This window comes from Aeromonas sp. TECH754, assembly GCF_056279295.1.
This window is the reverse complement of the sequence record NZ_JBWBRA010000001.1, coordinates 1,953,371-2,066,537: the sequence shown is the minus strand read 5'-3', so window position 1 is coordinate 2,066,537 and position 113,167 is coordinate 1,953,371. Positions and strand designations below refer to the sequence as shown.

101 protein-coding genes, 1 tRNA gene and 1 pseudogene (2 of these 103 cut by a window edge) are annotated in these 113,167 nt (G+C 61.8%); 56 read left to right on the top strand and 47 right to left on the bottom strand.

Translation table 11 applies throughout. From position 1 onward, the window contains the following. Positions 1 to 816, bottom strand: the 5' portion of a protein-coding gene (hypB, locus tag ACZ9IL_RS09060; RefSeq protein WP_476005329.1) for a hydrogenase nickel incorporation protein HypB. It extends 75 nt beyond the left edge of the window; the window shows 816 of its 891 coding nt (coding positions 1–816); it begins with the start codon at positions 814 to 816; the stop codon falls past the left edge of the window. Between hypB and ACZ9IL_RS09055 the strand changes: the two genes are divergently transcribed. Then, positions 703 to 1,089, top strand: a complete 387-nt coding sequence (locus ACZ9IL_RS09055) for a hypothetical protein (RefSeq protein WP_476003210.1) — start codon at positions 703 to 705, stop codon at positions 1,087 to 1,089. The genes hypB and ACZ9IL_RS09055 overlap by 114 nt on opposite strands. Here ACZ9IL_RS09055 and hypA read toward each other — a convergent pair. From hypA to ACZ9IL_RS08965, 18 genes and pseudogenes are all read right to left on the bottom strand, one after another. Then, a complete protein-coding gene (hypA, locus tag ACZ9IL_RS09050) occupies positions 1,067 to 1,408 on the bottom strand; it encodes a hydrogenase maturation nickel metallochaperone HypA (RefSeq protein WP_476003209.1) in 342 nt (113 codons plus the stop codon). The two genes, ACZ9IL_RS09055 and hypA, sit on opposite strands and share 23 nt — an antisense overlap. 97 nt (positions 1,409 to 1,505) lie before the next feature. Beyond that, positions 1,506 to 2,510, bottom strand: coding sequence for a hydrogenase expression/formation protein HypE (gene hypE / locus ACZ9IL_RS09045; protein ID WP_476003208.1), 1,005 nt, complete (start codon positions 2,508 to 2,510; stop codon positions 1,506 to 1,508). An 85-nt stretch (positions 2,511 to 2,595) separates the two neighbouring features. Beyond that, entirely contained in the window at positions 2,596 to 3,714 is a 1,119-nt protein-coding gene (hypD, locus tag ACZ9IL_RS09040) for a hydrogenase formation protein HypD (protein ID WP_476003207.1), read from the bottom strand. After that, positions 3,708 to 3,959 (bottom strand): HypC/HybG/HupF family hydrogenase formation chaperone, encoded by a 252-nt coding sequence (locus tag ACZ9IL_RS09035; protein ID WP_476003206.1) that lies wholly within the window; start codon positions 3,957 to 3,959, stop codon positions 3,708 to 3,710. Before ACZ9IL_RS09035 ends, hypD begins: the two co-directional genes overlap by 7 nt. 9 nt (positions 3,960 to 3,968) lie before the next feature. Further along, a complete protein-coding gene (gene hypF / locus ACZ9IL_RS09030; RefSeq protein ID WP_476003205.1) occupies positions 3,969 to 6,374 on the bottom strand; it encodes a carbamoyltransferase HypF in 2,406 nt (801 codons plus the stop codon). After that, the gene (locus ACZ9IL_RS09025; RefSeq protein WP_476003204.1) at positions 6,371 to 8,263 is read right to left on the bottom strand and encodes a SelB domain-containing protein; all 1,893 of its coding nucleotides are present in this window, start codon (positions 8,261 to 8,263) and stop codon (positions 6,371 to 6,373) included. The genes hypF and ACZ9IL_RS09025 overlap by 4 nt, the downstream gene beginning before the upstream one ends. Before the next feature lie 4 nt (positions 8,264 to 8,267). Further along, a pseudogene (gene selA, locus ACZ9IL_RS09020) lies at positions 8,268 to 9,732 on the bottom strand (L-seryl-tRNA(Sec) selenium transferase). Positions 9,733 to 9,929: 197 nt separating this feature from the next. Then, positions 9,930 to 10,021: transfer RNA gene (locus ACZ9IL_RS09015), tRNA-Sec, on the bottom strand. 191 nt (positions 10,022 to 10,212) lie between these two features. Then, positions 10,213 to 10,704 carry a hydrogenase maturation peptidase HycI gene (gene hycI, locus ACZ9IL_RS09010; RefSeq protein WP_476003203.1) on the bottom strand — a complete coding sequence of 164 codons (492 nt, stop codon included), beginning with the start codon at positions 10,702 to 10,704 and terminating at the stop codon, positions 10,213 to 10,215. Next, complete coding sequence (locus ACZ9IL_RS09005; RefSeq protein WP_476003202.1) at positions 10,704 to 11,117, bottom strand: formate hydrogenlyase maturation HycH family protein; 414 nt, start codon at positions 11,115 to 11,117, stop codon at positions 10,704 to 10,706. Before ACZ9IL_RS09005 ends, hycI begins: the two co-directional genes overlap by 1 nt. Continuing rightward, the gene (locus ACZ9IL_RS09000; RefSeq protein WP_476003201.1) at positions 11,110 to 11,925 is read right to left on the bottom strand and encodes an NADH-quinone oxidoreductase subunit B family protein; all 816 of its coding nucleotides are present in this window, start codon (positions 11,923 to 11,925) and stop codon (positions 11,110 to 11,112) included. Before ACZ9IL_RS09000 ends, ACZ9IL_RS09005 begins: the two co-directional genes overlap by 8 nt. Beyond that, positions 11,925 to 12,455, bottom strand: coding sequence for a formate hydrogenlyase complex iron-sulfur subunit (locus ACZ9IL_RS08995; protein ID WP_476003200.1), 531 nt, complete (start codon positions 12,453 to 12,455; stop codon positions 11,925 to 11,927). The genes ACZ9IL_RS09000 and ACZ9IL_RS08995 overlap by 1 nt, the downstream gene beginning before the upstream one ends. Positions 12,456 to 12,464: 9 nt before the next feature. Next, positions 12,465 to 14,183 (bottom strand): hydrogenase large subunit, encoded by a 1,719-nt coding sequence (locus ACZ9IL_RS08990; protein WP_476003199.1) that lies wholly within the window; start codon positions 14,181 to 14,183, stop codon positions 12,465 to 12,467. A 65-nt stretch (positions 14,184 to 14,248) separates the two neighbouring features. Then, positions 14,249 to 15,202 carry a respiratory chain complex I subunit 1 family protein gene (locus ACZ9IL_RS08985; RefSeq protein ID WP_476005328.1) on the bottom strand — a complete coding sequence of 318 codons (954 nt, stop codon included), beginning with the start codon at positions 15,200 to 15,202 and terminating at the stop codon, positions 14,249 to 14,251. After that, on the bottom strand, positions 15,202 to 17,091 hold the full coding sequence (gene hyfB, locus ACZ9IL_RS08980) for a hydrogenase 4 subunit B (RefSeq protein ID WP_476003198.1): 1,890 nt from the start codon (positions 17,089 to 17,091) through the stop codon (positions 15,202 to 15,204). The genes ACZ9IL_RS08985 and hyfB overlap by 1 nt, the downstream gene beginning before the upstream one ends. Beyond that, the gene (locus ACZ9IL_RS08975) at positions 17,091 to 17,744 is read right to left on the bottom strand and encodes a 4Fe-4S dicluster domain-containing protein (RefSeq protein WP_476003197.1); all 654 of its coding nucleotides are present in this window, start codon (positions 17,742 to 17,744) and stop codon (positions 17,091 to 17,093) included. The genes hyfB and ACZ9IL_RS08975 overlap by 1 nt, the downstream gene beginning before the upstream one ends. A gap of 357 nt (positions 17,745 to 18,101) precedes the next feature. Next, on the bottom strand, positions 18,102 to 19,970 hold the full coding sequence (gene kup / locus ACZ9IL_RS08970; RefSeq protein ID WP_476003196.1) for a low affinity potassium transporter Kup: 1,869 nt from the start codon (positions 19,968 to 19,970) through the stop codon (positions 18,102 to 18,104). 1,349 nt (positions 19,971 to 21,319) lie between these two features. Next, positions 21,320 to 21,949 (bottom strand): DJ-1/PfpI family protein, encoded by a 630-nt coding sequence (locus ACZ9IL_RS08965; protein ID WP_476003195.1) that lies wholly within the window; start codon positions 21,947 to 21,949, stop codon positions 21,320 to 21,322. A 673-nt stretch (positions 21,950 to 22,622) separates the two neighbouring features. Between ACZ9IL_RS08965 and ACZ9IL_RS08960 the strand changes: the two genes are divergently transcribed. The 15 genes from ACZ9IL_RS08960 (at position 22,623) to ACZ9IL_RS08890 (ending at position 39,830) form a co-directional block, all read left to right on the top strand. After that, positions 22,623 to 23,210 carry a 4Fe-4S dicluster domain-containing protein gene (locus ACZ9IL_RS08960; RefSeq protein WP_476003194.1) on the top strand — a complete coding sequence of 196 codons (588 nt, stop codon included), beginning with the start codon at positions 22,623 to 22,625 and terminating at the stop codon, positions 23,208 to 23,210. Between the two features lie 218 nt (positions 23,211 to 23,428). Beyond that, positions 23,429 to 25,573, top strand: a complete 2,145-nt coding sequence (gene fdhF, locus ACZ9IL_RS08955) for a formate dehydrogenase subunit alpha (protein ID WP_476003193.1) — start codon at positions 23,429 to 23,431, stop codon at positions 25,571 to 25,573. An 82-nt stretch (positions 25,574 to 25,655) separates the two neighbouring features. Next, positions 25,656 to 26,090, top strand: coding sequence for a hypothetical protein (locus ACZ9IL_RS08950; RefSeq protein WP_476003192.1), 435 nt, complete (start codon positions 25,656 to 25,658; stop codon positions 26,088 to 26,090). Continuing rightward, entirely contained in the window at positions 26,087 to 26,509 is a 423-nt protein-coding gene (locus tag ACZ9IL_RS08945) for a hypothetical protein (protein WP_476003191.1), read from the top strand. Before ACZ9IL_RS08950 ends, ACZ9IL_RS08945 begins: the two co-directional genes overlap by 4 nt. 575 nt (positions 26,510 to 27,084) lie before the next feature. Further along, positions 27,085 to 29,250 (top strand): sigma 54-interacting transcriptional regulator, encoded by a 2,166-nt coding sequence (locus tag ACZ9IL_RS08940; protein ID WP_476003190.1) that lies wholly within the window; start codon positions 27,085 to 27,087, stop codon positions 29,248 to 29,250. After that, complete coding sequence (fdhD, locus tag ACZ9IL_RS08935; protein WP_476003189.1) at positions 29,250 to 30,077, top strand: formate dehydrogenase accessory sulfurtransferase FdhD; 828 nt, start codon at positions 29,250 to 29,252, stop codon at positions 30,075 to 30,077. Before ACZ9IL_RS08940 ends, fdhD begins: the two co-directional genes overlap by 1 nt. 170 nt (positions 30,078 to 30,247) lie before the next feature. Next, positions 30,248 to 30,847 carry a recombination mediator RecR gene (gene recR, locus ACZ9IL_RS08930; protein ID WP_042638869.1) on the top strand — a complete coding sequence of 200 codons (600 nt, stop codon included), beginning with the start codon at positions 30,248 to 30,250 and terminating at the stop codon, positions 30,845 to 30,847. Positions 30,848 to 30,988: 141 nt separating this feature from the next. Further along, a complete protein-coding gene (htpG, locus tag ACZ9IL_RS08925) occupies positions 30,989 to 32,902 on the top strand; it encodes a molecular chaperone HtpG (RefSeq protein ID WP_476003188.1) in 1,914 nt (637 codons plus the stop codon). Between the two features lie 264 nt (positions 32,903 to 33,166). Beyond that, positions 33,167 to 33,811, top strand: a complete 645-nt coding sequence (adk, locus tag ACZ9IL_RS08920; RefSeq protein ID WP_476003187.1) for an adenylate kinase — start codon at positions 33,167 to 33,169, stop codon at positions 33,809 to 33,811. Positions 33,812 to 33,923: 112 nt separating this feature from the next. Beyond that, entirely contained in the window at positions 33,924 to 34,898 is a 975-nt protein-coding gene (gene hemH, locus ACZ9IL_RS08915; protein WP_476003186.1) for a ferrochelatase, read from the top strand. A gap of 105 nt (positions 34,899 to 35,003) precedes the next feature. After that, positions 35,004 to 35,396, top strand: a complete 393-nt coding sequence (locus ACZ9IL_RS08910) for an MAPEG family protein (protein ID WP_476003185.1) — start codon at positions 35,004 to 35,006, stop codon at positions 35,394 to 35,396. A 186-nt stretch (positions 35,397 to 35,582) separates the two neighbouring features. Next, on the top strand, positions 35,583 to 36,887 hold the full coding sequence (locus ACZ9IL_RS08905) for an inosine/guanosine kinase (RefSeq protein ID WP_476003184.1): 1,305 nt from the start codon (positions 35,583 to 35,585) through the stop codon (positions 36,885 to 36,887). 160 nt (positions 36,888 to 37,047) lie between these two features. Then, positions 37,048 to 38,676: a methyl-accepting chemotaxis protein gene (locus ACZ9IL_RS08900; protein WP_476003183.1), complete on the top strand. Its 1,629-nt coding sequence runs from the start codon at positions 37,048 to 37,050 to the stop codon at positions 38,674 to 38,676. Between the two features lie 124 nt (positions 38,677 to 38,800). Then, positions 38,801 to 39,163, top strand: a complete 363-nt coding sequence (locus tag ACZ9IL_RS08895; protein ID WP_049047239.1) for a DUF2750 domain-containing protein — start codon at positions 38,801 to 38,803, stop codon at positions 39,161 to 39,163. Positions 39,164 to 39,335: 172 nt separating this feature from the next. Further along, positions 39,336 to 39,830, top strand: coding sequence for a hypothetical protein (locus ACZ9IL_RS08890; protein ID WP_476003182.1), 495 nt, complete (start codon positions 39,336 to 39,338; stop codon positions 39,828 to 39,830). Here the strand turns inward: ACZ9IL_RS08890 and ACZ9IL_RS08885 are convergent. Further along, positions 39,793 to 41,430, bottom strand: coding sequence for an EAL domain-containing protein (locus tag ACZ9IL_RS08885; protein WP_476003181.1), 1,638 nt, complete (start codon positions 41,428 to 41,430; stop codon positions 39,793 to 39,795). The two genes, ACZ9IL_RS08890 and ACZ9IL_RS08885, sit on opposite strands and share 38 nt — an antisense overlap. Before the next feature lie 187 nt (positions 41,431 to 41,617). Here ACZ9IL_RS08885 and glgC point away from each other — a divergent pair, with 187 nt between their 5' ends. Further along, positions 41,618 to 42,895, top strand: coding sequence for a glucose-1-phosphate adenylyltransferase (gene glgC / locus ACZ9IL_RS08880; RefSeq protein WP_476003180.1), 1,278 nt, complete (start codon positions 41,618 to 41,620; stop codon positions 42,893 to 42,895). A 74-nt stretch (positions 42,896 to 42,969) separates the two neighbouring features. Here glgC and ACZ9IL_RS08875 read toward each other — a convergent pair whose 3' ends face one another. Further along, a complete protein-coding gene (locus ACZ9IL_RS08875; protein WP_476003179.1) occupies positions 42,970 to 44,970 on the bottom strand; it encodes a hypothetical protein in 2,001 nt (666 codons plus the stop codon). A 145-nt stretch (positions 44,971 to 45,115) separates the two neighbouring features. Then, positions 45,116 to 45,670 carry a lipoprotein gene (locus ACZ9IL_RS08870; RefSeq protein WP_476003178.1) on the bottom strand — a complete coding sequence of 185 codons (555 nt, stop codon included), beginning with the start codon at positions 45,668 to 45,670 and terminating at the stop codon, positions 45,116 to 45,118. 321 nt (positions 45,671 to 45,991) lie between these two features. Between ACZ9IL_RS08870 and ACZ9IL_RS08865 the strand changes: the two genes are divergently transcribed. The 7 genes from ACZ9IL_RS08865 to ACZ9IL_RS08835 all read left to right on the top strand — a co-directional run bounded on the left by ACZ9IL_RS08865 (position 45,992) and on the right by ACZ9IL_RS08835 (position 61,700). Next, positions 45,992 to 47,155: an isochorismate synthase gene (locus ACZ9IL_RS08865; protein WP_476003177.1), complete on the top strand. Its 1,164-nt coding sequence runs from the start codon at positions 45,992 to 45,994 to the stop codon at positions 47,153 to 47,155. Between the two features lie 156 nt (positions 47,156 to 47,311). Then, positions 47,312 to 48,985 carry a (2,3-dihydroxybenzoyl)adenylate synthase gene (locus ACZ9IL_RS08860; protein WP_476003176.1) on the top strand — a complete coding sequence of 558 codons (1,674 nt, stop codon included), beginning with the start codon at positions 47,312 to 47,314 and terminating at the stop codon, positions 48,983 to 48,985. Positions 48,986 to 49,007: 22 nt separating this feature from the next. Further along, positions 49,008 to 49,922, top strand: coding sequence for an isochorismatase family protein (locus ACZ9IL_RS08855; RefSeq protein WP_476003175.1), 915 nt, complete (start codon positions 49,008 to 49,010; stop codon positions 49,920 to 49,922). Continuing rightward, entirely contained in the window at positions 49,919 to 53,008 is a 3,090-nt protein-coding gene (locus ACZ9IL_RS08850; protein ID WP_476003174.1) for an amino acid adenylation domain-containing protein, read from the top strand. The genes ACZ9IL_RS08855 and ACZ9IL_RS08850 overlap by 4 nt, the downstream gene beginning before the upstream one ends. A 20-nt stretch (positions 53,009 to 53,028) precedes the next feature. Beyond that, positions 53,029 to 53,778 carry a 2,3-dihydro-2,3-dihydroxybenzoate dehydrogenase gene (dhbA, locus tag ACZ9IL_RS08845; RefSeq protein ID WP_476005327.1) on the top strand — a complete coding sequence of 250 codons (750 nt, stop codon included), beginning with the start codon at positions 53,029 to 53,031 and terminating at the stop codon, positions 53,776 to 53,778. Positions 53,779 to 53,811: 33 nt separating this feature from the next. After that, positions 53,812 to 60,156, top strand: a complete 6,345-nt coding sequence (locus tag ACZ9IL_RS08840) for an amino acid adenylation domain-containing protein (protein WP_476003173.1) — start codon at positions 53,812 to 53,814, stop codon at positions 60,154 to 60,156. Beyond that, a complete protein-coding gene (locus ACZ9IL_RS08835; protein ID WP_476003172.1) occupies positions 60,153 to 61,700 on the top strand; it encodes an amino acid adenylation domain-containing protein in 1,548 nt (515 codons plus the stop codon). Before ACZ9IL_RS08840 ends, ACZ9IL_RS08835 begins: the two co-directional genes overlap by 4 nt. 209 nt (positions 61,701 to 61,909) lie before the next feature. Here the strand turns inward: ACZ9IL_RS08835 and ACZ9IL_RS08830 are convergent, their stop codons facing one another. After that, positions 61,910 to 62,848, bottom strand: a complete 939-nt coding sequence (locus ACZ9IL_RS08830) for an ABC transporter substrate-binding protein (RefSeq protein WP_476003171.1) — start codon at positions 62,846 to 62,848, stop codon at positions 61,910 to 61,912. A 193-nt stretch (positions 62,849 to 63,041) separates the two neighbouring features. Here ACZ9IL_RS08830 and ACZ9IL_RS08825 point away from each other — a divergent pair, with 193 nt between their 5' ends. Beyond that, a complete protein-coding gene (locus ACZ9IL_RS08825) occupies positions 63,042 to 63,773 on the top strand; it encodes a 4'-phosphopantetheinyl transferase family protein (RefSeq protein ID WP_476003170.1) in 732 nt (243 codons plus the stop codon). Positions 63,774 to 63,834: 61 nt separating this feature from the next. Here the strand turns inward: ACZ9IL_RS08825 and ACZ9IL_RS08820 are convergent, their stop codons facing one another. From ACZ9IL_RS08820 to ACZ9IL_RS08800, 5 genes are all read right to left on the bottom strand, one after another. Continuing rightward, positions 63,835 to 64,644 carry an amonabactin ABC transporter ATP-binding protein gene (locus tag ACZ9IL_RS08820; protein ID WP_476003169.1) on the bottom strand — a complete coding sequence of 270 codons (810 nt, stop codon included), beginning with the start codon at positions 64,642 to 64,644 and terminating at the stop codon, positions 63,835 to 63,837. A gap of 43 nt (positions 64,645 to 64,687) precedes the next feature. Next, entirely contained in the window at positions 64,688 to 65,758 is a 1,071-nt protein-coding gene (locus ACZ9IL_RS08815; protein WP_476003168.1) for an amonabactin ABC transporter permease subunit 1, read from the bottom strand. A 10-nt stretch (positions 65,759 to 65,768) separates the two neighbouring features. Beyond that, positions 65,769 to 66,785, bottom strand: a complete 1,017-nt coding sequence (locus tag ACZ9IL_RS08810) for an amonabactin ABC transporter permease subunit 2 (RefSeq protein ID WP_476003167.1) — start codon at positions 66,783 to 66,785, stop codon at positions 65,769 to 65,771. A 76-nt stretch (positions 66,786 to 66,861) separates the two neighbouring features. Beyond that, complete coding sequence (locus tag ACZ9IL_RS08805; RefSeq protein ID WP_476003166.1) at positions 66,862 to 68,835, bottom strand: siderophore amonabactin TonB-dependent receptor; 1,974 nt, start codon at positions 68,833 to 68,835, stop codon at positions 66,862 to 66,864. 58 nt (positions 68,836 to 68,893) lie between these two features. Then, positions 68,894 to 70,132 carry an MFS transporter gene (locus ACZ9IL_RS08800; protein WP_476003165.1) on the bottom strand — a complete coding sequence of 413 codons (1,239 nt, stop codon included), beginning with the start codon at positions 70,130 to 70,132 and terminating at the stop codon, positions 68,894 to 68,896. A 268-nt stretch (positions 70,133 to 70,400) separates the two neighbouring features. On the opposite strand from ACZ9IL_RS08800, the gene ACZ9IL_RS08795 reads away from it, so the two are divergent. Further along, complete coding sequence (locus ACZ9IL_RS08795) at positions 70,401 to 71,150, top strand: hypothetical protein (RefSeq protein ID WP_476003164.1); 750 nt, start codon at positions 70,401 to 70,403, stop codon at positions 71,148 to 71,150. An 88-nt stretch (positions 71,151 to 71,238) separates the two neighbouring features. Here ACZ9IL_RS08795 and ACZ9IL_RS08790 read toward each other — a convergent pair whose 3' ends face one another. The 3 genes from ACZ9IL_RS08790 to ACZ9IL_RS08780 all read right to left on the bottom strand — a co-directional run bounded on the left by ACZ9IL_RS08790 (position 71,239) and on the right by ACZ9IL_RS08780 (position 74,819). After that, positions 71,239 to 71,703: a DUF2919 domain-containing protein gene (locus tag ACZ9IL_RS08790; protein ID WP_476003163.1), complete on the bottom strand. Its 465-nt coding sequence runs from the start codon at positions 71,701 to 71,703 to the stop codon at positions 71,239 to 71,241. A gap of 138 nt (positions 71,704 to 71,841) precedes the next feature. Next, positions 71,842 to 72,789 carry a magnesium/cobalt transporter CorA gene (gene corA / locus ACZ9IL_RS08785; protein ID WP_005332981.1) on the bottom strand — a complete coding sequence of 316 codons (948 nt, stop codon included), beginning with the start codon at positions 72,787 to 72,789 and terminating at the stop codon, positions 71,842 to 71,844. A gap of 383 nt (positions 72,790 to 73,172) precedes the next feature. Further along, positions 73,173 to 74,819: an electron transfer flavoprotein-ubiquinone oxidoreductase gene (locus ACZ9IL_RS08780; protein ID WP_476003162.1), complete on the bottom strand. Its 1,647-nt coding sequence runs from the start codon at positions 74,817 to 74,819 to the stop codon at positions 73,173 to 73,175. Between the two features lie 127 nt (positions 74,820 to 74,946). Between ACZ9IL_RS08780 and ACZ9IL_RS08775 the strand changes: the two genes are divergently transcribed. From ACZ9IL_RS08775 to aroG, 5 genes are all read left to right on the top strand, one after another. Beyond that, complete coding sequence (locus ACZ9IL_RS08775; protein WP_476003161.1) at positions 74,947 to 75,699, top strand: electron transfer flavoprotein subunit beta/FixA family protein; 753 nt, start codon at positions 74,947 to 74,949, stop codon at positions 75,697 to 75,699. A 94-nt stretch (positions 75,700 to 75,793) separates the two neighbouring features. Beyond that, positions 75,794 to 76,723, top strand: a complete 930-nt coding sequence (locus ACZ9IL_RS08770; protein WP_476003160.1) for an electron transfer flavoprotein subunit alpha/FixB family protein — start codon at positions 75,794 to 75,796, stop codon at positions 76,721 to 76,723. 223 nt (positions 76,724 to 76,946) lie between these two features. Then, positions 76,947 to 78,035: a 3-phosphoserine/phosphohydroxythreonine transaminase gene (gene serC / locus ACZ9IL_RS08765; RefSeq protein WP_476003159.1), complete on the top strand. Its 1,089-nt coding sequence runs from the start codon at positions 76,947 to 76,949 to the stop codon at positions 78,033 to 78,035. A gap of 226 nt (positions 78,036 to 78,261) precedes the next feature. Further along, on the top strand, positions 78,262 to 79,545 hold the full coding sequence (gene aroA / locus ACZ9IL_RS08760; RefSeq protein ID WP_042638807.1) for a 3-phosphoshikimate 1-carboxyvinyltransferase: 1,284 nt from the start codon (positions 78,262 to 78,264) through the stop codon (positions 79,543 to 79,545). A gap of 202 nt (positions 79,546 to 79,747) precedes the next feature. Further along, complete coding sequence (gene aroG, locus ACZ9IL_RS08755) at positions 79,748 to 80,803, top strand: 3-deoxy-7-phosphoheptulonate synthase AroG (protein ID WP_476003158.1); 1,056 nt, start codon at positions 79,748 to 79,750, stop codon at positions 80,801 to 80,803. A gap of 90 nt (positions 80,804 to 80,893) precedes the next feature. On the opposite strand, the gene ACZ9IL_RS08750 is transcribed toward aroG, so the two are convergent. Further along, positions 80,894 to 81,616, bottom strand: a complete 723-nt coding sequence (locus tag ACZ9IL_RS08750) for a TerC family protein (RefSeq protein WP_476003157.1) — start codon at positions 81,614 to 81,616, stop codon at positions 80,894 to 80,896. Positions 81,617 to 81,721: 105 nt separating this feature from the next. On the opposite strand from ACZ9IL_RS08750, the gene ACZ9IL_RS08745 reads away from it, so the two are divergent. From ACZ9IL_RS08745 to ACZ9IL_RS08735, 3 genes are all read left to right on the top strand, one after another. Continuing rightward, positions 81,722 to 82,837, top strand: coding sequence for an ATP-NAD kinase family protein (locus tag ACZ9IL_RS08745; protein ID WP_476003156.1), 1,116 nt, complete (start codon positions 81,722 to 81,724; stop codon positions 82,835 to 82,837). Positions 82,838 to 82,944: 107 nt separating this feature from the next. After that, the gene (locus ACZ9IL_RS08740; RefSeq protein WP_476003155.1) at positions 82,945 to 83,223 is read left to right on the top strand and encodes a YfcL family protein; all 279 of its coding nucleotides are present in this window, start codon (positions 82,945 to 82,947) and stop codon (positions 83,221 to 83,223) included. A 99-nt stretch (positions 83,224 to 83,322) separates the two neighbouring features. Further along, on the top strand, positions 83,323 to 84,984 hold the full coding sequence (locus ACZ9IL_RS08735) for an AMP-binding protein (RefSeq protein WP_476003154.1): 1,662 nt from the start codon (positions 83,323 to 83,325) through the stop codon (positions 84,982 to 84,984). 72 nt (positions 84,985 to 85,056) lie between these two features. On the opposite strand, the gene cdd is transcribed toward ACZ9IL_RS08735, so the two are convergent. The 3 genes from cdd to ACZ9IL_RS08720 all read right to left on the bottom strand — a co-directional run bounded on the left by cdd (position 85,057) and on the right by ACZ9IL_RS08720 (position 87,325). Continuing rightward, on the bottom strand, positions 85,057 to 85,938 hold the full coding sequence (cdd, locus tag ACZ9IL_RS08730) for a cytidine deaminase (RefSeq protein ID WP_476003153.1): 882 nt from the start codon (positions 85,936 to 85,938) through the stop codon (positions 85,057 to 85,059). A 344-nt stretch (positions 85,939 to 86,282) separates the two neighbouring features. Beyond that, on the bottom strand, positions 86,283 to 86,969 hold the full coding sequence (locus tag ACZ9IL_RS08725) for an LrgB family protein (protein WP_476003152.1): 687 nt from the start codon (positions 86,967 to 86,969) through the stop codon (positions 86,283 to 86,285). Then, positions 86,966 to 87,325: a CidA/LrgA family protein gene (locus tag ACZ9IL_RS08720; RefSeq protein WP_476003151.1), complete on the bottom strand. Its 360-nt coding sequence runs from the start codon at positions 87,323 to 87,325 to the stop codon at positions 86,966 to 86,968. Before ACZ9IL_RS08720 ends, ACZ9IL_RS08725 begins: the two co-directional genes overlap by 4 nt. Positions 87,326 to 87,454: 129 nt before the next feature. On the opposite strand from ACZ9IL_RS08720, the gene ACZ9IL_RS08715 reads away from it, so the two are divergent. After that, positions 87,455 to 89,170 (top strand): glycoside hydrolase family 36 protein, encoded by a 1,716-nt coding sequence (locus ACZ9IL_RS08715; protein WP_476003150.1) that lies wholly within the window; start codon positions 87,455 to 87,457, stop codon positions 89,168 to 89,170. Positions 89,171 to 89,254: 84 nt separating this feature from the next. Here the strand turns inward: ACZ9IL_RS08715 and ACZ9IL_RS08710 are convergent, their stop codons facing one another. Then, entirely contained in the window at positions 89,255 to 89,761 is a 507-nt protein-coding gene (locus ACZ9IL_RS08710; protein WP_476003149.1) for a hypothetical protein, read from the bottom strand. Between the two features lie 147 nt (positions 89,762 to 89,908). Then, positions 89,909 to 91,336, bottom strand: a complete 1,428-nt coding sequence (gene sbcB / locus ACZ9IL_RS08705) for an exodeoxyribonuclease I (RefSeq protein ID WP_476003148.1) — start codon at positions 91,334 to 91,336, stop codon at positions 89,909 to 89,911. 180 nt (positions 91,337 to 91,516) lie between these two features. Here sbcB and ACZ9IL_RS08700 point away from each other — a divergent pair, with 180 nt between their 5' ends. Next, a complete protein-coding gene (locus tag ACZ9IL_RS08700) occupies positions 91,517 to 92,710 on the top strand; it encodes a tyrosine-type recombinase/integrase (protein WP_476003147.1) in 1,194 nt (397 codons plus the stop codon). Here ACZ9IL_RS08700 and ACZ9IL_RS08695 read toward each other — a convergent pair. The 6 genes from ACZ9IL_RS08695 to ACZ9IL_RS08670 form a co-directional block, all read right to left on the bottom strand. After that, the gene (locus tag ACZ9IL_RS08695) at positions 92,657 to 92,851 is read right to left on the bottom strand and encodes a helix-turn-helix transcriptional regulator (protein ID WP_163137010.1); all 195 of its coding nucleotides are present in this window, start codon (positions 92,849 to 92,851) and stop codon (positions 92,657 to 92,659) included. The two genes, ACZ9IL_RS08700 and ACZ9IL_RS08695, sit on opposite strands and share 54 nt — an antisense overlap. 8 nt (positions 92,852 to 92,859) lie before the next feature. After that, positions 92,860 to 93,276, bottom strand: coding sequence for a hypothetical protein (locus tag ACZ9IL_RS08690; RefSeq protein ID WP_476003146.1), 417 nt, complete (start codon positions 93,274 to 93,276; stop codon positions 92,860 to 92,862). Beyond that, complete coding sequence (locus tag ACZ9IL_RS08685; RefSeq protein ID WP_476003145.1) at positions 93,273 to 94,967, bottom strand: phage N-6-adenine-methyltransferase; 1,695 nt, start codon at positions 94,965 to 94,967, stop codon at positions 93,273 to 93,275. Before ACZ9IL_RS08685 ends, ACZ9IL_RS08690 begins: the two co-directional genes overlap by 4 nt. Then, a complete protein-coding gene (locus tag ACZ9IL_RS08680) occupies positions 94,964 to 95,308 on the bottom strand; it encodes a DUF4406 domain-containing protein (protein ID WP_476003144.1) in 345 nt (114 codons plus the stop codon). Before ACZ9IL_RS08680 ends, ACZ9IL_RS08685 begins: the two co-directional genes overlap by 4 nt. A gap of 190 nt (positions 95,309 to 95,498) precedes the next feature. After that, positions 95,499 to 96,260 (bottom strand): RES family NAD+ phosphorylase, encoded by a 762-nt coding sequence (locus ACZ9IL_RS08675; protein WP_476003143.1) that lies wholly within the window; start codon positions 96,258 to 96,260, stop codon positions 95,499 to 95,501. 46 nt (positions 96,261 to 96,306) lie between these two features. Continuing rightward, positions 96,307 to 96,957: a LexA family protein gene (locus ACZ9IL_RS08670; RefSeq protein ID WP_476003142.1), complete on the bottom strand. Its 651-nt coding sequence runs from the start codon at positions 96,955 to 96,957 to the stop codon at positions 96,307 to 96,309. Positions 96,958 to 97,044: 87 nt separating this feature from the next. On the opposite strand from ACZ9IL_RS08670, the gene ACZ9IL_RS08665 reads away from it, so the two are divergent. The 14 genes from ACZ9IL_RS08665 to ACZ9IL_RS08600 all read left to right on the top strand — a co-directional run bounded on the left by ACZ9IL_RS08665 (position 97,045) and on the right by ACZ9IL_RS08600 (position 104,093). Then, on the top strand, positions 97,045 to 97,230 hold the full coding sequence (locus ACZ9IL_RS08665) for a Cro/CI family transcriptional regulator (protein WP_476003141.1): 186 nt from the start codon (positions 97,045 to 97,047) through the stop codon (positions 97,228 to 97,230). Then, positions 97,227 to 97,751 (top strand): phage regulatory CII family protein, encoded by a 525-nt coding sequence (locus tag ACZ9IL_RS08660; RefSeq protein ID WP_476003140.1) that lies wholly within the window; start codon positions 97,227 to 97,229, stop codon positions 97,749 to 97,751. The genes ACZ9IL_RS08665 and ACZ9IL_RS08660 overlap by 4 nt, the downstream gene beginning before the upstream one ends. After that, on the top strand, positions 97,748 to 98,029 hold the full coding sequence (locus ACZ9IL_RS08655; protein ID WP_476003139.1) for a hypothetical protein: 282 nt from the start codon (positions 97,748 to 97,750) through the stop codon (positions 98,027 to 98,029). Before ACZ9IL_RS08660 ends, ACZ9IL_RS08655 begins: the two co-directional genes overlap by 4 nt. Then, entirely contained in the window at positions 98,019 to 98,285 is a 267-nt protein-coding gene (locus tag ACZ9IL_RS08650) for a hypothetical protein (RefSeq protein ID WP_268424107.1), read from the top strand. Before ACZ9IL_RS08655 ends, ACZ9IL_RS08650 begins: the two co-directional genes overlap by 11 nt. A gap of 52 nt (positions 98,286 to 98,337) precedes the next feature. Next, positions 98,338 to 99,348, top strand: coding sequence for a conserved phage C-terminal domain-containing protein (locus ACZ9IL_RS08645; RefSeq protein WP_476003138.1), 1,011 nt, complete (start codon positions 98,338 to 98,340; stop codon positions 99,346 to 99,348). After that, positions 99,326 to 99,811 carry a hypothetical protein gene (locus tag ACZ9IL_RS08640; protein ID WP_201886303.1) on the top strand — a complete coding sequence of 162 codons (486 nt, stop codon included), beginning with the start codon at positions 99,326 to 99,328 and terminating at the stop codon, positions 99,809 to 99,811. Before ACZ9IL_RS08645 ends, ACZ9IL_RS08640 begins: the two co-directional genes overlap by 23 nt. Then, entirely contained in the window at positions 99,811 to 100,092 is a 282-nt protein-coding gene (locus ACZ9IL_RS08635; protein WP_476003137.1) for a hypothetical protein, read from the top strand. The genes ACZ9IL_RS08640 and ACZ9IL_RS08635 overlap by 1 nt, the downstream gene beginning before the upstream one ends. An 88-nt stretch (positions 100,093 to 100,180) precedes the next feature. After that, positions 100,181 to 100,879, top strand: a complete 699-nt coding sequence (locus tag ACZ9IL_RS08630; protein ID WP_234922228.1) for a phage antirepressor KilAC domain-containing protein — start codon at positions 100,181 to 100,183, stop codon at positions 100,877 to 100,879. Further along, complete coding sequence (locus tag ACZ9IL_RS08625; protein ID WP_005324004.1) at positions 100,876 to 101,073, top strand: DUF3283 family protein; 198 nt, start codon at positions 100,876 to 100,878, stop codon at positions 101,071 to 101,073. The genes ACZ9IL_RS08630 and ACZ9IL_RS08625 overlap by 4 nt, the downstream gene beginning before the upstream one ends. Beyond that, a complete protein-coding gene (locus ACZ9IL_RS08620; protein ID WP_476003136.1) occupies positions 101,070 to 102,062 on the top strand; it encodes a DUF968 domain-containing protein in 993 nt (330 codons plus the stop codon). Before ACZ9IL_RS08625 ends, ACZ9IL_RS08620 begins: the two co-directional genes overlap by 4 nt. Then, positions 102,049 to 102,435 carry a RusA family crossover junction endodeoxyribonuclease gene (locus ACZ9IL_RS08615; RefSeq protein WP_476003135.1) on the top strand — a complete coding sequence of 129 codons (387 nt, stop codon included), beginning with the start codon at positions 102,049 to 102,051 and terminating at the stop codon, positions 102,433 to 102,435. The genes ACZ9IL_RS08620 and ACZ9IL_RS08615 overlap by 14 nt, the downstream gene beginning before the upstream one ends. Positions 102,436 to 102,544: 109 nt before the next feature. Further along, positions 102,545 to 103,054 carry an antitermination protein Q gene (locus tag ACZ9IL_RS08610; protein ID WP_476005326.1) on the top strand — a complete coding sequence of 170 codons (510 nt, stop codon included), beginning with the start codon at positions 102,545 to 102,547 and terminating at the stop codon, positions 103,052 to 103,054. A 16-nt stretch (positions 103,055 to 103,070) separates the two neighbouring features. Further along, positions 103,071 to 103,679 (top strand): hypothetical protein, encoded by a 609-nt coding sequence (locus tag ACZ9IL_RS08605; protein WP_476003134.1) that lies wholly within the window; start codon positions 103,071 to 103,073, stop codon positions 103,677 to 103,679. A gap of 60 nt (positions 103,680 to 103,739) precedes the next feature. Continuing rightward, a complete protein-coding gene (locus ACZ9IL_RS08600) occupies positions 103,740 to 104,093 on the top strand; it encodes a hypothetical protein (protein ID WP_476003133.1) in 354 nt (117 codons plus the stop codon). Here the strand turns inward: ACZ9IL_RS08600 and umuC are convergent. Both umuC and umuD read right to left on the bottom strand, forming a co-directional pair. Continuing rightward, positions 104,065 to 105,339, bottom strand: a complete 1,275-nt coding sequence (gene umuC, locus ACZ9IL_RS08595) for a translesion error-prone DNA polymerase V subunit UmuC (protein WP_476003132.1) — start codon at positions 105,337 to 105,339, stop codon at positions 104,065 to 104,067. The genes ACZ9IL_RS08600 and umuC overlap by 29 nt on opposite strands. 2 nt (positions 105,340 to 105,341) lie before the next feature. Further along, positions 105,342 to 105,758 carry a translesion error-prone DNA polymerase V autoproteolytic subunit gene (gene umuD / locus ACZ9IL_RS08590; protein ID WP_476003131.1) on the bottom strand — a complete coding sequence of 139 codons (417 nt, stop codon included), beginning with the start codon at positions 105,756 to 105,758 and terminating at the stop codon, positions 105,342 to 105,344. Positions 105,759 to 105,885: 127 nt separating this feature from the next. Here umuD and ACZ9IL_RS08585 point away from each other — a divergent pair, with 127 nt between their 5' ends. Further along, a complete protein-coding gene (locus tag ACZ9IL_RS08585) occupies positions 105,886 to 106,560 on the top strand; it encodes an SOS response-associated peptidase (protein ID WP_476003130.1) in 675 nt (224 codons plus the stop codon). Between the two features lie 574 nt (positions 106,561 to 107,134). Here the strand turns inward: ACZ9IL_RS08585 and ACZ9IL_RS08580 are convergent. Then, entirely contained in the window at positions 107,135 to 108,349 is a 1,215-nt protein-coding gene (locus tag ACZ9IL_RS08580) for a YcaO-like family protein (protein ID WP_476003129.1), read from the bottom strand. Further along, positions 108,350 to 109,087: a hypothetical protein gene (locus ACZ9IL_RS08575; protein WP_476003128.1), complete on the bottom strand. Its 738-nt coding sequence runs from the start codon at positions 109,085 to 109,087 to the stop codon at positions 108,350 to 108,352. Between the two features lie 668 nt (positions 109,088 to 109,755). On the opposite strand from ACZ9IL_RS08575, the gene ACZ9IL_RS08570 reads away from it, so the two are divergent. The 5 genes from ACZ9IL_RS08570 to ACZ9IL_RS08550 form a co-directional block, all read left to right on the top strand. Then, positions 109,756 to 109,962: a hypothetical protein gene (locus ACZ9IL_RS08570; protein WP_073349951.1), complete on the top strand. Its 207-nt coding sequence runs from the start codon at positions 109,756 to 109,758 to the stop codon at positions 109,960 to 109,962. A 2-nt stretch (positions 109,963 to 109,964) separates the two neighbouring features. Further along, positions 109,965 to 110,456 (top strand): lysozyme, encoded by a 492-nt coding sequence (locus ACZ9IL_RS08565; protein ID WP_476003127.1) that lies wholly within the window; start codon positions 109,965 to 109,967, stop codon positions 110,454 to 110,456. Beyond that, positions 110,456 to 110,995, top strand: coding sequence for a DUF2514 family protein (locus tag ACZ9IL_RS08560; RefSeq protein ID WP_476003126.1), 540 nt, complete (start codon positions 110,456 to 110,458; stop codon positions 110,993 to 110,995). Before ACZ9IL_RS08565 ends, ACZ9IL_RS08560 begins: the two co-directional genes overlap by 1 nt. A 125-nt stretch (positions 110,996 to 111,120) precedes the next feature. Further along, positions 111,121 to 111,657, top strand: coding sequence for a terminase small subunit (locus ACZ9IL_RS08555; protein ID WP_476003125.1), 537 nt, complete (start codon positions 111,121 to 111,123; stop codon positions 111,655 to 111,657). 70 nt (positions 111,658 to 111,727) lie between these two features. Beyond that, a protein-coding gene (locus tag ACZ9IL_RS08550; protein ID WP_323929300.1) for a phage terminase large subunit family protein crosses the window boundary here: on the top strand, positions 111,728 to 113,167 show its 5' portion. It continues 411 nt past the right edge of the window; only the first 1,440 of its 1,851 coding nucleotides appear in the window; it begins with the start codon at positions 111,728 to 111,730; its stop codon lies off the right edge, out of view.

Sequence of the window (113,167 nt, the reverse complement as noted above, 5' to 3'; positions counted from 1 at the left end):
GTAGGGGTTGACCCGCTTGGCGTTCTCGATGCAGCGCTCGACGTCAAAGCTGACGTGGGGCAGCAGATCGGTCTTGTTGATGATCATCAGCTGGGCGGCGGCGAACATGTCCGGGTATTTCAGCGGCTTCTCCTCCCCCTCGGTGACCGAGAGGATGGCGACCTTGTACTTCTCGCCGAGATCGAAGCTGGCGGGGCAGACCAGGTTGCCCACGTTCTCGATAAAGAGGATGCCCCCTTCATTGACGGGCAACTGGTGGCAGGCGTCGTGCACCATCTTCGCATCCAGGTGGCAACCCTTGCCGGTGTTGATCTGGATGGCGGGCACCCCGGTGGCCCGGATGCGATCCGCGTCGGCGCTGGTCTGCTGATCCCCCTCGATCACGGCGCAAGGGCGCTGGCCCTCGAGCCGGCGCAGGGTCTCGCACAGCAGGGTGGTCTTGCCCGAGCCGGGGCTCGACACCAGGTTCAGCACCAGTTGGCGGGCGGCCTCGAAGTGGTCGCGGTTGTGGGCCGCCAGCTTGTTGTTCTTGTCCAGCACGTCCATCTCGATGGCGATCAGCTGACGCTGGCCCATGCCCGGCACCGACAGGCCCGCTTCCCCCTTGCCGTAGTGCAGATCACCCTGCGGATGTTGATGCTCATGATCGTGGTCGTGCTCATGATGGTGATCATGTCCATGGTTGTGCTCGTGGTCGTGCCCATGATGGTGATCATGTCCATGGCTGTGTTCACGGTCGTGCTCATGATGGTGATCATGTCCATGGCTGTGCTGGTGGGAATTATCATGCGCATGTTCATGCGGCTGAGCAGCCAGGGTGGGGGCCACGCCGTGGTAGTGGTGATGAACATCCCCCTGGTGGTGATAGTGGTGGTGGATGATCACCGTCCGGGCGCTGTGTTGCTCCCGATGGGACTGATGCTGATGATCCTGATGGTGGTCGTGAGCATGCTCATGTGCATGGCCGTGATGATGTTCGTGCTCATGGGCCTGTTCATGGTCGTGCCGGTGTTCATGATCCTGGCCGGCGATCCGCGCCTGGCCGCATCCGCATACGCTACACATATCAACTTACCTCGATGTCGGTGATGCGCAGGTTATCACCCTGCGCGACTCGCAATTTGTATCCGCCACACTCCGGGCAGGCCTGGCCGCGTTCGCTGAGGGCGACCGTCTTGCTGCAGTCGTAACACCAGCCCTCGGCCGTCTGGTGCTGAAAATGCAAGCTGGCCCCCTCGGCGGCCGTGCCTTTGGCGGCGGCTTCGAAGCAGAAGGCGATGGTCTCGGGGTCGACGCAGGAGAAGCTGCCGACCTCCAGCCAGAGCGCGGTGACCTTGGTGAAACCGCGCTGGGCGGCCTGCTCGGCAGCCAAGTCGATGGCGGCCGTGGCAAGGGACATTTCGTGCATGCTGTGAACTCCTTGCTAAGGGGTGGGGAGAGGAACGTTCGCTCCCCGCCGCGAGTATACATTCGCTCGGCGACTCGCCTGATCGCCGGGCTGCCGCTCAACAGATGCGGGGCAGCAGCTCCCCCTGCGGCAGCTCCAGATAACGGCGACTGCCCCAGGGGTTGCTCAGGATCACCTTGTGCCGGGCGCTCTCCTTCACCACGCCGATCTGGCTGGCATTGGGATTGAACGCGCGCAATATCGCCAAAGCGTCTTGCGCCTGTTCGGCAGGCAGGGCCAGCACCATGGTGCCCTCGTTGGCGAGATCATGGGGCTCGAAGCCGTAGAGTTCGCACAGACCGCGCACCGGATCGCACACCGGAATGGCAGACTCCTCCAGCTCGATGGCCACACCGGAAGCCGTGCTCCATTCATTGAGCACGGCGGCCAGCCCGCCCCGGGTGGCATCGCGCAGGGCATGAGGGCGAATGTCCGCCTTGAGCAGGGCTTCCACCAGAGGCCAGAGGGTGGTGCAGTCACTTTCGAGTGTCGAGCCGAGCTGCAGGGCATCCCGGGCCATCAGGATGCAGGCGCCGTGGCTGCCGATATCCCGCGACACCAAAATGGCATCCCCGGCCTGGAGGTTTCGCACCGAGATGCCCTTGCTCTGTTCGGGCAGGGGGAAGCTGCCGACCCCGCTGGTGTTGATGAAGATCTTGTCCGCCGCGCCCCTCGGCACCACCTTGGTGTCGCCGCAGACGATGCGGGCGCCGCTCTTGGCAAGCTCCAACGCCATGGACTCGACGATGCGGGCGAGGTCTGCGTAGGGGAAACCCTCCTCGATGATAAAGCCGCAGCTCAGATACTCGGGTTTGGCCCCCATCATGGCGAGATCGTTGACCGTGCCCGCGATGGCCAGCTTGCCGATGTCTCCGCCGGCGAAGAAGAGCGGGGAGACGGTAAAGCTGTCGGTGGTGAAGGCGATGGGGCCTCGTACCGGCAGCAGGGCGGCATCTTCACCGCGCAGCAGGATCTCGTTGCCAAAATGGTGGAAGAACAGCTGGTTGATCAGCTGGTTCATCTCCACGCCACCGCCGCCGTGGCTCAGTTGAATGTCTCTCATCGGGACTGGCTCTCCACAAGGTTACCGAAACAGGTTGGTTCATCTCCACACCCCATACCGGCCCCCTGGCTTGACTGGATTTCTCTCATTGCTCCTGGATCCCCATATAGCGGTAGTAGGCGTTGCAGGCTCCCTCGGAGCTGACCATGCAGCTGCCCATGGGCTGGGTCGGGGTGCAGCCCCGGCCAAAGACCTTGCACTGGTTTGGCTTGGCCAGCCCGCGCAGAATATCGGCGCATTGGCACGCCTTGTGATCGTCGATGGGGCTCTGGCTGAGCTGGAAGTGGCGCTCCGCATCGCGCGCGGCGAAGGCATCGCGCAGGCGCAGGGCGGAGGCGTTGATGTCCCCGAGGCCCCGCCAGCGAAAGTGCTCGCGGGTCTCAAAATACTTGTCGACCAGACGCTGGGCGGCCCGGTTGCCGCTGGCGGTGACGGCGCGGCTGTACTGCACCTCCAGCGCGCAGCGTCCCTCCACCTTCTGGCGCACCATCATCAACAGCGCCTCCATCACATCCACCGGCTCGAAGCCGCTCACCACCACGGGTACCCGGTAGCGCTCGACGATCGGCAGGTAGATGTCGGCGCCGGTGATGACGCTGACGTGGGAGGGACCGATGAAGGCGTTGACCTTGGCCACCCCGTCGGCCATCACCGCGTGGATGGCGGGGGGTACCAGCACATGGTTGATGTGAAACAGCAGGTTGTTCACCCCCTGCGCCTCGGCCGCAGCCAGCAGCGCGGCGGTCATGGGGGTGGAGGTCTCGAAGCCGATGGCGAAGAACACCACGGTGTTAGCGGGATTCTCCTTCGCGATGCGCAGGGCATCGAGGGGGTCATAGACCGGGCGAATGTCGCTGCCTCTGGCGCGCTGCTGGGCCAAGGAGCCTTTGGAGCCCGGCACCCGGATCATGTCCCCCAGGGTCACCAGAATGACATTGGGCTGGCTGGCCAGCTCGATGGCCTGATCGATGCGCTCTTTCGGCATCACGCAGACCGGGCAGCCGGGGCCGTGGACGAACTCGATGCACTCCGGCAGCAGTTGGGGCAGGCCGTACTTCATGATGGTGTGGGTATGGCCGCCGCACACCTCCATCACCCGCAGGGGCTCTGGCAACGCCTTCGCCAGCTCGGTGATTTGGGCGGCGAGGGCGCGGATCACCTGGGGCTCACGAAAACCCTGAAACAGATCGCTCAAGGTCAGCATGGCAAGATGTCCTGTGCAGGCATCAGGGCCACCATCTGCCGGAAGCTCTCCAGGCTGGCTTGGGCCTCCTCCTCGTCAATCTTGCTCATCACGAAGCCGATGTGGAGCAGCACATAGTCCCCCAGTGCCAGCGGCTCCTCGAGCAGCATGCAGCTGACCCGGCGCTGCACCCCCAGGGTGTCGACGGTGACGCAGTTATCTTCGGGGTGCAGTTGCACCACCTGGGAGGGAATGGAAAGGCACATGAGAGACTCCTAAAGGACGGGGGAGGGGGCGGCCCTCTCCCTCGCAAGATGATGAATGGCAAACCAGAGCTGGCCTGCGGCGATGCCGCCGTCGTTGAGTGGCAGGGTGTGGCTGGTCAGCACCTCCCGCCCTGCCTGTTCCAGACGGGGAATGAGCTGGTCCATCAGCACGCGATTCTGGAAGACGCCGCCCCCGAGCGCCACAGGGTGGCTGGGGAAACGTTCGGCAAGCTGAGCGATGAGCTCAGAGATGGCATGGATAAAGCCGGCGGCGAGGCTCGCCACCGCTACCTTGTGGCGTCGTTCGAGCAGCTCGGCAATGAGCGGCGCCCAGTCGACGAGCAGGGGGCCGTTGGTCTGCTCGGTGAGCGCGAACGAGAGCGGCCAGGGCTCGCTGCCCGGGGCGAGTCGCAGGGCGGCGGCCTCCAGCAAGAGCCCGGCTTCCCCTTCGTAATCCGGTTCGTCGACTAGGCCCAAGAGGGTTGCCACCGCGTCGAACAGCCGACCCATGGAGCTGGTCTGGGGGGCGTTGCGACCGAGGCGCCACAGCTGGTGCAGGTTATTGAGGCGCTCGGCCGGTATTTGGCTTATTGCGGGAAGGTCGAGGGCGGCTATCTGATCGGGCGCATGGTATTCAAACAGCAGGCCCAGCAGCTGGCGCACCGGCTCGCGAATGGCGGCCTCGCCGCCGATCAGTCGAAATGGCTTGAGGTGCGCCACCCGTTCAAACCCCTTCACATCGGCTACCAGCAGCTCGCCGCCCCAGAGCGTGCCGTCATCCCCGAGGCCGGTGCCATCGAAGGCGAAGCCGAGCACAGGCCCGGTATGGTTGTGCTCGGCCATCACCCCTAGCAGGTGGGCGTGGTGGTGCTGCACCTCGAGGTGGGTTGCCCCCTCTGCCGCGCAATAGGTCTTGGCCCACTGATGGCTGAGATAACTGGGGTGGCGGTCCGATACCAGGGTGCTCGGCTTGAGATCGTAGAGGGTGCGGAAGGTCTCCAGGGTCTGCTCGAAGTGCTGCTGCATCGGCAGGCTGTGCAGATCGCCGATATGGGGGCTGTAGATCCGCTGGCGACCGAAGGCGAGCGCGAGCTGGTTCTTCTGCTGGGCACCGACCGCCAGCAGGGGCTGGGTCACAGGCTCTGGCAGACTGGGAGTGCAGGGGGCGTAACCACGGGCGAGGCGCAGGATCTGGCGCCGACCGCCTGCCCACTGCACCAGGCTGTCGTCGCAGGGGCGCACTATGGGGCGATCGTGATCCAGGATGCCGTCTATCTGGGCGCCAAGCTCGGCAATCACAGCCTCGCACTTAATCAAAATGGGGCTGCCACGGCCGTTGGCGCTGGTGGCCACCAGCGGCATGGCGCAGGCCTCCAGCAGCAACTGGTGCAAGGGGGTATAGGGCAGCATGACCCCGAGATAGGGAATGCCGGGGGCAATGCCCTCGGCCAGCGGCTTCGCCGCTGACGGCAGTTCATCTTTCGGGCGCTTTTTCAGCAGGATGATGGGGCGCGGCTGGGATTGCAGCAGGGCCCACTCGGCCTCACCACCGGCGACATGCTGTCTGGCCTCTTCCAGCGAGCCCATCATCACCGCCAGGGGCTTGCGGGTGCGGCGTTTAAGCTGGCGCAGCCGCGCCACGGCCTGCTCGTTGCGGGCGTCGCACATCAGGTGATAGCCCCCCATCCCCTTGACCGCAATCAGCGACCCCGCTTGCAGGGCGTGGGCCGCCTGTTGCAGCGCCGCCTCTCGGCTTGCCAGTACCTGGCCGGCACCGTGGCGCCAGCAAAGCTGCGGGCCGCACTGGGGGCAGCTCACCGGCTGGGCGTGGTAGCGCCTGTCCAGCGGATCCTCATAGGCGCGAGCGCAGCGCGGGCACATGGCGAAGCCCGCCATGGCGGTGTGGGGTCTGTCGTAGGGGAGGCGGCGGATGATGCTGTAGCGCGGGCCGCAGTGGGTGCAGTTGGTGAAGGGGTAGCGGTGGTGGCGATCGAGGGGATTGGCGATGTCCCGGGCGCAGGCCTCGCACATCCCCTGATCCGGCGAGATGGCGACCGTGGCCGCGCTCTGCTGCTGGCTGGCCCTGATATGAAAGGGGCCATCAAAATCGGGGTCCGCATCAAGGGGCAACTCCCGCTGCTGGAAGCTGTCGATGCGGCTCAGGGGCGGTGCCAGCTCGCGCAGTTCGCGGGCAAAGGCGGTCAGCCGGGCCGGGCTGCCTTGCGCCCCTATGGTGACGCCGCTCGCATCGTTGAGCACATAGCCGGTGAGCCGGTGGTCGAGCGCCAGGCCGTAGACGAAGGGGCGAAAGCCGACCCCCTGCACTATGCCGTTGATCTGAAATTCGAGGCGCAGCGGGGCGGGCTCTGGGGCCGCCGGCGAAGGCTGAGTGTCTGGGGCAACTTGTGCTGTCATAGGACCTCTTCGCCAGTTTGGGGCAATCGCAGCACCCGCCTGTCGTTCTCTTCCCGCCGCACCCAGCCATCCATCTCCATGCGCAGGCAGAAGGGGATGGCGTATTTGCGTGACAGACCGGTGATCGTCTTGAGTGCGCCCATGTCGATCAGATCCCCGACCCGCTGGCCTGCCAGCACGGCCTGTACCATGTGGTGATAGAGTTCGGCATCGTAGTAGATGGGTCCTTCCAGCTGTACCAGGTATTTGAGCCTTGCCAGATTGCGCAGCTGCTTTTGCAGTGCGCCCTTTTGCTGCAACCCCTGAGGCAAGGTGAGCGCGAGCACCGGGTCTATCTCCACGCCGCCGGGGCCCAGTTTACCGGGCTCATACCCCTCCTTGCCTTGATCTCGCACCAGTTTGAGTACCAGCCGCGCCTCTTCTCCGAGCTCGTCTTCCGACTCGCCGCCACCCGGCTGCCACTTCTCGTGATGCAGGCGGATCTGCTGCTCGGCCTTGAGTCGTTGCAGCAAGCGCTGGATGAGTGGCGGCGGGAGGCGCAGCTTGCCCGCCAGCTCGGCGGCGCTCAATGGCTGCTGTGTCAGCGCGGCCAGCAGCGCGGCGCGGCTATCCGCCAGCCAGTCGTGGTGCATGAGCCAGTCCCCATCTTGCACTGTGCCTGCGGGCGGCTCGGCAAACTGGCTGGCAGGGGCATAACCATCGAGCCCCAGTTGCAGGGTGGCAGGGTTAACCCCTGCGAGATCCCACGGCAGCGCCCCCAGCAGGGCGTGCAGCGCCTTGCGTCTAGGGGGATGGATGTCGCCGCACCAGAGGATGCGGGCGCCGTGCAGCAACTCGCTGCTGCCGTGGCGAATGATGGCAAGGGGCTGGCCGAAGAAACAGGGGATGGGGCTGGCAAACAGCAAGCGGGCGAGTCGGGTGTGCTTGATGGGCACGCACCGGGCCCGGCCATGCCAACTGCCCAGCGCCACCTCGACTTCTCGATGACGCGGCTCTTTCTCCGCCCGACCGCCCTCTTCCAGCCGGACGATCAGATGGGTTGCCGCCTCGCAGTGAGCGTCTTCACTGCTGAGGCAGTGGCCACGGGTCACCTCTTTATGGGGCACTTTTTTAAGGCCCACCGCCACCCGGCAGACGGCGCCAATCTCATCGACGCTGTGGTGGTAGGCCTGCAGGGAGCGTATCTGCACCTCACGGTTGGCGGGATAGAGCCGCAGCTTGTCCCCCACCCTGAGCCGCCCCTGTTGCAGGGTGCCGGTGAGCACGGTACCGGTGCCGCTGGCGGTGAAAACCCGGTCCACATAGAGGCGCGGTGGAGCCTCTTCACGATAGCGGCGAGGGGCTTGCTGCTCGCGCACCGGCGGCGCATGCGCCACATCGGCCAGCTGGCGGACGATGGCGGCATGGAGCCCGTCGATGTTCTCGCCACTCTTGGCGCTGACGCAGACGATGTCCGGCACCATGCCGCTCTCGTCCATCACCCGCTCCAGCAAGGCTTCTTCCAGCAGCGCCAGTTCTTCTTTGTTTATCAGATCGCACTTGTTGATGCACACCAGCAGGCGCGGCACCCCCATGGCCTTGAGCAGGCGCAGGTGATCGCCGGTCATCGGCATCCAGCCCTCGTCGGCGGCGATCACCAAGAGCACCAGATCCAGGCTCCAGAGCCCCGCCACCATGTTGCGGATGTAGCGCTCGTGGCCGGGCACGTCGATCACCCCTATGGTATTGCCCTGACCGTCGTCGAAGTGGGCGAAACCGAGATCCTGGGTCATGCCGATGGCCTGCTCGTGGGCGCGGGCGGTGATGATGCCGGTGAGGGCCTGGATAAGCAGCGTCTTGCCATGATCCACGTGGCCGGCGAGGCCGATGACGGCGCGATAGGGGCTCATGGGATCAGGGTGCCTCGTGCGAGATGCTCAGGGGATGGCTTGTCTGGGGTATTTCTGTGGTGTTTTCTATGTCTTTTGCTGGCTTTAATAGCGTCTTTAACTGCGAAACTAGCACATTCATATCCTCTTCCAGCAAGGAAGCCATGTTGAGCAGCACCTGCTGCTGGCGCACGGTGGCGATGACCGGCACCGGCAACTCCCGCAGGGCATCGAGCAGCTGCTGGGCCGGGCGCGGATCGAGACACACCAACGCCGGCGCCGGGTAGAACTCGTCCGGCAGGGTGCCGCCGCCCACCACCAGCTGGGCGGGCACCTGGGCAAAGCAGCCGGGCAGGGCGGCCATCAGCCGATCGGCCCGCGCGTCCATGGCGGCGGGGTTGCTCAGGGTGCGCTGGGCGATGCCCTCGCCAACCGGGGACTTGTTGAGCTTGTGGATCAGCAGGCGCTCCAGCAGGGAGTAGACGATACGGCTGGGGCGGAAGGTGCGCATCATGGGGTGTTTTTCGAGCAGTGCGATGAGATCGGCGCGGCCGCCGATGATGCCGCACTGGGGCCCCCCCAGCAGCTTGTCGCCGGAGTAGCAGACCAGATCCGCCCCCGCCTTGAGGTATTGGCGCACCGAAGTCTCGTCCGGTGCGAAGGTCTCGATGGTGAGACCGGAGCCCTGATCCACCGCCAGCACGACGTGATCGGGCAGGGCGCTGGCGACCTCGCCGATGTCGGGGGATTCGGTGAAGCCGCGAATGGCGAAGTTCGATCTGTGCACCATCAGCACCAGCGCCGTCTGATCCGTGATGGCATCGAGGTAATCCTGCGCCGTGGTGATGTTGGTGGTGCCCACCTCCACCAGGGTGGCGCCGGACAGCGCCAGGATATCGGGGATGCGAAAGCCGCCGCCAATCTGGATCTGCTCGCCGCGGGAGACGATCACCTCGCGCCCGCGGGCGATCTCCTGCAGCAGCAAAAAGAGGGAGGCCGCATTGTTGTTCACCACCAGCGAGTCTTCGGCCTGGGTCAGGCTGGCGAGCAGGGGGGCGATCAGCCCCTTGCGTCCGCCGCGTTTGCCGGTGGCGAGATCGAGTTCGAGATTGTTGTAACCGGTGTTGAGCTCGCGCACCTCGTCCCACAGTTCGACGCAGAGCGGCGAGCGCCCCAAATTGGTATGAACGAGCGTGCCGGTGGCGTTGATCAGCCGGGTCTGGCGCTGGCGTACCAGGCGCTGGCAGCGGGCGACTATCTGCGCCTCCAGGCTGGCCGGGTCTATGCCCGTTTGTGCGAAAGCCCTCGCTCTGGCGCAGCTCGCTCAAGGTGCCCCGCACCGCCTCGGTCACCAGGGGGCGGCTCAAGTCGGCGATATAGGGCGCGAGAAAGGCTTGCTGCAGCAGCTGTTCCACTTGCGGCAGGCGATGGCATGGCGGCTTGGTGTCGGAGGGGGCGTCGCTGGTGTGGGGCTGTGACTGGTTCGGCATGGGGCTACCCGGACTGTGCTGGTTGATGCACACCGGTTGGCCGATAAGGTGACCGAATGAGTGGGGTATTTCGGGCAGGCAATCCAAATCGAGAATTAAATATCAATTCAGGCTGGCAGATTAATTGCAGACCGAGAAACCATTCATTCAATTATATTGGCAAGCGGTATGGCGTCGATGTATCCAATATAGGGAAGTGGCGGAAGAGGCAGGAATCGAACCTGCCCGAGCCTTCTCGGCTCACATCGGTTTTGAAGACCGAGGAGGCCACCAGACCCCATCAACTTCCACTCAGGCCGCCATTCTGGGCAAAAACGCTCAGGCTGACAACGCTTTTTTAGCCATAAAAAGGCGTTATTCATACTAATTTGAAGAGAGTTGTTTTATATCAAAAACAGCACGATTAGCCCGATGTTTTTATTTTAACATCGGGCCTTTTTTATATTCTTGCAAGGCTGCTTTTAACAAGCCGGTAAATATTTAGTCCTGTGCGTTGGTCATATTCCACTGCTCGAGCCGGGTTATTAACAGCTCGGTATCCTGCGCCACGTCCAACTGCTGGTGAAGATGATCCATGGCGCCGCTCACCATCTCTGTCATGGGGAAGGAAAAGGCCACTATGGCGGGCTGTACCCCGACGAAGATCACCTCGGGCACGAAGGTCTTCAGCTCATCGATGAGAAAATTGAGCGGCATGTTGTGGGTCGAGAAGATGAACATCTCGGCGATGGTCTCGGGCGGGATCACCCTGAGGGTCCCCGCCTTCTCGCCAAGCTCGGCGGCGTCCACCAGCAGCACCCGCTGGGGTTGCAGCTCCCGCACCCGGTGCACCACATTCTCCGGCGCTATGCCACCGTCGATGTGCAGCCAGCCGGGCTGGGGGGCAGCCTGCAGCTTCTCCGCCAGATAGGGGCCGGCGCCGTCGTCCCCCATCATGGCATTGCCCACGGTCAACACGAGATTGCGGCTCATCAGCGGCTCCTTATCATCAGGTACATATGGGGATCGTTATACAGCGCGGTGAGCTGGTCCATGAAGGTGTCGGTCCAGCCCCGCTCCTGTTCACCGAGCAGCCCCTCGTTTTTGCGCAGCTTGTCGAAGGCGCAAGCCAGCATGTGGCAGTGCTCGCGGTAGACGGTGATCTCGCCAAAGGTGAGAAAACCCTCCATCTTGCGGCGCGCCTCGCTGCCTGCGGGGAGTTTGCCGATCCAGTCCCGATAGCCCGCCAGCGGGCAGACCAGATCGGCGCTCAGGCAATCGACGATGCCGAGGTGATGGCCGATGGCGAGGCTGTAATACATCACCTCTTTCGCCTCTTCGGGCACGTCGAACTGCTCGTCCACGAACTTGCGGGAGAGACGATAGAAGAAGACCTCATCAGCCATGGGCCGCCACTCCTTTGCCGGCCGCCCGGTTGAGGCAGGCGTTGGCCAGGTTGTTGACGATTTCACCGAGGCGCGGGTCGTCGTGCTGGGCCAGATAGCCCTGGATGCGCAAGTCCACGTCCTGCTGGGTGGCCCCTTCCAGCAGCGCCATGAACTCGTCGGCGATGATGCGGCCCTGGCGATAGCCCGCCATGCGGCGCGCCTCGCGCTCTATCATCACCCGAATTTCAGCGGGGATGCCGGTGTGGCGCAGCTCGACCCGCTCGCCCGCCTGCACCTCGTGGCTGGTGGCTTTCAGCTTCTGCTCGAGCAGGCCGAGGGCCACCGCGAAGCCGTAGATGGTGGCCGCCGGGGTGGGGGGGCAGCCGGGAATATAGACATCCACCGGCACTATCTTGTCGGTGCCGCCCCAGACGCAGTAGAGATCGTGGAAGATGCCGCCGTCACAGCCGCAGGCGCCGTAGGCGATGCAGATCTTGGGGTCCGGCGCCGCCTCGTAGGCGCGCAGGGCCGGCACCCGCATGGCCCGGGTCACGGCGCCGGTAAACAGCAGGATGTCGGCGTGGCGCGGGGAGGCGACCACCTTGATGCCGAAGCGCTCGGCATCGAACAGCGGGGTGATGGTGGCGAAGATCTCGATCTCGCAGGCGTTGCAGCCGCCGCAATCCACCCGATAGACGTAGGCCGAGCGGCGAATGTCCTTGAGCAGTGTCTTCTTGAGGCGCGTTATCTCGGGATCCTGCACCAGCGGCACGGCGCGGCTGTGGGCATCGCCGACAATGGGTTCTATGCCTTTGATTTGGCTCATCAGATCCACTCCTGTTGGGCAGTTGACCGAGCGGGCTGGTGCAACATGCTCTGTTTGCGTTTGCAGTCGGGGCAGTGGTGCAACCGCTCCGGGTGGGCCAGCGGCTTGGCTGCCTGCGCGAGGGTGTCTTCCACCAGCGCCACCAGCCTGGCCGGGGCGAAGTAGCTGCCGCACAGCGCGCAGGGGGCCAGCGGGAAGCGGGCCTCCTCGTAGAGGTCCGCCTTGTTGGTCACCGCCAGCTCGAAGTTCGGGGAGAGGGCGATGGCGTGGGTCGGGCACACCTCCTCGCAGCGGCCGCAGAAGATGCAGCGGGCCAGGGAGAGCTCCCAGCGCCGCTCGCCGGTCTCCATGTCCACTTCCATGATGAGGGCGTTGGCCGGGCAGGCCTTGGTGCAGGCGGCGCAGGCGATGCACTGATCTGCCTGGTATTCCGGCTTGCCACGAAAGTCCCGGTTCACCTCGAAGGGGGCGAAGGGGTACCTGGCGGTCGGCGTGCCGGCCCGAAGTATGGTCTTGAACAGCTTGATCATGATGACCCCTTATTTGAGCGGAGAGTGCTTGCGGTCGATGCCGTAGCGCTCGATCTCCTTGTAGGAGACCACGGTGGACTTGCCCTTCTTGGGGTCGACCAGGGTGACCCTGTCGGTGCAGGAGTAGCAGGGATCCAGGCTGCCGATGATAAGCGGCGCATCCGCCACCGTGTTGCCCCGCAGCATGTAGCGCAGGGCGGGCCAGTTGGCGTAGGTGGCGGCGCGGCAGCGCCAGCGAAACAGCTTCTGGTTGTCCCCGGTCATGCTCCAGTGCACGTTCTCGCCGCGGGGCGCCTCGGTGAAGCCCAGCGCAAACTTGCCCGGCTGGTAGCTGAAGCCTTCGGTGAGCAAGGGGCCTTCCGGCAGGTGGTTGAGACCGAACTCAATCATGTCGAGGGAGTCGTAGAGCTCGTGGATGCGCACCAGCACCCGGGATTGCACGTCGCAGCCCGCCAGCGTCTGGATCTCCATGGGCAATTCCCGGTAGGCGGCGAAGTCGTGGACCCGGCGCACGTCGCGCTTGAAGCCGCTCGCCCGCACCATGGGGCCGACGCAGCTGAAGTCTCGCGCCACTTGTGGATCCAGCCGGCCAATCCCCACCAGACGGGAGGAGATGTTGGCGGTGTCGAGCAACATGGCCACCAGGGGTTTGAGCTCATCGCGGAGCTCACGCACCAGCTGGGCGCCCTTGATGCGATCTTCCTTGAAGATGTCCCGGCGTACCCCGCCAATCAGATTGAGGCCGTAGGTCTTGCGGGCGCCGGTGAGCAGCTCGGCCAGGGTCATGGATTTTTCCCGCACCCGGAAGAACTGCATGAAGCCGGTGTCGAAGCCGGTGAAGTGGCTCGACAGGCCGATGTTGAGAATGTGGCTGTGCAGGCGTTCGACCTCCAACAGCACGGCGCGGATCATCTTGGCCCGCTCCGGCACCTGGATGCCCATGGCGTTCTCCACCGAGGTGGTGTAGGCGACGCTGTGGGTGAAGCCGCAGATGCCGCACACTCGATCGGTCAGAAACGCCACCTCGTTGTAACCCATGCGGGTCTCAGCCAGCTTCTCCATGCCGCGGTGGACATAAAACAGCCGGTAGTCGGCATCGATGATGTCCTCGCCATCGACGAACAGCCGGAAGTGGCCCGGCTCGTCCGAGGTGATGTGCAGCGGGCCCACCGGCACGATGCGATTGGCATCGCTCCCCAGCTCGTTGACGAAGGGGTAGGTCTCGGTCTCGGAGGTGGGCATGGGGCGCTGGCGATAATCCATGGCGTCCTTGCGAAGGGGATGAAGATCCTCGGGCCAGTCGTCCGGCAGCACCAGTCGCCGCTCGTCCGGCAGGCCGACGGCCCGCAGGCCATACATGTCGCGGATCTCCCGCTCGCCCCACACCGCCGCCGGTATGGTGGGGGTGATGGAGGGGTATTCCTGCTCCACTGCGTTGACCAGTACCTTGACGGTGATCCAGCTCTTGGTGTCCCCCTCCATGGAGAAGACGTGGTAGACGGCGAAGTGACCGTTGAGGCTGCGCTCGTCGTTGGCAAAGGAGACCGACAGCCAGCCGCCGAGTTTGTGGAACAAGATGCTGGTGAGGGCAATCAGGTCGGTGGGTTTGACGGTCAGGGTGGCCTGATCGGCGGTCTGCCACTGCTCGTCGGTGATGGCGTGGGGCAGTTGCTGTCGCAATTGCTGGATATGGTCGCAGCCGATGCGATCCGGGATGGCGATGGTCATGCAGTTCTCACTTTAAAATCGGAAAAGGTGAAATCGGAAAAAGCGGCGATGAAGGCGGGCATGGCTTATACCCCGACCAGATAGGCGAGCAGGGCCAGGAGGGCCAGTGCCAGGCCATGGCGGGTCAGCCTGTGGGTGCGCACGAACTGGGTGCGGGCCATGGCGTTTTCGATGATGCCGGCGAGGGCAAAGGCCACTACCAGCTTGCACAGCAGGATGAGCGCGGCCATGGCGAGCGCCGGCAGACTCCAGTTCGCGGCCTTGCCGAAGGGCAGGAAAATCACCAGGAACAGTTGCACCACCACCAGCTGCTTGAGGCCGAGGCCGAGTTTGAGCAGGGCGAGCCCGGCGCCGGAATACTCGGTGAGCGGCCCCTCCTGCAGCTCCTGCTCGGCTTCCGCGCAGTCAAAGGGCAGCTTGCCCATCTCCACGAAGACCGCGAAGGCGCAGGCGGCGCCCGCCAGCAGGGTGGCGATCGGGGCGGCCAGCGGCTGGGTGGCGACATAGGTGCTGATGTTGCCGAGATCCGAGCTGCCCACCATCATCGCCATGATGAAGCAGGCCAGCACCAGGATGGGCTCGACCAGGATGCCGAGGGTCAGCTCGCGGCGGGCACCTATGCCGGCAAACATGCTGCCGCTGTCGAGCCCCGCCAGGGAGAAGAAGAAGCGGAAGATAGCGAACAGGTAGATGTCGGTGATGAGATCCCCGGCGATGGGGAAGGGGGACTCGTGGGTCAGGGTTGGCAGCGCCATCCCGACCAGCAGCAAGGCGGCGATCAGCACCGCCGGCATCAGGTTGAAGAGGATGCCGGCGGGCTCGGGGGTCACCTCCTGGCGGCGCAGCAGTTTGCCGATATCCCGGTAATCCTGCAGCAATCCCGGCCCCTGGCGCGAGTGCATCTTGGCCCGCAGCACCCGGTTGAAACCGGTGGCGAGCGGCGCCAGCGCCAGCATGGCGATGGCCTGGGTGAGAGCGAGGGCAACCATGCCCCAGCTGGGTATGTCGAGAGCAGGCATCATTGAACTCCAACAGCCATCAGGATAAAGAGCGCCAGCACCAGGCCATGCAATAGCCAGCCAGCGGCGGACGGCGATTCACTCACCCCCTGCAACGGGGTGGCCAGGTCGAGGCGCGATTGTTTGCGATAAAGTGGCGCACAGATCTGGCGCAGGGTGTGGGTGACGCCGCCACTGGTCAGGCTCATGCGCTCCTCGTAGGCGTAGCCACAGGCCCAGGGGGTACCGGCGTGGCGACGACCGAGCTTGGGCCCTTTGAACAGGGCCAGGATCAGCAGCGGTATGAAGAAGAGACCCACCAGAGTGATGGCAATCACCGGCGGAGAGAGGATCGCCTGACTGCTGTCGAGTGGCAGCAGGGTCGCGCCGCTCGCTACCTGGCTGGCCAGCTGATCGGCGACAAGGGCCTGGCCGTAGCCGTTGACCAGGGGGGCAATCCAGGGGGCACCGAGGCCCAGCACCAGACAGACGGCGGCCAGCAGCATTGTGCCTGCCACCATGGTGCCGGGCACTTCGCGAGCCTGGCTCGCTTTTTCGCTGCGCGGGGCGCCGCAGAAGCAGATGCCGTACACCTTGACGAAACACATCACCGCCATGGCGCCGGTCACCGCCAGCATCACCACCGCCAGCGGCGCAACGATGGAGGTGCCGAGCTTGGTCATGCTGAGCAGGGCCTGATAGATGAACCACTCACTGACGAAGCCGTTGAGCGGCGGCAGCGCCGAGATGGCCATGGAGCCGATGAGAAACGCCAGCGCGGTCCAGGGCATCAGCTTGGCGAGGCCCCCCATCTTGTCCATGTCGCGGCTGTGCAGGCGGAACATGACCGAGCCCGTGCCCATAAACAGCAGGCTCTTGAAGATGGCGTGGTTGAGCAGGTGATAGAGGGCGCCGAGCAGCCCCAGCACCACCAGGGTCGGTTGCTGGTTGGCGAGGCCAATCATGCCGATCCCCATCCCCATCAGGATGATGCCGATGTTCTCCACCGTGTGGTAGGCGAGCAGCCGCTTGAGATCGTGCTCGGCCAGCGCAAACAGCACCCCGAGCACCGCCGAGCAGGCGCCGAAGATCAGCACCATGTAGCCCCACCAGAGCTGGCTGGCGCCGAGAAAGTCGATGGCGACCCGCAGAATACCGAATAGACCGAGCTTCACCATGACGCCGGACATCAGCGCCGAGATATGGGAAGGGGCGACGGGCTCGGCCACCGGCAGCCAGCCGTGCAGGGGCACGAAACCGGCGCGCAGGCCAAAGCCGCAGAAGCTGAGCAGGAACACCAGCGACGCGAGCGTCCCGGCCAGGTGCTGTTCACGCAGGGCGCTGAACTCCAGGCTGCCGCTCTCACGGCAGAGCAGCCAGAAGGCGATGAGCACCAGCGCCATGCCGATATGGTTCATCAGAAGGTAAAGGCGGCTCTGTTTGGCGGCCTCCGGGTTGCGCTTGACCAGCCAGTAGCTGGTGAGCGTCACCAGCTCGTAGCAGAGCAAAAAGCCCAGCGCGTTGTCGGCCAGCACCATGGCCACCATGGCGAACAGAAAGAGGTTCATCAGCACGCCAATGCTGACATCCCCCTTGCCCTGGTACTCCTTGATGTAGGCAAAGGAGTAGAGCGACACGGCGACCCCAACGAGGGTGATCACCAGCAGCATCAGCGCGGCCAGCATGTCGAGGTGTACCGAGCCCAGCAGCCAGAGCGCGCCGTCGAGGGTGGCGCCATGAGTGAGGGTCTGGATGGAGACGACGACACCGGCGAGGGATCCCAGCAGGGCGAAGCCGCCGTTGAGGCGATTGGCGAGGGGGGCATTGCGTAGCAAGCCGCCCGCGGCGGCGCCCAGCAGCGCGCCCAGCAAGAAGAGCAGCAGGCTGCCCAGTAGAAGAGGGGGCAGCATCAGCATTCTCCCTGTGAGGTTGAAGCGTGAGAAGCCGCCGATGCAGAGAATGCGGGGGCCCCTTCTGGATGGGATTGGGCAGCCTGCAGGCGACGCTCACGGGCCGCGCTGGCACAGATGTTGTCGTTGACGAGAGTCAGTGCCTGGGAGGGGCAGGCCTCGAGGCAGGCCGGGCCCGCTTCACGAAAGGCGCAGAGATCGCATTTGACCGCGATGCTGCGCACGCCGGGCTCCCAGCTCAGCAGGTCTTTCCCAAAGCAGCCGAGGCCCGCCGAGGTGGAGGGGTTGCTGGAGCGAATGGAGCAGGGGATATAGCTGTCATAGCTGGTGGCCATGGCCACCGGACGGCTGCCACCGCTCTGGATGGCGCCGAACGGGCAGGCCACGGCGCAGAGGTTGCAACCGATGCAGAGCGACTCGTTGAGCTGCACGGCATCGCCGGTCTGGCGGATGGCCTCGACCGGGCACACCTTGATGCAGGGGGCATCGTCACAGTGACGGCACTGCACCGGCATGGTGGCCTGCTCGTGTCGCATGACGGTTAATCGGGGGGCTTGCTGCAAACCCTGGGCCTTGTGCACCGTGCTGCAGGCGGCCATACAGGTGCCACAGCCGATACAAAGCGCAGGATCAGCGATAACGAAGCGGTTCATAGCCTACCTTGTCGTGTCGCGAACGGAGAAAGTAGGGGCAGGTTGGCAAGATGCGGGCCAAATCGGGTTTGGCGATAAAAATGAACGCAAATAATTGTTTTATAATGAATTTAATTGTTGTGTCGGTGTGTGGCGATTGAAGGGGCGGGTGTCGAGCCGTGACGCTCGTCACTTGTGACGAAGGACGGGACAGGCGTCGTCACCCCGGCAAAGCGGTGTCGACAGGGAGCGATTGGAGGCAAATAAGTAGGGGGAATAGTCATTCGTCCGTGGTTGACAGCCAAAGAAGAGGGAGGCTGATGCCTCCCTCTTCTTTGGCTGGTGCGTCCGATTAGGCTTCGCTAATCGAACCCGCCATCAAATATCCACCTGAGAGCCGAGCTCGATCACCCGGTTGGGCGGGATCTCGAATTGATCCGGCGCCCGCAGGGCGTTGCGTTGCAGCAACATAAACAGCTGGCCGCGCAGATAGAGGTACCAGGGGCGCTCTTTCATGATGAGGGATTCGTGGGCCATGAAGAACGAGGTCTCCATCATCCGGCAGCTCAGTCCCTCCGCATTGCAGCGATGGAAGATCTCCTCCACGTTCGGTGTCTCGCGCCAGCCATGGCTCGCCACTACTCGCCAGAAGGTGGGGGAGAGCTGCTCGACGCAGACCCGGCGCACGTTGTGGACATAGGGCACATCTTCCACCCGCATGGTCAGCAGAATAACCCGCTCGTGCAGCACCTTGTTGTGCTTGAGGTTGTGCAAGAGCGCATGAGGGATCACATTGACCACCCGCGACATATAGACGGCGGTGCCCGCCACCCGGATCGGCGGGGATTTCTCCAGCGAGGCGATCATGGGGTCCAGCGAGTTGCCGTGCTCGTTGAGGCGGCGAATGAGCTGGAAGCGCTCGCTCTTCCAGCTGGTCATCAGGGTGAACATGACGGCACCCAGGGTGAGCGGCAGCCAGCCGCCGGAGACTATCTTGGCCAGATTCGCGGCAAACAGCGGTACGTCGATGGCCAGCAGCAGGGTGAACAGGGCCGCCACCAGATAGGTGTGCCAGTGCCAGCTATTTTTGGCCACCGAGCAGAAGAGGATGCTGGTCAGCACCATGGTGCCGGTCACGGCGATGCCGTAGGCCGCCGCCAGATTGCTGGAGTGCTCGAAGCTCACAATCACGATCACCACGGACACATAGAGCATCCAGTTGATCACCGGAATATAGATCTGGCCGGACTCCTGCTCCGAGGTGTGCACGATGCGGATGGGGTTGAGATAGCCGAGCCGCACCGCCTGCCGGGTCAGCGAGAAGACCCCGGAGATCACCGCCTGGGAGGCAATCACCGTGGCCAGGGTCGCCAGCAGCAAGAGCGGCAGCAGCGCCCATTGAGGGGCGAGCAGGAAGAAGGGGTTGGCGATGGCCTCGGGGTTGCGCAGCAGCAGGGCCCCCTGGCCGAAGTAGTTGAGCACAAGCGACGGCAACACCACCATAAACCAGGCACGCCGGATCGGGCTCTTGCCAAAGTGGCCCATGTCCGCATAGAGCGCCTCCACCCCGGTGATGGCCAGCACCACGGCGCCGAGGGCAAAGAAGGAAGTGGTCTGGTACTCGGCGAAGAAGCGCAGCGCCCAAACGGGGTTGAGTGCCCCCAGCACCTCCGGATTCTGGAGGATGCTGCGAAGACCAAGCGCCGCCAGGGTCAGGAACCAGACCAGCATGATGGGGGCAAACAGCTTGCCGACGGTGGCGGTGCCGTGCTTTTGAATGGCAAACAGCAGGGTCAGCACCAGCACCGAGAGCGGCACTATGTAGGCGTCGAGGGAGGGGGCCACAATTTTCAGCCCCTCGATGGCCGACATCACCGACATGGCGGGGGTGATCACCACCTCGCCGTAGAAGAAGCTGCCGCCAATCAGCCCCAGGATGATGAGGGCGGGGGCCCATTTTTCGGGGCTGTTGCGGGTCGCCAGCGACATCAGGGTCAGTATGCCCCCTTCCCCTGCGTTGTCGGCCCGCATCACGAAGGAGAGGTACTTGACCGAGACCACCAGGATCAGCAGCCAGAAGATAAGGGAGAGAAAGCCCAGGATGGAGGCGGGCTCGACCCCAAAGCCAAATTGACCGGACAGGCACTCGCGCAGGGTATAGAGCGGGCTGGTGCCGATATCGCCATAGACCACGCCGATCGCCGCCAGGGTGACGCCGGAGAGGGCGGGTTTGTTAGTACAGTTCATGAAATTATCTTGTCAGATTGCTGGTGGCTGGCTGCCAACACAGAGGCCCCGCACTATCGGGAAAATACCGACAGTCGTTCGGGAGGGTTCAATGAAATGCGATGGGAAAGGGCGTTAGCTGGATAGGAATAGGCTCATCATGGACACAGTCTGTTCATCTGCGATTCAGCTCATGATGACACAGAGTCTGTGGGAATCGATGCTGGTTTAAATAATCAAAAGATCATTCTGAATGAAATTATTAATTATCCAGCGATTGAGGTTGTGCGTTGGATGGTGAACAAGTGCTTGTTTTAGCTGGAGTTTCATTTTACCCAGCGTTTCCTGTCAATCTGGCTGAAAAATAAACGATAAAATGCTGACCAATAAATTACCTGTCTGTATTGCAAAGAGGGTGTAATTGGGAGGCGATGGAGTCTTTATTTTGTGAGTCGGTGGGTAAATAGCAGGGAAGGGAAGTGACCGCCCCAAAGGGGCTCACTATATATCGAAGAAATAAGTAAAGAATATAAATGTAGGGCGCAATGCACAAAGTTAATTACACCACTCGCCAAGGCTCTTAAAATGGAGCAACACACAGTGCTTATTGCTCCCTACGGCACCTGATTGATGGAATGAGTATTTGCGTATTCCCAATTGGATGTTCATTCTAAAAGTACTATTTCACGCTATACGGAAATCGGCTTGGTTATAATTTTTTGGAAAATTTGGCATCCTAAATTTTTTAGTTAGATCCCCTCATGAGCACTCTGTGATGCCATTGCTAAGACATGCTCTATAAAATCTGATTTCTTTCGGCGATATTCTTCCTGAGAGCAGCCTTCACATGATAGTTTTAATTCATTGTATTGCTGGACTAGCGAAACATTTGCACGTAATTCATCACGAAACACCCAAAAACACTCAAATTCTGAACCATTAACTACGCATTTGAAATACGACATCGTCACCTGACGTTGACCCTAACATGCATAGCATCGAAGTTCTTAATGTATCGATTTTCTCTTGGAAGCTTAGCGCAGTCAGTAATTTGACTGCATCATCAAGCCTATCAGCTTTAACACCAACAAATATATCCAAATCGCCTTTAGATACTGCGGTGGGAATTGAGAATGATTCTATATTTTTGTATCAGGAAGTAGTTTTTGTATTTCACCCTTGCACCTAAGAAATAACTCTTCGCAAGAAGCTTGGTGTTTTTCTGCACGATAAACCTCATGCTTTCTCCGAAACTAAGCTGTTTTTAATGTACATGCTTATATATCACCGCTGATGAGTGAAATATTGATTCCATTAACAAAGGTTGGCTGAGTTTTATGCTAATCAATAAATTGTTACCTGTTGACGGTTCATCTCAGGACTTGGCTATGTTGATTTTCAATTTCCGCTGATTTAATTGTAGAGGAAATTAACTCTTCGAAAATTTCAAGTTGGCCTGCTGGAATTAACTGATTTTGAATGCTTTTGCGTTTTCCTGAATCAAACAGTCGCTCTGCTAACCACCCAACCAAGTACATTAAAGAAAGGCAGCCACCAGCGGTGGCAATATTTCCATTAACAACTAAAGGTAAGTCCTGAACATCGCCACCTAGTGCTTCTAAAACTGCTTTTGCATCTGGATTGGTGGTTAGTTTCTTATCTTTTAACAATCCGATCTCATGAAGAATAAATGAGCCAGCACAGATTGAACCAATGAGTTGTGTATCTGGATTCAACTTTAAGGCTGACATGAAACTATCGTTTTTCATCGCAGCGGGAACACCGTGCTTACCACTGGTAATTAGTACAACATCCTGTTCATTCACCTCAGAGACAGCCCCATCCGTCTTTACCAAGATACCAAGATGAGAACGATGTTCTGGTTTTGTTCCCAATATCTTCACAACCCAGCTATCAGTTGTTCTGCCAAGCAAATCGTACATCAAAAAGAAGTCTACATCAGTAAAATCATCAAATAATACAATGCCAATTTTATACATTTTTCACCTATATGTGGATAAATGGCCAAGGATTTATTTCTAGCAGGTAATCTGCCGCCCCTGAGTTTCAGCCTCAGCCTCAGCCTGCTGCCTTTTACCCAGGCTGGTTGTTCTCGCTGCTCCATGGGATGGTGACCCTAACGGAGCCCTTTTTTCCAAGTGAGCCATAGTAACTGGCCGGATAAAAAACAGAATAGGGAGAGATTAAAAATCAGATCAAACTCAATAAATTTGTCAGTAGAGTGTTTTCTTGTTCGATTTTTCTTTACGTTCCCTTTCATCTAGATAGCAAAACTAAACAACTTTACCCCCAATTTGCCCCTCCAGGGCCTGTCGGCGCTGTCTTGTGCCCTGTTGCCGCCATGCCATCAATGAGTCGTCGTCATGTCGTCGAGATGTCGCCTTGTCCTAAGGGGCAGGGGAGTTGTCACCGGGTGTCGAGCTCGTCATTTTTGTCGTGTCGAGCCCGGCGTCCCGCCTCGTTCGTCATCATCACCCGCCTGAAAGCATCCGACCACATCCCTGATTACCCCTTTATTTTCAGTCGCTTGTGATTTTTATCGCACATGGAGGCCGGCTTGGTCTGATTAATGCCTAGTGGGATGACCGGCCGCGTCGTTGCTGGTATCAGCCCGGCGGCCGGTGCAACGAACCATTTAGGATCCCTCTTTTTATGAACAGCTTCGTGATTGCCGATCCCAGTCTCTGCATTGGGTGTCGTACCTGTGAGGTGGCCTGCGCCGTGTCACACCAGTCAGCGTCCTGCGGCGGGACCCTGGCGCGGGAGAGCGGCCTGCATCTCGCCATCGAGGATGGGCATCTGGTCTCCAAGGAGAGCTATTTTCAGCCGCGCCTCAAGGTCATCGTCGGCAGCAAGGTGACCACTCCGGTGCTGTGCCGCCAGTGTGAAGACAAGCCCTGCGCCATGGCCTGCCCCAATAACGCCATCGTCACCGAGGATGGTTGCGTCAAGGTCTATCAGGCGCGCTGCATCGGCTGCAAATCCTGCGTGGTGGCTTGTCCCTATGGCGCCATGGCGGTGGTGGTACAAGAGGTGGCGCCGGCCGCCGATGCGCTGTTCAAGCGCCCGCAGACCAAGGCCCAGGCCCTGAAGTGCGATCTCTGCCGTCACCGGGAGGCGGGCCCGGCCTGCGTCGAGGTGTGCCCCACCCAGGCGCTGCGGCTGGTGACCCCACAGAGTCTGGCGACCCTGAACCGGCAAAAGCAATTGGCCAGTGCCGAGGCAATGCCGGCGGGTTAGATCGTGCCTTTGATGGCGATGCGGGTGTCGGCGTGTCAGCGCGGGTCTATGGGGTTGAGCGTGAGCCGCAGTCCCGGCGCCGCCGACCAGCCGGATGGGCTCTGGATGGTGCAGTGCATCTCTCTGCCTTGAGTGTTTCTTACCTGTTGAATGCACTGCCAGTTGGCCATCACCCCATCAAACCAACCATTTATCGTTAACCAACAAGAGATTGAGTCATGAAAAAAGTCATTACCGTCTGCCCCTATTGCGGCACCGGTTGCAAGATCAACCTGCTGGTTGATAACGACAAGGTGGTGGGGGCAGAAGGTGCCCACGGCCGGACCAACGAGGGGCAGCTCTGCCTCAAGGGCTACTACGGTTGGGATTTCTTGAACGACACCAACCTGCTGACCCCGCGCCTCAAAAGCCCGATGATCCGCCGCGAGCGCGGTGGCAAGCTCGAAGCCGTCTCCTGGGACGAGGCCATCGGTTTTGCCAGCAGCCGCTTGTCTGCCATCAAGGCGAAATACGGCGCCGACGCCATCATGACCACGGGCTCGGCCCGCGGCCCCGGCAACGAAGCCAACTATGTGATGCAAAAATTTGCCCGCGCCGTGCTTGGGACGAACAACGTCGATCACTGCGCGAGGGTGTGACACGCACCCTCAGTCTCCGGTCTGGAGACAACTGTCGGCAACGGCGCCATGAGCAACGCCATTCCCGAAATTCAAGAAACCAAGTGCCTTCTGGTGTTTGGTTACAATGCGGCCGACTCGCACCCCATAGTGGCGCGTCACATCCTCAAGGCGAAGGCGAACGGAGCCAAGGTGATCGTCTGCGATCCGCGCATGGTGGAAACCGCCCGCATCGCCGATCAGTGGCTGCCGCTCAAAAACGGCTCCAACATGGCGCTGGTCAATGCCTTCGGCAACGTACTGATCGCCGAGAACCTCTATGACAAGGCGTTCGTCGCCAACTACACCGAAGGCTTTGACACCTACAAGGCGCTGGTGGCCAAGTACACCCCGGAATACGTAGAGGGGATCACCGGCCTCAAGGCGGCGGATATCCGCGCGGCCATCCGCACCTATGCGGCGGCACCGGCCTCCATGATCCTGTGGGGCATGGGGGTGACCCAGTACGGCCAGGCGGTGGACGTGGTCAAGGGCCTGGCGGGGCTTGCGCTGCTCACCGGCAACTTCGGCCGACGCGGCACCGGCTGCGGCCCGGTGCGCGGGCAGAACAACGTGCAGGGCACCTGCGACATGGGGATGCTGCCCCACCAGTTCCCGGGTTATCAGTCCGTGGCCGATCCCGCCATCAGCGCCAAGTTTGCCAAGGCCTGGGGCGTGGAGACGCTCTCCCAGAAACCGGGCTATCGCCTGACCGAGCTCAGCCACAAGGTGGAGGAGGGCAAGTGCAAGGCCTTTTACATCTTCGGGGAAGATCCGGCCCAGACGGAAGCGGATCTCGCCCAGTTCAGGCGCACCCTGGGGGGCATGGAGCTGGTGATAGTGCAGGACATCTTCATGACCCAGACCGCCGAGATGGCGGACGTGATCCTGCCCGCCACCAGTTGGGGCGAGCACGAGGGGGTCTACAGCTCGGCGGATCGCGGCTTCCAGCGTTTTTACAAGGCGGTGACCCCGCCGGACAACGTGAAGCCGGACTGGGCCATCTTCTCCCTGATGGCGACCGCCATGGGCTATCCCATGGAATACAGAGACACCAACCAGATCTGGGACGAGATGCGCGTGCTCTGCCCACTCTACGCCGGGGTCAGCTACGACAAGATGGCGGATCTCAAGAGCGTGCAGTGGCCCTGTCCGACCGAGGATCACCCGGGCACCAGCACCTTGTTCGAGGGCAATGTCTTCACCACCCCGAGCGGCAAGGGGCAGCTCATCGCCTCCGAGTGGCGGCCACCCCTGGAGCAGCCCTGTGCGGACTATCCGCTGGTGCTCTCTACCGTGCGGGAGGTGGGTCACTACTCCTGCCGCTCCATGACCGGCAACTGCTCGGCGCTGCAGACCCTGGCCGATGAGCCCGGCTATGTGCAGATCCACCCGAGCGATGCGCAAAAGCTCGGGGTCAAGGATCAGGCGCTGGTCTGGATCTCGTCTCGCCGCGGCAAGGTGATCACCCGCGCCAACTACAACGAGCGGGTGAATGCTGGTGTGGTCTACATGACCTACCAGTGGTGGATAGGGGCCTGCAACGAGCTCACCATAGAGCACGTGGACCCCGTCTCCTACACTCCTGAGTACAAATACTGCGCGGTGAAGATAGAGCGCATCGATGATCAGCCTGAGGCGGAGAATTACGTTCAGGTTGAATACAGCGCGCTCAAGGCGAAATTGCGCAGCGCCGCCAAGGGGTAATTGCCGTTAAATAAAGTGGATCCAGGCTCTGTTCGCAGGGCCCGGATCCTCTCATCCTTTTTTCAGCTGGCAGGTGTCCATCATGAGCCGTGAATTAACTATCTCGTTCGGGATTTTTTATGTTTCAGCCTATTTGCTGGCAATGTTATTGGGGATGGGGTGTTACCTCTGGTACGACGAATTGATATTCCTGCTGGGCTTTGGTTTCTTCGGCTGTTTTATCGCTGCGCGCATCGCCATGGGCGCCGTGCTGGCGGCCTTGAGCGTGCAGCTGGCCTGGCTCGTCGCCTTCCTCTCCACCACCCTGGTGAATACCCTGCTGCTGGGCCTCTCCGCCCTGGTGGTTTATCTGACTCATCAGGCGGTGTCTGTAGACATATCACAAAATATCAGTTGGTTATTGGTGGCCTTTCAGCTGCTGTCGGCCGGCTTTATTTTCGGTGGACTCAAGTTCCATCCGGGCAATATTGGAAAATCAATTTTCGATCAAATGGGTAGAAAGGAGTCAAATATATGAAACGTATTGAAGAGCAAGCGCAGCTGCTGGATCGGGAGTATCAGGGCATCGGCCTGCTGTTTGACCAGTTTTGCCAGCGGGCGGGAGCACTCTCCAAACAATACAAGTTCTTCAACTGGCCCGATTACGAGGATACCCCGCCACTGTGTCGGGCCTTCACCCTGCTGGGGGAGATGCGCGAGCTCAGACTCTCTTGCCAGCCAGGTGAGCGGGGAGAGCTCAACGGTATCATCCAGATCGTCGATGCCACCGGGCAGGTTCAGGCCAGCCAGGCTTATCGGGCCGATGGCCGTCTGCTGCAGGAAACGGGCCGGTTTCTCGATAATCCGCCCGAGCTGCTACTCAAATTGATGCTTGACGCCGTCTGGCAGCACCGCCTTGTCGAAGGGCAACACCTCATCTCCAATGAGAGCCGCTGACAAAATCAACTCGATGATGCCGATGTGCCCCCTGTGGCAGGGGTGACACTCGATCTCGTCAGCCAGAGGAACCGTCATCGGGTTCGGGAGACTCAAGACCCGCATTTGGACGAAGGATGGCGCATCCATGTCGGAATATCTGATGGTTGGCTCTGTGAGGGCTCGCGACAAAGGGTTGCTGAAAAACGACAGCCTACTGGCGATAACGGATCAGCTCTGAGTGGATCGGCGGATAAGCGCGTGGAAGGAATCGACCCGGAGCCTGGCTCGTCCCCTGAAATGGGGAGCGGTGATTAAGCCGATTGTGTGATGAAAAATGGGTATTTTCATATTTGTTGAGACCGAAATTCGTCATGAGAGCACACCGGAGCCATGAGCCCACTTGTTTGCCCCCCTGGTATGGTTGTATTGAAAATAGGGCTATTTTATGATTCAACGCTCAGTGCAATGCCATTTCAATGCATGCTGGCTTTTATGATTAAACGTTAATGGATTAAGGATTGATTGTAACATCTGACGGAGAGTCCCCCGTCCTTGCCGATGTTTTGCCTGCATAGCCGTAACGTGAGGCCAGAATGCCAAATATAAATACCATTCCATTAACCGATATTTCCCCCATCTGGGATGACGGTTTTCTCTCCCTCTCCAAGAGTCTGCTCGCCGCCGTTACCCTGGACGATTTCATCGAAAAGCTGAACCGGATCGAGGCCTGTTTCGATGGTGTGACCCGGGTCAACCTCATCCTCAACCTGGGCACGGAGGAGGCGGCCTTCCACTTCATGGGGGAGCAGGGCCCAGAGCACCTCGTCTGCCGAAAGGGGGATCTGCACTTCTCCACCCACTCGGAGCAGGCCATCGTCCTGCCGGCGACCCGCTTCCTGAACCGCTGCGCCCAGCTGGCCAGCACCCCGGTCTACGACGGCCTGCAATCTTATTGCCAGTTGCCCATCACCACGGCGCGCAGCCACCTGGGGGGTATCGAGTTTATCAGCACCCAGCCCAATGCCTTCCCGATGGAGACCCTGGCCAAGCTGACCCAGCTCGCCACCATCGTCGCCATCACGCTGGAGAACGTGTTGGACAAGGAGCGCACCCTGGCGCAAGCCAACACCCTGCGCCTGGAGCGCGACAGCTGCAAGATCCTGGTGGATGTGACCAATGCGGTGATCAAGCTGGTGCGCATCGCCGAGCTGCCAAAGAGCCTGTTCGCCATACTGCAGCACCATTTCTCCATCAGCAGCCTCTGTCTGGCCGAATACAACGCCACCTCCGACAGCTTCAAGAGCTATCTGGTGAACCCGCGCGAGAGCGATCAACCCGGCATCATCAACCACTCCTGCTTCGAGAAACACTGCCTGCAGGGGGCACTCATCCAGAGCGAGCCCTTCTTCGTCTACCGCGAGCAGGGTCACGGCTGCAACTCCGGCTGTCGCTTCAGCGCCCAGATCCTGCCCCCCGATGCGAACAGCTCCTGCATCCTGCCCCTGCGCTATCGCGGCAACCTGCTGGGGGTGCTGATCCTCTCCCACCCGAGGGCCGATTTTTTCGCCGACATCGACCTCTCCCTGCTGGAGCAGGTCGCGGCCCGCACGGCCATCGCCATGAACAACGTGCAGGCGCAGCAGGAGATCTCCAACACCACGGGTGCCCGCGAGAAGACCATCAGAGTGGCCGACAGCCAGCCCGATGCCGACTTTGCCAACATCATCCATCAGAGCGCCGCGATGCAGAGCGTGCTGGAGAAGGTGAGGCTGGTGGCCCAGAGCGACTGCTCGGTGCTCATCCTGGGGGAGACGGGCACCGGCAAGGAGCTGATCGCCCAGGCCATCCATGGCTTGAGCCAGCGCAATGAGCAGGAGATGGTGAAGGTGAACTGCGCCGCTATCCCCACCGGCCTCATCGAGAGCGATCTGTTCGGCCATGAGAAGGGCGCCTTCACCGGCGCCCTGAGCCAGCGCATCGGCCGCTTCGAGCGCGCCCACAAGGGCACCTTGTTCCTGGACGAGGTGGGGGACATGCCCCTGGACCTGCAACCCAAGCTCTTGCGGGTATTGCAGGAGCACGAGCTGGAGCGGGTCGGCAACAGCACTCCCATCCCCATCGACGTGCGGCTGGTGGCGGCCACCAACTGCGATCTGCTCTCCATGGTCAAGAGCAAGCGCTTTCGCAGCGATCTCTACTACCGGCTCAACGTCTTCCCCATCGAGCTGCCGCCCCTGCGCGAGCGGCGCGAAGACATACCGCTCCTGGTCAACTTCTTCATCAAGAAGATCGCCAAGCGGATGCGACGCAACATCACCGCCATCCCGGCTGACGCCATGAAGATGCTGGTGTCGCTCCCCTGGTACGGCAACATCCGCGAGCTGGAAAACATCATAGAGCGGGCCGTGGTGATGACCCGCGGCCAGGTGCTCAACCTCTCCCCGGACGAGCTCCTGCCCCTCAAGGGCTTCCACAAGATTGAGACCCTGGTCTACGACGAACCCTCCCAGGGGCTGTTCGGGGGCACCGGGGACAGCCATGGAGAGCGGGCCCAAGTCGCGCGGGAGCGCGACGGCGTGCAGGGGGAGGACGAGCGCGAGGCCATCATCGCCGCCCTGCGGGCCTGCAACGGCATCGTCGCCGGGGAGCGGGGCGCCGCCAACCGGCTCGGCATGAAACGCACCACCCTGCTCTCCAGGATGAAGCGGCTCGGCATCTCGGCGAAAGCCCCCGAGACCCTCGACCAAGGACGGAGCTGATGTTGTCAGAAAACGAAGGCGAGTTCCCTCTGCACGGCCTGTGCGCCCCCCGCGAAGTGGTGCACTACCACAGAGAGGGGAGTCGCACCGACAGCGCCATGCTGCTGCCCGCCGAGACCCCGGTGGCGCTAGTCTACAACGGCATCGCCCACAGCGTCATGATGTGCTCGGCCGCGGATCTGGAGGACTTTGCCATCGGCTTTTCGCTGTCCGAGGGGATCATCGACGGCCTGCACGACATCCACGACATAGAGCAACGCGATGGCTGCCAGGGCATAGAGCTGCAGATCACTCTGGCCAATCGCTGCGTCCATCGCCTGAAAGAGAAGAAACGCACCCTGGCGGGGCGCACCGGTTGCGGCATCTGCGGCAGCGAGAGCCTGGAGCAGGTGGTGCGCACCTTGCCCTCCCTGCCCGACAGTCAGCGCCTCGAGGTGACCCTGATAGACAAGGTGCTGGACGCGCTGCGCCCGCTGCAACTGCTGGGACAGAGCACCGGTGCCACCCATGCCGCCGTGCATGTGGATGGGGCGGGCAACATCCTCGCCATTCGCGAGGACGTGGGTCGCCACATCGCGCTCGACAAGCTGGTGGGGCACCTGTGCCGAAGCGGCCGTCGCGACGGCGCCATCCTGGTGACCAGCCGCGCCAGCTTCGAGATGGTGCAAAAGTGCGCCAGCGCCGGGGTCGAGATCCTGCTCGCCATCTCGGCGGCCACCGGGCTTGCGGTGGAGCGGGCCGAGCAGACCGGCCTCACCCTGGTGGGCTTCTGCCGCCCGGGTCGGGCCGAGATCTACAGCGGCCGTCAGCGCATCCTGCTGGAATAAGCGCCCCCGGGCGCCACCGTCTCGCCTCACCCGGCGAGGCGCCGATCATTGGCGCTCGGGGCTGGCTCGGGTATAGTCCTGCGCCAACAAGATAGGTTTGGATGGAGGCGCCGTACCCACTCAGGTGGTGGCAGGCTTCTCCCTCTGGCGCGGCTTCAAAGGATATCCCCATGAAATTCAGTCCCCTGCTCGATGAGATGATGAAAGCGCTGCAGGTGCTGCCGGGCGTCGGCCCCAAGTCGGCCCAGCGCATGGCGTTCACCCTGCTCGAGCGTGAGCGCAGCGGCGGCCTGCGTCTGGCCTCCCTGCTCAACCGGGCGCTGACCGAGATAGGTCATTGCAGCCACTGCCGCACCTTCACCGAGAACGATCGCTGCGAGATCTGCGCTAACCCCAAGCGCGAAGAGAGCGGCTTGCTGTGCGTGGTGGAGAGCCCGGCGGACGTGGCCGCCATCGAGCACACCGGCCAGTTCTCCGGCCGCTACTTCGTGCTGATGGGGCACCTGTCACCGCTCGACGGCATAGGCCCGGAAGAGCTGGGGCTGGAGATCCTGGAGCGGCGCCTCAAGGATGAATCCATCAAGGAGCTGATCCTCGCCACCAATCCCACCATAGAGGGGGACGCCACCGCCTGGTACATCGCCGACATGGCCCGCGCCGCCGGGGTCGAGGTGAGCCGCATCGCTCACGGGGTACCGGTGGGGGGAGAACTGGAGCTGGTGGATGGCACTACGCTGTCTCACTCCCTGATGGGACGCCAACGTATCTAGGCCTGATGGTACAAGAAGCGGGCAACTGAGCCCGTGATAAGGGGCGAGCGTGCAAGATTGCATACTCGCCCCTTGATATTTGGGAGGCCAGCCCCATCTAGGTTGAGAATCTGTTCAACCCGACGTTTTGAGGACTGGTCGATGACCCAAAGTGTTCACGCCGAAACCCACGGCTTTCAAACCGAAGTCAAACAACTGCTGAGCCTGATGGCTCACAGCCTCTACTCCAACAAAGAAGTATTCCTGCGCGAGCTGATCTCCAACGCCTCCGATGCGGCGGACAAGCTGCGCTTCAAGGCGCTTTCCGATGCCTCTTTGTTCGAAAACGACGGCCAGCTGCGCGTGCGCCTGGTGGTGGACAAAGAAAACAAGACCCTGACCATCTCGGACAACGGTATCGGCATGACCCGTGACCAGGTGATCGAACACCTGGGCACCATCGCCAAATCCGGTACCGCCGACTTCTTCAAGCACCTGTCCGGTGATCAGGGCAAAGATTCCCAGCTGATCGGTCAGTTCGGGGTCGGCTTCTACTCCGCTTTCATCGTCGCCGACAAGGTGACCGTGGTCTCCCGCGCCGCCGGCACCGAGCCTAGCCAGGGCGTGCAGTGGGAATCCGAGGGGGAAGGCTCCTTCACCGTGGCCGACGTGACCAAAGAAGGTCGCGGTACCGACGTCATCCTGCACCTGCGTGCCGAGGAAGAAGAGTTCCTGGACGACTGGCGCCTGCGCTCCGTGGTCAGCAAATACTCCGATCACATCAGCGTGCCGGTGGAGATGTACAAGGAGGGGACCCCGGATCGGGAGGAAGACGGCGAGACCATCGTCGGCACCCCGGGCGAGTGGGAGCAGGTCAACCGCGCCACCGCACTCTGGACCCGCAATCCGAAAGATATCAAGGACGAGGAGTATCAGGAGTTCTACAAGCACGTCGCCCACGATTTCGAAGATCCGCTCTTGTGGGGCCACAACCGGGTGGAAGGGGCGCAGGAGTACACCAGCCTGCTCTACATCCCGGCCCGCGCGCCGTTTGATCTCTACAACCGCGAGCAGAAGCACGGCCTGAAGCTGTACGTGCAACGCGTCTTCATCATGGATGACGCCGAGCAGTTCATGCCGACGTATCTACGGTTTGTGAAAGGGGTGCTGGACTCCAACGATCTGCCGCTCAACGTCAGCCGTGAAATTTTGCAGGACAACAAGGTCACCGCCTCCCTGCGCAAAGCCTGCTCCAAGCGCGTCCTGACCATGCTGAACAAGCTGGCCAAAGACGACAGCGAGAAGTACGCCAAGTTCTGGAGCGAGTTCGGCAACGTCCTCAAAGAAGGCCCGGCCGAGGATTACGCGAACCGGGAAGAGATCGCCAAGCTCTTGCGCTTCGCCAGCACCGCGGGCGAGGGCGAAGCCCAGACCGTCTCCCTGGAAGACTATGTTGGCCGCATGAAGGAAGGTCAGCAGAAGATTTACTACATCACCGCCGACAGCTTCGCCGCCGCCAAGAACAGCCCGCACCTCGAGATCTTCCGCAAGAAGGGCGTCGAAGTGCTGCTGATGTGGGAGCGGGTCGACGAGTGGCTGATGAGCCACCTCAATGAGTTCGACGGCAAGCAACTGGTCTCCGTCACCCGTGGCGAGCTGGATCTCGGCGAGCTGGAAGACGAAGCTTCCAAGCAGGCGCAGGAAGAGGCCGAGAAGGCTAACGCCGGTCTGGTGGAGCGGGTCAAACAGAGCCTGGGGGAGAGCATCAAGGAGGTGCGGGTCACCCATCGCCTGACCGACTCACCGTCTTGCATCGTCACCGACGATCATGGCATGAGCACCCAGATGATCAAGCTGATGCGCGCCGCCGGCCAGCCGGTACCGGAGCAGAAGTACATCCTGGAGCTCAACCCGGACCACGCGCTGGTGAAGAAGCTCGACACCATCGAAGACGACAGCCTGTTTGGCGAGTGGGTCAGCCTGCTGCACGAACAGGCCCAGTTGGCCGAGCAGGGTGGCCTCAACGATCCGGCGAGCTTCGTCGCCCGTATCAACCGCTTGCTGCTGCAGGCGTGATGACGCTGCCTGGCTGACAGTTTTGACATCAAGGCCCGCTTGTATCACAGCGGGCCTTTTTATGGCGACAATCTGGACAGACCACTGTTTTGCTGCATTTTCAATCATTTTTTGTGGGCGAGTCCTGCGTCTTTGGTCGCATCGCTTGCACGAATCCATGGTGATAATGTGGCCACTTGCACGGGGCAAGCTTGTTAATAGGGGCGAAAACGTGTAGTTTTTTGCCTTCTCAAGAATTGAATAACCAATCAATTAGGAGCGTGTATGCGCATTGTTCTGTTGGGAGCACCGGGTGCCGGCAAGGGTACCCAGGCTCAGTTCATCATGGAAAAACACGGTATTCCGCAGATCTCCACCGGCGACATGCTGCGTGCGGCGATCAAGGCGGGCACCGAGCTGGGCCTCAAGGCCAAGGCCGTGATGGACGCAGGTCAGCTCGTCTCTGACGACATCATCATCGGCCTGGTCAAAGAACGTATCGCGCAAGCGGATTGCGCCAACGGCTTCCTGCTGGACGGCTTCCCGCGCACCATCCCCCAGGCGCAAGCCATGAAGGAAGCCGGTGTGGTGGTGGACTTCGTGCTGGAATTCGACGTGCCGGACGAAGAGATCGTCAAGCGCATGAGCGGTCGCCGCGTGCACTCCGGCTCCGGCCGCACCTACCACGTGGTGTTCAACCCGCCGAAGGTAGAAGGCAAGGATGACGTGACCGGTGAGGATCTGGTGATCCGTGCCGACGACGAAGAGACCACGGTGCGCAAGCGTCTGGATGTGTATCATCAGCAGACCGCGCCGCTGATCGGTTTCTATGGCAAGGAAGCGGAAGCGGGCAACACTCGTTACGTCAAGATCGACGGCACCCAGCCGGTGGACTTGGTCAGCAAGCAGCTGGCCACCATCCTGGGCTAAGCCTGCCATTGCCAACTGCAATCGGTCGATAACGAGTCCGAGATAAGGGTCCATCCAGGGCCCTTTCTTGCATCATAACAAGAACGACAAATTAGAACGACAGGAAGCTAACGTGACCACCAAAACCGGGATCTTGCTCGTCAATCTGGGGACGCCAGCGGCGCCGACCACATCCGCCGTCAAGGCCTTCCTCAGCCAGTTCTTACAAGACCCGCGGGTGGTCGAGATACCCCGCCTGTTGTGGTCACCGCTGCTCAACCTCGCCATCCTGCCGCTGCGGGCTCCCCGCGTCGCCAAGCTCTATCAGCAGATCTGGACCGAGCAGGGCTCGCCGCTGATGGCCATCAGCCTGCGGCAACGGGATGCTCTTGAGCAGGAACTCAAGCGCGAAGGGGTGGATGTGCCGGTGGTGCTCGCCATGACCTATGGCAACCCGTCCCTGGCCGATGGCTGGCAGGCGCTCAAGGCGCAGGGCGTCAACCGGGTGATACTGTTGCCGCTCTATCCCCAGTTTGCCGCCAGCACCACGGCCGCCGTGTTCGATGGCTGGGCGCGAGTGATGAAGAAAGAACGCCACCTGCCGGTGATGCGCCTCATCCGCGATTATCACAATCACCCGGAATACATCCAGGCGCTGGCCATGAGCGTGCGCCGCCAGTGGGAGCAGCAGGGCCAGGGTGAGCATCTGCTGATGTCCTTCCATGGCATTCCCCAGCGCAGCGAGGACGAGGGTGACCCTTATGGTCATCAGTGTCGCCGCACCGCGACCCTGCTGGCCGAGGCGCTGGGCCTCTCCCCCGAGCAGTGGAGCGCCAGCTTCCAGTCCCGCTTCGGCAAGCAGGAGTGGCTCAAGCCTTACACCGATGCCACCATAGCCCTGCTGGCGGAGCAGGGAGTCAAGCGACTCGATGTCATCTGTCCGGCGTTTTCGGCCGATTGCCTCGAGACTCTGGAGGAGATCCAGGTCGAGAACCGCGCCGTCTTCATGGCGGCGGGGGGCGAGCAGTTCCACTACATCCCGGCGCTCAACAGTGATCAGGCCCATATCCGCATGATGGTGTCACTCATCTGTCGCGAGCTGGCATGATGGTGCGCGCTCTGTGCCAGGGGTGGTGATGGTTGCTGTCAGCCATGTGTCGCGAGCTGGCATAAGCCACCCGGATTTCAAGATTCAACGAGAAGGATTGTCTTCATGATGCATATCACGCTGATCTACGCAGGTCTGCTGGGTCTCCTGTTCCTGCTGCTCTCCTTCTGGGTGGTCAAGCGCCGGGCCCAGTTCAAGGTGATGATAGGGGAAGGGGAGGCGCCCGAGATGCTGGCGGCGATCCGTGCCCACGGCAACTTCGCCGAGTACGTGCCGCTCACCCTGCTGCTGATGGCCCTGTGCGAGCTGGCCGGGGTCGGGGCACTCTGGTTGCACCTTGGCGGCATGCTGTTGCTGGTGGGGCGCATCCTGCACGCCATCGGCATTCAGATCCCTAAGGCACCGAACAAGCCAAGGCTGTTCGGTACCCTGTTCTTCTGGCTGTCCCTCGGCCTGTTCTCGGTGCTGGCGCTGGTGCAGGGGTTGTCATTCGGCTGATGCCGGGTCGCCTGGATGCGTTCACAACCACCTCACCCCGAGGTGGTTTTTTATTGCATCAGAGTCAAACGTTTGCCTCGCCAGCCCTTGCCTATACTGACGCCATATTTTAATCGGGCGACTTTTCGGCACGGCGGATTGTGTTAAAATCCCGCCCCTCTTCCCCCCAGAGCACAGAGCATTGCCATGAAATTTCCCGGTCAGCGCAAGTCCAAACACTACTTCCCGGTCGACAGGCGTGATCCCCTGATCCCGCAAAATCCCCTGCTCACCGAACTGGGCAAGGCCTATGTGGTGGGCATCGATCAGACCCTGGTGGACATCGAAGCTCATGTGGACGAAGACTTCCTGAACCGTTACGGCCTGAGCAAGGGCCACTCAGTGGTGATCAGTGACGACGTGGCCGAGCAAGTGTATGAAGAGCTCAAGGCCAACAACATGGTGGTGAGCGAGTTTGCCGGCGGCACCATCGGCAACACCATGCACAACTACTCAGTGCTGGCCGACTCCCACTCCATCCTGCTCGGCGTCATGAGCCAGGACATTCGCATCGGCAGCTACGCCTACCGCTATCTGTGCAACACCTCTTCCCGCGTCAACCTCGACTACCTGCAACCGGTGGACGGCCCGGTCGGCCGCTGCTTCACCTTCATCACCGAGGGGGGCGAGCGCAGCTTTGGCATCAACGCCGGCAAGATGGATCACCTCGATGTGGCGCATATTCCCGAGGCCATCATCAAGGAGGCTTCCGCGCTGGTGATCACCGCCTACCTGGTGCGTGGTGCCGACGGCACCCCCATGAAGGAGGCGGCCATGGCCGCCGTGCGTTACGCCCGCGAGGCCGGGGTGCCGGTGGTGCTGACCCTGGGCACCCGCTTCGTCATCGATGAAAATCCCCAGTGGTGGCGCGATTTCATCGCCGAGAACGTGACTGTGCTGGCGATGAACGAAGACGAGGCCGAGGCCCTGACCGGGATCAAGGATCCGCTTGCCGCCTCCGACAAGGCCCTCGACTGGGCCGACATGGTGCTCTGCACCGCCGGCCCCATCGGCCTCTACATGGCGAGCTACACCGAGGAAGACTACAAGCGCGAGACCACTCATACCCTGTTGCCCGGCGTCATTCCCGAGTTCAACACCTATGAGTTCAGCCGCCCCATGGCCCGCGCCAAGTGCCGCAAGCCCGCCCGGATCTACTCCCACATCTCCCCCTACATGGGCGGCCCGGAGAAGATCAAGAACACCAACGGCGCCGGGGATGGCGCCCTGTCTGCCGTGCTGCACGACATGGTGGCCAACGCCTATCACCGGATGAATGTGCCGAACTCCGCCAAGCACATGTCCGAGTTCCTGACTTACTCCTCCCTGGCCCAGGTGTGCAAATACGCCAACCGGGTCAGCTACGAGGTGCTGGCCCAGAGCAGCCCGCGTCTCTCGCGCGGCCTGCCCGAGAAGGAAGACAGCCTGGAAGAAGTGTACTGGGAGCGGTGATCCGCCCGGTTTGTACCGAAAAAGACGAAGGCGCCTGCGGGCGCCTTCGTGCATTTTGGGGCTGGATCATGTTTTTGGCAGCGGCTTTGTCACAGTCGTGGACAGTCCGAGCCGGCGCGACATACCTTGTTAACAACATGTAGCGGTTTGGGGTGGCGTGATGTTGAGACGATGGAGTATCGGTCGGCGCCTGGCGCTGGTGACCCTGATGGTGCTGGTCCTGCTGGGGCTGTTGCTGTTTTCCTGTCTGCAGATCTACCAGCAGGGGTTGATGGCGGAGAAGAGCCGGCAGACCCAAGCCCAGGTCGAGACCGCCTACAGCCTGGTGGCCGAGTTCGAGGCCAGGGTGCGGCGGGGTGAGCTCAGTGAGTCAGATGCCAAGGCCCAGGTGCTGACCCTGCTCAAGGGGCTGCGCTATGGCCAGGATGACTACTTCTGGATCAATGACAGTCACCCCACCATGGTGATGCACCCGATGAAACCCGCGCTGGATGGGCAGGATCTCTCCGCGGTGGAAGACAAGCAGGGGCTCAAGCTGTTCGTCGCCTTCGCCGACATAGCCAAGGCGCAGGGGGCGGGGGAGCTGGCCTACTACTGGCCCAAGCCAGGGGTGGAGGCGGCGGTGCGCAAGATCTCCTACGTCAAGCGCTTCGCCCCCTGGGACTGGATCATCGGCACCGGCGTCTATGTGGATGACGTCGAGGCCCAGTACCGGGAGGTGCTGTTTACCCTGCTCGGGATTGGCGCCGTACTGGCCATACTGCTGTTCCTGGTGGTCGGCCTCATCGTGCGCAGCATCGTAGTGCCGCTGTCCCAATCGGTGTCGGCTCTCGGCAATATCGCCAGGGGGGAGGGGGACTTGCGTTTTCGTCTGCCCGAGCGGGGTCGGGATGAGCTGAGCCAGCTGTCGGTCAACTTCAACCAGTTTGCCAGCCAGATGGCGCAGCTGGTGGGGCGCAGCCAGCAGATTGCCGCCCAGAACCGGGAGCAGGCTCATCAACTGGAGCAGATCGTCGATCGCACCGGTGCCATCGTCACCGGCCAGGAGCAGGACACGCTGAGGGTCGCCAGCGCCATGGAGCAGATGACGGTGAGTAGTCGCGAGGTGGGTCAGCACGCCGCCCAGGCTGCCGATGCGGCGGATTCCGCGCTCAATTTGGCCCAGCACGGTCGCGAGGTGGTGGCCCAGACCATCGCCACCATAGACCGGCTGGGAGACGAGATGGCCCAGACGGTGCGGGCCGTGGATCAACTCGAGCAGGAGACCCGGCAGATTGGCTCCGTGCTCGACGTGATCCGGGGGGTGGCGGAGCAGACCAACCTGCTGGCCCTCAACGCCGCCATCGAGGCGGCTCGGGCGGGCGAGCAGGGGCGCGGCTTTGCGGTGGTGGCGGACGAGGTGCGCACCCTGGCGACCCGCACCCACAGCTCCACCGACGAGATCCGGCAGATGATACTGCGGCTGCAGGAGGGGGCGGGCAAGGTTGCCAGCGGGATCTCCCAGCTGCAGCAACTCTCCCGCACCACCGCCGACAAGGCCGGTGAGGCCGATGGCGCCATCAATGCCATCGATGGATCCGTGAACACCATTACTGCCATGAATAGTCAGATCGCCACCGCCGCCGCCGAGCAGAGCCGGGCGGCGGAGGAGATCAATCAGCGACTGGTGGCCATCACGACCCTGGCGGCCGATGCCCTGGCCCAGAACCGGCTGACGGAGCAGGCTGCGGGCACGCTGGCACACTCTTGCGACGAATTGGGGGCCCTGGTCGCCCAATATCGAACCTGAGGGGGCTTATCCCCTGCTTTTTGGGGATTTGACTTGAGTCTGGGGGGCTTTTGGGACACCATCAGCCCCATTCTCGGCCACCTTGGCCGACTGCCTGCCATTTGCCAGCAAGAGAGAGATCCCCATGAGCAAACTAACTGACAATCTTGACGCCAATTTCCAGCTGTTTATCGAAGAAGTCCGTGAGTCGGGTCAGGTGTGGGGTCTGCGCTACGGTGAAGACTGGGTGGTCTGCCGCTCCGCCGAGTTCGAAGATGCCGATGTGATGCCGCTCTGGTCTGCCGAGGGCGATGCCCGTCTGCACTGCGTGGACGAGTGGGCGGATTACGAGCCGGAAGTGATCGAGCTGGAAGAGTTCCTCGACATCTGGATCAACGATCTGGACGAAGACGACGTGCTGGTCGGCCCGAACTGGAATGCCGATCTGGAAGGTCAGGAGCTCGAGCCCATCGAGCTGGCCAAGGTGCTGGTGGAACTGGACGCCTGAACTGTGCTGCACTGATGGCCCCTCAACGGACCTTCTGAGCTGACAACCGACCGCCGCGAGGCGGTCGGTTTTTTTATGCTGGCACCGGCAGAATACTGAATGAAAAGGCGATTTGGCTTGGCGAAGGCGGCGGTATGGGCCATCATCAACCCTTTGCCGAGCGGGAGGTGCCATGTTTGTATTTGACGTGACCACACAAGCGGGGGCGCGGGCACAGATCCGGGTGCAGGCGCTGGACTGGAGTCAAAGCGGGCCAGTGACCTTCAGCTGTGACAGCGACGAGCTGGCCCTGGTGCTGCTGGGTGGCTGTCGTTGCGATGCGGTGGGATATTTCAACCTGCTGGCCGGTTGCAAGCCGCTCTATGTGGAGCAGTGGCTCGCTTACTTGCAGGAGAGCGGTCACATCGACAAGCAGAGTTGCCAGCTGGAGAGTCCGGCCCAGAGCGACTATCTGGCCCGAGCCGGACTGGATGACGAGGAGCTCAATGCCTTGCTGGGTCAGGTCTACAAGGTGGCCGGTTTCAATCGCTTGCAGATCAACCGCTACCTCAAGAATCGTCACAACCCGACCATGCTGGCGACCCGTTACGATCAGAAGGAGCTGGAGCGCTATCGCCAGCTCAACGACATCATTCTGACCCTGCTGAAGCTGAAACGCCCTCAGTAAAGAGGCCGAACTGGCCGTTGTCCGGTCTCAGCTCCTGGGGCCGGGCAATGAGATAGCCCTGCAGCCCGTCCACATACATGCCTTGCAGCAACTCTTGCTGGCTCAGTTGCTCCACCCCTTCCGCGATCACCACGCACCCCATGCGATGGGACACATCGACGATCATCCGCACGAATTGCTGATTGGTGAGATCCTGCTCCAGCTCGGTGATGAGGGCGGGATCCAGCTTGATGTAATCGGGCTTGAGCTCACGAAACAGGCTGAATGAGCCTATCCCCTTGCCAAAGTTGCAGATGGCTGAGCGACTGCCGTGGCGTCTGAGCAGCTCGAACAGCCGTCTGGCACCGGCCAGATTGCGCTCAAGCGGCTCCTCATCCAGCTCGAACACCAGGTTGGCACCTATGTCGGGATCCCTCTGCAACTGATGATCGAGCCAGATCAGGAAGGCGCTGTTTTGCAGCAGATTGCCCGGCAGATTGAGCCCCCAGCGGCTGCTGTGGCTGCCGAAGGCCCGGTATTGGCGCATGACGTGACGGATCACCATCTGCTCTAGTCGCATCGTCATGTCCAGTCGCTGGGCCATGGCGAGCAGGGTATCGCTGGGCAGCACTGTGCCGTCGACGCTGCTGAAGCGGGGATAGATCTCGTGGTAGGCGAGCATGCCGCTGTGCAGGGGCAGGATGGGCTGGCAGCTGAAGCTGACGCGCTCCTGCTCCAGCAGATCGGTCAGCACCTGGGTCCAGTGACGCTGCCCCTGCAGCTCGACCACCTCATCATTTTGCTGTATGGCCCAGCCGTTGACCGCCTCGGTCTGGGCGCGGGCCAGCGCCAGATCGGCCCGGGCCAGGATGGCCTCTATCTTCTGCTCGCTGCTCAGGTGAGTCATCCCCGAATAGGCGGCACTTTCCAGCTCGTGCTCTTGCTGGTAGTGGTCGAAGGCATGCTTGAGATCTCGCCCCAGCAGATGGGGCGGGATCTTGGCAAGCGGTGGCACCAGCACCGCGAAGTCGGCGCCGGAGATGCGATAGACCTGGTGACCGGGGAAGCGACTCACGGTGTGGATGATGAGGTGGGCGATATCCTTGATGTAGGCATCGCCGGACTGGAAGCCGCGCTGGGCATTGAGTTTACCAAGCTCGGTGGCGCGGATCAGCACCAGGATGGCGGTCTGGGTATCCTCCTGTTGCAGCAGCTCGGTCAGATCGCGCCGAAACGCGTGGCGATTGCGCAGCCCGGTCATCTCATCCTGAGTGGCCTGACTGTGCAGCTCGCTGATCTGGCGGTGGGCATCGAGTTCGGCCTCGCTGAAGGAGGCGAGCAGCTGACGCAGCGCCTCCTGTGCCTGCGGGTTGCTCAGTTTGCTGGGGTCCCGCAGTGCGATCGCCTGCAGCCAGCACAAATCCTGCCTCGCCAGCTCGCCCTTGCACAGGCTGTGGCTGAGAAAGATCAGCAGGGCGAAGCCGAGCAGGGTGGTCGCCATCACTAGCCACTGGCTAGGTGGCGAGGTCGGAGGAGTGAGCCAGAGCCCTTGCAGCAGCAACAGCGGGAGGCAGACCAAGGCGCCGACCAGCAGCAGGTTCCCTTCACGTTTAATTAACATCGTTTCATCCTTGATGATGTCTATGATGTAGAAATTCTAATCAAGCTGGCGGCACAAAGCATGAGTACTCACGCAACTCCATGAAAAGGACCGACGGAAAGCGGTTAAATGTGAGTGAAAACACTTTCATAACCGCTAAAAAAGGTGAAGATGAGTTGAAAGCAGCTCCAACTAGGCCGAGGTAATTATGTCGTTAGAACCCGTAGATACTGCCAAAGCACGGCAACTATTGAATCAGAGTATGGCCTTGGTGCTCGCGGGAGGGCGGGGCAGCCGCCTGAAGCAGCTGACCGACAACCGTGCCAAACCCGCCGTTCATTTCGGCGGCAAGTTCCGCATCATCGATTTCGTGCTCTCCAACTGCATCAACTCCGGCATCCGTCGGGTAGGTGTGGTGACCCAGTACAAGTCCCACAGCCTGCTGCGCCATCTGCAATCGGGCTGGTCCTTCCTGCGCTACCAGATGAACGAGTTCATCGACCTGCTGCCTGCCCAGCAGCGGGTGGACGAGGTGCACTGGTATCGCGGCACCGCCGACGCCATCTACCAGAACGTCGACATCATCCGCGACTACGGTCCCAAGTACATAGTGGTGCTGGCGGGGGATCACATCTACAAGATGGACTATGCCGCCATGCTGCTCGATCACGTGCGCCTCGGCGCCAAGGTGACGGTGGGCTGCATCGAGGTGCCTCGGGTGGAAGCCTCCGCCTTCGGCGTCATGGACATCGACGAGCAGCGCCAGATCCGCGCCTTCGTGGAGAAGCCGGCCAACCCGCCCGCGATGCCGGGCAACGAGGATGTCTCGCTGGCCTCCATGGGGATCTACATCTTCGAGGCGGAGTATCTGTATCAGTTGCTGGAGGAGGACATCAACAACCAGGAGTCCAAGCACGACTTCGGCATGGATCTGATCCCCCGCATCGTCACCGAAGGCAAGGCCTTCGCCCACCCCTTCACCATGTCCTGTGTCGGAGCCAAGGAGGGGGTGAAACCCTACTGGCGCGACGTGGGGACCCTGGATTCGTTCTGGGAGGCGAACATGGACTTGGCTTCAGTGGTGCCCGAGCTCGACATTTATGACGAGAACTGGCCCATCTGGACCAGCCAGAACATGGCACCTCCCGCCAAGTTCGTGCAGGACCGAAATGGCCAGCACGGCATGACCATCAACTCCATGTTTGCGGGTGGCTCCATCGTCAGCGGCTCCTTCGTGCTCAACTCGGTGCTGTTCACCAATGTGCGGGTGCACTCCTTCTGCACCCTGGATCAGGCGGTGATCTTCCCCGGGGTCGAGATAGGGGCCGGTTGCCGGCTGCGTCGGGTGGTGGTGGACAAGGGTTGCAAGCTGCCCGATGGGCTGGTGGTGGGGGAGAACGCGGACGAAGATAGCCGCCGCTTCTACCGCTCCGAGCAGGGCATCGTCTTGGTGACCAAGGAGATGCTGTCCAAACTGAAGGGATGACCGGAAACGCGAAAAAACAAGGGAGCCATCGAGGCTCCCTTTTTCATGTTGTCAGCAACGGATGATCCGCCGATTTATTTCTCGCTCACCACCGCCTTGCCGGCCATCACCATGGCGGTGCCGTGTTTGCCACCGGCGGCGGTGACTTGCGGCACGCCGTCTTCGTCGGTGTCATGACCTGCGCCTTCGATGAGGTTCTCACCGGAGTCTCCGATCCACTCAGCCATCTGCATGCCGCCGTTGACGGTGCCACGGAACCAGCTCACATAACGCTGGGTCAGCTGCGCCAGCTCCAACTCGGGGGCCTTCTCGGCACCTTCGTTGCGCAGGTTCAGCATGGCGGAGCGCAGGGCACCGGAGATGGCGGCCTGGGTCCAGGGGGTGTATTCACCCTGCTTGCCCGCGAGCCAGGTACCGGCCTTGGCATTGAAGAAAGCCTTGTCGGTGGCGATGAACAGCTCGCGCGCTGCACTGCGGTACTTGGCGTCCGAGGTGGCCAGGAAGGCGGCGGTCAGGCCGCGGATGGCGGCGAACTGGGTTTCGATGGACTGGCCAGCGTCCGGCTTGGCACCCAGGGTCAGGCCATCGTGCAGCAAACCGTTCTTGCCCTTGAGCTGAGCGAGCAGGAAATCGGCCTGCTGGCGGATCAGCACCAGAGCCTGCTGGCCCTGCGCGGTCTTGAGGTTCAACTCGCCGTTGTCACCGGCGGCGTAGCCAACCGGCAGCGCATCCTGGGCGCGCTGGAAGATCTGCAGGGCGACCAGGCTGTAAGCGGCGTCAAAGGTGGTGACGTGTTTGCCCTGTTTGTCAGCCTGCCAGCTGTCCACCAGGGTGCCGGCTTTGGCGTCGAAGTGCAGGGCATTGAGGTTCTTGAACACCATGCCGGAGAGGTTCAGGGCCAGGGAGAAGGCATCCTGACCCGCTACCAGCTTGGCGGCATCGCTGCCCTGATTGGCGGCTGGCGCGGCGGCGAAGGGGGCACCGTCAAACACAGCGTGGAAGGCCGGGTTCTGGTTGGTGTTGGCGCTGCGCTGATCGCTGAAGGCGTAGAACTCGGACAGGGGCCACAGCAGCATCCAGGCGTCACGCAGTTGGGCTGAGCCATCCACGACCGTCAGTTTGCCGATGGCGCCTACGTCGTTTTTGGTGGTTTCGGTCACTTTCACCTGATGGGGGAAGTAGACCACGCCCTTGGCCGGATCGTATTGCGGGCTTACCTTGGCGCCGAGTTGCTTGCCGTCGAAGCCGAGCTGGTCCTGCAGGATGGTCAGCTTGTCGATGGACTGTTCGGTCAGCATCATGCCGTTGAAGCCATCGGCGGCGGAGACCCCGAGTTTGTGCTTGCCATCCTGATCCATGGTGGCAGAGGCCGCCTCCACTTCTTCATCGGTCTCGGCCACGTGCATGCCGCCGAGGAAGTCCTGAGACCACATCACTTCTTTGAGCAGGATGCCGCCCACGGCCGCCGGGTTCAGCAGGTTGTCGGAGCCGCTCCAGCGCAGGGTCGCGTAGTCACGGAAGTAGGCAGGGACCTGGGTCTTGACCGCTTTCTCGGTGCCCTTGGCGGTCTTGATGGTGATCTGATCGCCATTGACCGGGGTCACGTTCACCGCTTGTGCAAACTCCGGGTTGGCGGAGGCGTAGGGCAGGGAGAGGGGATACATGCCTTGCGGCACCTCGTCGGCCGGGAAACCGACGGCCTCGGCCATGGTCAGCACCCGCTTGCCAAGATCGGCCAGGGTGCCGCCGCGGGCCAGGTTCTGCGGTCCGTTCACCAGATGCGGGCCCATGCCGGACTGGTAGTTCAGGGCATACATGGCTTCTTCGGAGTATTCATAGGATTCGATGCCGGCGGCGAAGTCGAACGGGGTCGGTTCATCGGCACGGTTGGCATCCAGCACGTCCAGATCCAGCCCCAGCGCTTCGGCCAGCGGCTCACCGGAGAGCTCGAATTCGGTATAGGCCAGCATGCTGGCGGCAGTGTTGAACGTCTTGTCTTCTACCTTGACGGCGGCGTGTGCGGCGCCGCTGAGCAGTGCACAGGCGACTGCCTGTACCAGTACGGTTTTTCTCATGTCCTTTTCACCATATGTTTGATTTTATTATGACGCTTCTCAAAATCGAAATGAGAATGGTGTGCATTATGGGGCAAAGGAAAGGGCTTGAGAAGAAAAAAGCCGCGCCTGTGATACTGGGGAGGGGAAGGCGCGGCGATGAGCATTACATCAGTTTGAAGGGGATGACCAGACGGCCCGGCTCGACCTTGAGGGCCTCGACTTTCTCCTTGATCCTGGCCTCGTTCTTGCGACTGCCGTCCAGGCGATAGACCGGGGTCTGGGAGAGGAACAGGGAGAGGGACTGGTTGAAGGTCGGCAGCAGCGGAGTGAGGGCGGCGCCCACGTCGGCCGGCTCTGTCTTGACCGAGATGAGCTCCAGATCGCGCAGGTAGATGGCGCCTTGCTCGGCCACGTAGTCCGGGCGGGCACTCAGGGAGAGGCGGATCTTCATCTGCTGGCTGCCGAGCGGGCTCGCCACCTGCAGATCACCAGCGGCGTCGAGCTCGACCCTGTCGGCGCGGCTGCGACCGATGCGACTCTGCATGTCGTCGAGGCTGATCCGGCTCGACATGATGCCGGGGATGCCGATCTCTTTCTCGAAGGCCACCCTGTCTTTGAGGTACTGGTTGATCTCGCCCTCGCTGACGCTGTACTGGGTGAGGGAGGAGCAGGCCGCCAGCAGCAGGGCGAAGGGGAGCAACAGCAGGTGCTTTGACATGAGAAGGTTCCATCTTGAGGGGTAACAACGAGTGATGGCGCCATCTTAGGGGCAAAGCGAATTGGCCGCCAGCCCGGGCATCTCATCCCGTTTCTGTCGCATCCCCCATATGGGGATGGCAATTTGTGTTCATTCGAGTAGGACTATCAGTCCCCGTCACGCCAGGCCAGTGCTGGCCTCATCGCCCCTATATCCACAGATAAGCTCCAGTTTTTCCGCCAAAAAATCCCCTTGACCGGGTTCTTTCTACACGAGTATTTTACCGCCGCTCAAAAGCAATTGATAACGATTATCATTTTGAATCATCTTTGAGGGTCTAGCGTGAATACTCTTGTAATGGAAGATGGTGCCCCAGCCGAGGCCGGCTCCCCGCCCGATTTCTTGTTTACCTCGGGCCAGGGCTGTATTCGTGCCTATGAGCTGGGACAGCCCATCAGCACCCCGGCCAGCAAGTGGCCCCTGCTGGAGCGCCAGATAGTCCAGGCCTTGGCAGTGGCAGAGGCCCAAGGCCAGGCCAACCCCCTGCTGATCGGTGCCTTCGCCTTTGACCCAGCCGAAGCCTCCTGCCTCTATGTGCCCGGCCGCTATGAGCGGGGCGCGCGAGTGCCCCCCGAGGCGAGTCCTCCCGACACCAATCGGGTGATCTCGGCGAGCAGCACCCCGGCGGCGGCCGAATTCAAGGCCTCGGTCAGCTCGGCCCTCGATGCGTTTGCCGAGGGACATCTCGCCAAGGTGGTGCTGTCGCGCAAACTCTCCCTGCAACTGAGCAGGCCCGCCGATCCCGAACGGGTGCTGGCGCGCTTGATGACCCAGAACCCCAATGCCTTCCACTTCTCCCTGCCGCTGGGGCAGGGGCGTCGCCTGCTCGGTGCCAGCCCCGAGCTGCTGCTGCGGGTCAGTGGTGGCGAGGTTTTCACCCATCCGCTGGCAGGCTCGGCCAGGCGGGCGAGCGAGCCGGATCAGGACCAGCAGGTGGCCCAGGATCTGCTGGCGTCGCGCAAGGATCAGCATGAACACAGGCTGGTGATCGACGAGATCCGCCGGGTGCTGGCGCCCCATTGCCGCGAGCTGGCGATCCCCCCTAGCCCGACTCTGATGAGCACGGATACCCTCTGGCATCTGGGCACCCCCATCGCAGGCCAGCTGCACGGGAGCGATGCCTCCGTGCTCTCCTTGGCGTGCCAGCTGCATCCCACCCCGGCGCTGTGCGGCTATCCCACCGAGCTTGCGCGCCAGTTCATCCGCGAGCAGGAGCCTTTCCGGCGTGCCCTGTTTAGCGGCATCGTCGGCTGGTGCGACAGCCAGGGTAACGGTGAATGGGCCGTGGTGATCCGCTGTGGCGTGCTTGATGGTCATCACGTTGAGCTGTTTGCCGGCGCCGGCATAGTCGCGGGCTCGGATCCCGCCATGGAGTGGGCCGAGACCGGCACCAAGCTGGGCACCATGCTCAAGGCGCTGGGTCTGGATCTGGAGGTCGCGCTATGAGACAGCACCATCACACAGGCCTGCCGAGTTGGCAGCCGAATCCCAAGGCGCTGGGTCTGGATCTGGAGGTCGCTCTATGAGACGGCACCATCACACAGGCCTGCCGAGTTGGCAGCCGAATCCCAAGGCGCTGGACTTGGATCTGGAGGTGGCCCTATGAGCGAGCCCAACCATTTCCTGCCTTACACCCGCTGGCCAAGCGAGCTGGTCGAGCAGTACCGTGCCAAGGGTTACTGGCGCGGCGAACCGCTGACCGCCATGCTGAGCCGCCAGTGCGCAGCGGCGCCGGATGCCACTGCCATTGTCTGTGGCGAGCGCAGCCTCAGCTACCGCGAGCTCGATGCCAGCTCGACCCGGCTGGCCGCGAGGCTCACCCGCCATGGTTTCAGGGTCGGTGATACGGCGCTGGTGCAATTGCCCAACGTGGCTGAGTTTTACCAAGTCTTCTTCGCCCTGCTCAAGGTCGGGATTGCCCCGGTCAATGCGCTCTTTAGCCACAACCGGCTGGAGCTGGTCTCCTATGCCGAGCAGATAGCTCCCAGGCTCTTTATCGGCTCGCTCGCTCACCCGCTATTTGCCGGAGCGGGTCGAGACAGCGACTTCCTGCCCAACCTGGGGGCCGAGCTGGTGCTGCTGGATGGTGAAGGCGGGGCGCTGGGGCTGGCCCACTGGCTCGGCGAGATGGATGCCGATCTCACCCAGACGCCGGCCTACGGGCCGAGTCCGGCGGATGAAGTGGCCTTCTTCCAGCTCTCCGGCGGCAGCACCGGCACCCCCAAGCTCATTCCTCGTACTCACGATGACTACTACTACAGCGTGCGCCGCAGCAACGAGATCTGCGAGCTCGGCCCCCATACCCGTTATCTGTGCGCCCTGCCGGCCCCCCACAACTTTCCCTTGAGCTCTCCCGGTGCGCTGGGGGTGTTCGACGCCGGTGGCACTGTGGTGCTGGCGCCGGATCCCGGCCCCATGAGCTGCTTCCCGCTGATCGCCCGTCACAGGGTCAACCTGACCTCCCTGGTGCCACCTGCGGTCTCTCTCTGGTTGCAGGCGGCCGAGGCCGATCCCATTGTGCGTACCCAGCTCGCCACCCTCGCACTGCTGCAAGTGGGGGGGGCCAAGCTGGCCGAGGCGGTGGCCAGACGGATCACCCCGCTGCTCGGTTGCCAGTTGCAACAGGTGTTTGGCATGGCTGAAGGGCTGGTCAACTACACCCGATTGGACGATGCGGACGACAAGATCATCCACACCCAGGGTTGCCCCATGAGCCCGGATGACGAGGTGCGCGTGCTGGACAAGGCGGGCAACCCGGTCGCCCCCGGCGAACCCGGCGCCCTGCATACCCGTGGCCCCTACACCTTTCGCGGCTACTACCAGAGCCCGGCCCACAACGCTCGGGTGTTCGATGGCGAGGGCTTCTACTGCTCGGGGGATCTGGTGGTGCAAGACCCCGATGGTTACCTGACCGTGGTGGGCCGGCAGAAGGATCAGATCAACCGCGGCGGCGAGAAGATCGCGGCCGAAGAGGTGGAGAACCAGCTGCTGCACCATCCGGCCATCACCCATGCGGCCCTGGTCTCCATGCCGGACGCCGCCATGGGGGAGAAGAGCTGCGCCTTCATCGTCACCACTGAGCCGGGACTCAAGGCCCTGGCCCTGCGCAAGTTCCTGCGCTCGCGCGGTGTCGCCGAATTCAAATTGCCGGATCGCTTCGAAATTCTCGACGCCCTGCCCATGACGGCGGTGGGCAAGATTGACAAGAAGGGCCTGCGTGAGCGCATCGCCCAATCGCTTGCCAGCAGCCTCACAGACAACACATTCACAGTTTAAAAATAAAAGGAATCATGACGTTATGGCTATCCCAACCCTGAATAACTACGCCATGCCCAGCCAATGGAAGGCCAACAAGGTCAGCTGGACCCTGGAGCCGCGCCGCGCGGCCCTGCTCATTCACGACATGCAGGAATATTTCACCGCCTTCTACGGCGAAGGCAGTCCGCTGATCGCCGCGCTGACCGAGCGGCTCGCCGCGGTGCGCAAGCACTGCAAGGCCCTCGGCATCCCGGTTTACTACACCGCCCAGCCCAAGGATCAGGCCCCCGAGGACAGAGCCCTGCTCAACGACATGTGGGGCCCGGGTCTGAACAAGAGCCCGGAGCTGCAGCAGGTGGTAGCGCCCCTGCGCCCGCAAAGCGATGATGTGGTGCTGGTCAAGTGGCGCTACAGCGCCTTCCAGCGCTCCGAGCTCGAGCAGATGCTCAAAGAGCAGGGCCGGGATCAGCTCATCATCGGCGGCATCTACGGTCACATCGGCTGCATGATGACCGCCTGCGACGCCTTCATGCGCGACATCCAGCCCTTCTTCCTGGCGGACGGGGTGGCGGACTTCTCCCTGGCCGATCACCAGATGGCGCTGGACTATGTGGCGACCCGTTGCGGCAAGGTAGTGCTCTGCGAAGAGGTGCTGGCCCTGGTCGCCCCTGCGGCCGGCACTGAGGGCGAGTCGCTCAACCCGCTGCTCAGCTACGAGGGGCTCAAGGCGCGGCTGCTGAGTCACATCGACGAGGAGGAGGGGGAGTTCGATCCAGACGAGAATCTCATCGACTACGGCCTCGACTCGGTGCGTATCATGTCCCTGCTCACCGAATGGCGCGCCGCCGGGGTGGAGCTGGGTTTCGTGGATCTCGCCAAGACGCCGACCCTCAATGGCTGGTGGCGTCTGGTTGAGATGAAGCTGGCAGAACATGCCCTGGAGGTGGCGCAATGAGTCGCTTCCCCCTCACCATCCCCCAACAGGGGCTTTGGTCCGGTCATCTGCTCAACGACGACAAGGCGATGTTCAACACCGCCGAGTGCATCGCCTTCGATGGCCAGGTTGATGGCGCCGTGCTGGCGGCCGCGATTGCGCAGGCGGTGAGCGAGTGCGAGGCGCTGCTGGGTCACTTCGACGCCTCCGATGAGCCGGTCTGTTTCGTCTCCCACTCGGTGCCGCTGGCCTATCGTGAGCTGGTGCTGGACGGGGGTGATGAAGCTGCCGCTCGCGCCTGGGCCTGGGCGGATCTGCGCCGCCCGTTCGAGTTGACCGCCGAATCCCCCTGCCGCTTCGCCTTGTTGCGCGGCACCAGTCGGGATTTTCTCTACAGCTGCGTGCACCACATCGCCCTCGATGGCTTTGGTACCACCCTGCTGTTCCAGCGCATCGCCGAGCTGTACGGTGAAGGGCTGGCCGAGGTGGCGTCTTCACCATCCCCCTTTGGCCTGCTGGAAGAAGTGCTGGCAGAGGAAGTGACCCGGGATTCGAGCGGCAAGAACGCCGCCGCTCGCGCCTTTTGGCAGGAGCAGTTGCAGGGCTGGCCCGAGGTGCGCTCCTTTAGCGAATCCCGTGCCCCCATCGCCGCCGAGTTCATTCGCGAGAGCCGCCTGCTGCCGGTCGAACTGTGGCAATCTCTGGTGCGCTTTGCCGATGACAACAAGCTGAGCTGGCCCGATCTGCTGCTGGCCGGGCTCTCGGCCCAGCTGTCGCTGGCCAGCGGTCAGGGCCAGACCCTGTTTGGCCTGATGATGATGAACCGCATCGGCTCGGCGTCCCTGACCGTGCCCTGCATGCAGATGAACATCACGCCGCTGGCGCTGGCGCTTGATGAGGCGCTGAGTCTGGCGGGGGCCGCCGGCGCCGTGGCCAAGGCCAAGCGCGGGGTGCGCAAGCATCAGCACTATCGCTACGAGCTGTTGCGTCGTGACCTCGGTCTGGTGGGCGGCGACAAGCGGCTGTTCGGCCCGCTGGTCAATATCATGCCGTTCGACCATGCCCGCCGCTTCGGGCCGTTGTCGGCCCACATCCTCAATATCAGCGCCGGTCCGGTGGAGGATCTCACCATCGAGATCCAGGTCGGTGCCGACGGTCAGCCCAGGCTGGATCTCGACGCCAACCCGGGCTGCTACCAGAGTGCGGATCTGGCACGCATCGCCGATACCCTGTTCGCCCTGCTGAGACGCTGGCTGGCCGAGCCGACCCTGACCCTGGGCAACCTCAAGGCTGACTGGCTCGCCGAGCAGCGCGCAGGAGCCCTGATCTCGGGTCCTGCCCGTGAGGTGATCAACGTGCGTCCCGTGCTGGATGCCCTCTGCCACTTCGCGGCCCAGACTCCGGACAAGATTGCGCTGGAGCAGGGGGAGGTCAGCTTCAGCTACGAGGCGCTGCTGGCGCGCAGCGAGCAGATGGCCTCGGCCCTGCAGGCCGCCGGCGTGCAGCCGGGGGAGCGGGTCGGCGTCATGCTGGCACGCTCGCCCCAGGCCATCTTCGCCCAGCTGGCGGTACTCCTGGCGGGCGCCGTCTATGTGCCGCTCGATCCCGAGCAGCCCCTGGAGCGTCAGGGCCATATCCTGCGCCTCGGCGAAGTAAAGACCCTCATTACTCAGGCCGAATATCGCCACAAGCTGGCCAGCCTGTTCGCGGGCCGCACCCTGTTGGTGGGGGATCTGGTGAGTGAGAACCGCCTCTGCCAGCCGGCCGGCGGCGCGGCGCTGGCGTACCTGATGTTTACCTCCGGCTCCACCGGCCTGCCCAAGGGCGTGGCCATCAGCCACGGCGCCCTGGATCACTTCGCCGCCGCCGCCCGCTGCCGTTATCACCTGGATGAAGGGGCGCGGATGCTGCAATTCGCCCCCTTCAACTTCGACGCCAGCATCGAGGAGGTGTTTGCCACCTTAAGCGCCGGCGCCACTCTGGTGCTGCGCACCGACGCCCTGCTCGAATCCATCCCCGCCTTCGTCGCCGGCATAGAGCAACAAGGGATCACCCATCTCGACCTGCCTACCGCGTTCTGGAACGAGTGGGTGGTGTCGCTGGGGGCTGGTCAGGCCCACATCCCGGCGGGGCTTGCTACCGTCATCATCGGTGGCGAGGCGGTCTACCCGGAGCAGCTGGCCCAGTGGCAGCGCCAGGGGCGCCCCGACCTGCGCCTGTTCAATACCTATGGTCCGACCGAGACCACAGTGGTGGTCACCACTCAGGAGCTGCAAGGGGAAGACGCGACACAGGCCCAGTTGCCCATCGGCCTGCCGCTGCCTGGCATGCAGGCGCTGATCCTGGGGGCGGGGGAGCAACCCGCTGAAGAAGGCGAGCTGGTGCTACTCGGCCCGCAGCTCGCCAACGGCTATGTCGGCGGCGTGCAAGGCAGTTTTGGTACCCTGCGGGTCGGGGCGCAGACCCTGCCGGTCTATCGCACCGGCGATCGGGTGCGCTGGGTGGCCGGTCGTCTGGTCTATCTCGGCCGCCGTGACAACGAGTTCAAGATCAGCGGCTACCGCATCCAGCCCGGTGAGGTCGAGGCCCAGTTGCTGGCGCTTTCCGGGGTCGATGAGGCCTGCGTGCAAGGGGTGAGCATCGGCAATGTACGCCGACTGGTGGCCTTCGTGGCCGGCCCTGAGCGCGACAGCCGGGTCATCAAGGGGCAGCTGGCCAGGGTGCTGCCCGCCGCCATGATCCCCACCGACTATCGCCACTTTGATCAGCTGCCCCGCACCGGCTCCAACAAGCTGGATCGCAAGGGGCTGCTGGCCCAGTACCAGGCCGGGGGCGAGGCGCTGGCACTCGGCAGCGAGACCGAGAACAGGGTTGGCGCCATCTGGCAGCAGATCCTGGGACTGGCCAGCATGGGGCCGGCGGACAACTTCTTCGAGCTGGGGGGCCAGTCCCTGCAGACCATTCAGATAGTGAACCGGCTCGGCGCCGAGTTCGGGGTGCAGGTGAAGGTCTCCGATGTGTTCGACCATCCCCGCCTGGATGATTTCTGCCGCTTCCTCGATGGCAAGCTGGTAGAGGATGAAGAGAGCGTGGAGATGGTGTGGTGATGCAGATGGAACAACAGAAAATGAACTGGAACTTCAGTGGTAAAAGGGTCTGGGTCACCGGCGCCGGGCGCGGCATAGGCCACGAGGTGGCGAAGCAGTTCGTCGCCGCCGGTGCCTCTGTGGTGGGGCTGGATCGGGACTTTCCCCATGCCTCTTACGCTTATGCCACCCGCGAGCTCGACATCCGTGATCCGCAGGCGGTCAATGCCTGCTGCGAGGGGCTGCTGGCCGATGGCGGGCTGGATGTGCTGGTCAACGGGGCCGGGGTGTTGCGGCTCGGCCCCACCGAAAGCTTGAGCGATGCCGATTGGGATGACTGCATGGCGGTCAACGCCAGCGGCGTCTTCTACCTGCTGCGGGCCCTGGTGCCCCATTTCAAGGTGCAGCAGCGCGGCACCATCGTCACCATCGGCTCCAACGCCGCCCATGTGCCGCGCATGCAGATGGCGGCTTACTGCGCCTCCAAGGCGGCGGTTACCAGCCTGACCCAGACGGTCGGGTTGGAGTTGGCCACCTCTGGTGTGCGGGTCAACCTGGTCTCCCCTGGCTCGACGGATACCGAGATGCTGCGCGGCATGCTGCCGGATGAGGGGGCCATGGCTCGCACCATTGCCGGGCTGCCGGCCCAGTTCAAGCTCGGTATACCCCTAAACAAGATCGCCACCCCGCGCGAGATTGCCAATACCGTCCTCTTCCTGGCCTCGGACTTGGCCAGTCACATCACACTGCAGGATCTGGTCGTCGACGGCGGCGCCACCCTGAGCGCCTGATCCAAGCGCCGGTTTAAGGGATTGAGACAATTCATGAACAATATGATTTCGCTGCTCCAGCAGCTGGAACGCCAGGGGGTCAAGCTGGCCCTGAATAAGAAGGGCCAGCTCATCTCCCAATCGAGCAAGGAGGCGGTGACCCCAGCCATCGGCGCCCTCATCAAGGCGCACAAGGATGCGCTGGTGCGCTGCCTTGGCGCGCGCGCCGCCTTCGAGGCCCCCATCGTTGCGCAGATTGAGACGAAAGGCGCCCTGCGGGGGCCGCTCTCCTCCTCCCAGAGCGGGCTCTGGTTTATCGAGCAGTATGAGGAGGCCTCCCACCTCTACAACATGCCGGTCTACTTTCGGGTCAGTGGCGAGCTGGACACGGCCGCGCTGGAGTTTGCCTTCGATCACCTGTTTGCCCGCCACCCCAGCATGCGCACCCGTTTCGTCAAGGACGAGGCGGGCAGGGGGGCCCAGGAGATCTTGCCGCACCAGCCGTTCAAGCTGGCCATCGAAGACGTCAGTCAGCAGCCGCAAGGCGAGCGCGAGGCCTATGTGGCGCGGCGAGTACGAGAGGAGATAGGGCGCCCCTTCTCCCTGACGCAGGGGGACCTCAGCCGGGTCAACCTCATTCGGTTGGGGACTCTTGAACATGTGCTGCTGATCACCCAGCACCACATCATCTCCGACGGCTGGTCGGTCAAGAACATGTTCGCCGATCTCAAACGCGCCTTCCTGGCTCATCAGAACCGCGAGCCCTTGACGGTGGCGCCGCTTCCGCTCACCTACCTCGACTATGCCCACTGGTTCAACTCCCCGCGGTTTCTCGACTATCACGCCGAGTTCAAGCCGTTCTGGGTGGACCGCCTCAGCGGCAGCCCCGAGGTACACGGCCTGCCACTCGACAAGCCGCGCCCGGCCCATCAGGCCAGCGGCGGCGAGCTGGTGTTCTCCACCATAGACAACGGCCTGTGGGACAGCTTCAAGCGCCTGTGCCAGCGTCACAACACCTCCAACTTCATCGGCCTGCACGCCCTGTTCGCCCTGCTGATGGTGCGCCAGAGCGGGGAGAAGGAGATCGTCATCGGCACGCCGCTCGCCTACCGCGAGCGCCACGAAATCGAGTCCCTGGTGGGCTTCTTCGTCAACACGCTCGTGCTGCGCACCCGACTGGAGGGGCGACCCAGCTTCGTCGATTACCTGCAGCAGTGCCGGGAAGAAGATTTAGCTGCCTTTGACCATCAACTCTATCGGTTTGAGGCGCTGGCCGAGGCCATAGGCGCGGATCGCACCACCTCCATCAACCCCATCTTCCAGATCATGCTGGTGTATCAGGCCAAGGTGGATTTCAACGATCTGCTCCCCGGCTGCCAGCTGGTGGAGGAGACCTCCCCCGTGCTGCCCGCCAAGACCGACATCTCGGTCAAGGTGACCGAGTTGATGGACTCGGTGCGGGTGGACTGGTTGTTTGCCACCGCCCTGTTCGAGCGCGCCACCATCGAGGGATACGCGGATCGCCTGCTGCACCTGATGCGCGCCGTGGTGGCCGCCCCCGAGACCGACATCTGGCAACTGCCCCTGGAGGCGGGAATGGACAGGTCGGCGCTGGCCGCCGAGCTTGCCAGCCTGCCGAGCGACTACCACAACCGGGAGACCCTGCTCTGCCAGTTCGAGCGTCAGGCGACCACTCATCCCGATGCGCTGGCCGTGACCGACGGTGAGCGCGCCCTGAGCTATGGCGAGCTGGAGGCTGAGGCCAACCGGCTGGCCCACTGGCTACAGGCCGAGGGCATCACCCCGGGCGCCGCCATCGGCATCCAGGCCAAACGGGATGTCGCCTTCGTCATCGGCCTCTTGGCCTGCTGGAAGGCGGGGGCGGCCTATGTGCCGCTCGATCCGGCCTATCCCGCCGAGCGACTGGCTCATATTCTCGGCGATGCGTCCATCAGCCTGGTGCTGGGGGGCGAGCAGGACGAACGACTGGCCGAGGCGCTGCCGCTGGTGGCGTCCGGCACTCAGGCCCGTTATCAGAACCTGCATCAGTTGGCGCTGGCCGAACTGTCGGCGCAGGCACCTGCCGTAGTGCGGGATCCCGCCATGCTGGCCCAGATCATCTACACCTCGGGCTCCACCGGCCTGCCCAAGGGGGTCATGGTGGAGCAGGGCAGCCTGGTCAACCTGATGGCGGATCACGGGCCGCGCATCGGCCTCGATCAGCAGGGATCCATGTTCAACTGCATGTCTCTCTCGTTCGATGCGGGCAACATGACCACCTTGCTGCCGCTCTCTTGCGGTGCGGCCCTGCACTTTGGCGAGCCGGGAGAGGGGGTGATCACCGCCGCGATCGCCTGCGGCGCCAGCCATATGATCTTGCCGACAGCGCTGTTGGCCAACCTGCTGCCACCGGCGGATCTCGGTCCTCTCAAGGCCATCGGCTTTGGCGGCGAAGCCTGCCCGAGCAGCCTGGTGGAGCGTTGGGGAGACAGGGTCGCACTCTTTAACATGTATGGCCCGACCGAGTGCACGGTGACCGCGCTCTGCGCGCGGATCAAACCGGGAGCGCCCATCACCATAGGCCAGCCGATCGCCAACCTGAAGGCACTGATCCTGGACGAGGCGGGCAACCCCTGTCCGGTCGGGGTGCCCGGCGAGCTCTGCCTGGCCGGCCTCGGGTTGGCCCGTGGCTACCTCAATCTGCCGGATCGCACCCAAGAGGCCTTCGTTGAGCTCAGGTTTGATGAAAGCGCCGATGGCCGCACTCATCGCCTCTATCGCACCGGCGATCGGGCGCTCCTGCGCCGCGACGGCAACATCAGCTATCTGGGCAGGCTGGATGAGCAAATCAAGCTGCGGGGCTATCGCATCGAGCCGGGCGAGATCGAGACCCAGCTCGCGGCGATCGAACCGGCCATCCGCCAGATCAAGGTGGTGGTGCAGCAGGGCCGCCTGCTGGCCTATGCCAGCCTGCAAGCCGGCGCGAGCGAGCCCGATGGCGAAGCCCTGCTGCAACGGGCTGGCGAACTGCTGCCCGAATACATGGTGCCGGTGCGGCTGTGCTGGCTGGCCGAGATGCCGCTCACCCCCAACGGCAAGCTGGACTCGCGCCGCCTGCCCGCCATCCATTGGCAGGAGAACAAGAGCGAGGCCAAGGATGAGCTGGAGCGACAAGTGCTCGCCATCTGGCAAGGGGTGCTCAAGCAACCGCTCGGGGTGGAAGACGACTTCTTCCGCCTCGGCGGGGATTCCATCCTCAGCATCCAGCTCACCACCCGGCTGCGTGACGCCGGGCTGCACTGCAGCGTGAAGGACGTGTTCGAGGCCAAGACGGTGCGCCGCCTCTGCCGTCAGCTCGGCCAGCAGCAGCGCGTCAGCCACCAGACGGAGCAGGGCGTGCTCGAGGGGGAATTCCCCCTGCACCCCATTCAGCACTGGTTCTTCGAGCAGGGCTTTGCCCGGCCCGGCCACTGGAACCAGGGGGTGATACTGCGCCTGCCCGTCGGCATAGACGACGCCGCCCTGATGGGCTGGATGAATACCCTGCTCGGTCACCACGACGCCCTGCGCCTCGCGGTCACCCCCACCGGTCAGCGTTATCTGCCCGAGCTGGTGCTGCCGCCCCTGCATCTGCTGGATGCGGCCGATCTGGACGAGGCCGAGTTGCAGGCTCACTTGACCCAGTGGCAGGGGGACTTTGCCCCCGAGCGCGGCCAGACCCTGGCCTGGGCCCGGCTGAAGCATCTCGCGAGCGAGGCGGACGCCGACCCCGTGGAGGGGCTCTTTATCGCCTTCCACCATCTGGTCATAGATGCCGTCTCCTGGCGCATCCTGGCCGAGGATCTCGTACGGCTGTCCGAGGGCCGTGCCTTGCCTGCCAAGGGCAGCAGCTACCGCCAGTGGGGTGAGGGGCTTGCCGCCTACGCGACCCGCGAAGCCGCCCAGCTGGCATTCTGGCTGGGGCAGGGGGAGGGCTGCGAGCAAGGCTTGCTGGAGGCGCAGCGCGCCCCGGATGGTCGCGCCGCCGCCAGCCTGTTGCGTCTCGATGCAGAGACCACCGCCCGCCTCATCGATGAGGCCAATCAGGCTCACCTGACCCAGGTGCCGGATCTGCTGCTGGCCGCCCTGACCCGCACTTTGAGCGAGCTTGGGTATGGGGAGCGTCAGTGCGTGATGCAGGAAGGGCACGGCCGTGAAGCCATCGATGCTGAAGTCATTGATCCTGAAACCAGAGCCCCGCAACTGGATGTGAGCCGCACCCTGGGCTGGTTCACCAGCACCTATCCGCTGGCGCTGGTCGATCGGGAAATCTGGAGCGATCTCGTCTGCGATACCAAGGAGCGGCTGCGGGCCGTGCCGGACAAGGGGGTCGGTTTCAATCCCCTGCGCCTGCACCATCCCCGCGGCCGGGCGTTGCCTCACTCCAATATCGTCTTCAACTACCTGGGGGTCTCCCACAGAGGCACGCCAGCTCCCTGGCAGCCCCTGCCGGTGGCGCCGGGCCAACCCTCGGCGCCACAGAACCTGCCGCGTGAGCTCATCAGCCTGCACGGCGGCGTCTACGGCGGTTGTCTCACCCTGCGTCAGGTCGGCGCCCTCAACCAGGAGGCCAGCGACGCCCTGATGGCGGCGCTGGCGGCCAATATCGAGGCCTTGGTGAACGCCTGTTGCGCGCAAGCCAAGCCGCGCCGGACCCCGAGCGACTTCCCGGGCCTGGCGCTCTCCCAACCCGCCCTGGACAGGGTGCTGGACGCAGAACAGGCCGGCGGCGAGGTGGAGACCCTGCTGCCCATGACCTCCCTGCAGCAGAGCATGCTCTATCACAGGGCGCTGGCACCTCGTGATACGGCTTACCACCTGCAGACCGAGATGGACTACCACCAGCCGCTGGATGTGAGCGTCTATCGGGCCGCCTGGCAGGGGCAGTTGGCCCGCTGGCCGGTGCTAAGGGCCGCCTTGCTGGTGGAGGATGGCGTCGCGTTGCAGCGGATCCTGCGCAGCGCCACGCTGCCGTTCCATCACGAGGATTTGTCCGGTGTGGCGGGGGCCGATGCTCGCATTGCCGCCTATCGCCAGCAGGACTTGGCCCATCCCATCCCCCTGGACAAGGCGCCGCTGTTGCGTATCGCCTGCTTCACATTGGCCCCCGATCACCACAAGGTGATCCTGAGTGCCCACCATGGCGTGCTGGATGGCTGGAGTGGCCCCGTGCTGCTGGGCTCCTTGCATCGGCACTATCAGCAGTCAATGACGCAATCCCTGATGCAGGGGACCGCGCCCGAGGCGAAACCGGATACCGCCTGGCTCGAATTCGGCCGTTATATCGCCAGCCACAAGGCGGAGCATGAGGCCTATTGGCAGGGTCGCGCCGAGCTGCTGGCCAAGCCCAACGATCTTTCCGCCCTGTTCGGGGTGGCACTCGAGCCGCACCTGACCCAGCGCGTTACGCAACATAAGCCCGAGGTGTGTGGCCAGACGCTGGCGCCGGCATTATCAGCGCAGCTGGAGGCGCGGGCCCGCGAGCTCGGGGTGACCGCCGGGCTGTTGGCCCAGTATGCCTGGCACCGCCTGCTCGCCCGCCAGGGCGGCGATGAGGTTACCCTGGTCGGCAACGTGACCCCGGGCCGGGACTTCCCCATCGAGGGGATCACGCAGAGCGTCGGGCTCTATATCAACAGCCTGCCGCTCGCCCTGGACTGGCGCACCGAGGCGACCCTGGCGCAGCATATCGGTCAGCTGCAGCGGGACTCGCTGGCGCTGAACCAGTACGGCACCCAGTCCCTGGCGGCCCTGACGAAAGGCCGGGCCCGCCTGTTCCAGAGCCTGTTCGTGTTCGAGAACTACCCCATGCCGACACGGCCCGAGACGCTGGCGCCCCATCAGTTGATGCCGCACTTTGGCAGCGTGGTGGAGAAGGTGGAGCTGCCGCTCTCGCTGGTGGTGAATGCCCGTGGTGGCCAGCTCAATCTGCGCTTCGAATACGATGGCGAGCTGATCGCGCGTGAACGCGCCGAGGCGGTCTTGGCGCAGTGGATGGCGGAGCTGGCGTGGCTGGCACAGGCCTCCCTGGCCGAGCCTGCTCGTCTGCCTGGCATTGAAGCTGTCGGTGCAGCAGAGCCCGTTCGGGCCTTGGCTCCGCGCGAGGTCTGCCCGAGCGATCCCCAGGCCCGCCGCCTGCTGGCCCTGTGGCAGCAGCATTGTGGCGAGGCGGCGAGCTGGCAGCAGAGTCTGCTGGCGCTCGGCGTGGACTCGGTGCAACAACTTGCCCTGCTGGCGGCCCTGAATCAGGCGTTTGCCGGGGATCATCGTCCGCTGACGCTGCGGGATCTCAAGCTGCAGGGTGCACCTTGCGCGCTCTTTAATCACTGGCTGGTACACCTGCCCGAGGAGGTATCATGACGGCCTCAACCCTTGTCGCCACACAGCTCGCAATCAAGGAGGCGGGGGTCACCCCGTCCCATTCACCGCAGCGGGCGGGGCTGGGCACTCGCCTGGCCGCCCTGCTCGGCGGCACGCCGCTGGCGCCCGCCATCGGCATGGAGGGGCGCTGGCTGACCTACGCCGAGCTCAGTGTCCGGGTCGACCAGATTGCCGCCAGCCTTAAGGGGCTGGCGGTGGGAGAGCGAGTCGGACTCTATCTGGATCGCACCCCGGATCTGGTGGCCAGCCTGCTCGCCTGTTTGCGCCTCGGTCTCACCTTCGTGCCGCTGGAGCCGGATTTCCCGGTGGCGCGGTTGCAGGGCATTGCCCGTCAGGCCCGGCTCTCGGCGGTGATCTGCAACAATGGCGAAGGGGTGCCCGACTTTGGCTGCCCGCAGCGGGCCCTCACCGAACTGGCCGAGCCTGCGTCGGGCTCGGTGCGACGTGGGGCGCCCTCCTATCCCCAGGTGGACGATGCCCTGGCGGCCTACATGATGTTCACCTCGGGCTCGACCGGTGAGCCCAAGGGGGTGGTCATCAGTCGGCGCGCGCTGCTCTGCTTCCTCGACGGGATCCGCGAGCGGCTCGGGCTGACCCCGGGTTGCCACTGGCTGTTCATCACCACCCCGGCCTTCGACATCTCCCTGCTGGAGATGCTGGGGCCGCTCTGGAGCGGGGGCCGCCTGACGGTGGCGGGCAATCGGCACAACAAGGATCCCCTGGGGATGATGGCGTTGTTGGCGGCGGATACCTCCATCAACTGGCTGCAGGCGACCCCGGCCTGCTGGCGCATGCTGCTCAAAGCGGGCTGGCAGGGGGGCGACAGCCTCACCGCCCTGTGCGGGGGCGAGGCGCTGGATCCGGGGCTGGCCGAGCAGCTGTGCAGCCGCACCCAGCGGCTGTGGAACTGTTACGGCCCGACCGAGGCCACCGTCTGGTCGCTGGTGAGCGAGGTGCGCATGCCCCTGGCCGGCGGGCGCATCACCATCAGTCACAGCCTGCCCGGCTACCGGCACTGGGTGCTGGATAGCGCAGGCAAGATGGTTGGCGAGGGGGAGGAGGGGGAGCTGTGCATCGAGAGTCCGGCCCTGTGCGAGGGTTACTGGCGCAAGCCCGCCCTCACCGCGGCGGCCTTCCTGCGGGTCGACAATCATCGCCTCTATCGCACCGGCGATCGGGTGCGGCTGCTGGGTACGGATAGCTTCCTCTATCTGGGACGGCGCGACGATCAGATAAAGCTGCGTGGTTTTCGCATCGAGCTGGGGGAGGTGGAGGCCGGTCTGCGGCGCCAGACTGGGGTACAGGAGGCGGCGGTGCGCCACTTTGGCGAGGGGGATGAGGCCATGCTGGTGGGCTATGTGGAGGCCAAAGCCGGGGTGACGCTCAATCGACTGGCCCTGCGCAAGGGCCTGCAGGCCAGTCTGCCGCACTACATGGTGCCGGCGCGCCTCATACTGCTGGACGCCCTGCCCAAAACCGGCAGCGGCAAGCTGGATAGAAAGGCGTTACCGCTGTCTGAGTGAATATTGGTAGTGTGGTAAACTGCCAAAGCTTGGTTTCATAGCGCATATGTGCTTTGAAATTCAAACTAACTGGTGAAGTTTCGCTTGCGGGCCTATCCCGCGAGCGGCAAGCTGGATCTCCCAGGGGGCCTGTCTTTGCCGGCAGCATCAGTTTGCCAGCCAAACAAAAGCCCGCATGATGCGGGCTTTTTTATGTCTGAGTGTCGGGCTTAGCGGGTGACGGGGGCGGCGTCTGGCTTGCTCATCAACTGCTCGACATCGTCGATGACTCGCAGGGCCGCCTGGGGGCCGCCTGTGGAGGTCCAGATCGACCCGTCCACGGCGCCGAAGCGCTTGCCCTTGATGGCGCCGAGCTGCTGGAAGGCCGGGGTCTGCTCGGCCTGCTTCATGGCATCCACCGCATCGCCGCTGGTGCTCAGGGTGCCGATCACCAGCCAGTCGCCGTCCAGCAGGTTGAGGGACTCGAGGCTCAGGGCCGGGGAGTGGGGGCTCTTGTCACCGATCTGATGGGGTGGGCGCGCCAGCCCCATCTCCTGCACCACGCTGCTGGCGAAGGTGCTGCCGTGCATGTAGCTCGGCCCCTTGGGGTTCCAGCGCACTATGCTCAGCTGCTCGCCCTGATGCTTGGCCAGCTTGCTGCGGGCCTGTTGCAGGCGGGCCTCATACTGGGTCAGGAAAGCCTTGCCCTCGGCCTCCTTGTTCATCACCAGCGCGCTGCGCTGGAACACCTGTTTCCAGGGCTCGCCCCAGTTGCCGGTGACGACCGTGGGGGCTATCTCCTGCAGCAGGGCCAGCAGCTCGGGCTTGGTCTGACCGGTCAGGATCAGATCCGGTTCGAGGTCTATCAGCGTCTCCAGGTTCGGATTGTCCAGATCGCCGACCACGGCGATCTCCTTGCCCGCCTTCTCCAGCAGGTAGCGGGGCAGGGTGGCCTGCCCACGGCCGTTGACGGTGCCGACCGGTTGCACCCCCAGGGTCAGGGCGCTGTCCAGATCGAGCTCGCTCAGTACCACGATGCGCTGTGGGGCGTCAGGGACGATGTGGGACTGGCCGTTGGCATCGACGACCTGGCGGGTGCCGGCCTGTGCCTGGAAGCCTGCCAGGCTTGCGAGCATCAGGGCGGCGGCCAGGGAGGAGGAGATCTTCATGGTTACATCCTTATGGGTGATATCGGCGGCACCGTGCCTGCTCTGTCTGTCGGCCTGGGTGCGCTCGCGTTGTTCGGCCCCAAATGGGCGGTGACATGTTACCACAGGAGATATTGAGAAACGTTGTCATTTGTATTTGTGGCATGAGCCGGTCCGGCTTTGGTATCATCAGGGACCCTGTCAGGAGCCATTCATGCCGCCTTCCTCCCCATCCACCACCCCGAGTTTTATCCGCCAATCCGATACCTTGTTTATGGCTGACCTCGACAGGCCCCCCATCCACCGGATCTGTTTCGATCCCGCCGCCTTCACCTCTGAGTGCTTTGTCGAGCAGGGGATGGCCTTGCCGACCCCATTGCACAAGGCGGTGGCCAAGCGACAGGGGGAGTTTCTGGCGGGTCGGCTGGCGGCGCGCCAGGCCCTGAGTGCCTATGGGTTGGGCGACGAGAGGGTGATCATCGGACAGGATAGGGCGCCCTGCTGGCCCCTGGGGATGGAGGGCAGCATCAGCCATAGCCAGCTGCTGGGGCAGGGGATGGCGCTCTGCGTTGTGCGCCCGGGCCGAGCCGGGTTGGGGCTGGATCTGGAGGCCTGGCTCGATGAAAGCCAAACGGCGCAGCTCTGGCCCGGCATCGTCGATGAGGATGAGTGGGGGCGGCTGGCAACGGGCGCGGCGGCCGCCGGGTTGAGCGTGGCAGAGGGGTTGACCCTGGTGTTCTCGGCCAAGGAGAGCCTGTTCAAGGCGCTCTACCCCCGGGTGGGACACTACTTCGATTTCCTCGATGCCCGCTGGTCAGCCATGGGGGTGCAGTCCATCAACTTGAGTCTCAAGACCCGGCTCACGGCAGAGTTGCCCGCGGGCTGGCACTGTACCCTGCGCTGGCAGCGGCTGCCTGGGGGCCTGCTTACCCTGCTGACGCTTTGAATCCCCCAGGACGTCAGCCAATAAAAAAACCGCCGGATAGGCGGTTTTTTCGTTGTCAGACTCAGGCCTGCTGCTGCTGCGCGGCGGCGGCCGCCTCGCTGCGCCTACGCGGCACTATGACGGGGGCGCCGTCGCCGGGGGCGTGCAGTATGTCGACGTCGGTCTGGTAGAGGCGGTCGATCAGCGCCTTGGTCACCACCTCCCGGGCCGGCCCCATGGCCTGAACGCCACCGTTACCGAGGGCGATCAGCTCGTCGCAGTAGCGGGCGGCGGTGGCGAGATCGTGGATGACGATGAGCACCGTCTTGCCCTCGGCGGTGATCTGGTGGATGGCCTCCATCACCTCGGTCTGATGACCTATGTCCAGCGCACTGGTGGGCTCGTCCAGCAGGATGGTGTCCGCATCCTGGGCCAGTACCATGGCGAGCCAGACCCGCTGTGCCTGACCGCCGGAGAGAGAGCTGGCGCTCTGGTGCCAAATGGCGTCCAGCTGCATCTGCTGCCGGGCCCAGTGCACCATGCGGGCGTCCTCCTCGCTCCACTGATTGAACCAGCCCTGGTGAGGATGGCGACCATATTGCACCAGCTGCTCCACCAGGATGCCCGCAGGCACCAGGGGCCGCTGGGGCAGGTAGGCGAGCTCCCGGGCCAGCGCCTTGATGCCGTGGCTCGCCAGCGGCTTGCCCTTGAGCAGGATCTCCCCGCTCTGGGGCTGCTCTTGCCCGGCCAGCAGCTTGAGCAGGGTGGACTTGCCGCCGCCGTTGGGGCCGACGATGCCCACCAGCTTGCCCTTGGGCAGGGTGAAGGAGACGTCGTCGAACACGGGCTTGTGTTGATAGCCGAAACGCAGGTTATTCACGCAGAGGGTCATAGGAGGGCCCCTTGTCGGTCTTGGAAAAGGATGGAATGCATCATCAGTCGGCTCTCTGCCTGTCTTTGATAAGAATGAACAGCAGCAACAGGCCGCCGAGGATACGGGTCATGATGCCGGTGGCGACCTCGTGGGGGCTGGCCAGCACCCGCACCAGGGTGTCGCTCGCCAGCAGCAGCAGGGCGCCGCACAGGGCTGCTATCCAGAGCGGCACTATGCGATCCCGGGAGAGCCAGGAGGCGAGGATGGGGGCCGCCATGGCGATGAAGACCACGGGGCCGCCGATGGCGGTGCCAAGCGCCGCCACGACGATGGCCTGGGCCAGCACCCCGAGTTGCACCCGGTTCACGTTGACTCCGAGGGTGCGGGCGGTGACGGGGCCGAGGCGCAGCACGCCGAGGGCGCGGGAGAGATACACAATCCAGGGGCAGATCAGCAGGATCAGGATCCCGACCGGCGCCACCGTGCCATAGCCCTGGCCGACGAAGTTGCCCATGTTCCACAGATAGAGACTGGTGAGGTGCACCAGGGACTGGGTGGACATGGCGAACTGGCCGATGGCGTTCATCAGCTCGGAGACGCCGATGCCGATCACCACGAACAGATAACCCTGCTCCCCCGGCTTGTTGCACAGGGCGTAGAGCACGGCCGCGGCGAACAGGGCACCGAGCGGCGCGGCCCACCAGGGCCAGCTGCCCAGCGTCAGATAGAGAGAGAAGATGATGATGGCAAGGGATGCCCCCTCGTTGACCCCGATCATGTCCGGGGTGGCGAGGCGGTTGCGGATCAGGGTCTGCACCAGGCAGCCTGAGAGGCCCATGGCGGCGCCCGCCACCAGCACGGCGACGATGCGCGGCAGCCGGATCTTGAACACCGTCACCTCGCTGAGCCGGTTTCCTTCACCCAGCAGGGTCTGCACCACCCCCAGCATGGTGAGCTTGCCTGACCCCAGGGTCAGCGCCAGCAGGGAGAGCAGCACCAGGGCCAGCGCCAGGGCGAGGGTGATGAGCCAGGCGCGGCGCTCAAACAGCAGGGTGCGGTTGCCAAGGCGCAGGCGGAAGGTGCCGGCGGGGAGGGCGTGCGGGGCAGGGGCGTCGTGGATGGTGTTATGCATGGAGGGCACCTTATTTGACGGCCAGCAGGGAGCGGAAGCCGCCGCTGCGCACCACCAGGATGAGCACGGGGGCGCCGATCAGCGCCAAAATGACGCCGTTTGGCAGCTCGAACGGCTGCAACAACCAGCGCGCCAGTATGTCGGCACCGAGCAGGAACAGGACGCCGAACAGGGCAGAGAAGCGCACCTGAATGGACAGGCGCACCGGCTCCACCAGGCGGGCGCAGTAGGCGGCGAGGAAGCCGACGAAGCCGATGGGGCCGGCGATGGCGATGGCGCAGGCGGTGAACAGGGTGGCGGCCAGCAGCACGCCGATGCGCACCCGGGTCGGCCTGATGCCGAGCGCCTGGGCCTGGTGGTCCCCCATCTGCATCAGGGTGAGCTGGCGGCACAGCGCCAGGGTCAGCAGCAGGCCCGCGAGGGCGAAGGGCACCACGGTCAGCACGGCATCCAGGCTGGAGGCAGCCAGTGACCCCAGATTCCAGAAGCGGAACTGCTCCAGTACCACCTTGTTGGAGAGCAGCAGGAAGTTGGAGAGGCCGCCGAAGGTGGCGGAGAGGGCGACCCCCACCAGGATGAGTTTGAGGGGATTGGAGCGACCCACCATCAGACCGAGGCCGAGCACGATGAGGTTGCCGAGCAGGGCCCCCATGCCGGACCAGAGCAGATAGCCGTAGGACGACTCCACCCCGAAATAGGTGAGACCGATCACCAGTGCGAAGACGGCACCGGCGTTGACCCCGAGCAGGCCGGGTTCGGCCAGGGGATTGCGGGTGGCGCTTTGCAACAGGGAGGCCGCCAGCGCGAGACAGATACCCACCACCAGGGCCGCCAGGGTGCGGGGCAGGCGCAGGGTATTGACTATCATGGCGAGTTTTTCATCGGCGACGAGGACGGGATCGCCCAGCAGGAAACCGGCGACCTCGCGGCCACCATAGACACCGGCCCCGGTGGCCAGTGACAGCGAAATCAGCAGGAACAGGAGCAGCACTCCGAGCCAGAACAGCCGTGCTTGGTATCTGAGCACTCAAGGACTCCTTCACATCGAGGCGCTAGAAACGCAAAAAGGGAGCCCCGTTGCCGGAGCTCCCACAGAGGAGTGATTACAGCTTGTAATCGACCCCGGCGTAGACGGTACGACCTTCCAGGATGAAGTCGGCGTCGGTGGCAACCTCGTCACGCTTGGTGTTGGTCAGATTGGTGATGCCGAGCTTGAAGTCCAGGGCCGGTGTGACGGTCCAGTTGGTGTTGACGTCCAGGGTCTGGTAGTGCTCGGACTTGAACGCCTGTGAGTTGCGGGCCGGGACCTTGATGATCTGGCTGCCGACATATTGCCAGGCCAGGTTGGCGCTGACGAGGTCGCTTGCCTGCCAGTCCAGACCGAGGTTGCCGGTGTGATCCGGGGTCTTGGCCAGATCATCGCCGGTGCTCTTGTCTTCGGAGTCCAGCAGGGTCCAGTTACCGGTCAGCTGGACGTTGTCCAGCACGTCGACCCAGCCGGTCAGCTCCAGCCCCTTGATGCGGGCCTTCTTGACGTTGAGGTAGGTCATCACGGTCGGACGGTAGCCTGGGCCCCACTGATCGCTCTGGATCAGATCCTCGATGTCGTTGTGGAAACCGGTGACGCCGGCGCCGAAGCGGGTGCTCTCGTAGGCGGTGCCGAGCTCATAGCTGACCGCGGTTTCCGGTTTCAGATCCGGGTTGCCGATCACCTGGCAGGCGCCGCGACAGGCGGTGGTGGAGAAACCTTCACTGGATTGGGCCAGCGTCGGTGCCTTGAACGCCTTGCCGGCGCCACCCTTGATCACCCACTCGTCGGTCAGGGTGTAGAGGGCGTAGGCACGGGGGCTGAACTCGTTGCCATAGGTCTCGTGGTGATCCAGACGACCGGAGAGGGTCAGGGCCAGATCGCCGAAACCGAACTCATCCTGCAGATAGACGGCGCTCTGGGACGCATCCACGCTGCCGCTGGCGATATTGCGGCTGTGCTCCAGTTCGGTCTTGCGCAGTTCGGCGCCCGAGGTCAGCAGGTGCTCTCCGAGGTAGCCGCTGACCTGACCGTCGACGGTGTTGTTGGTCTGGGTGACATCGGCGGTGCCGCCGTTGAGCTGGGAGTCGTCCATCAGGTCGATCTGCTCGAAGTAGTAGCGTACCCGGCTGTCGAAGTGCTGCCAGCGGCCGTTGTGGCTCAGGCCCAGGCTCAGACGGTCGAGGTTCTGCACGTTGTGCGGGGTAGCCGGTGCTGTCGGGGCGCGCGGCACGTTGTTGAAGTAGCTGTCCATGTCGTTCTGGTTGTAACCCAGATCGAAGTCGATGTCCTGATTGTCGGCGACCAGCCACTTCAGGCCGGTGAGCACGTTGACCACTTCGCGTTTTTCCAGCGCATCGGCGTCCGGGTTATTGGACTGATCGCTCTTCCAGCGGTCACGCTGATAGCCTTCGACCACGATGTTGCCGAGCAGCTTGTTGTCGATGAGGGCACCGGACACATAGGCGCTGCCCTGGTTGGCATCGCCGCCGTCACCGGTGGTCGGGATGTTGTGGGTGTAGCCAACGGAGGCTTCGGTCGTCTCGGTGGCCTGGCGCAGGATCACGTTGACCACCCCACCCAGGGCATCGGCACCGTACAGGGAGGAGACGGGGCCACGGATCACTTCGATACGATCGATGGCCGCCATGGGGATGGAGCTGAGATCGAAGTCGTTGCCGTAGGCGCTGCCCAGGGTCTCGCGGGCATTGACCCGCTTGCCGTTGATCAGCAGCAGGGTGTAGTCGCCGCCCATGCCACGGATCTTGATCTCGTTGCGGCCGGTGGGGTTGGTGGCGATGATGTTGACGCCCGGCACGTGCTTGAGTGCATCACCGATGTTGTTGACGTTCATCTTGTCCAGATCGGCGCGGCTCACGACCGAGACGCTGGCCGGGGCCGAGAGCTCGGTGTGCTTGGTCTGGGTGGCGGTGACGACGATGGTCTCGTTGGCCTTGGCCGACTCGGCCTGGGCCAGTCCCGGCAGGGCCAGCAGACCGAGGGAGAGCAGGATGGGGTTCAATTTAAATACGCCGTGCTGCAACTGCATTGTCAAAACTCCATGAAAAAAATTGAGGTTATGGATCGGGCTCTGTTGGCCCTTGTGCTCACCGACTTCCTTGTCTGGCAGTGCCAGAGGCAGGATTATTGTTGTTTTGTATCCGCTCCAGTCCCCGGATGAGGAACCAGACACCCGCGCAGGCCAGCAGCCCGCAGGCGATATTGATCCAGGCGAGAGTGGCGAAGCCGTGCAAGGCACCGGTTTCGTCCGAGATGAGGTATCTGGCCGACAGCAGGCTGCCGAGCCCGGCCGCCACATTGGTGACCGTGCCCTGGAATGACATGAAGGCGGCGCGCTGATGGGGGGCCGGAATGGCCGCCGTGACCGCGAGGGTGGTGCTGGCGCGAGCCGAGCTCAGGGCCATGAAGAGGGTAAACAGCAGGTAGATGGGCATGCCGATGGGCAGGGCGAAGCCGAGCAGGGTCACCAGCGCCAGCAACAGGCTGGTGAGCAGGATGGCACCCTGGGCTCGGCCCTTGTCTATCCAGCCGCCGCACAGCCGCATGGTCGCCATGCTGGCGAGGCCACCGCACAGGTAGAGGGCGGCGATCTGCTCGCGCGGGAAGCCCTGGTTGAACTGGAAGTAGTTGGCAAAGTGCGGGATCAGCAGGAAGTGGCCGAACATCTGCAGGCTGAGGATGCAGAGGGCCCCCTGACACAGGGGGGAGCTCAGCAACTGGCGCAGGCCGCTGCCGTGGGCGGAGCGAGTGACCGGCAATGAAGGCAGCAGACGGCTGCAGAGCAGCGCCAGCAGCAGGCCGCAGGCGCCAAACAGCAGGAAGGGGCTCTGCCAGCCGCGCCACTGGGCTAGGGTCAGGGCGACGGGCACGATCAGGATGGCGGCAAGGGAAAACGCCATGCCCACGTAGGCGAGGCGACGGCCGCGCTCGGCCGGTGGCACCAGATCCAGCACCGCTGCCATCAGGATGGCGGAGAGCGGGCCCGCCACGCAGCCCGACAGGATGAACAGCAGCAACAGCTGTTGGCTGTCCTGCACCAGGGCGCAGGCCATCAGCAGCAGGAAACGCAGGGTCAGCAATATCAGCAGGGCGGGTTTGCGGTTGAAGCGATCGAGCCAGGGCGCGGCCAGTATCCCCATCAGGGCGGCCCCCAGAGTGGCGCCGCCACTGAAATAGCCGGTCTGCTCCGGCTGCATGCCGAGGCTGACGACGAGATCCGGCCCAAGGGGCATCACCATCATCATGCTGCCCATGGAGAGCATGTTGATCAGCAGGGCCAGATGGATGGCGGCAGGGGTGCTGGAGACGACAGGATCTGGCTTCATCAGAGGCTGACTCGAAAAAATGAGTCCGAATTGTATCCGAGGGGTTTGGTTGTGACAACAAATGATAACCATTTTTATTTGTATTGAGATGTCTCTCAATGAGTCTTTATGTCCAGGGGTGAACGACACGCTGTTTCGACCCGGATGGATGGGCTAATGGTTTGTAAATACACAATAAAATGAAGGGCTTCCGGCCCCGCTATCATTACAATGGTGGCGATGAGACACAGGGCAAGAGGCGCATGATGGGCAAGAGGGGGAGAGGATGATGAGACGTTGGCGATGGATCTGGCTGTGCTGCTGCGGGCTTTGGACCCTGCCGCTACACGCCGAGGTCAAGGTGATCCCGGTGTTTGAGGCGCCGGCCATGGTGCAGACCCTCAAAGAGATCTACCCGGCGATCGGGGTGAGCGCCATGGGCAATCAGCTGGTGCTGAGCGGCAGCGCGGCCCAGTTGCAGGAGGCGGAGGCGACCCTCAATCAGCTCAACCAGCCACCCCAGAGCCTGCTGATCGAGTGGCGGGTAGGGGGAGTCTCGAGCAACAGCCAGCTGGGGGTCGGGGTGGGCAACGACAACGCCAGGCGGCAGTGGTTAGCGGAGGGCGGGGTGCAGGACTATCAGCACACCCAGCAAGACAACTGGCAGGTGCGTGGCTTGTCGGGGCGGCCGGTGTTGCTGCAGATGGGCTCCTACCAGCCGGTTACCTTCTATCGCTGGCAAGGGGGGCGAGTGGTGGGCATGGTGCCGCTGATCAGCGGTCTCTACGCCACCGCGACTCTGGTGGGAGAGCAAGTGCGGATAGTACTCAGCAGCGAGCAGGCGAGGCTGGAGCGGGGTGACATCAAGACCGGACAGAGCGCCACCGAGGTGAGTGGCGCCCCCGGCCAGTGGTTGACGGTGGGGGAGTTGTCCACCAGTCAGAGCAGCCGGGAGAGCGAGCTCTCGAACCCGTCACGGCTCGGGGTGGCCAGTGGCAGCGAGCGCCAGACCCTGCAGGTCCGGGTCAGCCGCCAATAAGCAGTGAACGAGCGGATCCGTTGCGCGCTCGGCAGGGCGGGCAACGGCGCCTGACTGATCAGGGCCGCCGCCTTGGCTCTGATCAAGTCTAACCATGGGGTTGGTCGACGGCGTACTCACGCAGTTGGCGGCTCTTGAGCAGATACCAGAGCGCCCACAGGCTGCCAATGAGGACCAGTGCCGTCGGCCAGCTGAACGACCACTTCTGCAAATTCAGGCTGTGCAGTTGCAGCACCAGCCCACCCAGGGTCGAGCAGAGCAGCAGGCCGCGGCTGTGACGCCTGAGCCAGGCACGGGGGCTGCGGGTCTGCTGATGGGTGCCGCCGAAGGCGAGCAGTGCCAGCATGGCGGGCAGATCGCTCAGCAGGCCGAGATAGAGGCTCATCCTGTCCGGATAAAACAGCGCCAGGATCTCGCTGCCGCTCTCGCGAGTGACCCCCGCCATCAGAAACAGCCAGACCGAGCGGGTCAGCAGCAGGGCGATGGGCCAGAACCAGAGCGGCGGACGCAACTGGCCGTGATCGTCATAGCGGTGTTCGGGATAGAGGGTCATGAGATCGGGGGGTGAGCGAATGATGAGGAAGGATATGGGGCGGTGATGGGCCCTTTACAAGGGAGGAGGCGGACCCGAATTAATCGGGGGCCCTGCCCCCAATCCATTTTCTGTCGCGGTTGGCACAGTCGCGTGCCGTTACAGCCAGCCCTTACGCTTGAAGAACAGGCCGGTGCCGAGCGACGACATCACCATCAGCACCAGCGACATTTGATAGCCATACTCCCAGGCGAGCTCCGGCATGCGGCCGAAGTTCATGCCGTAGATGCTGGCGATCAGGGTCGGTGGCAGGAAGATCACCGCGGCCACCGAGAAGATCTTGATCACCTTGTTCTGCTCCAGATTGGTCACCCCCATGGAGGCCTCCAGCTGGAAGTTGATCTTGTCGAACAGGAACTGGGTGTGGGGCAGCAGGGACTCCACGTCGTGCAGCATCTCGTCGATCCACTTGTTCTGCTCGCCGGTCATGCGCTGGCGCAGGCTGCGTTTGAGGAAACGCAGGGCGCGACGGGTATCGTGCAGGGAGAGGCGGATCTGGCCGTTGGCTTCTTCCTGGGCCATCAGCTCTTTGAGCATGGAATTGATCTGGTCTGGTTCAAAAATCTGGTCTGCGGTATTTTCCAGGGTTTTGTAACCGTCTTCGATGAGATCTGAGAGATATTCCACCTTGAGATTCTGTACTTCCAGCAGGATGTCGAGGGCATTCTCTACCTCCAGCCTGTCCTGGCGCATGTAGTGGCGCAGCAGGCGCACCAAGCCGATATCATCCTCGCGGATGCTGATCAGCAGGTTGTTGCGCAGGGTGAAGGAGACGTGGACACCCTTGGTGTCGCGGCCGATCCGCTGGGGGAACAGGGAGTGGATGTGCAGGCCGTCGGTGTCCCAGTAGAAACGGGCGGAAGCCTCGATGTCGTCCAGCTCTTCCTTGTCCGGCACTTCTTCCAGGAACAGGCCCGTCAACCATTCTCGCTCCGCCGTGTCCGGCTTGTAGGCATCCAGCCAGACGGTGTTGTCGGGGACTATGTCGTCCGGCCCGAGCGTGACTATGTCCAGCACCTTGTTATTGAGAATGTAGGCGGTGATCATCTGTCCCCCCTTAAGAAGTCGTGGGTAATCAGGGATGGTTGCACAGGTTCATGCGGCCCTAGATCGCACAGAAAGCGATCCCATGAAATAGCGTAGCGAGGCCGATGGACAACCTGAATGCGGCGAACTATACAGGGGCGGGCCCCGCTTGTCAGGGGCTATTCATCAGGCTTTCGGCCTGTTCGCTCAAAAAAACAGCGAGGTCGGATCAGCGGATCTGGTCGCGAAAGTAGGGATATCTGCTTCACTCCATTCCCCTGCCGAGCGAGGGATAACAGAGCAGGGGTCATGTGGCGAGGTGGCCGGGTGACGAGCCATTCCAGGACGGGGGCCGAGCAATGTTTCGGCCTGAGCATCCTCGATGTCACGGGTCTTCTCGCATCTCACATATTGGGGTAGTTCGGCCCCGAGCCCCCCTGAGGCGGGGTCCAGACGATGTTCTGGCTGGGATCCTTGATGTCGCAGGTCTTGCAGTGGATGCAGTTAGCCGCGTTGATCTGCAAGCGAGGTTGACTCTCCTCGGCCTCTATTATCTCAAAGACGCCGGCCGGGCAGTAGCGCTGGGCGGGCTCGGCCCAGCTGGGCAGGTTGACTGCCACCGGGATGCTCGCATCCTGCAACTTGAGGTGGCAGGGCTGATCCTCGTCGTGGCTGGTGTTGGCGAGATAGACGGAGGAGAGCTTGTCGAAGCTGAGCCGGCCGTCGGGTTTGGGGTAGACGATGGGCTGGCAGCGGCTGGCCAGGCGCAACTGGCGATAGTCCGCTTCCTTGTCGAGCAGGGTAAAGGGAGTGCGGGCGGCGAACAGCCGCTGCTCCAGCCAGTTGAAGGCACCGCCGAGCCAGGGGCCGAAACGGTGCAGCGCGGCGCCGAAGTTGCGGGCGGCGCCCAGCTCCTGTGCCAGCCAGCTCTGTTGCAATGCATCGTTGAACTCGGCCAGATCCCGTCCTCCCTCGTCCCCCCCACGCAGGCTCATGGCGACGGTCTGTGCCGCCAGCATGCCGGACTTCATGGCGGTGTGGATGCCCTTGATGCGGGAAAAATCCAGGGTGCCGGCGTCGCAGCCGATCAGCAGGCCACCGGGGAAGTGCATGCGCGGCAGCGAGTGCCAGCCCCCCTTGGTGATGGCGCGGGCGCCGTAGCTGATGCGTTCGCCCCCCTGCAGCGCCGCTGCGATCAGCGGGTGATGCTTGAGGCGCTGGAACTCATCGAACGGGCTGAGCCAGGGATTCTGGTAGTTGAGATCGACGATGAGGCCGACCGCCACCTGATTGTCTGGCAGATGGTAGAGATAGAAGCCACCCTGACTCTTGTTGCCCTTCGCCTCGCCAAGGGGCCAGCCACTGCCGTGCAGCACCAGACCCGGTTTGGACTGCACGGCGGGGACCTGCCACAGCTCCTTGAAGCCGATGGCGTAGTGTTGCGGCTGGGCCTCGCTCTCCAGATTGAACTCGTTGATCAGCTGTTTGCCGAGGTGGCCGCGGGCGCCCTCGGCAAACAGGGTGTAGCGGCCGTACAGCGCCATGCCGGGCACATGATCCGCCTTGGGATTGCCTTCCCGATCCAGCCCGAGATCGCCGGTGATCACCCCCCTTATCCTCCCCGCCTCCAGAATGAGTTCGCTCGCGGCGAAGCCGGGATAGATCTCGACCCCGAGTGACTCGGCCTGCTTGCCGAGCCAGCGACAGAGGTTGCCGAGGCTGATGATGTGGCAGCCGTCGTTGTGCATGCGTGGCGGTACCGCCCAATGGGGCAGTTGCAGGGCACGGGTTTCACTTTGCAGCAGATGCACCCTATCGTCCGTGACCGGTGTCCCGAGGGGGGCCTGTTGCCAGCGCTCTGGCAGTAGCTCCTTGAGGGCCATGGGATCGAGCAGGGCGCCGGAGAGCAGATGGGCGCCGATTTCCGCCCCTTTCTCCAGCACACAAACCGTGATACCGGGGCTGTGCTGCTTCAGGGCGATGGCGGCACTGAGGCCAGCCGGGCCGCCGCCGACGATGACGACATCAAATTCCATTGCTTCGCGTTCCATCTTGCCTCTGCGCTCGACTTGGCCTAGGGTAGTGCTGGTAGTTTACGTAAACGTAAAGCATTTTGTCAGCATAAAAAGTGCGGGAGTGCAAAATGGATTCACTCAACCGGTATGAGGAATGACCGCCATGAAGCTGCTGGTCGCTGTCAAACGGGTCGTCGATTTCAACGTCAAGATCCGGGTCAAGCCCGATGGCTCCGATGTGGAGCTCGCCAATGTGAAGATGGGCATCAACCCGTTTTGCGAAATCGCGGTGGAGGAGGGGGTGCGGCTGCGGGAAGCCGGTGTGGCGACCGAGCTGGTGGTGGTCACCTTCGGGCCCGAGGCCGCCTCCGAGCAACTGCGCCACGCCCTGGCGCTGGGGGCGGATCGGGCGCTTCACTACGTGACCGATGGGCAACTGAGCCCGCTCAAGGTCGCGCAGGCGCTGCAAAAATTGTGCGAGCAGGAGCAGCCCGATCTGGTGCTGCTCGGCAAGCAGTCCATCGATTCTGACAACAATCAGGTCGGCCAGATGCTGGCGGCGCTGACCGACTGGCCGCTCGCCACCTTCGCCTCCGCCATCAGGCTGGTGGAGGGGGAATTGCAGGTGACTCGCGAGATAGACGGCGGCCTCGAGACCCTCGGCATGGCGCTGCCCGCCGTGGTGACCGTGGACTTGCGCCTCAACGAGCCGCGCTTCGCCTCGCTCCCCAACATAATGAAGGCCAAGCGCAAGCCGCTGGAGAGCCAGCCGTTGGCGGCGCTCGGTCTCGATGCCACCAGCGAGCTCCGGCTGCTCGGGGTGATGGCCCCCCCGGTGCGCAGCGCCGGGGTCAGGGTCGGCTCGGTGGACGAGCTGCTGGACAAGCTCAGGCACGAAGCCAGGGTGCTGTCATGAATCCCGTTGGCATCAGCACGACGCAGATCGGGCGCGGGCTCGTCGCAGTAGCCGGCGCAATGGACAAATCGAGAACGGAAGCGAAGGTGCAGCCATGAGCGTACTGATCATTGCCGAACATCATCAGGGTCAACTGGCCGACAGCGTACCCCGGCTGGTCACGGCCGCCACCCAACTCGGTGGCGAGGTGCATCTGCTGCTGTTGGGGCAGGGACTGACCGAGGCGGGAGAGCAGGCCGCCAGCCTGGAGGGGGTCGATCGGGTGTTGCTGGCCGAGCACCTCCTGCTGGCCGAAGGTTTGAACGACGGGGTCGATCGGCTGCTGGTCCAGGTGGCGCGAGACTATCAACACTGCCTGATGGCGGCGAGCAGCCACGGCAAGGACCTGCTGCCGCGGCTGGCGGCCAGGCTCGGGGTGGAGATGATCTCCGAGGTGACCGGTATCGAGGGACCCGATACCTTCCTGCGCCCCATCTACGCGGGCAATGCCATCGCCAGGGTAGGGAGCTCGGCGGCCATCAAGGTGCTCAGCATCCGCGCCAGCGCCTTCACCGGAGTGAGTGGCGGGGGGAGCGAGGCCCCCGTCGAGCGGCTGCCGGTACCGGAACTCAGGTGTCGTACCCGCCTCATCGAGCGGCGGGCGGTGCGATCTGCTCGGCCGGAACTCGGCGCGGCCCGGGTGGTGGTCTCGGGGGGCAGGGCGCTCGGCTCCAGGGAGCAGTTCGCCCTCATCGAGGCCCTGGCCGACAAGCTGGGGGCCGCGGTCGGTGCCTCCCGGGCGGCGGTGGATGCGGGTTTTGTCGCCAACGATCTGCAGGTGGGCCAGACCGGCAAGATAGTCGCGCCCGAGCTCTACATCGCGGTCGGCATCTCGGGGGCCATCCAGCACCTGGCGGGCATGAAGGAGTCCAAGGTGATCGTCGCCATCAACAAGGATCCCGAGGCGCCCATCTTCCAGGTGGCGGACTACGGGCTGGTGGGGGACCTGTTCAGCCTGCTGCCGGAGCTCACCGCCAAGCTGTGATGTTGTGAAAAAGGGCCTCGGCAGCGCATTTATGCCAGCAGCCGGCCATTTCTCTGCACGTTCTCTGCAAGCCCTGACCCATTCAGGGCTTTTCTACTCTTTGGGAACTGCCTGGCTGACCCAAAAGGGTGCGCCAGATCCCAAAAAGCCTTTGCCCCGACGGGGGGCTCTCGTGTAAAAAGTTCAAGTCATCGATCACTCTCATCCACTCACGGAAAGCGTCATGAGCAAACAGATTTACAACTTCTGCGCCGGCCCCGCCATGCTGCCGGTAGAAGTCATGGAGCGCGCCCAGCGCGAATTTTGTAACTTCCAGGGGCTGGGAGCCTCGGTCATGGAGCTGTCCCATCGCGGCAAGCCCTACATGGCGGTCGCCGAGAAGGCGGAAGCCGACCTGCGCGAGCTGCTGGCGGTGCCGGCCAACTACAAGGTGCTGTTCATGCACGGTGGCGGTCGTGGCCAGTTCTCCGCCGTGCCCATGAACCTGCTCGGTGGCGCCAACAAAAAAGCCGACTATCTGCTGACCGGCGTCTGGGCCGCCAGTGCCGTGGATGAAGCCCGCAAATACGGTGACATCCAGACCTTCGACGGGGTGGCCAAGAGCGCGCAAGGGGTCAGCCATCTGCTGCCGACTCCGGCGTTTCGCGCCGATGCGGCCTATGTGCATTATTGCCCGAACGAAACCATCGATGGCATAGAGATGTTCGACATCCCGGCCACGGGCAGCGTGCCCCTGGTGGCGGATCTCTCCTCCACCATCCTCTCCCGTCCCCTCGACGTGAGCCGCTTCGGGGTCATCTACGCCGGCGCCCAGAAGAACATCGGCCCCTCGGGTCTGGCCATCGCCATCGTGCGTGACGACCTGCTGAGTCAGGCCAGGGCGGATGTCCCGTCCATTTTTGACTACCAGCTCACCGCCAAGAACGACTCCATGTTCAACACCCCGCCCACTTACGCCTGGTATCTGGCCGGGCTGGTGTTCGAGTGGCTGAAAGAGCAGGGCGGCCTCGCGGCCATGGAAGCACGCAACAAGGAGAAGGCCGACTTCCTCTACGGCTATCTCGACGACTCCAGCTTCTACGGCAACCAGGTCGATGTCGCCTGCCGCTCGCGCATGAACGTGCCCTTCCAGCTCAAAAACGAGGCGCTGGACAAGCTGTTCCTGGCCGAATCCGAAGCGGCCGGCTTGCTGGCGCTCAAGGGGCACCGCATCGTCGGGGGCATGCGTGCCAGCCTCTACAACGCCATGCCGCTGGAAGGGGTCAAGGCCCTGGTGAGCTTCATGGACGATTTTGCCAAGCGCCACGGTTAAGCGGCCGCTCGCGGGCCGGCTGACGTGACTGGTGAGTCCGTCAGCCGGCGGTGAGGCCCCTGCCCTTGATGCAAGACGCCGGGAACGCCCCGGCGTCTGTTTTTCCAGCAGATCCTGAGCGTTCGCGCCAGCGGCCCGGTTTTTGTGCCAAGCGCAGTCTTGCCGCGCAAGGCGGGGGCTGTTAACGTCCGGTCAGGTGATTTAATTGAGATCGAACAGGAAGTCTATGAATTCGTTGCGTTTGGAACCTATTTCTCGTGTGACCGGCGTGGTCAATCTGCCCGGCTCCAAAAGTGTCTCTAACCGGGCCCTGCTGCTGGCCGCCCTGGCGCGCGGTACCACCCGGCTGACCAATCTGCTCGACAGCGATGACATTCGCCATATGCTGGCGGCGCTGACCCAGCTCGGCGTCAAGTACAAGCTCTCCGCCGACAAGACCGAGTGCACCGTGCACGGCCTTGGCCGCAGCTTCGCGGTGAAGGATCCGGTCAATCTGTTCCTCGGCAACGCCGGCACCGCCATGCGCCCGCTCTGTGCCGCCCTTTGTCTGGGCTCCGGTGAATACATGCTGGGCGGTGAGCCGCGCATGGAAGAGCGCCCCATCGGCCATCTTGTCGATGCCTTGCGCGAGGCGGGTGCCCATATCCAGTATCTGAAGAAGGATGGCTACCCGCCGCTGGTGGTGGATGCCAAGGGACTCTGGGGTGGTGACGTACACGTGGACGGCTCGGTCTCCAGCCAGTTCCTGACCGCCTTCCTGATGGCGGCGCCGATGGCGGCCGGCGACACCCGCATCCACATCAAGGGGGAGCTGGTCTCCAAGCCCTACATCGACATCACCCTGCACATCATGAAGCAGTTCGGGGTGGTCATCGAGCACGACGACTACAAGCTGTTCTACATCAAGGGCAACCAGACCTATGTCAGCCCGGGCGACTTCCTGGTGGAAGGGGATGCCTCCAGCGCCTCCTACTTCCTCGCGGCGGGCGCCATCAAGGGCAAGGTGCGGGTGACCGGCATCGGCAAGCACAGTATCCAGGGCGACATTCACTTCGCCGACGTGCTGGAGAAGATGGGGGCGCGCATCACCTGGGGCGACGACTTCATCGAAGCGGAGCAGGCGCCGCTGCACGGCATCGACATGGACATGAACCAGATCCCCGATGCGGCCATGACCATCGCCACCACGGCGCTGTTTGCCGAGGGGCCGACCTCGATCCGCAACATCTACAACTGGCGGGTGAAGGAGACCGATCGCCTGCACGCCATGGCGACCGAGCTGCGCAAGCTGGGTGTGGAAGTGGAGGAGGGGCACGACTTCATCACCGTCACGCCGCCCGCCAGCCTCAAGCACGCGGCCATTGACACCTACAACGATCACCGCATCGCCATGTGCTTCTCGCTGGTGGCGTTGTCGGACACCGCGGTGACCATCAACGATCCGGGTTGTACCTCCAAGACCTTCCCGGACTACTTCGACAAGCTGGCCAGCATCAGTCAGGCCGTTTGATCCAGATTCGATTGCCCCAAGGCCCGCCCAGTGCGGGCCTTGTTTTTTAAGTCCGCAAACAATTCGGTAGCAGTATTATTTCAACTTGCAAGACTGCGTCGCTAAATTCATTTAATGAAGATGTAATTTTCTATTTACACTGCTCCGGCTGCGGGCTAGATTGATGCTTCTATATCGCAGTTATCCAGCAGGAAGCCTTGTCATGAAGCATCAAACCGACGACGTTCGTATCAGTGAAATCAAAGAATTATTGCCCCCGGTTGCGGTGCTCGAGAAGTTTCCGGCGACCGAAACCGCCTCATCGACGGTGTTTGACTCCCGTCAGGCCATTCATCAGATCCTGGCCGGCGAAGATCAACGCCTGCTGGTGGTGATCGGCCCCTGCTCCATTCACGATCCGGTGGCGGCACTGGAATATGGCAAGCGCCTCAAGACCTTGCGTGACGAGCTCAAGGGTCAGCTGGAAATCGTGATGCGGGTCTATTTCGAGAAGCCGCGCACCACGGTCGGCTGGAAGGGGCTGATCAACGACCCTTACCTCGACAACAGCTGCCAGATCAACGACGGCCTGCGCATCGGTCGCAAGCTGTTGCTGGATCTCAACGACATGGGGCTGCCGACCGCCTCCGAGTTCCTCGACATGATCACCCCGCAATACATGGCGGATCTGATGAGCTGGGGCGCCATCGGGGCCCGTACCACCGAATCCCAGGTGCACCGTGAGCTGGCCTCCGGTCTCTCCTGCCCGGTCGGTTTCAAGAATGGCACCGACGGCACCATCAAGGTGGCCATCGACGCCATCGGTGCCGCCAGCGCGCCGCACCACTTCCTGTCGGTGACCAAGTACGGTCACTCTGCCATCGTCTCCACCGCCGGCAATCCGGATTGCCACATCATCTTGCGTGGCGGCCGCGAGCCGAATTACAGCGCCGCCCACGTCGAGGAGGTGGTGAAGGGGCTGGACAAGGCCGGTCTACCGCAGAAGGTGATGATCGACTTCAGCCACGCCAACAGCAGCAAGCAGTTCAAGAACCAGCTATTGGTGGCCGAGGACGTGGCCGGTCAGCTGCGCGCCGGCAGCAAGGCGGTGTTCGGGGTCATGGTGGAGAGCCACCTGGTGGAAGGACGCCAGGATCTGGTGGAGGGCTGCGAGCTCACCTTCGGCCAGAGCATCACGGATGCGTGCATCAACTGGGCCGATACCGAGGTCCTGCTGCGCAACCTGGCCGATGCGGTGGCGACGCGCAACGCGCTCTGATCGCCCCGGCCTAAGGCCGCTCACAGCAGATAAAAAAAGCGCGACCCTGGGTCGCGCTTTTTGTTGGCCTTGTGTGGCAGTAAGGGCCGCTTACTTGGCTTTTTCCTGATGGCCGCGCAGGCGGATGTTGATCATCTCCACCACCAGCGAGAAGGCCATGGCGAAGTAGATGTAACCCTTCGGAATGTGCATATCCAGTCCTTCGCCGACCAGGGCGACCCCGACCAGGATAAGGAAGGCCAACGCCAGCATCTTGATGGTGGGGTGGGCATCGACGAAGTCGCCGATGGCCTTGGCGGCAAACATCATGACACCGACGGCGATGACGATGGCCAGCACCATGACCGGCACGTGATCCGCCATGCCGACCGCGGTGATGACGGAGTCCAGGCTGAAGATGATGTCGAGGATGGCGATCTGCACCAGTGTCGACATGAAGCCGGCGGTCTTGCTGACTGTGCCCTGCTCCTCGGCCGCCCCTTCCAGGGATTGATGGATTTCGTGGGTACTCTTGGCGATGAGGAACAGCCCCCCCACCAGCAGGATCAGGTCCCGTCCTGAAACAGCCTCATCGAACAGGCTGAACAGCGGATGGGTGAGACGCATCACCCAGGCCAGGGAGAGCAGCAGCAGGATGCGGGTCCCCATGGCGAGGCCCAGACCCAGGACCCGTGCCCGTTGGCGCTGAGCCTCCGGCAGGCGACCGACCAGGATAGAGATAAAGATGATGTTGTCGATGCCCAGCACGATCTCGAGCAGGGTCAGGGTGGCGAGTGCTACCCAGGCAGAGGGATCAGCAATCCATTCCAGCATGATTGAACCTTGGTTAAACATTGAAGCAGCGCATTTTAGCAGGCAAGACCGGCTTGTCCCATAGCCCCGAACAGATAAAATAGTGCCGTTCAGAGGGAGAGAATCATGTTTCGTTTAGGGCTCATTATCAACCCGGTGGCCGGCATCGGCGGGGCGGTCGGCCTCAAGGGCAGTGACGGCGTGGTGGCCGAGGCGCTGGCGCGCGGTGCCGTGCCCAAGGCGCAGGAGCGGGCCCGTCAGGCCCTGCTGCCACTGCGGGATCTGACCGCGCCCTTCGAGTTGCTGACGGTCGAAGGGGAGATGGGGGCAGAGCTTGCCGCCGAACTGCAACTGCCGCACCGTATCGTCTACCAACCAGGAGGCCCGGCAACCAGCGCCGAGGATACCCTCGCCGCCGCCGCTCTGATGCGCGAGGCGGGGGTGGACCTGCTGCTGTTTGCCGGTGGCGACGGCACCGCCAGGGACATCTGCGCCGCGGTGGGGGAGTCCTGCCATGTGCTCGGCATCCCGGCGGGGTGCAAGATCCACTCCGGGGTGTACGGGGTGACCCCGGCCGCCAGCGGGCGGGTGGTGGCGCGGATGATAGGGGGCGAGCTGCTCAGTCTGATGGACGCCGAGGTGGTGGACATCGACGAGGAGGCGTTTCGGGCCGGCAAGGTGCGGGCCCGTCACTACGGCCAGATGCAGGTGCCCGGGGATCTGCGCTACGTGCAGGCGACCAAGCAGGGCGGGAAGGAGTCCGAGGAGCTGGTGCTGGCGGATCTTGCCGCCGGGGTGGTGGAAGAAATGGAACCGGATACCCTCTATCTGATGGGGTCGGGCAGCACGGTCGCCGCCTGCATGGCAGAGCTGGGGCTGGAAAATACGCTGCTCGGTGTGGATCTGGTGGAAAATGGCCGGCTTATCGGGCAGGATCTGTCCGCCGCCGAGATCCTGACCCGGATCCGCGGTCGTCGCTGTCGCCTGATCATTACCCTGATCGGCGGTCAGGGACATCTGTTCGGGCGCGGAAATCAGCAACTGAGTCCAGAGGTGATCAGGGCCGTCGGGCGAGACCATATTCAGGTGCTCGCCACCAAGAGCAAGCTGGCGGCACTCGATGGCCGTCCGCTGCTGGTGGACACCGACGACCCGGCACTGAACCGGTCGTTAAGGGGTTATCTGCGGATAACCACCGGCTACAAGGATCAGGTCATCTACCCGATGGCCAACCCGGAATAGGACATCAAGGATGCGGCTGGCCTGGCGCCAGAGAGCCGTGATCAACAGGATCGCGGTTCCACTCCCCGAATTTTTTGCCGGCAATCCCGGAAATGAGGCTGCGTTACATGACAATTCACGATTTTGAGCACAAGTTGTTGGGATTGATCGACACCATGGTGGCCACGGCCAGCGATGACGATCTGTTTGCTGGCGGCTACCTGCGCGGTCATATCTCGCTGGCGGTGGCCCGTGCCGAGCTGGAAGGCAAGACCCTGGTGCGGGATGTAAAGAGCTATGTCTTGCGTAGCCTGAATGAGGCCATCTTGCAGGGCGAGCTGTCCGAGCAGGACGAGGTGCTGGTGCAGGATCTGTGGCTGCGTTTGCAGCAACAGGCGGAAGCTTGATCCCATTCGCAATTCAAACAGAAGTTTAAGTAATCTGCTTCCCTGAGTGTTATCAAAAGGTTAATAATGGGACTCGCCTTTTGTTTCAGGGATTGAACTATGTCCTCCTCACGCATTGCCAACAAACTGCCGCTCGAGATGCTCTACCACTGGGAGCGGCAGTGTCCTGACCGAGTCTACCTGCGTCAAACCATTCACCGTGAATACGTCGACTTCACCTGGGGTGAGGTGGCCGATCAGGCGCGGCGCATGGTGACGGCACTGCGCGAGCTGGGGCTGGTGGCCGGTGACAAGGTGGCGCTGCTCTCCAAGAACTGCGCCCAGTGGTTTATCGCCGATCTGGCGATGCAGATGGGGCAGTACGTGAGCGTGCCCATCTACCCGACCGCCAACGTCGACACCATCGAATACGTGCTGCGCCACAGCGAGGCCAAGGCTATTTTCGTCGGCAAGCTCGATGACTGGCAGAGCCAGGAGGCGGGCGTGCCCGCGGATCTGCTGCGCATCGCCTTCCCCTATGACACCATGCCGGCCCCCCATCAGTGGGACGCGCTGCTGGCGGCGCATGAGCCCATTGCCGACAGCCCGGTGCAGGCGCCGGATGCCCTGCTGAGCCTGGTCTACACCTCCGGCAGCACCGGCAAGCCCAAGGGCGCCATGCTGAGCGTGGAGCGCTATGCCTGGTCCTGCGAGAAGCTGGTGGAGGCGGTGGCACTGACCGACGCCGATCGCGGCTTCTCCTACCTGCCCCTTGCCCACATCACCGAGCGGGTCTACATCTACGGCGGCAGCCTGTTCAGCGGCGCCACCATCGCCTTCCCCGAATCCCTCGACACTTTCATCGACGACGTCAAGCGTTGCCGTCCCACCGTGTTCATCTCGGTGCCGCGCCTCTGGGCCATGTTCCGCATCAAGATCCTCGAGAAGCTGCCCCAGCAGAAGCTGGACCTGCTGCTCAAGATCCCGCTGGTGTCGGGCCTCATCAAGCGCAAGTTGCAAAAGGGGCTGGGGCTGGAGCAGGCGCGGGTGCTGGGCTGCGGCTCGGCACCGGTGGCCCCGGCCCTGCTCGAGTGGTACCACAGGATAGGCGTCGAGATCACCGAAGCCTGGGGCATGACCGAGAACCACGCCTTCTCCACCCTCAACTATCCGTTTCGGGCCGACAAGATAGGCACGGTCGGCAAGGCGGGGCCCGGGGTGACCATCAAGATCTCTGACGAGGGAGAGATCCTCTGCCGCTGCGACGGCATGATGCTGGGCTACTACAAGGATCCCGAGCACAGCCGCGAGGCCATCGACGCCGACGGCTGGCTGCACACCGGCGACATGGGCAAGCTGGACAGGGAGGGCTACCTCACCATCACCGGCCGCATGAAGGACGTGTTCAAGACCGCCAAGGGCAAGTACGTGGCGCCGGTACCCATCGAGGGGCTGCTGGGGCAGGAGCCCATCATCGAGCAGCTGTGCGTCATCGGCTACGGCATGCCGCAACCGGTCGCCCTGGTGCAGCTTTCCGAGAGCGCGATGAAGGGGGATCGCGCCACGGTCAACGCCCAGCTGGAGGCGGCCCGCAACCGGGTCAACGACAAGCTGGAATCCCACGCCAGAATTCGCGGCATCCTGGTGGTGAAGAGCCCCTGGAACATCGAAAACGGGGTGCTGACCCCCACCATGAAGATCCGGCGCCACCTGCTGGAGCAGAAATACGCGGACATCGGCGATCGCTGGGCCGGCTCCCAGAGCATTATCTGGGAATCCTGACGGGCAGAGACATTTAGAAAACAAATACAAAAAGGGGAGCCAGTGGCTCCCCTAATGCATTTTGGCCGTGGATCAGACCGCCTGGTACTCCAGTTCGACGGTGCCCAGCGCCTTGAGGGTGGACTGAGCCGCATCTCGCTGGCTGATCGGGCTGTTGCCGTTCTCCAGCAGCACGGCGCGGCGCACCGAGGAGAGCTCCTCGCCGTTCAGCACCGCGTGGGCGCAGGCCATCTGCATCGGTGGCAGGCTGGGGTTGAAGGCGGCGTTCTCGGCGTAGCGGCCGCAGAAGACGCGGCCATCCTCGAACTGCAGCGCCACCGCGGCGTAGCCTTGGCTGTAGGGGGCATAGCTCTGGCGGGCGGCGGCCAGCGCGGCTTGCCACAGGGGATCCTCGCTCTCAAGCTTGAGCTCGTCGTGGGCCTGCGGGCTCATCAGTGCGTCGGTGATGTCGAGATCGGCGGGCCCGAACGAGTGGGGCAGGAAGGACTGCAGCTCGCTCAAGTCATCGGGCAGGGAGACCTTCAGGGTCTTGGCGGTGCTCAGCTCGTTCATGAACTGGCGGCAGTGGCCGCAGGGGGTGTAGTTGACGGTGATCTCACTGATCCCGGTCTCGCCGCCGAGCCAGGCATTGGAGATGGCGGACTGCTCGGCATGCACCGAGTGGAACAACCCCGGACCGGCAAACTCCATGTTGGCGCCCAGATACCAGGTGCCGCTCAGGCCACAGGCGATGGCGCCGACGAAGAACTTGGAGATGGGGGCGACCGAGCAGGCGGCGGCCAGCGGCAGCAGCGCCAGGCGCAGGGCACGATCCTCGAGGCCGGTGGCGGCTTTGAGCACGGCGATTTGTGCCGGGCTGAAGCTGGCGTTGAATCCCTCATCCAGCATGGGGCGCAGGGCCGCTTGCAAGGGGGCGGGCAGGGTCTCGAATGGCTTGGCAAAACGGGGATGCATACTGTGTCCTCAAAGGCCAATTGGGGGGCCATTGTAGGGAGCAAGCGCGGTGAAATGTGTGAGCGCGCTCACGCCTTGGTGGGCAAAGGGCCGCAGATGTTAAAGGAAACGTTTGTCTTTCGCAATTTATGTGTGATCTGTGCGCCGGCTCGCAGATGGCGCGGCTTTCAGGCCAGCATCATCGCCAGTTGGCACCTAAATTGGCGAGAGACATCGCATCAACGCCGAGGGATATGAGGATGTGCTGCGGTGCAGAGAGTAAACGGAAGAGACGCGAGTGATGGGAGGAACACCGCGGGTTGTGATCCCCCGCGCCTCCCATTTTTCGACGTTCGAGTCGATGCTCAGGTCAGCCAGTGATAAATGGCGAACAGCAGGGGGGCGATGGCGGCGGTGAGCACGCCGCACACCACCATGGCCAGCGACGAGAAGGCGCCCTGGGTGATCCCCTTCTCGGCGGAGGTCGCGGTGCCGATGGCGTGGGCACAGGCCCCCATGGCGAGCCCCTGGGCCTCGGGATCGGTGACCCGCATCAGCCTGAGCAGGGGGTAGCCTATCAGGGCGCCGACGATGCCGACCACCACCACCACGGCGGCGGCGATGGCGGGAATGCCGCCGAGGGACTGGCTGACGCTCATGGCGAGCGGGGTGGTGATGGACTTGGTAGCGAGCGAGGCCAGCAGCGCCGGATCCGCCCCCATCAGATGGCCAATCCCCAGGGTGGTGCAGATTGAGATCAGCACCGATGCCAGGGTGCAGAGGAGGATGGGCTTAAGCCTGGCCTGGATCTGGCGGGCCTGCTGATAGAGCGGCAGCGCCAGCGCCACCACCGCGGGTTCGAGCAGCGAGGTGATGGGGAAGGTGCCGTGCTGGTACTGCTCAAGCGGCAGATCCAGCCAGAGCAGCAGGCCTATGATCACGGCGGTGGGCAGCAGCACCGGGTTGATGATGGGCCAGGGCAGACGACGATAGAGGGCCCGGGTCATGAAATAGAGCGCGAGGGTCAGGGGTATGGCAAACCAGAACATCATTGCTTGTTCATCCTCTGGTAGAGGTGGCCGACGGTGGCGAGGATCAGCACTATGCCGAGCACCACGCACAGCATGATGAGGCCAAACGACTGGCGCAGGGGCTCGAGCCAGGCCACGAGGCCAACCGCCACCGGCACGAACAAGACGCCCATGTGGCGCAGCAGCAGGCCGGCGCCCTGCTCGACCCAGTGCAGCTTGATGAACTGCAAGGAGAGCAGCACGAACAGCAGCAGCATGCCGATGATGCTGCCGGGGAAGGCGAAGGGCAGCAGGGCCGCCAGGGCTTTGCCGGCCAGCAGGCAGGCGACGATGACCATGAAATCACGAAGGTAGAGCAAGGCGCGTTGAAGCAGCACTGGGGCCTCATCTTGGCAACTGTGAGCGAGGTCGCAGTTTAGCAGAGCGCAGGGGGCATGGAACAGGGCCAACTGGCCCACAGGTTATACAATGGCGGCCGCATCATTCTCATCCAAGTAGGAGATCCCATGTCGTATTCCTCTCTCTTGTCCCGGTTGCGCCAACTACCCGCCGACACCGCCCTGGCTCCCCAGCTGTTGCAGACCCGTGCATGGGACGGCCCCTCGTGCCGGGTGCGACTCGACAACACCGGCGCTGCGCCCCAGGCGGTACAGGACTGGCTGCTGTTTGACGGCGAGCTGGGCCTGGATCCCGGCTCGGCCATCTACGGGGAGGGGTTCCAGATGCTGGCCCAGACCATGGGGACCTGGCAGCGCCCCGAGCCGGTCGGGCGCTGCCCGGATGCCGGCGTCTATCGGATCAGCGCGGATCAGGGTTATCACACCGTCCACAACCTGCTGCTGGTGGAGCAGGACGGGGGCTGGCTGTTGCTGGCCTTCGCCAGCTGCCAGCGCTTCGGCGGCGAGTTCAGGCTCTATCCAAATGGCCGGTTGCAGATCCTGATGAACGGCGAGGGGCGTCAGCTGCTGCCAGGTGAACATTGGCAGAGTGAAGCCCTGCTCTGCCTGGAGGGGCCGGACAGGGAGGCCCTGCTGGCCGAGCTGGCGAACCGGATCGGCGTCGAGCACCCCAGCCTGGTCGCCGAGGTGCCGGCGCGCCCCAGCGGCTGGTGCTCCTGGTATCACTACTATGCAGAGGTGAGCGCGGACGACATCCGCGAGAATCTGGCGGTGCGCGCCGAGCGCTTCCCGGCCCTGCGCTACGTGCAGATAGACGACGGCTACCAGGCCAGGATGGGGGATTGGCTCACCCCTTCTCCCAAGTTCGAGCAGGGCGTGGCGGCGCTCGCCCGCGAGATCCACGCCGCGGGTTGCGAGCCCGCGCTCTGGGTCGCCCCCTTTATCGCAGAACCCGGCTCCCGGGTGTTTCAGGAGCATCCGGACTGGTTCGTGAAGGGAGATGACGGCCTGCCGCTGCCCTCCGAGAAGGTCACCTACGGCGGCTGGCGCTGCACCCCTTGGTATGTGCTGGACGGCACCCACCCCGAGGTGCAGGCCCACCTCGAGCGGGTGTTCCGCACCCTGCGCGAGCAGTGGGGCATTCACTACTTCAAGCTGGATGCGAACTTCTGGGGCGCCATCCACGGCGGCCAGTTCCATGACGCTTCCGCGACCCGGGTCGAAGCCTATCGCCGGGGCATGGCGGCGGTGCTGCGCGGGGCCGGGGAGGGCGCCTTCCTGCTCGGCTGCAACGCCCCTATCTGGCCGAGCCTGGGGCTGGTGCACGGCATGCGGGTGAGCGACGACGTGGAGCGCCATGGTCCCCGTTTTCGCCAGATTGCCCGCGAGGCCTTCTGCCGCGCCTGGCAGAACGACCGGCTCTGGGCGCTGGATCCCGACTGCGTCTGCCTGCGGGACCTGCCAAACCAGAGTGCCGGCGAGCAGGACTACCAGTTCCACCTCGCTGCTCTGGTGGCGAGCGGCGGCATGGTGCTGGCGGGGGATCGGCTGCAGGATCTGGACGAGCGGCAGGAGGATCAGTTGCACAAGCTGCTGGCCCTGTGCGAGGCGCGCGCGCCGGCGGCCCGCTTCGATGACATGAGTTTCAGCCGTGGTCGGGTGACGCTGCCGGGTGGCGGCGAGCTGCTCTGCCTGTTCAACTGGGACGATGGTGAGAAGGAGGTCGAGGTACCGGCAGGGGCCCTGGACTTCTGGGATGAGAGTCCGATGGGGCAGCACGTTGTGCTGCAAGCTGGGCAAGGCAGGGTGCTTAGCTACCGTTAAACGCAGTTAAATTAGATAAAAAGGCTCCCTCGGGCGCCTTTTTACGGTGTGTCGCCTTTCAAATTATATCTCTGGCGTCCTGGCTTAGAAGTACCACTCCACGCCGACGGCGTAGTTGGACGAGCCGTAGCCCGGAATGTCGTTGCTGGAGGCCAGCGCCTTGACGGTCAGGCGGGCGCCGAGGGGAATGCCCAGCCCCATGCCGATGGCGACCTCATCGCTCTGATCCCCCATCATGTCGACCCGCAGGGTGCGATAGAGGGAGAGATCCTCACTCATCTGGGCGTAGATCTGGGACGACTTGTTGTAGAGCTGGCCGAACACTTCCATCTGGAAACCGTTCTGCGCCGTGATGGCGAGCGGGATCCCGGCGAAGCGGTAGAGATCGGAGTGGTTGAAATAGCTGTTGGTGATCAGGGGGGTGAAGTCGGTCTGCTGGTAGAGGGTGCTGAAGTTGCTCTCGATCTGTCGATAGGTCTGCTCCGGCAGGCGTAGCAGGTAGTCCGGCACCTCGAAACGCGCCCCGGCCATGGCGGCCGATGGCAGCAGGGCACAGGCGATAAGCGTGAAAGCAGCTGGTCCTGAACGCATCAAACGAGGATCCCCAAGAGTCGATAGCACGGCATCCTGCCGGTTGCACCTATAAATAATGACATTGTCAGGAGCTTGGCTCCCCTCGCTCATTATGTCGCGAGCGCGGGGAGCGTACAGAGCTTTAACTGTGAAATCACTCACATATCAGAGATCTTCGAGGTAGCGATAGAGGCTCTTGAGGATGGCAAAGTTCCGATCGTTACCCTGATTCTGCTCCGCCAGCGCCTCGAGACGGGGAACATAATCCGGCAGCCGCTGGCTGAAGTAGTCGCTGCAGTGCAGGCGCCAGCGCTTCTGCTCGGCTTCGCTTAACGTGTGGGGCCAGTTGCGGGCGCGATAACGGAACAGCATCTCCGGCAGGCGCGGGTCGCTGAAGGCAAATTCCCGCTCCCCCAGCAGATCCGCCGGGGTGGCGCGCACCAGATCCAGGGTGGCCTTGTCGCCGTGACCGAAGAAACCGGCGTAGAGCTGGGTGTCGGGATCCGGATCGTGCTTGCCGGCAAACTCCTGGTTGAACACCTCCACCAGCTTCTCCCGTATCTCGGGATGAGCCCGCAGCAGATTCAGGCTCTTGCGGCACTGCTCCCGATCGACGCCTAGCTCGTCCGCCCGCTCCGCCGTCAGGGTGGCGGCCGGGGCCAGCACCGGGCACTTGTTGATGTGCACCAGCTTGACCGGAATACCCGCCAAGTCCCCCAGCTCGTCCTTTCTGGTGTAGAGCCGCTCGCGGATCTCGTCGCTGGTGAGCTCGATGAGCGGGGTCGGATCCCGGGTGAGATCCACCATGATCACCGCATTCTGGTTGGTCGGGTGCCAGGCGAGCGGCGACACCCAGCTCACGCAGCCCTGCCAGGGGGAGAACATCCCCGAGACGTGGGTCAGCGGCTTCATGGTCACCACGTCGATCAGCGCCTTGACCTTGTTCTTGTTGCGCAGGGCAAACAGGTAGTCAAACAGCTTGGGCTGGGCTTTTTTCACCAGCTTGGCCAGTTCTATGGTGGCCAGCACGTCCGAAAGCGCATCGTGGGCGTTGGCGTGGGCCACGCCGTTGGCCACCGTCAATTTTTCGAGCCGGAAACTCGGCTTGCCTTCCTCGTCGAACGCCCACTCTATCCCTTCCGGGCGCAGGGCATAGCAGGCCCGCAGCATGTCGAGGATGTCCCAGCGGGAGTTGCCGTTCTGCCAGCTGTAGGCATAGGGGTCGTAGAAGTTGCGATACAGGGTGTAGCGCGTCACCTCGTCATCAAAGCGAATGCTGTTGTAGCCCAGCACGCAGGTATTGGGGGTCGCAAATTGCTCGTGGATCTGGCGGATGAAGTCCGCCTCGCACAGTCCGTCCTTCATCGCCTTCTGCGGCGTGATGCCGGTGATGAGGCAGGCTTCGGGCTCGGGCAGATAGTCGGCAGGTGGCTTGCAATAGATGACCAGCGGCTCGCCGATGATGTTGAAATCCCCGTCGGTGCGAATGCCGGCAAACTGCGCTGGCCTGTCTTTGGCCGGGCTGATCCCGAAGGTTTCGTAGTCGTGGAAGTAGAAGGTTGGTTGGGTGGTCTGCTTCGGTGATGTGCTCATGTGTTCTTTTATGTTCACGCTTCTGATTGAATTTTCAGGGTTTAGTGTCGTTCTGGTGAGGTGCAAATTCCGAAGACACTTTCATCGTTCACCCAAACCTGACGTTGTTCAATGGCCTGCTGGTACATTATCTGGTACAAAATACCCCATGAGAGCGGTACAAAATTTTATGGGGTGGCAATGGCGTTATCTGATAGCTGGCTTCGAGGGGTGAATGGTAAACCATATACCGGCCCGAGCGAAGTGAGTGACAGCGATGGGTTGAGTGTACGGGTCTCCCCGAAGGGGCTGATCGCGTTCCAGGTTCGGCACGTGGTCGACGGGAAACGAGTCCGGACCTCTCTCGGACGGTATCCAACTCTGACTTTGCGAGAAGCCCGGATCAAGACCGATGAGCTCAAAAATGGTGATGCGCCGATCAGTGCTTCAGGTGACGAGCCGACCCCGGCCGCTTTGTTTGACGAGTGGTTCGAGAAGTACGTGATGCGGGAGTGCCGTGAAGGCACCCAGAAGAACTACCGCTATACCTTCTCGTCGGTGAAGAATCGCTTGCCAGACCGGCCGCTCAACCAGATCACCATGGATATGTGGCTGAGCTATTTCGATGCCATCAGCGAAAGAGCCCCGGGGGTAACCCGGTCGGTGATCACGGGATTGAAGGCCTGCTTCAACTGGCATATTCGCCGCGGTACGATCAACATACCCAATATGATGAGCCTGCGGGCTCGGGATGTAGGTGCACCTGCCAAGACCGGGCACAGGGTGTTGACGGTTGCCGAGGTTGCAAAGATCTGGCGGGCACTTGAGGCCAGCCGGGCTGGCACTGGTAACAAGGTGATCCATCTGCTGTGCCTGGTCTATGGATGCCGACTGTCTGAGGCAAGAACACTCAAGCGCCAGGATCTGGATTTCGAATCCATGGTCTGGACGGTGCCGGCAGAGATCAGCAAAACTGGCCGACCCATCCGCAGGCCTATCACTTCGGTAGGTAGGCAACTATTCGAACGAGCCGCGATGGCATCCGTTGACCCGGTCTATTTGTTCCCTGGGCAAGGGGAGGGGAATAACCCGTTGGAGATCCACTCCTGTAATCGACTGGTAAGCCGCTTGCGTAGCAGTTTGGGGATCCCCCATTGGCGGATCCATGATGCTCGCCGAACCCTGTCGACCCGGTTATCTGAAATGGGGGTGTCGCCCCATATCACCGAAGTGATGCTGGGGCACACCTTGCTTGGTGTGATGGCTGTCTACAACAAGCATGATTGGCTGGAGGATCAAGCGGTTGCCTATGAGCGCTGGTGGACGGTGATTCAGCGGGAGCTAGGCATTGCCACTGATCCGGTTGTGGCTGTCAATCCAGGTCATGATATGTGACTTGATCCAGCGTAGTGGCTGGTGGTCGATAGGCTTGGGGAAGGTGGTATCCCTCATGCGCAGGTGATACAGCGCCGTGCGCCCCTTTCCCAACATGACCATCAGCTCACTCTGGTCAATCTTCTCAATCTGTTCTTGCATGCTTCCTCCTATCCATTCTGCTCATTTGTAGCGACGGTCCAGCGATAGCCACCATGGGTTGCCTGAGAGTTGTTCAGGCATCGGGTGATGCTGACCCGTACAAACCCGCCTGTTCGTTCCGCCTCGACAATGCTGTCGAACCTCACAATCTGCTGCACGTCGTTGATGCCGATCACTGGCGTCTTGTGCCATTGCGGATCCCGCACCTGATCCACATACAGGCGGCGGGTGTGCCGCCCTCTGCCGTTCTCCCCGACCATGCAAAAGTGCTCAACCCGGGTGGTGAAGCGGGCCTCCCTGTGTATCTGACCCATCACGATGCTGGCCTTGCTGACCGTGAGGGAGAAGGCCGCTGCCACCTCTGCGCTGATGGCGCCGCCGGTTCGGGCATGAACCCACTCGGCAACCTCCTGAATGATGCTCATGCGACTTCCTCCTTAAGGTTGTCGATGGCTGCAATGGCCCGTTCGAGCAACTCATGCTTAGGGGCATTTGCCGTTTCTTTGAGAGCGGTGAAGATTGCAACAGCAGCAGCTTGGCGCTGCGGGTCGTTCAGCGGTCGCTGGGCTCCTTTATAGTTCCATTCCATCGTGTCCATAGCATTGATGATTCGCTCCAGGCGCTGGCGCTCGGCATCGGGCATGGTGGTGAATTGATCACGCAACTGCGCATCACTCATTGAGATGGCGATGGCCACTTCACGGGCGGTGTAGAGTTCCCGCTCGCCATAGAGGACTGTCAGCACGGTGACAAAGCGATGCCAGACAGCCCCACCCAGATTGAGCTCGTTGTTCTGGTAGTCGAAGGCCCAGTCCTCGAGCGGCTTGGTGCTGGGTTCCTCGGTTGGGTGGTGAGCATCCAGCAGCTCGAGCTGCCGCTCTGCATGGTTTGGCTCTGGGCTGGTGGCTTCGGCACTCTGCGCCAGCAGCTCGGCGGCCTTGGTGGTGGCCAGTACCAGCAGGTCGCCGGGGGCCGTCAGGTTATCGATGATCCAGGCGGCCAGTTCTGCAGTCTTGGCTGGGGTCAGGATATCGGCATCATCGATTTGGTAGATGATGCCCTTCACCGCAGGGTGGCGCTGCCAGTGGGGCAGGGTGGGGGCACGATTATCCTCCAGGGCAAAACCCTGGTAGATAGGCTTGCCAGCCAGCAAGTTGGCGACGGCCAGATCGAGCCGATAGAAGATCTCGGAGAGCGGATAAGGCTCGTCCAGCCAGCCTTGCACATAACCCCTGACCGTATCCTGTTGCTCTTTGCCGAGATCAACGCACTCAATCTGCTTGGCCATGATGCTGGTGGTATCGGCATAGCCCAGCTCAGCCGCTGCCGCGGCGCTGGCCTCGTTATCGTTGGCTTCTGGTGGTTCCCCCGCGGCCGGTTCTGTTTCGGCGGGTTGCTCCTGGGTGACCACGGGGGCCAGCTTGGGGGTGGCGTTACGGATAACGTGATCGGCGGCCAGGGTGAGCTCCACCGCCAGGCGGTGGATCATGTCGAGGATGATCTGGCCGGTGATGATGAGGTCGTCACGGCGCAGGCGTGCCTCGGGGCGGCGCTCGCCCTGCCAGCCGGCGTCGAAGATCACCACGGCTGAGGCAAAGCCGCTGGAGCTGGGCTTGTCCTTCTTCGGGTCGCGGGGGACGTACCAGCTCGGCACTTCAAAGCCGATACGGCCGCTGATGAACTGGATGAAGTCGGCATCTTCCGGCCACCAGGTTTCGCTGGTGGCGGCCTTGATGAGCAACATGATCTTGGCGCCCAGCGCCCGTTGCTCGCGGCAGTAGTTGAGGATGGCCTCCATCCCGGTGATGGGGTTCCCCTCGCTATCCGTGCAGGGGCGCGAGTAGGGCGGGTTGGCATAGGCAGCGCCCCCCAGCCGGCGCAGGTCGGCGGCCAGCTCCTGGGTGAGGGCGTTGTCTTCGGCGTCGTAGTAGTTGGGCACCAGGTGGTTGCAGTCGTCGGCAAACATGTCGAGCACCACCGGCCCCAGGGTGGGGGCGAACTGGTGGAACAGGCCCCAGGCCAATGCCTTGGGGGTCTGCCATTGGTCACCAATTTGTTTGAGCTCGTGGTCAGGCTGGGCCTGTAGTTCGGCCAGCGCTTGGGCGTAGTGGTTCATGCCGCCACCTCGGGGCTGGTGGGGTACCAGGCAAAGCCGTCTTCGGCTTGGCGGATGACCTTGCCGCACTTCATGGCGAGGTGGAACTCGGCAGTGGCGCCCTGGCTATCGCGCCAGCCTGGGAGCATGACCAGCTCGTCGGCGAGCATGACCATGGGCAGGCTGCAGGCCATGTACTCGGCTTGGGTTAGGCCCTCGGGGAGGGTGGCAGGGTTGAGCGGGATATGGCCGCGCTCACGCTGGTGGTTGGCCTCGGCATGGAAGGCGGGGCGGTTGCAGTCAGGCAGGCCGGACATGGGGCCAGCGATGTAGATGCGCTTTTGGTGGTGTTGGTTAGACATGATTCATCCCGTTCACTGGTGTGTACGAGGATGATGTTAAGTGTACCAAACCTCAATGTAAAGTCTGTTGTTTCGAATGCTTAACTCTCCTGCTGGGTTGGCCTTACTAAACAGATGATTTATTCGCCATTTGTGATGGTTAGTTCAGCTGTTTGGAGGTATCGAACAACTAGAATGAAAGATATATTATTTAATAAAAATTTGATTTACTGAATGTAAAATTTATCGCGGATGCGTTATAAATATCACAACCAATCATGATTGCAGAATTCAAATCAAAGAGGGCAATATTATGTCCATTTGAAAGGGCGCTTTTATATGCAATCCCATCAAATCCCTTAGATTTTATGAACTCAGATATTATTTGTGTGGGAGCATATTCTGACTTTAGATCAGAGTTTTTTGTTGGCCATGAAAAAGCGTTATCAATATCAGTCCAAACGGCCTCTATCCTCGCATCTAAATCTGGTTCATTGAAATAAAAATGTAATTTAGTGGAACCCTGGGCAACTGAAAAATCAATAATTCTGAGATCTCTAGTTATTTTGAAACAACCTGTTGAGATGATTGCATTAAGCCATGGCCTAACTTCTGACATTGCAGTTTCTTTATCGGTGGCAACATACAAACAAGGAATACCCTTGGGGTTTGCTCTTCCCTCCGAAGCACTGTCTGGCAGTGGCTTCATGCGCTGCGATGAAAAAGGGATCGGAAAATCATCTATATGTATGTCTTCATTAGTATCAGGATCTGTTTGATAGTAGGGTCGAAAACCACTTCCAATTTGGGCTCGCCAAACTAAGGAGCCAGCCTTTATAATTGTTTCTCTATTGCTACAAGTATTTAAAATAGACTCAAGAAATTCACTCGAATCCTCGCTTAATATATATCGTTGTTTTGTGCAAACGGCATTTCTAAAATCAAAATAGCTACGGTATGATTTAAAACTCATAAATCCTCTTTTGTGGTTCACAATTTAGCTATTCAGTTGATGTTTATTAACGCCGCTTTCTGCGGCGCCTATGTTCCACCATGGTACCGATGATCTGAATATGCTGGCGATCGGAACGCATGGTGGGAAAGTCGTCGTTGAGCGGTACTAGTTCGAAAACCTCTTGGCCGTCTTCACCTATGCCACGCGGACGGTACTTTTTGAAAGTAGCCGCTTCCTCACCGTTTTTGGCCACTACGAAATCACCCGGATGGGGATGTTCGTCTGGGTCAATCAGTACTACATCTCCTTCGACAAATTCCGGTTCCATGGAGTGGCCTTTCAGTTCGATAGCGAAGGCGCGCTCACCCAACTCCAGGTCAGTCGTGATGTAAACCCAGTTGCCATCGCACTCACGGATCTCACTGGTCTCTGTCCATACCCCGGCCTGTACATAGGTAATGACAGGTATGCGGTGGATATCTGGTGATGCAATCTCAATATTTTGGCCGGCGGGATCCCCCTTACCGTCCATCAACCAGAACACAGACACAGATAGCGCTTTTGCCAGAGCAGATAAGTTTTTGGCATCAGGTGTGTACACACCATTTTCCCATTGAGAAATGGATGCTTTGTTTGCGCCGATTTTGTCGCCTAGTTGCTGTTGGGTCATTTTCAGGCGCGACCTAGACAGCTTGATGCGTTCACCAATGTTCATAGTTAAGTAATGTAAACCTTTTGGGGTTAATAGTGCTTGACTCGAATGTTGTGCTTGCTTAACCTCCCTGTGTCTACAGGAGGGATTATGAAGAAACTAGATGTCATCGCTTTCTTCGGCGGGGTGACTAAGACCGCAAAGGCACTGGGCATAAGCAAGTCTGCGGTGTCCTTGTGGGGTGAAGAGATCCCATATGGGCGCGCTTGTCAGGTGCAGCTTGTGTCCAAAGGAAGGTTAAAGGCTGAACCTGTGGGACTGGTTAAGCCATCATGACAAAACCCACCAGAACAACCACGAGAGTGAAGCGGGAACACTCCCACCTTTCTGACCCCATTGACGCCGCTTATCAGCTGAGCCGTCGGTACAACATCACCGATCTGGCCCGCCTGATGGGCTCCAAGCGCCCGACCACCCTGAACAACAAGTTCAACCCTGCTTGCGAAGACCACCACCTGACCCTGTCCGAGGCGATGGCGGTGACCGAGCTGACCGGTGACAACGCCATCCTGCAGGCCTGGGCGCTGGCCCGCGGCCATACGCTGGTGGCCCTGCCGGATAGCACGGTGACCGAAGAGGAGCTGGCCGACCAGGTGATGCTGGTGGGCGAGGTGGTGGCGGCGGTGTTTGGTGAGCTGCGTGAAGCGCGGCAAGACGGGGTGATCGACCCAGTGGAGCGGCAAGCCATCACGGGTGCAGTACATCGGGCCATCAAGGAGCTGTTGAGCCTGGAGGAGTCGGTGGCGAGTCAGGTGCGCCCGTTCCCGGGGCCACATGCACAAGGAGAGAAGAGATGAAGGAAGCACAAAAAGAGTGGGCCGACGCTGCTGTAACAGCCCGACCCGAGGTCCATTTTCGCGGAGAAAAGAACATGGAGAAGCGTACCGAACAAACGCCGATCGTGCAAGACAAGCGCCGCTCATGCATTCCTCCCACGCTGCCGAGGCTGGTGGTGGGCACCCAGGGGACATTTCTGGTCTACAGCGGGTTGCGCATTCCGGCCACTGCCGAGCAGGCGCAACGCCACCTGGCCTGTTTGCAGCAGCACCTGCAGGAGGTGGCTCATGCATCCTGAGCTGTTTATCGAGCGCAACGTGGCGCAGATCCTGACGGCGGGGGGATACACCCCGGATGTGGTGCATACCGCAACCCAGGCGGCCCTGCGGCATTTTCGCACCACGCCGTGCTTTGCCAAGGGGCAGGCCTTTGCCAAGTGCCTGGCGGAGGGAAAGAAGATGGCCAAGTTGCTGCAGCGCAAGCTGCGCCAGCAGGAGAAGGACGCCAAGAAGGCGGCCAAGCCGACGCGATTGAAGAAGGTGAGCCATGGGTGAGGTAGTCAGACTGGCGGCCCCGGTGGCCGCCCCAGTTTCACGAGGATGCAACGTGGCCGACAACCGCCGCAGCGGGTTTGTGCTGCTTTACAAGAGCCTGAAGGAGGCGCCGTTCTACCGTGACCCGGTGCGCAAGGCGCTGTGGCTGCACCTGCTGCTGGAGGCAGCGCACGAGCGCTGTGAGGTGACCTTCAACGGCAATCGCCTGCTGCTGCAGCGTGGGCAGATTGTGGGCTCGGCCCGCTCCCTGGGGGAGGCCTGCGGCATCTCAGAAGACAGTGCCCGTCGATCCCTGGAGGCCTTCGAGCAGGAGGGGATGATCAGCCGCACCAGCAAGCAGGGTACTCGGGGTTACACCCTGGTCACCTTGCTCAACTACGACCCTTACCAGCGCGGAGTTTCAGAACACATTGGCGCGGAGTTGGGTGCGGAGTTGAAACCCGCATCAGGGCAGGGGATTGAGGGGGTATCGCAATCTGATGGCGCGGAGTTAGGCGCGGAGTATCAAGCCGAAGATCTAAACAAGATAAACAACAAAACAAACAAAGATCTTAAAGACTCTTCGTCGCAACTCGCTGACGCGACTTTCGACCAGGTTGGGGAAGAGCCCGCCGCTCTGGAGGTTGCCGATCCCGAACCCAAGTCCAAGACCCGGGTCATTCCCGAGGCGGCCATCCAGACCCCAAGCGGCAAAGCGTGGGGGACCAGCGATGACCTGATGACCGCGAAGTGGATGTTTCGTCGAGTGCAGTTGATCACCCCGACCGCTCTTGAGCCGAACTGGGCGCAGTGGTCCAACGTGATCCGGTTGATGCGTGAGCTTGACCAGCGCAGCCATCGCGATATTTGCGAGCTGTATGACTGGGTGAGCCGTGATGCGTTCTGGTGCACCAATATCCTGGCCCCGCAGAAGCTGCGCCAGCAGTGGGATCGGTTGCAGGCCAAGCGCGGCAACCCGTCTGCCGGCCACCAGCGCCCCCTGTCCAATCTGGCGCAAGCCCAACAGCAGGCCCAGGCTCTGCGAGCCGCGGGGGTCGATTATGACGACAACACTCCCCTCTAACGTGACCAGTCTGCCCGTGAATCAGGCCAGTCTGCAGGTGAGCACCGGCATGTCGATGTTCCTGGCGGACGAGCTGCTGCCGCTGATGGCTGGGTGCTGGCCCGCCAGTGCCAGTCAGTTGGATGCCAATGCCCGCGGCGTGGCCATGGCCTGGGGTGTTCAACTGCGCGGGTTCACCGCCCAGCAGATCCGCGAGGCGGTGTTGGAGCTGGCTGATGACGCCGGCCGCCAGTTCGCCCCGCGCCCGGCCGAGGTCAAGGCCACCATCCTGCAGCGCAATCCGGTACCGAAGTCTGCCCCTGTGGGTCGCCAGGTCTCTTTGCGAGCCTGCGAGATGCAGGCGGAGGCCCGCGTCTATGTGCGTGATCGCCAGGTGACCGATGAGGCGGTGCAGGCCGAGCTGCAGCAACTGCTGGCCCAACTGCGCCGCGAGGGTGTGACGATAACCGGGAGGATGGCGTGATGGCGGTGACGTTCAGTGATGCCTGTGAGCGGGACATTCGCCGCGCCCGGTTTGTGCGGGTGGCGGTGTACCCGGAGGTGAAGGACTGGTTGCCGGTGCAGGTGCGCCTTGAGGTGTCGGATTGCCCGCGGCAACTGGGGTTCACCTCCCAGGCCCACCGGGCCGGGCACTACCTGGTACAGGGTGCCGAACTGGCTGAGGTGATGAAGGCGGTTAACGCCCTGCGCGGCCAGCAACAGCGGCCCGCCACGCTGGAGATGATCCCATGCGCGATCTCGTGATGCCGGCGTTGATGCTGCTGTTGCTCGTCGGTCTGGCGTTGTACCTGGCCGCCAATGTTTCGATGGGGGTAGAGAGATGGAGTTGATGATGAGGGGCGTGACCCCTTTGACGATGACCAGCGTGGAAATCGCCGAGCTGACCGGCAAGGAGCACAAGAACGTGCTGGCCGATATTCGCCGGATGCTGGTGGAGATTCAATCGGCTGAAAAGCCAGCCGAGTACCAGGACAGCCTGGGCCGGGCCCAACCGTGCTTGCTGCTGGACAAGGACGAGAGCCTTTGCCTGGTGGCTGGTTACAGCGCCCAGTTGCGGATTCGGATTATTCGCCGCTGGCAGGAACTGGAGCAGCAGGGCAACCAGAACGCTCTGGTGATCCCCCAGTCGCTGCCGGAGGCTCTGCGCCTTGCTGCCGAGCTGGCCGAGCAGAAGATGGCGCTGGAACAGAAGGTGGCGATGGATGCCCCGGCGGTGGAGTTCGCCAAGCAGATCGCCAGTGTAGAGAAGGGGATCACCTTGTCGGCGTTCGCCAAGACGGTGGGCCTCGGCCCCAATACCCTGTTTTCCCTGCTGAGGGAACGCAAGATTTTGATGAGTTGCCGCGGGGAGCGCTGGAACCTGCCGATGCAGGAGTATGTGGACCGCGGGCTGTTCGCGACCCGGGAGAGCTCGTTTGACAGTAACGGCGAGCGGCGTATCAGCTTCACCCCCCTGATCACCGGCAAGGGCCAGCAGTGGCTGGTTGAGCGACTGATCCGTGACGGCATCCTGCGCGGGGTGGCGGCATGAGTCACAACCTGGCCTTGTTGCCATCGGCTGAACGGCAGCGCATTGAGTTGATCAAGCAGGCGCACCTGCTGGTGTGGCGCCGGCGCCGCAACGAGATCGGGCGTGAGGTCGTGGTGGCCGCCATCGATGAGGTGGATGAAGAGCACCGTGAGTGGTTTCGCCAACAGTTGAACGCGATCAGGGGGCAAGCGTGAGCGCAGGTAACGCGGTGTTTGTCGAAGCGCTGGGGCTGGCCCTGGTGCCGCTGGGCGACAGCCTGCCGGCGGTACGACGCCAACTGGCTGGCAAGCCGGTGCGCCTGGTGCGTGATCAGGGATCCGACCTGCTGACCCAGTTCCCTGAGCTGGTGTCGGCCCTGGCCTGCGCCGCGGTGGTCAATGCCGCCGGTGGGGAGCTGCTGACCGCCAATGCCACGGCTTGCGTGATTGCCAATGGCTGCATCGGGGAAACCGTCACCGCAGAGGTGGAGGGGGTGCATCTGCCTTTGTGCTGGCATCACGACAACGAGCACCGCAATGGGCAGTTGCCGATCCGCCTCGCTGATGTGGCCGGGTGGCTGGCGCATCTTGTGCTGCAGCGGGTTGCTGGCTGGTGCGGGGTGGCCGTTGCTGACCTGACTGCCCGGGATCTGTGCTGGTGGGCGACCGTCTACAAGGTGCTGCCTTCATTGCCGGATCCGCTGCTGCGCTCTGCCTGTCGCCTGGCACCCATCGAACCGGATCGGAAGTGGTCGCCCCGCGGTAACCGGGAGACCGATGCCCGCTATCGTGATCATCGCCTTGAGGTGGCAGAGCGTGATCCGCTCGCCGATCTGCGTGCCCGCATCAATGCCAAGCCGGCTATTCGTCAGATCGACCCAGACCCCGCGGCCCTCCACCTGGGCAGGCCCAAGCGCCAGCGCTGGGAGTGTGCAGCCTACCTGGCCTTTGTGAGGCAGTTGCCCTGTGTGGTGACGGGCCAGCGCGAGGGCATCGAGGCGCACCATGTCGTAGGTCACGGTATGAGCGTGATGGGCAGCAAGGCGCACGATCTGATGGTGTTCCCGCTCGCCCACCAGCCACACATGGAGTTGCACCGGATCGGGTGGAAGGCGTGGGAGGCCCAGCACGGTTCGCAGTTGGAGCACGTTATCAACACATTGGAGCTGGCATGCTCCCTGGGAGTGTTCAATGCCAAAAGCTGATTTATGGACAGTGACCCTGCCATGGCCCCCTTCCACCAACCGGATCTGGCGCAATGTGGCCGTGAGCGGCAAGCCCAGAACGTTGCTAAGCCAAGAGGGGAGGGTTTATCGCAAAGCCGCGGCCGATGCCTGCCTGGTGGCCAAGCTGGCCGGCAAGCAGATTTCCGATCGGCTGGCCTTGCGGCTGGTAGTGCAGGCCCCTGACCGGCGAGCCCGGGATCTGGATAACACGGTGAAGGCGGTACAAGACGCCCTGACCCACGCAGGAGTGTGGCTGGACGATAGCCAGATCGACCGGTTGCTGGTGGAGCGCGGGCCAGTAGTGAAAGGGGGAATGGTGTCGGTAACGGTGGAGGTGATGAGTGCGCTTTGAATATGCAATTACGGTAGGGGATCCGCGTTCTGTGATGCTACAGGCCCATCAGGCCCAGTCAACGGGGCGTTCTCATCTGACAAAGAGTGATGTGATGACGGCATTGGGAATGGTTCAGAAGCACAATGGTGCCGGCATGGCGCTGGTGATGGCGCGTTACTGCAAAGACCTAGGGGATGCCAAGAAGGCGTTGCTGGCGGTGCAGGCCGAGTGCACGAAGATAGCCCCCCGCTTTGTGGGCGCTAACAAGGAACGTGGCCAAGGCATGGCCTTGCGCCGGGTGGCTGAGCTGGCTCTGGAACACTATTGCCGCACGGTGGACACGCCGGGCGCGGCCTGCCACCCGCAGTTCTGCCGGGGGAGGGGTGTGATTCGCGACCTGGAACTGAGCCGCCTGCATGGTAAGGCGATCGATAAGGTCTGCCCACGCTGCAACGGTACCGGCTTGCGCCCCATCCTGGGTACCCACATCAGAAGAGCCATTGAGCCGCTGGCTGGTGGACTGACTCGCGGTCAGTGGGAGCGGGGCTGGTATCCGCTCTATCTTGCGGTGCAGGCCTGGTGCCACCAGCAGGAGAGTGAGGTGGCGACGTTCTATAAGCGGGTGACGGCGGCGTGATGGCGATGAAAAACGGATGGCAGAGCAAGAACGTAAGTTGGTAGAGTTGTGCGAGCGCCTGAATAATGGAGGAAGGATCCTCATGAAATTTCACGTCATTGGCCTTGGTCTGGCCGTTGTTCTTGTTTCTTCATCTGCAATGTCTGACGTTTATCTTTGTACGGTGAATGGCAAGAAAACCTACACGGATGTGCCCTGTTCTGCCGAGGTCGGGCGTGGTGACAACGAGTTGGTGGTTGCCACAGCACCGAAAGATTCGGAAATTGTCACTACCAGCAACAATGAGTTGGGTTATCAGCGAAGAGTGCTGTCGCCAGATGTTTCTGAACAGTTGAAAGCCTCATGCCTGGATAAATGGCGACCCCAGTTAAAAGATCCTCGCAGTCCCTATATCGTCGCTGCACAACTTGATGAGGTGAAAAACTTGGAGCGTCCTGGCACTCCCCTGTGGCAAGAGGTCGTGATGGATGTACGGGCGAAAAATAGCTTCGGCGGGTTCATTCCGGATGTTTTTGTGTGTGGGGTGGGGGATGACGGTCTCGCAGATCAGAAGGTCACCAAGCTAAAAATCGCACTGCATACTTTGGGAGTGGCGCTTGTCGACAGCGACGAGTATGTAAAGTGACGCTGTGCTGGGCTCTGTCATGTATCTTGATCCTCAATGGGGAGAACCAGGTGGGGCTACATGGATAGCAAATTGAAAGATCCCGCCCTGAAGATGGCGGGCTGGGGACTACTGTACGGCGATTTCTTCGACCTGTATGACGTCGTCGAGGTGCTTGAGATACCCAGTGGTCTGGCTGGCGATCTCATGATCTACTTGCGCAACCTGAAATGCGTCGAGCTGGTGGCTGAAGTCCGGAGAGGGCTGAAAGAGGAGGGGAAAGTCCACAAGCGGATTTTCATCAAGGTGCTCTGTATTCACCAAGTACCGGCGCCCAGGTTGGAGAAGGTCCCGCCAGATCCAAAGTGGGAGCCAGTTCAGCAGCAGCTGACAAGGCTGATGAAGCTCATACCTTCACCACGGGTAGTTCGCTGATAGAGGTGGTGTAGCGGGGGCTGAGATGCTCCCGCTTCATCATCCACTCGCTGGTGTCCCGGCCACGGGCCGCGAAGTAGACCTTTCCCCACCTTCCCTGATTGATCTGGTCAATCACCTTCATCAGAGCCTCGCTGCGGGGATCCTGCTGCCGGTCAGCGAATAGATCTCCCTGCTGCATGTCGGTGGGGGTGAAGTCGGCTAGCATGACGCCTCCCTTCATATAGCGGACATCATCCCGCCAGATCCGGCGCAATAGCGGCTCAACCAGGGCCAGCAGGTCACGGGTATCTGAGGTGGGAGTCTGCAACCGGGTCGATATCTGGTTGCCGTAATAGGTCTCTCGCTCCGAGAAGGGGCTGCTCCTTATAAAGAGGGTGACATGGCGGCACCGTTGCCCCTCGGCACGTAGCTTCTCGGCGGTCCGCTCCATGTATCCAGCCAGGGCCTCACGCATAGGGCCAATGGTAGTGATGCGCGCCCCGAAGCTCCTACTACAGATGATCTGCTGCTTGGCCTGGGCCATCGGCTCCAGCTCGGCACAAGGGATCCCCCGAAGCTCCTGCACGGTGCGCTCGACGACGACACCATACTGTCGACGCAGGCTCTTAGGGTCGGCTGCCACTAGTTCTGCCACGGTGTTGATGCCCTGTTTGTTGAGTTTGGCGGTTAGTCTGCACCCTATCCCCCAGACTTCCTCAATCGGGGTGATGGTCATCAGCTTGGTACGGCGCACCTCATCACGCAGATCCACTACACCGCCGGTGGCCGGCCACGTCTTGGCGGCGTAGTTCGCCAGCTTGGCCAGGGTCTTGGTCGGCGCAATGCCTACTCCGACGGTGAGGCCTGTCCACTGCTGCACCCGTTCGCGGATCTGGCGGCCATAGGCCAGCAGGTCGCCAGCCCAAGATTCCCCGAGCTCGACGAACGCTTCATCAATGCTGTAGACCTCGACTGTTGGGGCCATGCTCTCCAGGGTCGTCATCACCCGGTTCGACATGTCGCCGTAGAGGGCGTAGTTGGAGCTGAACCAGATGCCGCCCTGCTCTTCATAGAGCTCGCGGATCTGGAAGTAGGGCACCCCCATCTTGACCCCCAACCGTTTGGCCTCTGCCGAGCGGGCAACCACGCAGCCATCGTTGTTGGAAAGCACGACGATCGGCACCCCCTTGAGGTCGGGGCGAAATAGACGCTCGCAAGAGGCATAGAAGTTGTTCACATCGACCAGGGCAATGGCGGTTGGCATGGCTACCCTCGCCGGGTTTTGTGCAGGACAAAGGTGACGACGCCGAAGATATCCAGCTCCTGCCCTTCTTGCAGAATGATGGGGGAGAAGCTCGGATTGGCCGGTAGTAGTGCCATTGGGTCGGTCTGCAAGATCTTGACGGTGAACTCACCATCCAGACAGGCCAGCACGATGTCGCCGTGGCGAGCTGTGATGGCGCGGTCGATGATCAGCATATCGCCGTCATTGATGCCTTCCCCGATCATGCTGTGTCCACTGGCCCGCACATAGAAGGTGGCCGCCGGGTGGGTGACGCAGTGCTGGTTGAGGTCGATGGTCTGCTCCACATAGTCCTGAGCTGGCGAGGGGAACCCGCAGGCGGCAGGGGTGAGGAACAGAGGGAGCTCTATGATAGGTGCATCGGTAGCATGGGGGATCATGGTGATTTTCACTGTATGAACGTACAGTGATTCTATCTGAGGGATCCGGAAAGATCACTGGTCGGCGTTCGGGTCTTGGCAGGGCAAGGGGGAATGCGGCCAATTATGCTTGGCAGAGACCAACCTGGTGAGTTTGAGCACTCATACGACGGAGGGGCTGCACATGTGCATCAACTACATCCCGACCACCAAGGCGGTGCTGGTGGAATACTTTGGGGTTGATGACCCTGGGTACGACTGGAAGGAAGAGGTGTGGCAGGACTATCAGGCCCCGATCCTGATCCAGCGTGATGGCCGGCGACAGGCGCTGATCGCCAGCTATGGGCTGGTGCCGAAGAGGAAGGTGCAACCCGGCGGCAAGCACTACACCACGATGAACGCCAGGGCCGAGACGGTAGGTGAAAAGCCGACCTACCGCCGTGCCTGGCAGCAGGGGCATCTCTGCCTGGTGCCAATGACCGGTTTCTTCGAACCCTGCTACGAGAGCGGCAAGGCCGAGCGCTGGCGGATCTGCATGTCCGACGGTAAGCCCTTCGCAGTGGCTGGCATCTGGCGGGCATGGCAGGAGGAACAGGGCTACACCTTCAGTTTCTCCCAGCTCACCATCAATGCCGACACTCACCCACTGCTGCGGCGAATGCACAAACCAGGGGACGAGAAGCGGAGCCTGGTAATCGTGTCGCCGGATGACTACGACGCCTGGCTGGGGTGCCGGGATCCCGATTTAGCGCGAACCTATTTGGTACCGCTGGCCACTGAGCGGCTGATCGGGATACCAATGCCGATTCCGCGCCAACAATGATCTAGGTCTTGGTCTGGACCAGTGCTGAGTAGTAGTGCTAAAGCTTGTGTACTACTGCCGTATGAGGTTGTTTTTACCAGCAGTTCTACCGGGAGGGGAGGATTAATACGTGATATGAAAGCCAGCCGTCTATATGATAAGACCGTTGACAAGGCCTACCCACGTTGTGTTGGTACTGGCTTGTGTCTTATCTTTGGCACGCCTGATTCGGCGTGCCATGGCTGGTGGACTGACCCGCAGGCATTGGGCATTGGGTGTGGGGTTGATGCCTACACAATTTGGCCATGCTGACGTGGCGCCATCGGTGTTGTGTAAAGCAGGTGAAGGCGGCGCGCGTTACTACATAAGATTATGCCCAAGATCGGCTAGACATAGTCTAATTACAACTTACTGCTAATAGTGGTTTAATCAAGATAATTAGAAAGTAAAAATGGTATAAAATTGAACGCCGCTATCTTTACGAATATTCGACATGACGCCTCCCTTTGAAAGATTCGTATTGGTTTATAGAATAAAGACATGCTCGGTCAATCTCCATAGGTGCGTCAGCTGGTAAGAATTAAGTTGCCTTATATCATGGAAAAGGATGAGGAAGAGCGAAGCGACTTGCTGCGGCTAATGAGGGCGTTTCCTTAACCATTGACTCAGACACTAATAAAGGAATCATTGTGGACGAATAACAGCGCACACAACTCAACAACCCATTCCAAGACTCAGGCGTTATATCAACAAATGCAGCGGCAACCCCTAGTTGTTGTAACTCATCAAACGAGAAAGTTGTGGTACACGGTGACCTATCTGACAGATTCAGTGCTTCAGCCATTGCACCCGCTACTACCTCATTAATTGAGTCATGGTTTGTAGTGTCTGCATAATAATACATTCTGTGCTCAAGTGAATTTATGATGCTACCTTTATCCTTCCATCGTGAAAACTCCGCGGTCTGACCAGCACAGGCAACTAGTGTTTGCACTGTCTCTTGTGCAGCTTTTCTAATGGCACTAGATAGTGTTTGTGCAGTACCAGCAGAGCAAACAAGAAATGGATAGTTACAATTTTTGTTTTTAGCGAATGATAAAACTACAAAAATAGAATTGATTGTAGATATTTCTAGGCATATTAACTCATAGCCAAGACTATCCAAAAAAATTTCCTCTGGAGTTGCTGCATCTCTAATTTCTTTCTCTCCAACTAGATATGAAGTTCCTCCTTCATGCCAATATTTCATAATTGAGTGACGTTCTAGAAGCTCACAAAAGCTTGCAAACTTTGCAGATTCATAGTCCCTCCCAACTGCTACGCCATTTGTTGTTGGGTGCCAGCAACACTCTCCACCTATAATAGGGTAGGGTGCAAAGACATCTGCGGCTGCAATATATTTGCTTTTCATGTTGAAAGTTTCTGAGAACTCAAGAAATATGGTGTCTGAGGAACGACCGTGCCCATTAAGAGGTGAGTTCAATCGAATAGGAAATTCAAATATATCGAATGAATCGATCATTGAATTATGTACAAATTGATGCCCCCCATGCACTGCAGCAAGAGCGAATCTTTCGGCAGCCTCATATCTTGCTCTAATCAGTGAGGAGTTCGCGGTTCTGTCAATTGCCACAGCAGTCGAAAAAATTCCGTTTGGGCAACAAGGGTCATCAGCCAACTCTTGGATTGCAAAATAAAGTTCTGGTGATAACTGAACAGTGCGGTATTCAGCTATTGGAACAGATTTGGGAAAATTTGGTGGAATAGAAATTCCCTCACCAGATTGACGGCTATGACTTTTACTATTCAATTAGCAACCTCCACCACAACAGCAACAGCAACAGCAGCAGCAACAGCAACCACCATTGTTGCCACCATTAATATCGGCTCCATCTTTCTTGAAAATAGCTCGTATTGAGGCAACTACAGGGCTATCATCAATCGCTGGTCGGAATAATAGAGATGCTAATCGAGCCCCTGAAAGCGCATACTCGAATAGATCTTCACCAATGCATTCATTTCTCTCTAACACCGCATAAAGATAGTCAGCCTCTGCTCGGTCAATCCGAGTTCGAGACGTTAAGCGATTTAGGAGCTCTGCCCCAATTAGTTGCTTGTCTTTCTTCATTGTGCCAATTGAACCAATTCGAGCATGGGCCTTTGCTCGATAAGATGCTACTTCGTTCAGAAACTTCACCGACTTGATGTCGACTTGTGTAGTCGATTTTAGGCTTGCTTCCAAAGCGGAAATATCTTTCCCTAGCTGTCTGTCGGGCTCGTAGGGATCTATTCCACAACAACAACATCCTGGAACGAACTGAACTGAATTGGTAGTTGAGCATGCTGTGTTGTGTCTTTGAATCAATTCGTCAAATAGTGCACGACTCAGTTCTGGGCGGTCGCGTAAGTAGTCATATACATTTCGTAAGTAGTCGGCATTTTCAGCAAGGGAGTCAATGGAAACAAAAATATCCGCCAAGTCAGAGGATCCATTTTGGATTGTGTAACTCGAGTTTGATTCAAGGTTGGCAAGTATTTGTAGTACCATGACTTTTCTCCTTTATTAAGTATGGCATTCACTAATTTTTGTCTAGTACAATATTCTCGACTATGAAGAGCATAGCGCTGGAGTTATATGTTGGAAATTTTAGTATTACTAAAACCCAAAAGAATGGATGAATGGATACTCATTGAAGCCTGAAAAATTACTAGGTGGCATCCGCTTCTTATCCATAGTTTTACAGTGTAAGTGTTTCGTGAAGCTCATATATTTTTTTTAAAAAAACCATAAAAATCAATGTTTTGATATGGTCTAAAACTAGAGTTTTTCATGCTAATCCTGAAAAACTCTTTCACCCAGCAGTGGGAGTTAGGCTGCTATTAACTGTATAAATAACCAGATTTTTTCATTTCATTTTGCCAATTGTCCATTTCCATTCAATAGCAAGAACATTCCGTTTTGTTTTCTATCAATATGCCTGTTAATAAATGTGTCAATTTTAGTTGCCTCCGATTTTTATTCGGAAATATGATATTAATATCATCAAAGTTGGGGCGTTGAGGAGTAATAGAAAATCAGGGGTTTGACATTAGCCCGCAAGATTGTGTACAGTTGTTAAACATAATGGAAGACTGTACCCGAAAGGGTACGGTCTTTTTATTTTCCGTTTCTGAACCTCGGCCCAGCCGGGGTTTTTTCGTTTCTGGGGTGGATTCATGAATCAAGGACATGAGCAGATCGCTACCACAGTGGTCGGTGAAGCTGCGAAATCTGCCCCTCCTGTAGCGGTGGTGAGTATGTCGTGGGCTGGTGTCTCTTTGAATGATTGGGTGCTGATCGCGACGTTGGTGTGGCTTTCAGTTCAGATCGGCTGGTTTATCTGGTCGAACATCATCAAGCCACGCGCCAAGCAGGTGGGGTAGGCATGACAAAAATGCGAATTGCCATAGCGGCGCTCACGCTCAGTGCCGCTGGCTTTGTGGGGATTCTGAATCGGGAGGGCTGGGGGCCGGTGGCTTACCCCGACCCGGTACACGGGACCAAGCTGCCCACTATCGGATTTGGGAGCACCGAAGGGGTCAAGATGGGTGACACCATCACGCCCGTCGCCGCAGTGAACAGGAGCCTTCGGGAGGTGCGGGTGTTCGAGGATGCCCTTAAGGCCTGCATCCAAGTGCCACTCCACCAGTATGAGTTCGATGCCTATGTCGAGCTCTCCCATAACATCGGCCCCGGTGCCTTCTGCCGCTCCACCATCGTCAAGCGCCTGAACGCTGGCGACTACCCAGGTGCCTGCGAAGCGATCCTGATGTTCAAGCGTGCCGGCAAACAGGACTGCTCTGCACCAGGGAACCGGGTCTGCCCCGGACTCTGGAAAGACCGGCTGCGCCTCAATGCGAAGTGCAAGGGGGCATGATGGGAGTGGTTCCACAGAGCAAGGCGCTGCCGTTCCTGGCCGGCGCCTTGGTGATAGCTGCCTTGGCCGGTGGCGGGGTGGTGCTCTATCGCTCTGGTCAAGCTGCTGGGGAGGAGGGGGAGCGCAAGACCTGGCAGGTAAAGTGGAATGAAGAGGCTACCCGCTTCGCTACTGCCAGGACCAAGGCCGAACAGGAGGCCCGAGAGGAGGAGCAGCGCCGGCAGGCTGAAATCGATGAGGTGAGAGACCATGCACAAGAAGAAATCGCCCAAGCACAGGCTGATGCCGCTGCTGCTGGTATTGAGTCTGGCCGGTTGCTCGAGCAAGCCCGTCGCTTGGCAGCCCGAGCGAGTCAGTGCGCCAGCGGTACCGGCGCTCCCCAGGGAGGCCAGGCAGCCGGACAACCTGCTGTGGTGCTCGCCGACCTGCTCAGCCGGGCTGACGAGAGAGCGGGTGAGTTGGCAGCAGCGTATGACAGAGCTCGAGCATCGGGTCTGGCCTGTGAAAGAGCCTACCTCTCATTGACCCAACCCCGTTAACCCAACTACCGCAATGCCCCACCCCCAGGTCAAAGGTACTCCCCCCAGCCCCCCGTCCTCGACGGGTCGGCGAGGCGCGGATTTTCACTACATATGAAACCCCAAAAAGCGAGGTTGTTGTTTCAATGTCAGAGCCATCAGACAAGGGGCTCGCAAAGCCAGGCTGGCTCAATAAGTCCGACATGGCCGCCAGCCTTGGCATATCAGTTCAAGCCTTTGATAAATGGGGGGTTAAGCCGGTCAAGAAGATTGGCCGCAATGTCTATTTTGATGTGCGCTCGGTTGTGGATAACCGACTAGAGAATGCGATCCAGAAACACCAACCAACGGATCCGCAAAACATGGGTGAGGATCAACTGGACTTCCAGCGGTGGCGACTCACCAAGGAGCAGGCCGACAAGGCCGAGCGCGAGAACAAGATCGCTGAGCGCCACCAGGTGCCAACAGAATTTGCCACCTTCGCTTTGAGGCGCATCGCCGCCAAGGTCAGCAGTCTGCTCGACACCGTTCCACTCACCATGCGCCGCCGTTACCCCGAATTGCAGACCAAGCACATCGAGGGGATCCAGCGTGAACTGGTCATAGCCAGCAACGAGGCGGCATCCCTGGGTGATCTGCTGCCGGAGTTACTGGATGAATATATCGACAGCACAAGTAAGTAGCCTGGCGGCTGCCGTCACACTTGGTCTGTCGGCCCTGCTCCGCCCGCCGGTTCAGACTGCCGCTGAGTGGATGGATGAGCATTACTATCTGCCGGTTGAGTCCTCCTATCAGGAGGGCCGCTGGAAGTCGCTGCCGTTTCAGGTGGCCATCATCAACGCGATGGCCAACGACGATATCCGCGAGGTCAACTTCGTCAAGTCGGCGCGGGTGGGGTACACCAAGATGCTGCTTGGCGTCGCCGCCTACTTGCTGGAGCACAAGAAGCGCAACGGCCTGATCTGGCAGCCGACCGATGGCGATGCCGAGCTGTTCGTCAAAAAGCATGTTGAACCCATGATCCGGGATGTGCCGAAAATTCGGGCGCTCGCCCCTTGGTATGGCAAGAAGCATCGGGACAACACCCTGGAGCTAAAGCGCTTCGCCAACGGTCGAGGACTTGAGCTGCGGGGAGGAAAGGCCGCCAAGAACTACCGGGAGGCGTCGCCTGATTTCGGGATCTATGACGAGCTGGCCGCCTTTGATGATGACATCGAGAAGGAGGGCTCGCCCACCTTCCTGGGTGATAAGCGGATGGAGGGTTCGACCCATCCCAAGTCGATCCGTGGTTCAACACCCAAGATTGCAGGCCAGTGCCAGATAGAGCGGGCGGCGAGTGAATCGCCACACCTGATGCGCTATCACATCAAGTGCCCTCATTGCGAGGCCGAGCAGTACCTCAAGTGGGGCGGGCCGGATGCAGAGTTCGGCATCAAATGGGATGGCACCAATCACCACTCCGCGTTCTATCTGTGTGAGGCAAATGGCTGCGCCATTCGCCAGCACGAGATGGATTACGAGACGGTAGAGCGCTGGATCTGCGAGCGCACCGGCATCTGGACGCGGGACTCCATCGACTGGTTCGACAGTGACGACCAGCCAATCCCGCCCCCTGAGTCGGTCACCTTCCATATCTGGACGGCGTACAGTCCGCTTACGACATGGGTGCGGATTGTCTCTGACTTCCTCAAGGCGAAGGATGACCAGGGCAAGCTCAAGACCTTCGTCAACACCACCCTCGGGGAAACCTGGGAGGATGACACCGGCGAGAAACTGGAGTGGGAAGCCATTGCCGCCCGCCGTGAGGTGTGGCCTGTCGCAGTACCTGACGGCGTACTTTACATCACAGTGGGGGCTGACACCCAGGATGACCGTTTCGAGTTTGAGATCACTGGCTGGGGAGCGGGGGAAGAGTCATGGGTGCTGGACTATCAGCGCCTCTATGGTGACCTGCACCGCTCCGAGATCTGGGAGAGGCTGCATGAGCAATTCTCCCGCCAGTTCGTGAAGGCGTCCGGGGAGGTGCTGGACATCGGCCTGGTGATGATCGATTCGGGCGGCCACTACACCGACGAGGTATATCAGTTCTGCCGTCGCAACCCGCACAAGTACATCCCAATCAAGGGCGCAACCATGATGGGGAAGCCCATCATCACCTTCCCCCGCAAGCGAAACCGCAAGGGGGTTTATCTG

What these genes read in the sequence shown, in the direction of transcription:
- ACZ9IL_RS09055 (WP_476003210.1), top strand. Translation starts at nt 703, where the DNA reads ATGATGGTGATCATGTCCATGGCTGTGTTCACGGTCGTGCTCATGATG.
- hypA (WP_476003209.1), bottom strand. Translation starts at nt 1,408, where the DNA reads ATGCACGAAATGTCCCTTGCCACGGCCGCCATCGACTTGGCTGCCGAG.
- hypE (WP_476003208.1), bottom strand. Translation starts at nt 2,510, where the DNA reads ATGAGAGACATTCAACTGAGCCACGGCGGCGGTGGCGTGGAGATGAAC.
- hypD (WP_476003207.1), bottom strand. Translation starts at nt 3,714, where the DNA reads ATGCTGACCTTGAGCGATCTGTTTCAGGGTTTTCGTGAGCCCCAGGTG.
- ACZ9IL_RS09035 (WP_476003206.1), bottom strand. Translation starts at nt 3,959, where the DNA reads ATGTGCCTTTCCATTCCCTCCCAGGTGGTGCAACTGCACCCCGAAGAT.
- hypF (WP_476003205.1), bottom strand. Translation starts at nt 6,374, where the DNA reads ATGACAGCACAAGTTGCCCCAGACACTCAGCCTTCGCCGGCGGCCCCA.
- ACZ9IL_RS09025 (WP_476003204.1), bottom strand. Translation starts at nt 8,263, where the DNA reads ATGAGCCCCTATCGCGCCGTCATCGGCCTCGCCGGCCACGTGGATCAT.
- hycI (WP_476003203.1), bottom strand. Translation starts at nt 10,704, where the DNA reads ATGAGCCGCAATCTCGTGTTGACCGTGGGCAATGCCATGATGGGGGAC.
- ACZ9IL_RS09005 (WP_476003202.1), bottom strand. Translation starts at nt 11,117, where the DNA reads ATGGCTGATGAGGTCTTCTTCTATCGTCTCTCCCGCAAGTTCGTGGAC.
- ACZ9IL_RS09000 (WP_476003201.1), bottom strand. Translation starts at nt 11,925, where the DNA reads ATGAGCCAAATCAAAGGCATAGAACCCATTGTCGGCGATGCCCACAGC.
- ACZ9IL_RS08995 (WP_476003200.1), bottom strand. Translation starts at nt 12,455, where the DNA reads ATGATCAAGCTGTTCAAGACCATACTTCGGGCCGGCACGCCGACCGCC.
- ACZ9IL_RS08990 (WP_476003199.1), bottom strand. Translation starts at nt 14,183, where the DNA reads ATGACCATCGCCATCCCGGATCGCATCGGCTGCGACCATATCCAGCAA.
- ACZ9IL_RS08985 (WP_476005328.1), bottom strand. Translation starts at nt 15,202, where the DNA reads ATGCCTGCTCTCGACATACCCAGCTGGGGCATGGTTGCCCTCGCTCTC.
- hyfB (WP_476003198.1), bottom strand. Translation starts at nt 17,091, where the DNA reads ATGCTGCCCCCTCTTCTACTGGGCAGCCTGCTGCTCTTCTTGCTGGGC.
- ACZ9IL_RS08975 (WP_476003197.1), bottom strand. Translation starts at nt 17,744, where the DNA reads ATGAACCGCTTCGTTATCGCTGATCCTGCGCTTTGTATCGGCTGTGGC.
- kup (WP_476003196.1), bottom strand. Translation starts at nt 19,970, where the DNA reads ATGAACTGTACTAACAAACCCGCCCTCTCCGGCGTCACCCTGGCGGCG.
- ACZ9IL_RS08965 (WP_476003195.1), bottom strand. Translation starts at nt 21,949, where the DNA reads ATGTATAAAATTGGCATTGTATTATTTGATGATTTTACTGATGTAGAC.
- ACZ9IL_RS08960 (WP_476003194.1), top strand. Translation starts at nt 22,623, where the DNA reads ATGAACAGCTTCGTGATTGCCGATCCCAGTCTCTGCATTGGGTGTCGT.
- ACZ9IL_RS08950 (WP_476003192.1), top strand. Translation starts at nt 25,656, where the DNA reads ATGAGCCGTGAATTAACTATCTCGTTCGGGATTTTTTATGTTTCAGCC.
- ACZ9IL_RS08945 (WP_476003191.1), top strand. Translation starts at nt 26,087, where the DNA reads ATGAAACGTATTGAAGAGCAAGCGCAGCTGCTGGATCGGGAGTATCAG.
- ACZ9IL_RS08940 (WP_476003190.1), top strand. Translation starts at nt 27,085, where the DNA reads ATGCCAAATATAAATACCATTCCATTAACCGATATTTCCCCCATCTGG.
- fdhD (WP_476003189.1), top strand. Translation starts at nt 29,250, where the DNA reads ATGTTGTCAGAAAACGAAGGCGAGTTCCCTCTGCACGGCCTGTGCGCC.
- recR (WP_042638869.1), top strand. Translation starts at nt 30,248, where the DNA reads ATGAAATTCAGTCCCCTGCTCGATGAGATGATGAAAGCGCTGCAGGTG.
- htpG (WP_476003188.1), top strand. Translation starts at nt 30,989, where the DNA reads ATGACCCAAAGTGTTCACGCCGAAACCCACGGCTTTCAAACCGAAGTC.
- adk (WP_476003187.1), top strand. Translation starts at nt 33,167, where the DNA reads ATGCGCATTGTTCTGTTGGGAGCACCGGGTGCCGGCAAGGGTACCCAG.
- ACZ9IL_RS08910 (WP_476003185.1), top strand. Translation starts at nt 35,004, where the DNA reads ATGATGCATATCACGCTGATCTACGCAGGTCTGCTGGGTCTCCTGTTC.
- ACZ9IL_RS08905 (WP_476003184.1), top strand. Translation starts at nt 35,583, where the DNA reads ATGAAATTTCCCGGTCAGCGCAAGTCCAAACACTACTTCCCGGTCGAC.
- ACZ9IL_RS08900 (WP_476003183.1), top strand. Translation starts at nt 37,048, where the DNA reads ATGTTGAGACGATGGAGTATCGGTCGGCGCCTGGCGCTGGTGACCCTG.
- ACZ9IL_RS08895 (WP_049047239.1), top strand. Translation starts at nt 38,801, where the DNA reads ATGAGCAAACTAACTGACAATCTTGACGCCAATTTCCAGCTGTTTATC.
- ACZ9IL_RS08890 (WP_476003182.1), top strand. Translation starts at nt 39,336, where the DNA reads ATGTTTGTATTTGACGTGACCACACAAGCGGGGGCGCGGGCACAGATC.
- ACZ9IL_RS08885 (WP_476003181.1), bottom strand. Translation starts at nt 41,430, where the DNA reads ATGTTAATTAAACGTGAAGGGAACCTGCTGCTGGTCGGCGCCTTGGTC.
- glgC (WP_476003180.1), top strand. Translation starts at nt 41,618, where the DNA reads ATGTCGTTAGAACCCGTAGATACTGCCAAAGCACGGCAACTATTGAAT.
- ACZ9IL_RS08875 (WP_476003179.1), bottom strand. Translation starts at nt 44,970, where the DNA reads ATGAGAAAAACCGTACTGGTACAGGCAGTCGCCTGTGCACTGCTCAGC.
- ACZ9IL_RS08870 (WP_476003178.1), bottom strand. Translation starts at nt 45,670, where the DNA reads ATGTCAAAGCACCTGCTGTTGCTCCCCTTCGCCCTGCTGCTGGCGGCC.
- ACZ9IL_RS08860 (WP_476003176.1), top strand. Translation starts at nt 47,312, where the DNA reads ATGAGCGAGCCCAACCATTTCCTGCCTTACACCCGCTGGCCAAGCGAG.
- ACZ9IL_RS08855 (WP_476003175.1), top strand. Translation starts at nt 49,008, where the DNA reads ATGGCTATCCCAACCCTGAATAACTACGCCATGCCCAGCCAATGGAAG.
- ACZ9IL_RS08850 (WP_476003174.1), top strand. Translation starts at nt 49,919, where the DNA reads ATGAGTCGCTTCCCCCTCACCATCCCCCAACAGGGGCTTTGGTCCGGT.
- dhbA (WP_476005327.1), top strand. Translation starts at nt 53,029, where the DNA reads ATGAACTGGAACTTCAGTGGTAAAAGGGTCTGGGTCACCGGCGCCGGG.
- ACZ9IL_RS08840 (WP_476003173.1), top strand. Translation starts at nt 53,812, where the DNA reads ATGAACAATATGATTTCGCTGCTCCAGCAGCTGGAACGCCAGGGGGTC.
- ACZ9IL_RS08835 (WP_476003172.1), top strand. Translation starts at nt 60,153, where the DNA reads ATGACGGCCTCAACCCTTGTCGCCACACAGCTCGCAATCAAGGAGGCG.
- ACZ9IL_RS08830 (WP_476003171.1), bottom strand. Translation starts at nt 62,848, where the DNA reads ATGAAGATCTCCTCCTCCCTGGCCGCCGCCCTGATGCTCGCAAGCCTG.
- ACZ9IL_RS08825 (WP_476003170.1), top strand. Translation starts at nt 63,042, where the DNA reads ATGCCGCCTTCCTCCCCATCCACCACCCCGAGTTTTATCCGCCAATCC.
- ACZ9IL_RS08820 (WP_476003169.1), bottom strand. Translation starts at nt 64,644, where the DNA reads ATGACCCTCTGCGTGAATAACCTGCGTTTCGGCTATCAACACAAGCCC.
- ACZ9IL_RS08815 (WP_476003168.1), bottom strand. Translation starts at nt 65,758, where the DNA reads ATGCATAACACCATCCACGACGCCCCTGCCCCGCACGCCCTCCCCGCC.
- ACZ9IL_RS08805 (WP_476003166.1), bottom strand. Translation starts at nt 68,835, where the DNA reads ATGCAGTTGCAGCACGGCGTATTTAAATTGAACCCCATCCTGCTCTCC.
- ACZ9IL_RS08800 (WP_476003165.1), bottom strand. Translation starts at nt 70,132, where the DNA reads ATGAAGCCAGATCCTGTCGTCTCCAGCACCCCTGCCGCCATCCATCTG.
- ACZ9IL_RS08795 (WP_476003164.1), top strand. Translation starts at nt 70,401, where the DNA reads ATGAGACGTTGGCGATGGATCTGGCTGTGCTGCTGCGGGCTTTGGACC.
- ACZ9IL_RS08790 (WP_476003163.1), bottom strand. Translation starts at nt 71,703, where the DNA reads ATGACCCTCTATCCCGAACACCGCTATGACGATCACGGCCAGTTGCGT.
- corA (WP_005332981.1), bottom strand. Translation starts at nt 72,789, where the DNA reads ATGATCACCGCCTACATTCTCAATAACAAGGTGCTGGACATAGTCACG.
- ACZ9IL_RS08780 (WP_476003162.1), bottom strand. Translation starts at nt 74,819, where the DNA reads ATGGAACGCGAAGCAATGGAATTTGATGTCGTCATCGTCGGCGGCGGC.
- ACZ9IL_RS08775 (WP_476003161.1), top strand. Translation starts at nt 74,947, where the DNA reads ATGAAGCTGCTGGTCGCTGTCAAACGGGTCGTCGATTTCAACGTCAAG.
- ACZ9IL_RS08770 (WP_476003160.1), top strand. Translation starts at nt 75,794, where the DNA reads ATGAGCGTACTGATCATTGCCGAACATCATCAGGGTCAACTGGCCGAC.
- serC (WP_476003159.1), top strand. Translation starts at nt 76,947, where the DNA reads ATGAGCAAACAGATTTACAACTTCTGCGCCGGCCCCGCCATGCTGCCG.
- aroA (WP_042638807.1), top strand. Translation starts at nt 78,262, where the DNA reads ATGAATTCGTTGCGTTTGGAACCTATTTCTCGTGTGACCGGCGTGGTC.
- aroG (WP_476003158.1), top strand. Translation starts at nt 79,748, where the DNA reads ATGAAGCATCAAACCGACGACGTTCGTATCAGTGAAATCAAAGAATTA.
- ACZ9IL_RS08750 (WP_476003157.1), bottom strand. Translation starts at nt 81,616, where the DNA reads ATGCTGGAATGGATTGCTGATCCCTCTGCCTGGGTAGCACTCGCCACC.
- ACZ9IL_RS08745 (WP_476003156.1), top strand. Translation starts at nt 81,722, where the DNA reads ATGTTTCGTTTAGGGCTCATTATCAACCCGGTGGCCGGCATCGGCGGG.
- ACZ9IL_RS08740 (WP_476003155.1), top strand. Translation starts at nt 82,945, where the DNA reads ATGACAATTCACGATTTTGAGCACAAGTTGTTGGGATTGATCGACACC.
- ACZ9IL_RS08735 (WP_476003154.1), top strand. Translation starts at nt 83,323, where the DNA reads ATGTCCTCCTCACGCATTGCCAACAAACTGCCGCTCGAGATGCTCTAC.
- cdd (WP_476003153.1), bottom strand. Translation starts at nt 85,938, where the DNA reads ATGCATCCCCGTTTTGCCAAGCCATTCGAGACCCTGCCCGCCCCCTTG.
- ACZ9IL_RS08725 (WP_476003152.1), bottom strand. Translation starts at nt 86,969, where the DNA reads ATGATGTTCTGGTTTGCCATACCCCTGACCCTCGCGCTCTATTTCATG.
- ACZ9IL_RS08715 (WP_476003150.1), top strand. Translation starts at nt 87,455, where the DNA reads ATGTCGTATTCCTCTCTCTTGTCCCGGTTGCGCCAACTACCCGCCGAC.
- ACZ9IL_RS08710 (WP_476003149.1), bottom strand. Translation starts at nt 89,761, where the DNA reads ATGCGTTCAGGACCAGCTGCTTTCACGCTTATCGCCTGTGCCCTGCTG.
- sbcB (WP_476003148.1), bottom strand. Translation starts at nt 91,336, where the DNA reads ATGAGCACATCACCGAAGCAGACCACCCAACCAACCTTCTACTTCCAC.
- ACZ9IL_RS08700 (WP_476003147.1), top strand. Translation starts at nt 91,517, where the DNA reads ATGGCGTTATCTGATAGCTGGCTTCGAGGGGTGAATGGTAAACCATAT.
- ACZ9IL_RS08695 (WP_163137010.1), bottom strand. Translation starts at nt 92,851, where the DNA reads ATGCAAGAACAGATTGAGAAGATTGACCAGAGTGAGCTGATGGTCATG.
- ACZ9IL_RS08690 (WP_476003146.1), bottom strand. Translation starts at nt 93,276, where the DNA reads ATGAGCATCATTCAGGAGGTTGCCGAGTGGGTTCATGCCCGAACCGGC.
- ACZ9IL_RS08685 (WP_476003145.1), bottom strand. Translation starts at nt 94,967, where the DNA reads ATGAACCACTACGCCCAAGCGCTGGCCGAACTACAGGCCCAGCCTGAC.
- ACZ9IL_RS08680 (WP_476003144.1), bottom strand. Translation starts at nt 95,308, where the DNA reads ATGTCTAACCAACACCACCAAAAGCGCATCTACATCGCTGGCCCCATG.
- ACZ9IL_RS08675 (WP_476003143.1), bottom strand. Translation starts at nt 96,260, where the DNA reads ATGAGTTTTAAATCATACCGTAGCTATTTTGATTTTAGAAATGCCGTT.
- ACZ9IL_RS08670 (WP_476003142.1), bottom strand. Translation starts at nt 96,957, where the DNA reads ATGAACATTGGTGAACGCATCAAGCTGTCTAGGTCGCGCCTGAAAATG.
- ACZ9IL_RS08665 (WP_476003141.1), top strand. Translation starts at nt 97,045, where the DNA reads ATGAAGAAACTAGATGTCATCGCTTTCTTCGGCGGGGTGACTAAGACC.
- ACZ9IL_RS08660 (WP_476003140.1), top strand. Translation starts at nt 97,227, where the DNA reads ATGACAAAACCCACCAGAACAACCACGAGAGTGAAGCGGGAACACTCC.
- ACZ9IL_RS08655 (WP_476003139.1), top strand. Translation starts at nt 97,748, where the DNA reads ATGAAGGAAGCACAAAAAGAGTGGGCCGACGCTGCTGTAACAGCCCGA.
- ACZ9IL_RS08650 (WP_268424107.1), top strand. Translation starts at nt 98,019, where the DNA reads ATGCATCCTGAGCTGTTTATCGAGCGCAACGTGGCGCAGATCCTGACG.
- ACZ9IL_RS08640 (WP_201886303.1), top strand. Translation starts at nt 99,326, where the DNA reads ATGACGACAACACTCCCCTCTAACGTGACCAGTCTGCCCGTGAATCAG.
- ACZ9IL_RS08635 (WP_476003137.1), top strand. Translation starts at nt 99,811, where the DNA reads ATGGCGGTGACGTTCAGTGATGCCTGTGAGCGGGACATTCGCCGCGCC.
- ACZ9IL_RS08630 (WP_234922228.1), top strand. Translation starts at nt 100,181, where the DNA reads ATGAGGGGCGTGACCCCTTTGACGATGACCAGCGTGGAAATCGCCGAG.
- ACZ9IL_RS08625 (WP_005324004.1), top strand. Translation starts at nt 100,876, where the DNA reads ATGAGTCACAACCTGGCCTTGTTGCCATCGGCTGAACGGCAGCGCATT.
- ACZ9IL_RS08615 (WP_476003135.1), top strand. Translation starts at nt 102,049, where the DNA reads ATGCCAAAAGCTGATTTATGGACAGTGACCCTGCCATGGCCCCCTTCC.
- ACZ9IL_RS08610 (WP_476005326.1), top strand. Translation starts at nt 102,545, where the DNA reads ATGGTTCAGAAGCACAATGGTGCCGGCATGGCGCTGGTGATGGCGCGT.
- ACZ9IL_RS08605 (WP_476003134.1), top strand. Translation starts at nt 103,071, where the DNA reads ATGGCAGAGCAAGAACGTAAGTTGGTAGAGTTGTGCGAGCGCCTGAAT.
- ACZ9IL_RS08600 (WP_476003133.1), top strand. Translation starts at nt 103,740, where the DNA reads ATGGATAGCAAATTGAAAGATCCCGCCCTGAAGATGGCGGGCTGGGGA.
- umuC (WP_476003132.1), bottom strand. Translation starts at nt 105,339, where the DNA reads ATGCCAACCGCCATTGCCCTGGTCGATGTGAACAACTTCTATGCCTCT.
- umuD (WP_476003131.1), bottom strand. Translation starts at nt 105,758, where the DNA reads ATGATCCCCCATGCTACCGATGCACCTATCATAGAGCTCCCTCTGTTC.
- ACZ9IL_RS08575 (WP_476003128.1), bottom strand. Translation starts at nt 109,087, where the DNA reads ATGGTACTACAAATACTTGCCAACCTTGAATCAAACTCGAGTTACACA.
- ACZ9IL_RS08570 (WP_073349951.1), top strand. Translation starts at nt 109,756, where the DNA reads ATGAATCAAGGACATGAGCAGATCGCTACCACAGTGGTCGGTGAAGCT.
- ACZ9IL_RS08565 (WP_476003127.1), top strand. Translation starts at nt 109,965, where the DNA reads ATGACAAAAATGCGAATTGCCATAGCGGCGCTCACGCTCAGTGCCGCT.
- ACZ9IL_RS08560 (WP_476003126.1), top strand. Translation starts at nt 110,456, where the DNA reads ATGGGAGTGGTTCCACAGAGCAAGGCGCTGCCGTTCCTGGCCGGCGCC.
- ACZ9IL_RS08555 (WP_476003125.1), top strand. Translation starts at nt 111,121, where the DNA reads ATGTCAGAGCCATCAGACAAGGGGCTCGCAAAGCCAGGCTGGCTCAAT.